Genomic DNA, 111461 nt, shown 5'->3' with positions numbered 1-111461 from the left:
GGTGGTCAGCCCCTGGACGGAGTCGAGGATCTCCCGCGGGGGCGTGTAGACCTTGTTGTGCCGGCCCAGGAAGCACGGGTCGTGGTAGGTCACCTTGCGGTCGACCGGGGTGACCGGGGTGAGCCGGCCCTCCTCGACGAGCTGGCCGAGCAGCTGTGTGTGGTGGACGACGTCGTAGTCGCCGCCGAGCTGCGGGTACTCCCGGTTGATCGAGTTGAAGCAGTGCGGGCAGGTGGCGACGATCTTGCGCCGGCCGGCCGGGCGCTCCTCGAAGACCGCGTTGAGCGTCTCGACGTTCTCCATGGCCAGCTGCTGGAACAGGAACTCGTTGCCCATCCGGCGGGCCGGGTCACCGGAGCAGGTCTCGCCGTTGCCGAGGGCGGCGAACTCCACCCCGGCCATGTGCAGCAGCTCGGCGACGGCCTTGGTGACCTTCTTGGCCCGGTCGTCGATGGCGCCGGCGCAGCCGACCCAGAACAGGTACTCGACGTCGTCGTCGATCGCGCCGTCGACCTGCCGGACCTCGAAGTCCAGGTCCTTCATCCAGTCCTCGCGGACGTTGCCGCCCACGCCCCACGGGTTCCCGCGGTTCTCCAGGTTGCGCATCATCACGCCGGCCTCGGAGGGGAAGCTCGACTCGATCATGGTCTGGTAGCGGCGCATGTCCATGATGTGGTCGACGTGCTCGATGTCGACCGGGCACTGCTCGACGCAGGCCCCGCAGTTGGTGCAGCTCCACAGGACGTCGGGGTCGATGACCCCGCCCTCCTCGAGCGTGCCGACCAGCGGGCGGTGCGCCTGGGCGTCGTTGGTGCCCTCGATGCGGGCGTAGCCCGACGCCCACTCCTGCTCTGCGCTGGGCTCGAGGGTGGTGAAGTCGGCGAAGTTCGGCGCCTCGTCGGAGGCCTTGGTCGCGCCGGTGAGGTACGGGGCCTTGGCGTACAGGTGGTCCCGCAGGTCCATGATCACCATCTTCGGCGACAACGGCTTGCCGGTGTTCCAGGCCGGGCACTGGCTCTGGCACCGCCCGCACTCGGTGCAGGTGGTGAAGTCCAGCATCCCCTTCCAGGTGAAGTCCTCGATCTTGCCGCGGCCGAAGAGGTCGTCCTCGCCCGGGTCCTCGAAGTCGATCGGCTTGCCGGCGCTCATCATCGGCTGCAGCGGGCCCAGCGCCACGCCGCCGCTCGCCTCGCGCTTCCAGTAGATGTTGAAGAACGCGCTGAACCGGTGCCAGGCGACGCCCATGTTGAGGATGCGGGAGATGGTGATCAGCCAGACGAGGCTGACCACGATCTTCACGAAGGCGATGACGCTCAGCAGGTCGGGGTTGCCCGGGACGAGGTTGCTCAGCGCCCCGGACACCGGGTGCGACCAGCCGGGGGCGTCGGTCAGCCCGGCGGAGATCTTGACCGCCCGGATCAGCAGGATGCAGAGGCCGATGGTGAGGACGACGGCCTCGACGAAGTAGCCGCGGCCCTCGTTGGTCCCCGCGAAGCGGCTGGCGCGGCCCTTGCGGCGCGGGTGGTCGAGCTGGCGCCGGATGATCAGGTAGACGATGCCCAGCACCGTGCCGGTGCCGATGACGTCGACGAAGAGGTTCCACAGGCTCCACTCGCCGATCAGCGGCAGGTGCCACTCCGGGTCCCACACCTCCCCGAACGCCTCGACCAGGGTGAGGAACAGGCCGTAGAAGCCCAGGAAGACGAACCAGTGCGCGGCACCGATCGCCGACCACTTGAGCATTCGGGTGTGGCCGAGGGACTCCACCGCGAGCGTCTTCAGGCGCGGGCCGACGTCCCCGGAGCGGGTGGGGTCGGGCTGGCCGGTCCGGAAGATGCGCAGCATCGCGCGGACCGCCTTGGTGGCGTAGACCACCGACACGACCAGCAGGAGCACGGCCAGCGTGCCGAGGACGATCTGCAACGGGCCCATGGGCTCCCTCTCGTGCGCGTGCGCAGGCGTCATCGCCCACCCGGACGGACGATAACCGGGTCGCTGCAGGCTACTCGTCAGTAACCCCAGACCGCCCGCCGCCCGGTGGAGCAGCGGGCCGACGAGCCGGGGCCGGTGGACCCCGGGAACACGGACCCGGGGACTGCCGTTACCCTGGGCAGGAAAGTTGAGCGGACCCGGCGCAAGGCCCTGCGGCACCCGCAGGAGCCACCCGGCGCTCGGCTCCCGGACCAGCACCACCCCCGTCACAGCAAGGAGAGGTCTCCCATGGCACGAGCAGTCGGTATCGACCTCGGCACGACGAACTCCGTCGTCGCGGTCCTCGAGGGCGGCGAGCCCACCGTCATCGCCAACTCCGAGGGCGCCCGCACCACCCCGTCGGTGGTGGCCTTCGCCAAGAACGGCGAGGTCCTCGTCGGCCAGTCGGCCAAGAACCAGGCCGTCACCAACGTCGACCGGACGATCCGCAGCGTCAAGCGCGAGATCGGCACCACCTGGAAGACCGGCGACATCGACGGCAAGCAGTACACCCCGCAGGAGATCAGCGCCCGGGTGCTGCAGAAGCTCAAGCGCGACGCCGAGACCTACCTGGGCGAGCCGGTGACCGAGGCCGTCATCACCGTCCCGGCCTACTTCGAGGACGCCCAGCGCCAGGCCACCAAGGAGGCCGGGGAGATCGCCGGGCTCAACGTGCTGCGCATCGTCAACGAGCCCACCGCGGCCGCGCTGGCCTACGGCCTGGACAAGGGCGAGACCGAGCAGACCATCCTGGTCTTCGACCTCGGTGGTGGCACCTTCGACGTCTCGCTGCTGGAGATCGGCGACGGCGTCATCGAGGTCAAGTCCACCGCCGGTGACAACAAGCTCGGTGGTGACGACTGGGACGAGCGCGTCGTCAAGCACCTGGTGCAGACGTTCAACGCGCAGTCCGGCATCGACCTGTCCAAGGACAAGCTGGCCATGCAGCGCCTCCGCGAGGCCGCGGAGAAGGCGAAGATCGAGCTGTCCGGCGCGCAGTCGACCAACGTCAACCTGCCCTACATCACCGCCGGTGCCGACGGCCCGCTGCACCTGGACGTCACGATCACCCGCGCCGAGTTCCAGCGGCTGACCCAGGACCTGCTGGACCGGACCAAGGCCCCGTTCAACCAGGCGATCCGCGACGCCGGCGTCAAGGTCGGCGACATCGACCACGTCGTCCTCGTCGGTGGCTCCACCCGGATGCCCGCCGTCACCGACCTGGTCCGCGAGCTGACCGGCGGCAAGGAGCCCAACAAGGGCGTCAACCCCGACGAGGTCGTCGCCGTGGGTGCCGCGCTGCAGGCCGGCGTGCTCCGCGGTGAGGTCAAGGACGTCCTGCTGCTCGACGTCACCCCGCTGTCCCTGGGCATCGAGACCAAGGGCGGGATCATGACCAAGCTCATCGAGCGCAACACCACGATCCCGACCAAGCGCAGCGAGATCTTCACGACGGCCGACGACAACCAGCCCTCCGTGCAGATCCAGGTCTTCCAGGGCGAGCGGGAGATGGCCGCCTACAACAAGAAGCTCGGCATGTTCGAGCTGACCGGTCTCCCGCCGGCCCCGCGCGGCGTCCCGCAGATCGAGGTCGCCTTCGACATCGACGCGAACGGCATCGTCCACGTCCACGCGAAGGACCTGGGCACCGGCAAGGAGCAGTCGATGACCATCACCGGCGGCTCGGCCCTGCCCAAGGACGACATCGAGCGGATGATGCGCGACGCCGAGGCGCACGCCGAGGAGGACAAGAAGCGTCGCGACGAGGCCGAGACCCGCAACCTCGCCGAGTCGCTGCAGTACCAGACCGAGAAGTTCCTCGCGGAGAACGGCGACAAGATCCCGGCCGACAAGAAGGAGGAGCTGGGTGAGGCCCTGACCGAGCTGCGCTCCTCCCTCGGCGGCTCCGACATCGCCGCGATCAAGACCGCGCAGGAGAAGGTCGCTCGGGTCTCGCAGGAGGTCGGTGGCGCTCTGTACGCCCAGGCGCAGGCCGACGGTGCCGGCGCCCCGGGTGCCGGTGACGCCGGGTTCGACACCGGCGCGACGGGGAGCACCGCCTCCGACGACGACGTCGTGGACGCCGAGATCGTCGACGAGGACCCCGACAAGAAGTGACCCGCCGTCCGTGATCGTGTCCACCGGCCCGAGAGACCGGGCCGGTGGCGCGGGGGGAGACGATGAGCCAACAGGACGAGCAACCGCCCCGGGTCGTGATCCGGGACAAGCGGCGCATCGACCCGACCAGCGGTGCGGCCCGGGTGCCGGCCGAGCAGGAGCCGATCAGCGCCCGGCCGGCGCAGGGAGACCCGCGCGAGACCGTGCCGGAGCAGGGAGAGCAGATGAGCGAGCAGTTCAGCGAGACCCCGGCGGACCTCGTCGACGAGCCGGTGGGCGGGGTGGTCGTCGACGACGCCACGCGCCAGCTGGCCGAGCGCACCGAGGACCTCCAGCGGGTCACCGCGGAGTACGCCAACTACCGGCGCCGGGTCGAGCGGGACCGGGTGCTGGTGGTCGACCAGGCCGCGGAGCGCTTCGCCGGCCAGCTGTTCCCGATCGTCGACGACATCGAGCGGGCCCGTGACCACGGCGACCTGACCGGCGCCTTCAAGGTCGTCGCCGACCGCGTCCTGGGCCTGCTCGAGGGGCTCGGCGTGGAGGCGTTCGGCGCGCCGGGCGACCCGTTCGACCCGGCGCTGCACGAGGCGGTGCTGCACGACACCTCGCCCGAGGTGTCCGAGCCGACCGCGACCACCGTGCTCCGGCCGGGGTTCCGGCGCGGGGACCGGGTGCTGCGGACGGCGATGGTCGGCGTGACCGACCCGGAGTCGCCGGCGCCGGCCGCCGCCGAGCCGGCGAGCGCCGACGCCCCCGCCGACGAGCAGCCGGGCGCGGGCCCGGCCGCCGGCTGAGCACGACCACCACCCGGCCGGTCCCCCCTCCGCAGCGCGGAGGGGAGACCGGCTCGTCAGCAGCTGGACAGAGAGGAGGCGCCCGATGAGCAGCACCCGGGACTTCATCGAGAAGGACTACTACGCGGCCCTGGGCGTCGCCAAGGACGCCGACGCCGCGGCCATCAAGAAGGCATACCGGCAGCTGGCCCGTGAGCTGCACCCGGACAAGAACCCGGGGAACACCCAGGCGGAGACACGCTTCAAGGAGGTCTCCGAGGCCTACGACGTGCTCTCGGACGCCAAGCGGCGGGCCGAGTACGACGAGGCCCGCCGGATGTTCGGCTCCGGCGGCTTCCGGCCCGGCGCCGGCGCCCCCGGCGGCTTCCCGGGGGGCTTCCCCGGCGGTGCCCCGGGTGGGCAGCCCTTCGACCTGGGCGACATCTTCGGCGGCGGCGGTGCCCCCGGTGCCGGCCGGGCCGGCGGCCTGGGCGACATCTTCGGCGGGCTGTTCACCGGCGGCGCCGCTCCCGGTGGCACCCGGAGCCGGCAGCAGGCCGCGTCCGGTCCGGCCCGCGGGCAGGACGTGGAGACCGAGGCGACGCTCGCGTTCGACGAGGCGGTCCTCGGCGTGACGGTGCCGCTGCGCATGCAGAGCCCGGGCACCTGCGCGACCTGCCACGGCAACGGTGCCCGGCCCGGCACCAGCCCGCACACCTGCCCGGTGTGCAACGGCGCCGGGGTCACCAGCCGCAGCCAGGGCGCGTTCGCGTTCTCCGAGCCGTGCCGGGAGTGCCGGGGCACCGGTTCGGTGGTCGACGACCCGTGCCCGGAGTGCAAGGGCAGCGGCGTCACCACGCAGACCCGCACCATCACCGTCCGGATCCCGGCCGGCGTCAAGGACGGCCAGCGCATCCGGCTGGCCGGCAAGGGCGCACCCGGCCGGCGCGGCGGACCGGCGGGTGACCTGTTCGTCGTCGTCCACGTGTCCGGGTCGGACCTGTTCGGCCGGACCGGCAACGACCTCACCCTGACCGTCCCGGTGTCCTTCGCCGAGGCGGCGCTCGGGACGACGCTGACCGTCCCCACCCTCGACGGGTCGGTGTCGCTCAAGGTCCCGGCCGGCACCTCCAGCGGGCGCACCTTCCGGGTCCGCGGCCGGGGCGTGCCGGGCAAGGGCAGCACCGGCGACCTGCTGGTCACCGTGGAGGTCGCGGTCCCGGCCCGGCTCACCCCGGGTGCCCGGGAGGCGATCGAGAAGCTCGCCGCCGAGCTGCCCGACGACCCCAGGCCGGAGATCACCGAGGTGTTGCGCGGCGGAGGTGCCCGATGAGCCTCCCCGAGCCGGGCCGGGCGTTCGCCGAGGACGCGCCGGTCTTCGTGATCTCCGTGGCCGCCGAGCTCGCCGGCATGCACGCCCAGACGCTGCGCCAGTACGACCGGCTGGGGCTGGTCAGCCCCGGCCGCACCGCCGGCGGCGGGCGGCGCTACAGCCCCCGCGACGTCGCGCTGCTGCGCGAGGTGCAGCGGCTGAGCCAGGAGGACGGCGTCAACCTGGCCGGCATCAAGCGCATCATCGAGCTCGAGTCGCGGGTCGAGGCGCTGCAGGGCCGGGTCGCGGAGCTGCTCGACGAGCTCGAGCTGTCCGAGACCCGCCGGATCGCGGCGGAGTCGGCCGTCTCGGCCGCCTACCGCCGCGACCTGGTCCCGCGCACCTCGAGCTCGGCACTGGTGGTGTGGCGCCCGACCGGACATCCGTGACCGGACCCGGGAACGCAGCGGGCGCACCGCTCGTGATGAACGGTGTGACCGTCGACAGTGCACCTCGCGTCTCCGTGGAGCGACCTCTGGTGGACAGCACCCCGGACTGCCATGCGGCGTTCGTCGTCCTCGAGCGGGAGATCGCCCTGCTGCTGCGCCGCTCGCGCGCGATCCAAGGCCGGCTGGCCGGCCAGCTGCACGCCGACCTCGACGGCGCCGCGTACGGGCTGCTCGTCCTGCTGGACGACGCCGGCCCGCTGCGCGCCAGCGACGTCGTGGCCCGGCTCGGGCTGGACAAGAGCACGGTCAGCCGCCAGGTCGCCTCGCTGGTGGCGCTCGGCCTGGTCGACCGGGCCGCCGACCCCGACGACGGCCGCGCCCAGGTGCTCTCCACCTCCCCGGAGGGCCACCGCCGGCTCAGCCAGCTGCGCGACGCCCGCCGCGAGCGGTGGGAGGCCGACCTCGCCGGCTGGGAGACCACCGACGTCGCGACCCTGGCCCAGCTGCTCGGCCGGCTGAACCGGCTGGGCGAGGAGCGCGAGGCAGAGGCCACCCGCTCCTGACCCAGCCGGGGCCCCCGCCTAGGGGATCATCCAGCTGAGCGCGCCGGTCGACTGCAGCACGACGATCACGCACATGCCCAGCAGCAGGACCAAGCTCCAGCCGAACACCTTCCGGAAGAGCTCACCCTCCTTGCCGGCCATGCCGACCGCAGCCGCCGCGATGGCCAGGTTCTGCGGGCTGACCATCTTGCCCAGCACGCCGCCGGAGGTGTTCGCCGCCGCGAGCAGCACCGGGTCGAGCCCGGCGCCGGCCGCCGTCTGCACCTGCAGCGCGCCGAAGAGCGCGTTCGCCGAGGTGTCCGACCCGGTCACCGCGACCCCGATCCAGCCCAGGATGGGGGACAGGAAGGCGAAGAAGGCGCCGGTCTGGGCCAGCCAGGCACCCAGCGAGGTGGTCTGGCCGGACTGGTTCATCACGTAGGCCAGCGCCAGCACCGCCATGACGGTGACGATCGCCCACTTGAGCTCGGCGTACGTGCGGCCGTAGGCCCGCAGCCCGCGCGCGGGCGAGATCCTGAGCACGACCATGGTCAGGATGCCGGCGAGGATCATCAGCGTGCCCGCCGCGGGCAGCCAGTTGAAGGTGTAGCTGGTGGAGGCCAGCTCGGTGTCCGAGCCCGGCCCGAAGACGTCGAGCCCCGGCCAGGCGAAGACCGTCGTCCACGGCGACGCGGCCAGCGCCGTCTTCACCGCGCTGATGTTCGCGATCGAGAAGATCACGATGATGATCAGGTAGGGCGCGTAGGCCTTCAGCACCTCGCCGCGGGTGTCCGGCACGACCGGGCCGTCCTCCCGGCTGGCCGGGGCGCCCGGGTCGCGCGGACCCTGGCTGCCGGGACGGTCGCCCAGCTCCTCGCCGGCGGTCGCGCCGGCACCGACCTCCCCGGTGTGCCGGCCACCGCCGGCGGCCACCGCCTCGCGGGCCAGGTCCGGGGACTCGGCCGGCGTCCAGACCCGCAGCATCGCCACGATGGCGGCGGCGGAGACCAGGGCGGCGATGATGTCGGTCAGCGGCACCGAGATGTAGTTGGCGGCGACGAACTGGGCGAGGGCGAAGGCCAGGCCGGACACCAGCGCCACCGGCCAGGTCTGCCGGACCCCGCGCTTGCCGTCGACCACGAACACCAGCACCAGCGGGACGACGATCGCCAGGATCGGCGTCTGCCGGCCGACCATCGCGCCCAGGTTGTCCACCGTGAGCCCGGGGTCGTCGTTCACGCCTGAGGTGACCGTGGCCAGGGTGACGATCGGCGTGGCCAGCGCGCCGAACGCGACCGGCGCGGTGTTGGCGATCAGCGCCACGGCCGCGGCCTTGAGCGGCGCGAACCCCAGCGCCATGAGCATGACCACGGTGATCGCCACCGGCGTGCCGAAGCCGGCGAGGGCCTCCAGCAGGGCGCCGAAGCAGAAGGCGATGATGATCGCCTGGATCCGCTGGTCGGGGCTCACCTTCTCGAACGAGCGGCGCAGCACGTCGAAGTGCCCGGTCTCGACGGTCAGGTTGTAGACCCAGATCGCGTTCAGCACGATCCACAGGATCGGGAAGAACCCGAAGGCGGCGCCCTCGGTGGCGCTGAGCAGCGCCTGGTCGACCGGCATCGAGTACAGGACGACGGCGACCAGCAGCGCGACGAGCAGCGCCACCAGCCCGGCGATCCACGCCTTCACCCGCAGCGCGCCCAGCAGGACGAACAGGGTCAGCAGCGGCAGGACGGCGCAGAGGGCGGAGAGCCCGAGGGACCCGTTGACGGGGTCCAGGACCTGTTCGAACACGGGCTCACCTCGTTGTGAGAAGGGGTGGAACGGGTCAGGCCCCGTCCAGGGGCTCGCACCGGGCGTGCCCGGGGCGAGGAGGACGGGGTCCTGCTACTGCGGGCCCAGCGTGCTGACCGGCAGGCCGCGGATCGAGGCGTCGAGCACCTCGATGGTGTGCGCGAGCCCGATCCGGGTGCCCTGCCGCTGCAGCGAGGAGGACACCTGCATCAGGCAGCCGGGGTTCGCCGTCACCAGCAGCTCGGCGCCGGTGGAGGCGATGTTGCGGGCCTTGCGGTCACCGAGCTCCCGGGCCGGCTCGGGGTTGAGCACGTTCCAGATGCCCGCCGAGCCGCAGCAGATCTCGGCCTCGGGGATCTCCCGCAGCTGCAGGCCCGGGACCTCGCGCAGCAGCGCGCGGGGTTGCTGCCGGATGCCCTGGGCGTGCCCGAGGTGGCAGGCGTCGTGGTACGCGACGGTGACCTCCAGGGGGTGCCGTTCGGCGACGGTGCCGAGCTCGGCGAGCAGTTCGGAGACGTCGCGCACCGAGGCGGCGAAGGTCCTGGCCCGCTCGGCGTAGGCGGGGTCGTCGGCGAGCACGTCGGCGTACTCCTTCATGCTCGACCCGCAGCCGGCGGCGTTGACCACGACGGTCTGCACCCCGGCGGCCTCGAAGGCGTCGATCGTCGCCCGGGCGAACCGCTCGGCCTCCTCCTGCCGGCCGTTGTGCACCGACAGCGCCCCGCAGCAGCCCTGCGCGCGCGGGATGACGACCTCGCACCCCTCGGCGGCGAGCACCCGGGCGGTCGCGGCGTTGACCCCGGGGAAGAACTCGCCCTGCACGCAGCCGGTGAGCATCCCGACCACCGCCCGGCGCTCGCCCACCGCCGGGACCCGGGAGGGCAGCTTCTCGCGCTTCTCCAAGACCGGGGCGAGCCCCTCCATCGCGGCCAGCTTGGGCGCCAGCCGGTCCAGCAGCCCGCTCGAGCGGACCACCTTCGGCAGCCCGCTGGCCTGGTAGGCGCGCAGCGGCCCGCGCAGCGCCCGCAGCCGCCGCTTGTAGGGGAACAGCGCGAAGATGGCCGCGCGCATCGCCCGGTCGCCGGGGCTGCGGGTGTGGTGCCGCTCCACCTGCACCCGGGTGGCCTCGATGAGCTTGTCGTACTGGACGCCGGAGGGGCAGGCGGTCACGCAGGCCATGCACCCCAGGCAGGCGTCGAAGTGCTGGACCATCGTGTCGGTCAGCGGCGCGCCCTCCAGGCCGGCCTTCATCAGGTCGATCCGGCCGCGCGGGGAGTCCATCTCCTCGCCCCACAGCGTGTAGGTGGGGCAGGTCGGCAGGCAGAAACCGCAGTGCACGCAGTCGCTGATCAGCTCGGCCGAGGGCGGGTGCTCGTCGTCGAAGGCCGGCCGCACGGTCGGCGTGCCGATCGGCACCGGGCCGCTCGCCCGGACCCCGGCGGTGCGCGGGTCGTCCTGCGGGCCCTCGGCTTGAACGGTGGTGGGCTGTCCCATCAGATGCCTCCGACGAAGCGGCCGGGCGCCAGGCGGCGCTCCGGGTCGAACTGCTCCTTGACCCGGCGCATCAGGTCGATGGCCGGCACCGGGCCCCAGGTGTCCACGGCGGCCCGCACCGAGGCCGGTGCCTCGAGCACCACCAGCGAGCCGCCGTGCGCGGTGCACGCCGTGCGGGTGCGCTCGACCACGGCGGCGACCGCCTCGACCGGGGCGTCGGCGGCCAGCGCGCCGTACAGCACCCCGGCCCCGCCGGAGCCCCGCAGCGTCAGCGGCACCCCGGCGTCGGCGGCGGCGCGGCGGGCGGCGTCCAGCACCGCTGCCAGCCCGGACAGCGCGCAGGTGAGCTTCAGCCCGACCTCCGGCAGGTCGGGGTCGTCCCGCCAGGGCAGCACGCCCCAGCCGGGCGGCGGTCCACCGGCCTCCTCGGCGCCGGCGCCGAGCAGCTGCAGCGTGGCCGCCGTCCGGGCCTCGACCCCGGCGGGCGTGCCACCGAGCTCGACGCCGACCGTGCCGGCGCCGTCGACCCGCCACTCGACCTCGACCGCGGCGGGCACCACCTGGGCGTGCACCATCGTCTGGACCAGCGCTGCGGCGTCCTCGGCCGTGCCGAAGGGCACCGTGACGAAGCGCCGGGCCGCCGGCAGCGGGTGCAGCCGGAAGACCGCCTCGGTGATCACCGCGAGCGTGCCGAACGAGCCGATGACCAGCTTGCCCAGGTCGTAGCCGGCCACGTTCTTGACCACCCGGCCACCGGCCTTGGCGACGACGCCGTCGGCACGGACGAGGGTGACCCCGAGCAGCAGGTCGCGGGCGGTCCCGACGACCAGCCGGCCGGGACCGCTGGTGTTGGTCGCCAGGGCGCCGCCCACCGAGGAGCCGGGGACGACCTCGTCCAGGGACAGCCGCTGCCCCGCCTGACCGACGGTCCGCTGCACGTCGGCCAGCAGCGTGCCGGCCTCCGTGTGCACGATCAGGTCACCGGCGGCGTGGTCCAGGACGGCGGACATCCGGCTCATGTCCAGGACCAGGTCGGCCCGCTCGGGCGGCCGGCCCCAGGACAGCTTCGTGCCCCGCCCCCGCGGGACGACGGTGAGCCCGTGCCCGGCCGCGGCCTGCAGCACCGCCGCGGTCTCGGCGGTGGTGCCCGGCCGGGCGACGAGCGTCGCGGGCACCCCGTCGACGGCGTCGGCCGGGCCGGCGTCGGTGACGTCGCCGCACGCGGAGGACAGCGCGCTGCGGGCGGCGTCCAGGCTGACCGTGGTCATCAGAACGCGTCCGCCAGGCCGGCCTCGACCAGCGGGTGGGCGTGCTTCCGCTTGCCCGGGACCTCGCCGCACAGCCGGGGCGTCGGGAAGATCTTCCCGGGGTTGGAGATGTTGCCCGGGTCGAACGCGCACCGGACCAGCTGCATGGTGTCCAGGTCGTCGTCGGTGAACATCTTCGGCATGTAGGCGGCCTTGTCCACGCCCACGCCGTGCTCGCCGGTGATCGCCCCGCCGTGGCTGATGCAGAGGTCCAGGATCGCGCCGCTGACCTTCTCCGCCGCGTCGCCGGCGCCGGGCTTCGCGTCGTCGAAGAGCACGAGCGGGTGCAGGTTGCCGTCGCCGGCGTGGAAGACGTTGGCCACCCGCACCCCCGAGGACGACGACAGGTCGGCGATCGCGCGCAGCACCTCGGGCAGCGCCGTCCGCGGGATGACGCCGTCCTGGACGATGTAGTCGGGGCTGATCCGGCCGACCGCGGCGAACGCGGACTTGCGGCCCTTCCAGATCAGCGCCCGCTCGGTGGCGTCGATGGCCAGCCGCAGCTCGAAGGAGCCGTGCTCCTGGCAGAGCCGCTCGACGACGTCGTACTCGTGCTGCACCTCCGCCGACGGGCCGTCGAGCTCGATGACCAGCACCGCGCCGGCGCCGTCGGGGTAGTTGCAGTGCACGGCGGCCTCGGCGGCCTCGATCGCCAGGGCGTCCATCATCTCGATGGCGGCCGGCAGCACGCCGCTGCCGATGATGGCCGAGGTGGCCGCGCCGGCGTCGTCCGTGGACCGGAAGCCGACCAGCAGGGTGCGCACCTCCTCGGGCAGCCGGACCAGCCGGACCGTCGCGGTGGTCGCGATGCCGAGGGTGCCCTCGGAGCCGACGACGGTGCCCAGCAGGTCGTAGCCGGGGGAGTCCGGTGCCAGCCCGCCGAGCTGCACGACGTCGCCCTGCGGGGTGACCAGCTCCGCGCCGAGGACGTGGTTGCTGGTGAAGCCGTACTTGAGGCAGTGCGCGCCGCCGGAGTTCTCGGCCAGGTTGCCGCCGATCGAGCAGATCTGCTGGCTGCTGGGGTCGGGGGCGTAGTAGTAGCCCTCACCGGTCGCCGCCCGGGTGACGTCGAGGTTGATCACGCCGGGCTCGACGACCGCGCGCTGGTCGGCCCGGCGCACCTCGCGGATGGTGCGCATCCGGGAGGTGACCACCAGGACGCCGTCGGCCCGCGGCAGCGCGCCACCCGACAGCCCGGTCCCCGAGCCGCGGGCGACGAAGGGGACGCCGTGCTCGGCGCAGGCCCGCACCACCCCGGCGAGCTGCTCGGTGGTCTCGGGGAGCACCACCAGCGCGGGGGTGACCCGGTAGTGGGCGAGACCGTCGCACTCGTAGGTGCGCAGCTGGGTGGGGTCGGAGATGACCCCGGTGTCGGGCATCAGCTCCCGGGCGACCCGGCCCACCGCGGCGATGCCGGCCGCGTTGTCCCCGACCTCCCCGGTGGCCGCGGTGGCCTCCGGCGGGGTGTCGCCGAGGACCGGCCCTGCCGACGTCTGCGTGCCGTGCGTACCGCTCATGAGGTTCCGCCTTCGTCGCCGGACCTGCTGGGAGTGCGCGCAGTGGGGGCCATGTCGGCCAACATGGCCCCCACCACGGAGATCAGGGCATGCGCTCGTAGGCCGGGACGGTCAGGAAGTCGTTGTACTCGTCCCCCAGGGCCATCTCGGTGAACAGCGCGCGGGCATCGTCCCACCGGCCGGAGGAGTACGCATCTCCCTTGGCCGAGGCGATGGCCGCGACCTCCTCCTCGATCACCCGCTGCACCAGCTCGGTGGTGACCGGCTGCCCGTCGGACAGCGTCACCCCGTTGTGCAGCCACTGCCACACCTGGCTGCGGCTGATCTCGGCGGTGGCGGCGTCCTCCATCAGGCCGTTGATGCCGGCCGCGCCGGAGCCGCGCAGCCACGACTCCACGTACTGGATGCCGACGCTGACGTTGGCCCGCAGCCCGGCCTCGGTGACCTCACCGGGGGTGGCCTTGACGTTGAGCAGGTCCGCGGCGGTGACGTGCACGTCCTCGCGCAGCTTGTCCAGCTGGTTCGGCCGGTCGCCGAGCACCTTGTCGAAGGCGTCCATCGCGGTCTGCACCATGCCCGGGTGCGCCACCCAGGAGCCGTCGAAGCCGTCGTTGGCCTCGCGGGTCTTGTCCTCGGTGATCTTGTTGAACGCGAACTCGTTCTTCGCCGGGTCCTTGCTCGGGATGAACGCGGACATGCCGCCCATGGCGTGCGCGCCGCGCTTGTGGCAGGTGCGCACCAGCAGCTCGGTGTAGGCGCGCATGAACGGCACGGTCATCGTGATCGAGTTCCGGTCCGGCAGCGTGAAGTCCGCGCCGCGGGTGCGGAAGGTCTTGATCACGCTGAACAGGTAGTCCCAGCGGCCGGCGTTGAGCCCGGAGGAGTGCTCGCGGAGCTCGTAGAGGATCTCCTCCATCTCGAACGCCGCCGGGTAGGTCTCGATCAGGCAGGTCGCCCGGATGGTGCCGCGCGGGATGCCGACGTGCTCCTGGCCGATGACGAACGCGTCGTTCCACAGCCGCGCCTCGAGGTGGCTCTCCATCTTCGGCAGGTAGAAGTACGGCCCCTGGCCGCGGTCGACCTGCTTCTTGCCGCAGCTGACCAGGTAGAGCGCGAAGTCGACCAGGCTGCCGGAGGTCTGCTCGCCGTCGACGGTGATGTGCTTCTCCGGCAGGTGCCAGCCGCGCGGCCGGACGATGATCGTGGGCAGCTCGTCGTCCGGCTTGAGCTCGTAGGACTTCCCCTGCGGGCTGGTGAAGTCGATGGTGCGGTCGATGGAGTCCATCAGGTTCAGCGGGCCGTTGACGACGTTCTCCCACAGCGGGGAGTTGGCGTCCTCCTGGTCGGCCAGCCAGCACTTGGCGCCAGAGTTGAGCGCGTTGATGGTCATCTTGCGGTCGGTCGGACCGGTCATCTCCACCCGGCGGTCGACCAGGCCGGGGGCCGGCGGCGCGACCCGCCAGGAGTCGTCCTCGCGGATGGAGGCGGTCTCGGGCAGGAAGTCCAGCGTGCCGCCGTCGGCGAGGGCCTGCACCCGCTCGGTGCGTGCCTGCAGCCGCTCCAGCCGTCGGCCGTTGAGCTCCCGGTGCAGCCGGGCGATCAGCTCGAGCGCCTGGGGGGTCAGGACCTCCTCGAACCGCGGGCCCATCGGACCGGTGATCTCGACGCCGTCGACCGTGCTCATGACTCTCCCTGGGTGTCGTACCGCCCGGCGGCAGCCCCGGAGCGCGGGGCCGGCAGGACGGGGCCTCCCGTGATGCGGAAGGTTCCATCTGTGATGTGGAAAACGTATCCTCGGTCACCAGTGGGGTCAAGACGACGGCGGTCCACCGCCCGGCCGTCCGGACCCCGGTCGGGACCCTGCGGCCCCGGCGGACGGCCCAGCACCGGGCCCGAGTCAGGAGAGAGGCGCACATGGCCGAGATCAGCGGCCCGGGCAGCAACGGCAGCGACGGCGGCGTGCAGTCCCTCGAGCGGGCGTTCCTGCTGCTCGAGCTGATGGCCGAGGACGGCGGCGAGGTCGCCCTGTCCCGGCTCGCGGTCGACAGCGGGCTGCCGCTGTCCACCATCCACCGGCTGGTCCGCACCCTCGTCGCCCGCGGCTACGTCCGGCAGCTGCCCTCCCGGCGCTACGTGCTCGGGCCGCGGCTGATCCACCTCGGGGAGAGCTCCTCCCGCACGCTCGGCACCTGGGCGCGGCCGCACCTGGGCGAGCTGGTCGACGCCACGGGGGAGACGGCGAACCTGGCGATGCTCGACGGCGACCGGGTGGTCTACGTCGCCCAGGTGCCCTCGCGGCACTCGATGCGGATGTTCACCGAGGTCGGCCGCCGGGTGCACCTGCACTGCACCGGGGTGGGCAAGGCGCTGCTGGCCCAGCTGCCGGCCGCCACCGCCCGCGAGCTGCTGGTCCGCGGGGGCATGCCCCGGCGCACGCCGCTGACGGTCACCGACCCGGACGAGATGATGGCCCGGCTGCCCCAGATCGCCGCCCAGGGCTACGCGCTCGACGACGGGGAGCAGGAGACCGGCGTCCGGTGCGTGGCCGTGCCCGTGCTGGGCGGGCCGCTGATGACCGCCCTCTCGGTGTCCGGCCCGGAGGGTCGGGTGCCGATGGAGAGCGTGCCGGGGATCGTCGGCCAGCTGCAGGCTGCGGCCGCCGCGCTCGCCGCCGAGCTGCGCGAGGACGGTGCCCGCGCGCTCAGCGGCCGGTCCAGCTGACCTGTCCACGGTCGACGAAGGCCCGGACGCCGGCCCGGAAGTCGGCGCTGCCGAACACCTCGCGGACGATGTCGTCGCCGTCGGGCAGGGCGGCCCGGCGCAGCCGCGCGACGGCCTGGCCCGCGGCCTTCATGCTCAGCGGTGCGTGCGCGAGCAGCGTCTCCAGCAGCGCGGCCAGCGCCGGGTCCAGCTCGCCGTCGGGCACCACCTCGCCGACGAAGCCGGCCGCGTGCGCGTCGTCGGCGGACAGCAGCCGTGCCCGCAGCAGCATGTCCAGCGTGCGGCCCGGGCCGAGGTGGTGCACCAGCAGCGAGTACGAGTTCATCGACAGGCAGTTGCCCAGCGTGCGGGCGATCGGGACGCCGAACCGGGACGACGCCGTCGCGACCCGCAGGTCGCAGGCGGCCGCCAGTGCCAGCCCGCCGCCCACGCAGGAGCCCTCGACCGCGGCCACCGTGGGCACGGTGACGTCCTCGAGCCGGTTGACCACCCGCTCGATCCGCGCCTCGTAGGCGATGCCGTCCTCGCCGCTGGTGAAGTCCAGGAACTGGGCGATGTCGGTGCCGGCCACGAAGGCCCGCCCGCCCGCGCCGCGCAGCACCAGCACCCGCACCGACGCGTCGTCGTCGGCCCGCGCGCACGCCTCCTCCAGGCCCTCGTACATGGCGAAGGTCATCGCGTTGCGCGCCTCGGGCCGGTTGAACAGCACGGTGAGGACGCCGCCGTCCTGGGTGACCTCGAGCTCGCTCATGCCCGGCCCTCCCCGGTGCACACGGCGTCGACGACCTCGGCGGGCACGCCGGAGCGTTCCAGCACCGCACGGGTGTCGGCGCCCAGCGGGGGTCCGGCGTGGTCGCGGACGGCCGGGGTGCGGGAGAAGCGCATCGGCGAGCCGATCTGCCGCACCGGGCCGAGCGCGGGGTGGGGGGCGTCCCAGAAGAAGTCGCGGGCGGCCAGGTGCGCGTCGGTGAAGACCTGGCCGTAGTCGTTGATCGGCGCGCACGGCACCCCGGCCGCCCCGAGCGCGGCCAGCAGCTCGTCGGTGGTCCGGCCGCGGGTGCGGGACTCCACCACGTCGAGCAGCTCCCCGCGGCGGGCGTGCCGGCGGGTGGCGTCGCCGTACCCGGGGTCGGCCAGCTCGTCGGCCATGTCCAGCGTGCGGCACAGGCCGGCCCAGGTGTTGGGCGTGTTGGCGCCGATGGTGATCCAGCCGTCAGCGGTCTGGAACGCCTGGTACGGCGCCTGGCTCTGGTGCGCCGAGCCCAGCGGCCCGCCGACCTCGCCGGTGGCGAAGTACCGGCCGGCCTCCCAGACCGCCAGGCTCACCCCCGCCTCGAACAGCGAGACGTCGATCGACTGGCCGCGGCCGGTGCGGTCCCGCTCGCGCAGCGCGGCGGTCACCGCCAGGGCCAGGTACAGCCCGCACACCAGGTCGCAGACCGGGACGCCGACCTTCACCGGCTCGCCGCCCGGGGTGCCGGTGATGCTCATGATCCCGCTGCGGGCCTGGGCCATGATGTCCAGCCCGGGCAGCGGCGCGAGCGGCCCGTCTTGGCCCCAGCCGGAGCCGGAGGCGCAGATGACCCGGGGGTTGACCGCCCAGATGCCCGCGGCGTCGAGCCCGAGCCGGGCCATCGCGCCGGGCCGCAGGTTCTCGATGACGACGTCCGCGGTGCGGGCCAGCGCGAGGAAGGCCTCCTTGCCGGCGGCGGACTTGAGGTCCAGCGCGACCGACTCCTTGTTCCGGTTCAGCCGCAGGTACGGCGAGCTCTCGCCGTCCAGGAACGGTCCGCTGGCGCGCACCGGGTCACCGGCGCGCGGGTCCTCGACCTTGACCACGCGGGCGCCGAGGTCGGCCAGCTGCATCGACGCGTACGGGGCGGCCATGAAGACGCCGACCTCCAGCACGGTGATGCCGGTCAGCGGCGGCTGGTCGCCGGGTTCGGGGGACGTGCTCACATCTGCCTCCGCGGGGTCGCCGGTGGTGCCCATCGTGGTCCGGACGCGACCGCGCCCCGGCGGCGGGTCGCCGTCCGGGGCGCGGTCGCGCGGCCCTGCGTCAGAGCCAGCCGGGGACGACCAGCACCAGCCAGGTGACCAGCGGGATGATCGCGACCATCGAGAAGCCCCAGATCATCAGGGTCCGGAACGTCCTGTCCCGCTCGGCCTCGGTGGCGTTGGCGACGATGAGGGCGCCGCTGGTCGAGAACGGGCTGGAGTCGACGATCGAGGAGGACAGCGCCAGGGCGGTGATCAGGCCGATCGCGCCGACGGCCTCCTCGCCCTGCAGGAAGGGCACGGCGAGCGGGATCAGCGCGCCCAGGATGCCGGTGGTGGAGGCGAACGCGGAGACGACGCCACCGATGTAGCAGATCAGCAGGGCGGCGATCAGCGGGACGCCCAGGCTGGCCACGTTGTCGCCGAGCCAGCCCGGCACGTCCTGGTCCTGCATGAGGCCGACGAAGGTGACGATGCCGCAGATCAGCAGCACGGTCGGCCAGGCGATCTGGCCCACGGCGCCCTTCGCGCCCCGCGGCGCGACGATCGACAGCAGCACGCCGACGGTGATGGCCATCAGGCCGATGTCCAGGTCGAAGGCCAGCGCGCCGACGACCAGCAGCACCAGCCCGCCCAGGGTGAGGGCGCGGTCCCGGTCGATGGTGGTGACGGGGGCGTCGTGCCGTTCCTCCGCCAGCGCGGTGGTCTGCAGCGACCGCTGGTCGGCCCGCTCGCCGGCCGTGGGGTGGTGGTGGCCCGGCTGCCCGTGCGCGGCCTCGGTGACCCGGCCGCCGGAGATCGCGGCCCCGCCGGTGCTGGTGCTGCCGACGGCGGTGCGCGCCGCCGTCGACCCGCCGGGGATGTCCTCGCCGGTGTCCTCGGTCGCGTCCCCCGAGACGGTGGCCGCCACGAAGTCGTCGTCCCGGTGGTCGGACACGTCGACGCGGCTGCCGCCCAGCAGCTTGCGGCCGCCGAAGAGGAAGAAGACGGCGATCGACAGCAGGACGTTGATGACGATCGAGGCGCCCCAGAGGAACAGCGGGCTGCCCTCGAGGTCGTTCTCCTCGACGACGGTGTTGGTGATGACACCGAAGATCGACAGCGGGGAGAAGCCGCCGGCGGTGGCCCCGTTGATGATGAACAGGCCCATCAGCACCGGGTTGATCGAGTAGCGCCGGGCGAAGGACATGCCGACCGGGGCGATGATCGCCACCACGGCGGGCACGACACCGCCGATGGCGGTGAGGGCGCCGGTGACGGCGAACATCGCCCAGGGGATGGCCGACAGCCGGCCACCGGAGGCCTTGACGGCGGCGTGCACCAGCCAGTCGACCGTGCCGTTGTTCTTGGCGATGGCGAAGAGGTAGGTCACCCCGACCAGGACGACGAACAGCGACCCCGGGAAGAAGCCGAAGACCGCGTCGTCGTACGTCGGGTCCCCGTCGGTGCCGAAGATGAAGTACGCCGCGATGAACGCCGCGACGAACCCGAGAGCCCCCATGTGCACGGGCAGCACCGTGGCGATCAGGAAGATCGCCAGCAAGATCAAGATCAGGACGAGCTGTACGGACACCGGCGTCCCCTGAGGTCGTCGCGACGGGTTCGGCTCGCCTGAGCCGTCATTCCGCCATGTGGAAGCGTCTTTTCGCTAGCGGGGATCAGACACTGTGCGTCCGCTCAGTGTCAAGCGTCACAGGACGTCCGATACGTCTCCGTGGCAATCCACCAGCCGGTAGTAACCTCCCGCATGGTGGACTTCGGGTGTCGCGCCCGAGGCCGCATGACGAGAGGGCTCCTGGCATGTCAGCGACGACGACCACCGGCGGACGCCACTTCCTGCAGATCCCCGGCCCGACCAACGTGCCGGACCGGGTGCTGCGGGCCATGGCGGCCCCGACCATCGACCACCGCGGCCCGGAGTTCGCCGCGCTCGGTCTCGAGGTGCTCGAGGCCGTCAAGCCGGTCTTCGGCACCACCCAGCCGGTGGTCTTCTACCCGGCGTCGGGCACCGGGGCGTGGGAGGCGGCGCTGACCAACACGCTGTCCCCCGGGGACGAGGTGCTGGCCTTCGAGACCGGGCACTTCGCCACCCTGTGGCGGGAGATGGCCGAGCGGCTGGGCCTGCGGGTGACCTTCGTCCCCGGCGACTGGCGGCACGGCGCCGACCCCGACGCCGCCCGGGAGCGGCTGGCCGCGGACACCGGCCACGCGATCAAGGCGGTCATGGTGGTCCACAACGAGACCTCCACCGGCGTCACCAGCCGGGTGGCCGAGGTCCGCCGGGCCCTCGACGACGCCGGCCACCCCGCGCTGCTGCTGGTGGACACCATCTCCTCGCTCGGCAGCATCGAGTACCGGCACGACGAGTGGGGGGTCGACGTCACCGTCGCCGGCTCGCAGAAGGGGCTCATGCTCCCGCCCGGGCTGAGCTTCAACGCGGTCAGCGAGAAGGCCCTGCAGGCCAGCAAGACCGCCGGGCTGCCGCGGTCGTTCTTCGACTGGCAGCCGATCCTGGCGGCCAACGAGCGCGGCTTCTGGCCGTACACGCCGGCCACCAACCTGCTGTACGGGCTGCGCGAGGCGCTCACGATGATGGCCGAGGAGGGCCTGCCGCAGGTCTACGCCCGGCACACCCGGCACGCCGAGGCCACCCGCGCCGCCGTGCGCGGCTGGGGCCTGGAGGTGCTGGCCCTCGACGAGCGGGAGTTCTCCGGCTCGCTGACCGCCATCTGGATGCCCGACGGCGGCGCGGACGCCGTCCGGGGGGTCATCCTGCGCGAGTACGACATGTCGCTGGGCGCGGGCCTGGGCAAGCTCGCGGACAAGGTGTTCCGGATCGGGCACCTGGGCCACTTCAACGACCTGACCCTGGTCGGCACCCTGGGCGGGGTGCAGATGGGCCTGACCCGGGCCGGGGTGCAGGTCGACCCGCAGGGCATCCAGGCCGCCCTCGAGCGCCTGCAGCAGCCGTGACGGCGGCTCCGGAGCGCACCGCGGTGCGCGCGGCGGACCTCGAGCGCGAGCTGACCCGGGCGCTGGACGGCGAGGTCGCCTTCGACGACTACACCCGGCACCTGTTCAGCCAGGACGCCTCGATGTACACGATGACGCCGCTCGGGGTCGCCTACCCGGCGCACACCGCCGACGTCGTCGCCGCCGTCCGGCTGGCCCGGGAGGCCGGCGTCCCGGTGCTGGCCCGCGGCGCCGGCACCAGCCTCGCCGGGCAGACCGTCGGCCCCGGCCTGGTGCTGGACCTGTCCCGGCACATGCACCGGATCACCGAGCTCGACCCGGCTACGGCCACCGCCCGGGTCGAGCCCGGAGTGGTCCAGGACGACCTCAACCGGGCCGCGGCCGCGCACGGGCTGATGTTCGGGCCGGACACCTCGACGTCCAACCGCGCCACGATCGGCGGGATGATCGGCAACAACTCCGCCGGCAGCGGCTCGGTGCGCTTCGGCATGACGATCGACCACGTGCAGGACGTCGACGTCGTCCTGGCCGACGGGTCGACGGCGACCTTCGGCGTGGTCGACGAGGCCGAGCGCGCCCGCCGCGCGCAGGGCGACACCCTCGAGGCGGACATCTACCGGCGGCTGCCCGAGCTGGTGGCCGAGAACGCCGGGGCGATCGCGACCGGGTTCCCGCAGTTCTGGCGGCGGGCCGGCGGCTACCGGCTGGACCGGCTGGTCGAGGGGCAGCCCTTCGACCTGGCGAAGTTCCTGGTGGGCTCCGAGGGCACGCTCGCGATCATCACCTCGGCGCGGGTCGGGCTGGTGCCCAAGCCGTCGCGGCAGGTCTTCGCGGTCGGCCACTTCACGTCCGTCCAGGGCGCCATCAACGCCACCGAGGACGCCCTGGCGTTCACCCCCGCCGGGGTCGAGCTGCTGGACCGGACGATCCTCGACCTGTCCCGGCAGAAGATCGAGTACGCCGCCCTCGGGAAGATCCTGCAGGGCGACCCCGAGGCGCTGCTGTTCGTCTCCTTCACCGGTGACGACGAGGCCGAGCTGGTCGCGGCCATGGACGCGCTGGTCGAGCGCTGGGAGCGCAACGGCCACGGCTACCACACGCTGCGCGCGGTCACCCCGGCCCAGCAGGGCGCCCTGCTCAAGGTGCGCAAGTCCGCGCTGGGCCTGCTGATGGCCAACTCCGAGGGCGCCCGCCGGCCGCTGGCGTTCGTCGAGGACACCGCCGTCGACCCGGTGCACCTGGCCGCGTACACGGCGCGGTTCGCCGAGGTGCTGGACCGGCACGGCCTGGAGGCGGGCTTCTACGGGCACTGCTCGGTCGGCTGCCTGCACATCCGGCCGTTCGTCGACCTGAGCAAGCCCGGTCAGGTCGAGGTCATGCGCGCCGTCGCCGTCGAGATCAAGGACCTGGTCCGGGAGTACGGCGGGGTGAACTCCAGCGAGCACGGCGACGGGCTGGCCCGCAGCGAGTTCAACCGCGAGCTCTTCGGCGACGAGCTCTACGAGGCGATGCGGCAGGTCAAGGGCCTGTTCGACCCGCAGGGCACGCTCAACCCGGGCAAGATCGTCGACTCGCCGGCGATGACCGAGCACCTGCGCGACGAGAACCCGCCGCAGCCGGGGCCGCTGCGCACCCGGCTGCAGTTCGACGTCGTCGGCGGGATGTTCGGCGCCGCCGACCGCTGCATGAACATCGGGTTGTGCCGCAAGTCCACGACCGGCGCCATGTGCCCCTCCTACATCGCCACCCGGATGGAGGAGCACTCCACCCGCGGCCGGGCCGGCGCGCTGGTCAAGGCGCTGAGCGAAGGCGACCCGCACACCGCGCTCGCCGACGAGCGGCTGCACGAGGTCCTCGACCTGTGCCTGATGTGCAAGGCCTGCAAGAGCGAGTGCCCGCTGGGCGTCGACGTCTCGGCGATGAAGAGCGAGGCGCTGGCGGCCAAGCACGACCTGCACGGCACCCCGCTGCGCTCGCGGGCCTTCGGCGCCATCCGCACGCTCAACCGGCTCGGGGCGGCGACGGCCCCGCTGTCGAACCTGCCGCTGAAGCTGAAGCCGCTGCGGGCGCTGATGGACTCCAAGCTCGGCATCGCCCGCCAGCGCGACCTGCCGACCTTCCACCGGCAGACCCTCGTCCGGTGGTTCCGCAAGCACCAGGCGCCGGCCGGGGCGACCCAGCAGCCGGTGACCATGCTGGCCGACTCGTTCACCAGCTACACCGAGCCGGGCATCGGCCAGGCGGTGGTCCGGCTGCTGGAGGCGGCCGGGCACCCGGTCCGGCTGGAGAGCAAGGGCTGCTGCGGTCGGGCCAGCATCTCCAAGGGCATGCTGGACGACGCCCGGGAGAAAGCACGGAAGCTGGCTGCCGGCCTGTGCGACGGGGTGGCGCCGGGCTCGCCGATCGTGGGGTGCGAGCCCTCCTGCATCCTCACGCTGCGCGCCGAGCACGTGGACCTGCTGCCCGACGACCCGAACGTCCGCGACGTCGCGTCCCGGGTGCGGCTGCCCGAGGAGCTGCTCGTGGAGGCGATCGACGACGGCCGCCTGCCGCTCCGCGAGGACAGCTGGCTGGCCGGGCGGACGGTCGTCTTCCACGGCCACTGCCACCAGAAGGCCGAGGCCGGGACGGCGGCCACCGTCGCGCTGCTCTCGCGCATCCCGGGGGTGACGGTGCAGGAGCTCGACGCGGGCTGCTGCGGGATGGCCGGGTCGTTCGGGTTCGAGTCCGAGCACTACGACATCTCGCTGCAGGTGGGGGAGGACCGGCTGTTCCCGGCGGTCCGGTCGGCGCCGGCGGACGCGGTCATCGCGGCCACCGGTGTCTCCTGCCGGCAGCAGATCTTCCACGGCACCCAGCGGACGGCGTGGCACCCGGCCGAGCTGGTGCTCGAGGCGCTCGCCCCGTAGCGGCAGCAGTTGTGACGGCCCGTTCCCGCACCGCGGGGGCGGGCCGTCGCCGTCTCAGGGGAGACACAGCTCACCGGCGGGTCTTGTTGCGTACAGCAACCAACGAGTGCAACATGGTTGCTGTCTACATGTACCGGGCGGAGGGCCCGGTACGCCGAGCAGAGGACGCGTCGTGCAGCTGACCCAGGAGACCTCCGAGCGGCTCACCGCCGGGATGTCCCGGCTGGTCCGCACCGCCAAGCACCTCGGGCACCGGGTCGCCGCCGACCTCTACGGCGACCTGCCGTCCTTCGGCTGGGCGCTGCTGGTCCCGTTGGAGCAGGACGGCGAGCAGCGGTGCAGCGCGCTGGCCGGCCGGGCCGGGGTCGACGTCTCGGTCGTCAGCCGGCAGGTGTCGGCCCTGGAGCGGTCGGGGTACGTCGAGCGACGCCCCGACCCGGTGGACGGACGGGCCAGCCTCATCCGGCTCAGCGACGCGGGGGCGGCTGCCCTCGCGCACACCCGGGAGACCCGGGGGCAGTGGGCCGCCGAGGCGCTGTCGGACTGGACGGAGGACGAGGCCCGCCAGTTCACCGGCCTGCTGGAGAAGCTCGCCGACGGGCTGGACGCCGCCGGCCGAGGCCGCCCTCCCCGGTCCAGCCCTGCCGGCGGCTGAGCGCCCAGCCCCCCGTCGACCTCTCATCCCCGCACCCGCACCACCTGGAGAACCCGTACATGAGCACCCCCGCCCCCGCCCGGGCAGCCGCCGGACCCGCGGCCGACCCGGCCGTCGCCCCGGCCGAGCAGCAGGGCCGGATGACCCACCGGCAGATCCTGAGCGCGCTGTCCGGCATGTTGCTCGCGATGTTCGTCGCGTTCCTGTCCTCGACCGTCGTCTCGAACGCCCTGCCGACGATCATCACCGACCTGCGCGGCACGCAGAGCCAGTACACCTGGGTCGTCACCGCGACCCTGCTCGCCTCCACGGCCTCGACGCCGATCTGGGGCAAGCTCGCCGACCTGTTCAGCAAGAAGCTGCTGATCCAGATCGCCATCGTCGTCTTCATCGCCGGCTCCATGCTGGCCGGCCTCTCCCAGTCCGTGCCGACCCTCATCGGCTGGCGGGTGCTGCAGGGGCTGGGCCTGGGCGGTCTGCAGGCGCTGGTGCAGATCGCGATGGCGGCGATGATCAGCCCCCGCGAGCGCGGCCGGTACTCCGGCCTCCTCGGCGGCACGATGGCCGTGGCGACCGTCGGCGGCCCGCTGATCGGCGGTCTGCTGGTGGACACCAGCTGGCTCGGCTGGCGCTGGTGCTTCTACGTCGGCGTCCCGTTCGCGCTGGCCGCGCTGGTGCTGCTGCAGCGCACCCTGCACCTGCCGGTGACCAAGCGAAAGGTGACGATCGACTACCTGGGCGCGGCGTTCCTCACCGCCGGTGTCTCGCTGCTGCTGATCTGGGTCACCCTGGCCGGGGACAGCTTCGCCTGGGCCTCGCTGGAGACCGGGCTGTTCGTCGGTGGCGGCGTCCTGGCGATCGCGGCGTTCATCGTCACCGAGCTCCGCGCCACGGAGCCGATCGTCCCGCTGCGGCTGTTCCGCGACCGGACGACGACCCTGGCCATCATCGCCAGCGTCGCCATCGGTGTCGCGATGTTCGGCTCGACCGTCTTCCTCGGCCAGTACCTGCAGATCTCCCGCGGCTACTCGCCGACCGCCGCCGGGCTGCTCACCATCCCGATGGTCGGTGGCCTGCTGGTCTCCTCGACGATCTCCGGGATCCTGATCACCCGGACCGGCCGGTGGAAGCGGTTCCTGGTCGCGGGCTCGGTGCTGGTCGCCGTCGGTTTCGGCCTGCTGGCCACCATCGACCACGCGACGAACATGGTCCTGCTCGGCGTCTTCCTGGCCGTGCTCGGCACCGGCATCGGCATGACCATGCAGAACCTGGTGCTCGCCGTGCAGAACACGGTGGCCGCCAGCGACCTGGGTGCGGCCAGCTCCGCGGTGGCCTTCTTCCGCAGCCTGGGCGGCACGATCGGCGTCTCGGTGCTCGGTGCGGTGCTCTCCAGCCGGGTCGGCACGCTGATCCAGGAGGGGCTCTCCGGCATCCCGGGGGCGGCCGAGGCCGCCGGGTCCGGGGACGTCGGGCTGGCCACGCTCAACGACGCGCCGGCGCCGGTGCGCGCGCTCATCCAGGTGTCCTACGGCGACGCGACCGGGCGGATCTTCCTCATCTCGGCGCTGCTGTCGATCATCACCATCGTGGCGATCGTGCTCATCCGCGAGGTCGCGCTGCGCACCGAGTCCGGCGACGAGCGGCTGCTGTCCGAGACCGCGGACGGCGGCAGCACCGCCGCGGTGGACGACGAGCTGGCCGGCGGCGAGCGCACCGCCGTCCGGAGCGTCTCGCAGAGCTGACCCCGCACACGACGAAGGCCCGCTCCCCGACGGGGGAGCGGGCCTTCGTCGTCAGGCCCCCTTCAAGGCCCCGCGTCGAGCTTGCGAGGCGTGGGGGGAAGGGGGTCCTTTCTCACGCGAGCGCGGCGTCCAGCGTGATGTCGACGCCGGTCAGGGCCTTGCTCACCGGGCAGCCGACCTTGGCGTCCTGGGCGGCCTTGACGAAGCCGTCGGCGTCGAGGCCGTCGACCTCGCCGCGGACGGTGAGCGCGATGCCGGTCAGCTTGAAGCCGCCGTTGTCCTTGTCCGGGCCGAGGGAGACGTCCGCGGAGACCTCGAGGCTCTCCACCGTGCCGCCGGCCTCACCGACGATCGCCGAGAGCTGCATCGCGAAGCAGGCGGAGTGCGCCGCGGCGATGAGCTCCTCGGGGCTGGTGGTACCGCCGGCGTCGTCGGCAGCGCGCTTGGGGAAGCTGACGTCGTAGGTGCCGACCTTGGAGCTGGACAGCTCGACCTGGCCGGAACCCTCCTGCAGGGAACCGTTCCATGCGGTGCGCGCGGTGCGGGTGGGCATCGGACCTCCTCGTCGGCGGGTGGCCCGCGCCGCGGGTGCGGCGCGGTCGGTCACCCGACCTGTGGGGCACAACCGTTCCCGGCAGCCGATGTTCCCGCCACCCGGCCCGACGGCCCCCTCGCAGGGCCCCGCCGCGAGCCTGCGAGCGGTGGGGGGCGAGGGGGTCCTTCTTCAGGCCTTGGCGGGCTGCGGGGTGTCGGAGACCCGGTCGGTGATGGTCCGGAGCTGGCCCTTGAGCTCGGCGAACTCGTCCGTGGACAGCGCGAGGGCGTCGATCATGTGCCCGGAGATGGCGCACGCCGGGCCCTGCAGGGCCCGGCCGGCGTCGGTCAGCCGCACCGAGACCGAGCGCTCGTCGTCGGCGCGGCGGTGCCGGGTGACCAGGCCGGCGGCGGTCAGCCGCTTGAGCAGGGGGGAGAGGGTGCCGGAGTCCAGGGCGAGCCGGGAGCCGAGCTGGCCCACGGTCTGCCCGTCCTCCTCCCACAGCAGCATGAGCACGAGGTACTGCGGGTAGGTCACGCCGAGCTCGTCGAGCAGAGGTCGGTAGCGAGCGGTGACGGCGCGGGAGGCCGCGTACAGGGCGAAGCAGAGCTGGTCGTCGAGAGCCACGCTCGGCGACGGTGTGTCCGTCATGTCCACAGAGTAGGACGCGATCGGTCTCGGGGCCTCCCGCCTCACCACGTGGTGTGCAGATCACAACCGGGTCGTGTCGCACTGGACGGCCGAGGGTTGAGCGGAACAGACTCAACTCCGGCGTCGTTGGACCTGCCGACAGTCCCTGCACGACCCGGAGAGGACACCCGCACCGACCATGGCGCAGAGCAAGCTCACCACCCGTTCGCAGGAGGCCATCGCCGCCGCCCAGCGGCTGGCCGTCGACCGCGGCCAGGCCGCCCTCGAGCCCCTGCACCTGCTGGTCGCGCTGCTCGAGCAGGCCGACGGCATCGCCGGCCCGCTGCTGCAGGCGACCGGCGCCGACCCCGCCGACGTCCGGGCCAAGGCCGACGCCGCGCTCCGCCGGATGCCGAGCGTCAGCGGCTCGACCGTGCCCGCCCCGTCGCCGTCCCGCGAGCTGCTGATGGCGATCAACGCGGCCGGCGAGCAGGCCGGCGCGCTCGGCGACGAGTACGTCTCGACCGAGCACCTGCTGGTCGGGCTGGCCACCACCGCCGGGGAGGCCGGCGCCCTGCTCACCGGGGCCGGCGCCACCCGGGACGCGCTGCTGGCCGCCTTCCGCACCGTGCGCGGCAACCGCAAGGTCACCAGCCCCGACCCGGAGAGCACCTTCCAGGCGCTGGAGAAGTACGCCGTCGACCTCACCGCCCGCGCCCGCGAGGGCCGGATGGACCCGGTGATCGGGCGCGACGCGGAGATCCGCCGGGTCGTGCAGGTGCTCTCCCGGCGGACCAAGAACAACCCGGTGCTGATCGGGGAGCCCGGCGTCGGCAAGACCGCGATCGTCGAGGGCCTGGCCCAGCGGATGGTGGCCGGCGACGTCCCGGAGAGCCTGAAGGGCAAGCGCCTCATGGCGCTCGACCTCGCCTCGATGGTCGCCGGCGCGAAGTACCGCGGCGAGTTCGAGGAGCGGCTCAAGGCCGTGCTGCAGGAGATCACCGAGGCCGAGGGGCAGGTCGTCACCTTCATCGACGAGCTGCACACCATCGTCGGCGCCGGTGCCAGCGGCGACTCCGCCATGGACGCCGGCAACATGATCAAGCCGATGCTGGCCCGCGGCGAGCTGCGGATGGTCGGCGCGACCACGCTGGACGAGTTCCGCGAGCACATCGAGAAGGACCCCGCCCTCGAGCGCCGCTTCCAGCAGGTCTTCGTCGGCGAGCCCACGGTCGAGGACACGATCGGCATCCTGCGCGGCCTCAAGGAGCGCTACGAGGTGCACCACGGCGTCCGGATCACCGACGCCGCGATCGTCGCCGCCGCCACGCTCTCCGACCGCTACGTCACCGCCCGTTTCCTCCCCGACAAGGCCATCGACCTGGTCGACGAGGCCGCCAGCCGGCTGCGGATGGAGATCGACAGCCGCCCGGTCGAGGTCGACGAGGTGGAGCGGGTCGTCCGCCGGCTCGAGATCGAGGAGATGGCGCTGGCCAAGGAGGACGACGAGGCGACCGCCGCGCGGCTGGCCACGCTGCGCACCGACCTGGCCGACCGGCGGGAGGAGCTCGCCGAGCTGACCGCGCGCTGGCAGCAGGACAAGGGCGCGATCGGTCGCATCCAGCAGGTCAAGGAGGAGCTCGAGCAGTTCCGGCTGGAGGCCGAGCGGGCCGAGCGGGACGGCGACCTCGCCCGCGTCGCGGAGCTGCGCTACGGCCGGCTCCCGCAGCTGGAGCGCGACCTCGCCGCGGCCGAGGCCTCGGCCGCCGACCGCGAGTCGATGCTCAAGGAGGAGGTCGGCCCGGACGACATCGCCGAGGTCGTGCAGGCCTGGACCGGCATCCCGGCCGGCCGGCTCCTCGAGGGCGAGACGCAGAAGCTGCTGCGGATGGAGGAGGAGCTCGGCAAGCGGGTCGTCGGTCAGCCCGACGCCGTCCGCGCCGTGTCCGACGCCGTCCGCCGCGCCCGGTCCGGGGTCTCCGACCCCGACCGGCCGACCGGTTCGTTCCTGTTCCTCGGCCCCACCGGTGTCGGCAAGACCGAGCTGGCCAAGGCGCTCGCGGAGTTCCTCTTCGACGACGAGCGGGCCATGGTCCGCATCGACATGAGCGAGTACTCCGAGAAGCACTCGGTGGCCCGGCTGGTCGGTGCCCCGCCCGGCTACGTCGGCTACGAGGCGGGCGGGCAGCTCACCGAGGCGGTGCGCCGCCGCCCGTACACGGTCGTGCTCTTCGACGAGGTGGAGAAGGCCCACCCCGACGTCTTCGACGTGCTGCTGCAGGTGCTCGACGACGGCCGGCTGACCGACGGCCAGGGCCGCACAGTCGACTTCCGCAACGTGATCCTGGTGCTCACCTCCAATCTCGGCTCGCAGGTCATCGCCGACCAGTCGGTGCCGGAGGAGCAGAGGAACCGGGCGGTGCAGGACATCGTGCGGGCGCACTTCAAGCCGGAGTTCCTCAACCGGCTCGACGACGTCGTCACGTTCCGGGCGCTGGGCTCCGAGGAGCTCGCCGGGATCGTCGACATCCAGGTCCGGGTGCTGGCCCGGCGGCTGGCCGCCCGCCGGCTGACGCTGACGGTCACCGACTCGGCGCGGGACTGGCTGGCGCTCAACGGCTTCGACCCGGTCTACGGCGCCCGCCCGCTGCGCCGGCTGGTGCAGTCCGCGATCGGCGACCAGCTCGCCCGGGCGCTGCTGTCCGGCGAGGTGCGGGACGGCGACCAGGTCCTCGTCGACTGGCCCGGTGACGTCACCACCGGCGACGGTCAGCTGAGCGTCACCCGGGTCGAGCCGGCCGGCGCCGGCGCCGACCAGGCCCCGGTGGCCACCGTCGCCCGGGCGATCAGCGCGACCGGCGACTGACCCCGGCAGGCCCGGCTCCACCGCTCTGGCAGCGGTGGAGCCGGGCCGCGCGGATCAGTCGACGCTGTCCTGCACGCACTGCTCGTACGCGGCCTGGTCGCCGGTCTCGTTGAGGTCGTTCAGGCAGTCACCGGCGGTCCGGACGAAGAACACCGTGGCCGCCAGGACGATGATCCCGAGCACCAACCCGATCACGCCGGTGACGATGCCGGCGATCGGCATCCCCCGGCTGTCGGCCCGGCCGGCCTTGACCCGGCGCAGCGCCACGATGCCGAGGATGATCGCGATCAGCCCCAGGACGATGCCGGGGACGCCGGCGAAGAACGCCGCCGGCAGGGACAGGATGCCGAGCACCAGCGCGGCGATGCCGAGGCCGTTGGACCTCTTCGGCTGGTCGTACTGGTCGTACTGACCGGGCTGGCCGTACGGCGCGGGCTGGCCGTACTGCCCGGGCTGCTGGCCGGGCTGGCCCCACTGGCCGGGCTGTCCGTACTGCCCGCCGGCGGTCGATCCCTGCGGCGGGTCCGGGTACGGGGAGAACGGGGAGCCGGGCTGGCCGGGGCGGTCGTCGTCGGAGCGGGAGGGGTCAGGCGGCGTACCAGGAGGCGTCGTCATGATCGCCGGAGCGTAGGGGGCGACCTGCCGCCCGGCAGGGCGGCGCGGCCGGCCCTCACCCCGTCGGGTGGCGTGCGCCACGGCCGACCCACCATGCTCGATGATCACCGGTGTCCGTGTGCCGAGGTGATCCGAGGAGCGTCATGACGTCATGACGTCATGACGTCATGACGTCAGGACCGCAGGACCCGCGACAGGGCGGCTCCGGGCAGGAGCCGCCCTACGGGCAGCAGCCGCCCTACGGCCAGCAGCCCCCGTACGGCCAGCAGCCGCCGTACGGGCAGCCGCCGCAGGGCCAGCAGTACGGCCAGCCCCAGTACGGGCAGCCGCCGCAGTACGGCCAGCAGCCCGGCTACGGCTACCCGGCCGCCCCGCAGGGCGGCGGGTGGGGCGGGCCGCCGCCCGCGCCGACCGCCCGGCCGTCGACCGTGAAGCTGGGCATCTACGCGTTCCTGGCCAACACGCTGCTCGGGCTGCTGGGCTCGATCGTCACCTTCGCCGACTTCAACTCGCTGGTCGACGACGCGGCGCGGCAGGCAGGCGTCAGCCCGGACAGCGTCCGTGCCGGGGTGACGGTCGGCGCGGTCATCGGGCTGCTCTTCCTGGCCGCCTACCTGCTGGTGCTCTGGTACGCCTGGCAGGGGCGGAACTGGGCGCGGATCGTGCTGTGGGTGCTCGGCGGGCTCAGCGTGCTGTCCGGCCTGGTCGGGCTCGGCAACGGCAACGGGTTCCTGGCGCTGCTCGGCGTGCTGCAACTGCTGCTGTGCATCGCCGGGATCGTGCTGCTGGCGCTCAAGCCGTCCAACGAGTGGTACCGGGCCGAGGGGCAGCGCCGGAACCGGTACTGACCCCGGTCAGCGCGCGGCGCGGCTGCGTGGGCCCGACCGGGTCCACGCAGCCGTCGTCCGGGTGAGCAGGCTCGCGACGGCTGCGACGCACAGCACCAGGACCAGCTGCGAGGTCACCGCGAGGCCGCCGGCGAGCACGATGCCGACCAGCGTGACCAGCCCGAGGGCGGCGGTCGCGGCGAGACCGGTCCAGCGTGCCCAGCTCCGGCCGCGCGCCAGGAAGACCGCCGCCACGGCCGTCGCGAGGCCGAAGACGACGGACTGGGCCAGGTTGACCCGGACCGCCTGCTCGGCCCCGGACCGCGACGAGCCGGACCGCCCCTCGACGAGGGCGTCGACCACGGCGTCCCAGGCCGACACGGTGACCACCGCGCTCAGCAGGAGCAGCACCGCCAGGCCGGTGAGCACGCCGACGGCCACCCGCGCCGACACCGGCATCGCCGGACCCGTACCGGCGGGACCGCTCGCGGACCGGGGCGGCAGGGGGTCGCTCACCGCGCCAGGGTGGCACGCCCGGCGCCCGCCGTGGCGGACGTTCCCGGTCGGCGGGGCAGCGGGATGCCATGCTCGACGGCCAACGGCACCGATCGCCGGTGCGCACGGTGCCGCTGCCGCCAGCGGCCCCCGGAGCAGGAGGAGACCCCCGTGAAGGCCGCCCGGCTGTCCCGCGCCACCGTCCGCCTCGCCCTCGGTGGCGCCGTCCCGGTCCTGCTGGCCGGGCTGACGGCGTGCACCTCCGCCGACGGCAGCGACACCGTCAGTGCGGCCAGCGGCACGGCGGCGAGCTCGGCGTCGGCCGCCGCACCGTCGTCGGCCGCGCCGGTCCAGGGGCCGATCGGGGCCGGCTGCGCCGTCTTCCCCGCCGCGGGGCCCGGGAGCGCCGCCGTCATCGCCACCGTGCCGGTGGGGATCGCCGTGAGCACGGTGCCGCAGCTGAGCACGCTGACCCAGGCGATCATCGCGGCCAACCTCGTCGACGTGGTCAACACCCGTGAGGACGTGACGCTGCTGGCGCCCTCGGACGCCGCCTTCGCGGCGCTCGGGCCCGACGCGGTGCCGGCGCTGCTCACCGACGTCCCGCGGCTGACGACGCTGATCACCCACCACGTGCTCCCCGGCCGGCTGACGCCCGACCAGCTCGTCGGCGAGCACACCACGCTGAACGGGGACCAGGTCACCGTCGCCGGACCGGCCGTGACGCCCACGCTCACCGCGGACCAGACCGCCCCCGCCGCCGTGCAGGCCACCGTCGTCTGCGGCAACGTGCCGACGGCGAACGCCACCCTCTACGTCATCGACCAGGTGCTCGCCCCGGCCGGCTGAGCGCCGTCGTTAAGGTCTCCGCCATGACGGCTGCCCCGGCACACCCCGACCGCGACCGGCTGCGCGAGCTGATCGTCTCCCTCGCCGTGGTGCACGGGAAGGTGACGCTGTCCTCGGGCCGGGAGGCCGACTGGTACATCGACATGCGCCGGCTGACGCTGCACCACGAGGGCGCCCCGCTCGTGGGCCGGGTGATGCGGCAGCTCACCGGCGACCTGCGCTACGACGTCGTCGGGGGCCTCACCCTGGGCGCGGACCCGGTCGCCACCGCGATGCTGCACGCCGCGGCCGACGGTGCCGGGTTCCTGGACGCCTGCGTGGTGCGCAAGGAGGGCAAGGCCCACGGGCTGCAGCGCCGGATCGAGGGCCCGGACGTCGAGGGCCGGGCGGTGCTCGTCGTGGAGGACGTGTCGACCACCGGCGGCAGCCCGCTGACCGCCGCCGAAGCGCTGCAGGAGGCCGGCGCGGAGGTGGTCGCGATCGCCGTCATCGTCGACCGCGGGGGCCGGGCCGCGGTCGAGGCCGCCGGCTTCGAGTACCGCGCCGCCTTCACCCTGGCCGACCTCGACCTCGCCTGACGCGCAGGCATAGGAACCTATGCACCCGGTTCTGGGCCTCGGACCGGGGGTGGAGGTTCCTATGCCTGCGTCGGCCGGTGCCTGCGCGCGGGGCCGTCAGGCGGTGGTGGTGCCTCTGCGGTTGGTGCGGCGGGCGCGGAGCAGCTCGACGGCCACCGGGATCAGCGAGAGCACCACGATCAGGATGGCGAAGGCCTCGATGTGCTCGCGGATGACGTCGACCTGGCCGAGCCAGTGGCCCAGCGCGGTGACGCCGCCGGCCCAGGCGATCCCGCCGATGACCGAGTAGAGCGCGAAGACCCGGAAGTCCATCCGCGAGGCGCCGGCCATCACCGTGGCGAAGGTCCGCACGATGGGCACGAAGCGGGCCAGCACGATCGTCCGGGCGCCGTACTTCGCGAAGAAGCCGTGCGCCTGCTCGACGTACTCGGCTTTGAACAGGCGTGAGTTGGGCTTGTTGAACACCGCCGGCCCGGCGCGGTGGCCGATCCAGTAGCCCGTCAGGTTGCCGGCGATCGCGACCAGCGGCAGCAGCACGAGCAGCACCCACAACGGCGCGAGCGTCACCCCGGCCAGCCCGCCCGCGGAGACCAGCCCGGCGGTGAACAGCAGCGAGTCCCCCGGCAGGAAGAACCCGACCAGCAGGCCGGTCTCGGCGAAGATGATGAGCAGCAGGCCGATCAACCCGAAGGTGTTCAGCAGGTGCGTCGTGTCCAGGAAGGCCGGAGCCGCTTCGATCGCCATCGAGGGGCAAGGTACGTGGCCCGGCCGCCGTCGACCTGTCAGCCGTGGCGTGCGAGTGACGCACGGGACGTACCGTGACGCAGGTGACCGCAATCACGACGACGTGGGTCCGCGAGCTGCAGGACGCCCTGGGCCCGGACAGCGTGCTCACCGACCCCGACGTCACCGCCGCCTACGCGCGGGACCAGGCGATGCTGGTGGAGGCCGGCCTGCCGGCCGCGGTGGCGTTGCCGCGCAGCACCGAGGAGGTGTCGGCCGTCCTGCGGCTCGCCTCCCGGCACGGGGTGCCGGTGGTGCCCCGCGGCGCCGGCTCGGGCCTGGTCGGCGCGGCCAACGCCGTCGACGGCGGGATCACCCTGGTGCTCACCCGGATGGACGCCGTCCTGGAGGTCTCCGCCGCCGACCGGCTCGCCGTCGTCCAGCCCGGGGTGGTCAACAAGACGCTGCGGGACGCCGCCCGGGGGCACGGGCTGTTCTACCCGCCGGACCCGGCCAGCTACGACTGGTGCACCCTCGGCGGCAACCTGGCCATGAACTCCGGCGGGCTGTGCTGCGTGAAGTACGGCGTCACCGCCGACTACGTGCTCGGCCTCGAGGTCGTGCTGGCCGACGGGCGGGTGCTGCGCACCGGCCGGCGCACGGTCAAGGGCGTGGCCGGCTACGACCTGACCCGGCTGTTCGTCGGATCCGAGGGCACCCTGGGGGTGATCACCGAGGCGACCCTGGCGCTGCGGCCGGCCCCGCAGCCGCCGGTGACCCTGGTCGCCAGCTTCGGCACCAGCGCGCAGACCGGCCAGGTCGTGGAGCAGGTGGTCACCAGCGGGCTGGTGCCCAGCATGCTCGAGGTGATGGACCGCACCTGCATCCGCGCCGTCGACGACCTGATGAAGGCCGACCTCGACCGGGACGCCGCCGCGCTGCTGCTGGCCCAGTCCGACAGCGGGGGCGCGGTCGCCGCCGCCGAGATCGCCGCGCTGACCCAGCTCTGCGAGGCCGCCGGCGCGGACTTCGTGCACTCCACCGACGACCCCGCCGAGGGCGACCTGCTCATGACGGCCCGGCGGATGGCGCTGCCGGCGCTGGAGCGGCTGGGCAGCAGCCTGCTGCTCGACGACGTCGCCGTCCCCCGCTCGCAGGTGGCCACCTTCATCGACGGCTGCGAGGGCATCGCGGCGACCGCGGGGCTGGTCATCGGCGTCGTCGGGCACGCCGGTGACGGCAACATGCACCCCACCGTGGTCTTCGACGGGGGCGACCCCGACCAGACCACTTGGGCCTACGCCGCGTTCGACGCCATCCTGGAGCTGGGGTTGTCCCTCGGCGGCACCATCACCGGCGAGCACGGCGTCGGTGCGCTGAAGGCCGACTGGCTGGAGCGGGAGATCGGCCCGGTCTCGCTCTCGGTGCACCGGGCCGTCAAGCACGCACTGGACCCGGCCGGGATCCTCAACCCCGGGAAGGTGTTCCGCCCGGTCCCCGGCGCCGGCGTCGCGGGCTGAACGGGGTGCCCCTGGCCGTCCGCGCGGAGGCGGCGGCGGGATACTGACGCCGAGCAGAGCCGCTGGTCCCGACGTCAGGAGTGCACCGCATGCCCATCGCGACCCCCGAGGTCTACGCCGACATGATCAACCGGGCGAAGGAGGGCGGCTTCGCCTACCCGGCGATCAACTGCACCTCGTCCGAGACCATCAACGCCGCCCTGCGCGGCTTCGCCGACGCCGGCAGCGACGGCATCATCCAGTTCTCCACCGGCGGTGCGGAGTTCGGCTCCGGCACCCGGGTCAAGGACATGGTCACCGGTGCCGTGGCGCTGGCCGAGTTCGCCCACGTGGTCGCCGAGCGCTACCCGGTCAACGTCGCGCTGCACACCGACCACTGCCCGAAGGACAAGCTCGACAGCTACGTCCGGCCGCTGATCGCCATCTCCAAGGACCGGGTCGACGCCGGCCAGGAGCCGCTGTTCCAGTCGCACATGTGGGACGGCTCGGCCATCGAGCTGACCGAGAACCTGGAGATCGCCCAGGAGCTCATCGAGAAGTGCGCGGCCGCGAAGATCGTCCTCGAGCTGGAGATCGGCGTCGTCGGCGGCGAGGAGGACGGCGTCGCCCACGAGATCAACGAGAAGCTCTACACCGCCGACGGCGACTTCGTGCGCACCGCGGAGGCCCTCGGGTTCGGCGAGAAGGGCGTCTACCTGCTGGCCGCCACCTTCGGCAACGTGCACGGCGTCTACAAGCCCGGCAACGTCAAGCTCCGGCCCGACGTGCTCAAGCGCGGTCAGGAGATCGTCGCCGAGCAGTTCGGCACCGCGGAGAAGCCGTTCAACCTGGTCTTCCACGGCGGGTCGGGGTCGGACCTCTCCGACATCCGGGAGGCCATCTCCTACGGCGTGGTGAAGATGAACGTCGACACCGACACCCAGTACGCGCTGACCCGGTCCATCGCCGGGCACATGTTCCGCAACTACGACGGCGTGCTGAAGGTCGACGGCGAGGTCGGCGTCAAGAAGCAGTACGACCCGCGCACGTACATGAAGGAGGCCGAGGGCAGCATGGCCGACCGCGTCGTCCGGGCCTGCGAGGACCTGCTGTCCGCCGGCCAGTCGCAGGCGGGCTGACATGACCCACTCCCACAACCTCCTCGGCGAGCCCCCGGCCACCCTGCTCCCGGTCGACCCCGGCACCGCCGCGCTCGCGTCCGGCACCGACCCGGCCGAGGTGGCCGCCGCGCACCCGACGTCCAGCGCCGCCTGGGCGGCGCTGGCCGAGGGCGCGCTCGGCGGCGAGCGCACCATCGAGGCCTACGCCTACGCCCGCACCGGCTACCACCGCGGGCTGGACGCGCTGCGGCGCAACGGCTGGAAGGGCTACGGCCCGGTGCCGTGGTCGCACGAGCCCAACCGCGGCTTCCTGCGCTGCGTCACCGTGCTCGCCCAGGCCGCCGAGCGGATCGGCGAGACCGACGAGCACGACCGGTGCACCCAGCTGCTCCGCGACTGCGACCCGTCGCTGGCCGCCTGACCAGCAGGTTCCGGTCCGGCATCCTTTTTTGATCTTTCGAGGTGCCGCGGACCTGCGGTGGCGCTAGCGTCCTCCTCCGGTCGACGCCACTCGGGCGTCGCCTCGTAGGAAGGGGCGGTGTCATGGTCACCCTGTTGTGGATCCTCGCGGTCGTGCTCGTGATCGCTGGGATCGTCGGGATCATCCGAGGTCAGCTGCTGTGGGGCATCGTGCTGATCATCGTCGGCCTGCTCGTCGGCCCCGGCGGGGTCAGCGTCTTCAACTGAACGACGGCCCACCCCGTGCGCTCTCAGCGGTCGGGGTGGGCCGCCCGCAGCTGCTCGCCGAGCCGGGTCAGCTCGTCGCCGCCGGCGACCAGCCGGGTCAGGTCCTCGACGTCGACGTCCTCCCGGGTCAGGTCGCCGGCGACCCGGCCGCCGCCCAGCAGCAGGAACCGGTCGCCCACCAGGTGTGCGTACTGCGGGTTGTGCGTCACGAACAGCACCGCCAGCCCGGAGTCGCGGGCGGTGACCACCGACTGCAGCACCAGCGCCCGCTGGGCGATCGTCATCGGGGCGGTCGGCTCGTCGACGACCAGCACCCGGGCGCCGAAGTGCAGGGCCCGGGCGATCGCCAGGCACTGCCGCTCCCCGGCCTGCAGCGCGCTGGCCGGCTGGGCGGGGTCCAGCCCGGCGACGCCGACCCGGGCCATCGCCTGCGCGGCGATCTCCTCGGCCCGGCCGACGTCCAGCCGGCGCAGCGGCCAGGTGCCCCGGGTCGGCTCGGCGCCCAGGAAGAAGTTGCGCCAGACCGACATCAGCGGGGCGACCGCCAGGTCCTGCCAGACCGTGGCGATCCCCCGGCTGCGCGCCTGCTGCGGCGACCGGAAGCGCACCGGCACCCCGTCGAGGCGCAGCTCGCCCTCCACGGGCCGCAGCAGCCCGGAGACGACCGCGACCAGCGAGGACTTGCCCGAGCCGTTCTCGCCGAGCACGCAGGTCACCTCGCCGGCGCGCAGCGCCAGGGACACCCGCGACAGCGCCGGGACGCTGCCGAAGCGCACCGTGACCGCGCGCAGGTCCAGCACCGGCGGGGTGCGCTCCTCCGTCGTCCCGTCGACCTCCACCGCGGTGCTCACGACCGGGGCACCGCCCGCAGCCGGCGGCGGACGACGCCGTTGGCCAGCAGCGCCACCAGCAGCATCAGGCCGAGGAACGCCTGGAACCACCGCGGGTCCCAGTCGGCCAGCGAGATGCCCTCCCGGGCGATCGCGTAGACCAGCGCGCCGAGCGAGGCGCCGACCGTCGAGCCGTACCCGCCGGTCAGCAGGCAGCCGCCGATGACGGCGACGACGATGAACTCGATCTCCGAGCCGAGTGCCGGGTCGACCTGCACGCCACCGAGCCGGACCAGGCCCAGCGTGCCGATCAGCCAGCCGGCGGCCGCGGTGCCCAGGAACAGCAGCACGGTGGTGCGCCGAACGGGGACGCCGAGCTCGCGGGCGGCCCGCGGCGCGCCACCGGTGCCGAGGACGGCGTTGCCGAACCGGGTGCGGAACAGCAGCCAGGTGGTCAGCGCCGTCGCCACCAGCCACCACACCAGCGAGATCCGGAACCGCCCGTCGCCCAGCTGCAGGGTCGACCCGAACACCGCGACGGCGGACTCCCAGCCGGGCGCCCCGGCCAGGCCGGAGACCCGGGAGGAGCCGGCGATGGCCGCCGACAGCGACAGCGAGGCCCCCTGCAGGACCAGGAAGGTGGCCAGCGTGACCAGGAAGCTCGGCAGCCCGGTGGTCACCACCAGCAGGCCGTTGACGGCGCCGATCAGCAGCGCGACGGCGAGCGAGGCGACCAGGGCCGGCCAGGTGCCCAGCCCGGACTCGGTGACCAGGAGCGCGGTGACCAGGCTGGTGCTAACCGCGACCACGCCGATCGACAGGTCGAACTGCCCGGCGACCAGCAGCAGGGCCACCGCCACCCCGCCGATGCCCAGCGGGGCCGCGATGTCCACGACGGTGGCCGCGCCGCCCGCGCTGAGCAGCCCGGGCGCCTGCACGGCGAAGAACAGGCCCACGGACAGGACGCCGAGCAGCGCGCCCACGCTCGGCCGGGCCAGCAGGCGGTCGAGCAGCCGGCGCCCGGCCGACCGGGGCGGCACGGTGGGCGCGGGCGCGAAGGGCGCCAGCCGCGCGGGACTCACCGGCAGCACGCCCGGCAGCGGGCGGACGGGCGACAGGACGACGACAGCGAAGGCCTCCTCGGGCGCGCGGGTGCCTCCCAGTGTCCACGCGGGCGGGCGGGGTCCTCCGTCAGGGGCGGAGGCGCCAGCGGACCCGGTCGTCGGCGTACCAGGTCCACTTGGTCACCTCGCGGTCGAACGGGACGCCGTCCCGGAGGACCTGCACCGGCTCGGAGGCGATCTGCAGCGCGCGTCCGGTGGTGCGCCGCACCGGGCGCAGCGGGAGCTGCACCACCGCGACCGAGATCCGGTCGACCGCCGTCCAGTCCGGGCGCACGTCGATCCGGGTGACGGGGCCGTTGGCCACCAGCGTGGAGTCGGCGTACGCCTGCGCCCCGAAGCGGCGGCTGAGCACCGCGCGCTGCTCCCCGAGCGCCGTCACCCGGCCGGCGGCCAGCAGCACCCCGCCGTGGTCGTCGCGCACCAGCGGGAGCTCCCGCTCCGCGCCGCTGCCCAGGTCGAGGGCGCGGGCCAGGCCCCGTGAGGCGGCGTCGTCGGCCGGCTCCCAGCCGACCGGGACCGCGGGCAGCCGCTCCGTGCGCCAGAGCCGGTTGAGGACGGCGGCCAGCGCCTGCACCGGCCCCTGCACGACGACCTCGTCGACCCCGTCGACGACCGAGGCCACGTGCCGCTTCGAGGGGCCCTGGCCCGGTGCCAGGCCGCGCAGGTCGAACTGTCGTGCCGGCATGCCGATACCCTGCCATCTGGCCCGCCGGGAACGACCGGTGTCGATGGACGAGGAGATCGCAGCGATGCCGGCAGTCGTGCTGATCGGTGCCCAGTGGGGCGACGAGGGCAAGGGCAAGGCCACCGACCTGCTCGGTGGCCGCGTGCCCTACGTCGTGCGCTACCAGGGCGGCAACAACGCCGGCCACACGGTGATCACCCCGGACGGCGAGCGGTACGCGCTGCACCTGATCCCGTCGGGGATCCTGACGCCGGGCTGCACGCCGGTCATCGGCAACGGCGTGGTGATCGACCCCGAGGTGCTCATCGGCGAGCTGGCCGGCCTCGAGGAGCGCGGTGTGGACACCTCACGCCTGGTGATCTCCGCCGACGCGCACCTGATCATGCCGCACCACCGCGCCCTGGACCGGGTCACCGAGCGGTTCCTCGGCCAGCGCAAGATCGGCACGACCGGGCGCGGCATCGGCCCCGCCTACGGCGACAAGGTGGCCCGCAACGGCATCCGGGTCGCCGACCTGCTCGACCTCTCCATCCTCCGGCAGAAGCTCGAGGGCACGCTGATGGAGAAGAACCAGGTCCTGGTCAAGGTCTACAACCGCAAGGCGATCGACGTCGACGAGGTGGTCGAGGAGTACGCGGCCTACGCCGAGGCGCTCAAGCCGCGGATCGTCGACACCCGGCTGATGCTGGGCAAGGCGCTCGACGCCGGCGAGTGGGTGCTGCTGGAGGGCTCGCAGGGCACCCTGCTGGACGTCGACCACGGCACCTATCCGTTCGTGACGTCGTCCAACCCGACCGCCGGGGGCGCGGCCGTGGGCGCCGGCGTCGGCCCGACCCGCATCGAGCGCGTGGTCGGCATCCTCAAGGCCTACACGACCCGCGTCGGTTCCGGCCCGTTCCCGACCGAGCTCCACGACCAGTGGGGTGAGTACCTCCGCAAGCACGGCGGCGAGGTCGGCGTCACCACCGGCCGCGACCGGCGCTGCGGCTGGTTCGACGCCGTCGTCGCCCGCTACGCCAGCCGGGTCAACGGCATCACCGACTACTTCCTCACCAAGCTCGACGTCCTCTCCGGCCTGGAGACGGTGCCGATCTGCGTGGCCTACGACGTCGACGGCGTCCGGCACGACGAGATGCCGATGACCCAGACCGAGTTCCACCACGCCACTCCGGTGTACGAGGAGATGCCCGGCTGGTTCGAGGACATCTCCGCCTGCCGCCGCTTCGAGGACCTGCCGCCCAACGCGCAGGCCTACGTCCGCCGGCTCGAGGAGCTCTCCGGCGCCCGGGTCAGCGTCATCGGCGTCGGCCCCGGCCGCGACGAGAACGTGGTGCTGCACGACCTCATCTGAACTGAGCGCATGGCGACCCTCCGGGTCGCACCGCGGCCAGGAGTGGTCCCCGACCTGCGTTGAGCCGTTGGGTCGGTCGGGGTCGGGGAGCCTCCGGCCCCCGCGACGCCGCCCGACAGTCGTTGCCAACGGCGACCCTCCGGGCCGCACCGCGGCCAGGAGCCGTCCCGACCTGCGTTGAGCCGCTTGGTCGGTCGGGGTCGGGGAGCCTCCGGCCCCCGCGACGCCGCCCGACAGTCGTCCTCCGGACGACGCCGTGGTCGCCTCTCGAGGTCGCTAGACCCTCGGGCGGATGGGGGCCATGGCCTCGGCGGTGAGCTCGGCGCGGGCGCGGTGTGCGGTCTCGGGGGCGTCGGTGATCACGCTGTCCACACCGAGGGCCAGCAGCAGCCGGGCCTCGGTCTGGGCGTCGCCGATGCCGCTCGGGTCGGTGCCGCGGCGCAGGTGGCTGGGCAGGAAGAGGTTCTCCGGGCGCAGCGTCCACGGTTCGACGGTCAGCCCGGCCCGGTGCGCCTGGGTGATGAGGTCGGAGACGCCGACGAGGGTGCCGTCGGCGCCGTGGAGCAGGATCCGGCCCTTGTGCGGGGCGATCCCGTCGGCGTAGGTCGAGATCTCGCGCAGCCCGGCGGGGGTGACCAGCGCGTCCTGGATCCCCTCCTCCTCGATCAGCTGCACCAGCCGGGTGCCCCGGGTGCCGAGGTCGTCGCGCAGGTCGCGCAGGGCCTGCGGCTCGAACGCCATGACCACCACCGGCCCGTCGGCGCCCCGGGCGTCCAGCCGGCCCAGCTCCGCGGCGAGCAGCTCGGTCATCGGCAGGCCCTGGCCGGCGAACCACGCCGGGGCCTTCAGCTCGGCCTGCAGCCGGACTCGCCGGGTGGGGGTGGACCGGGCCCGCACCAACTCCACGACCTCGGCGAGGGTCAGCACGCCGTACCGGCCGTCGTAGGCGGTGTTCAGCGGCCGGACCCCGGGCATCCGCTCGACCGCGCCCAGGGTGCGCAGCTCGGCGAGGGTGAAGTCCTCGGTGAACCAGCCGGTGAGCTCCTCGCCGTCCACCTCCTGGGTGCGCCGGCGGCCGGCGAACTCCGGGTGCGCTGCGACGTCGGTGGACCGGGACAGCTCGTTCTCGTGCCGGGCGATCAGGACGCCGTCGCGGCTGACGACGAAGTCGGCCTCGACGACGTCGGCGCCCAGGTCGACGGCCAGCTCGTAGCTGGCTCGGGTGTGCTCGGGTCGGTAGCTCGGTGCTCCCCGGTGGCCGATGACGAGCGGGGTGCGCTCCCGGCGTGGCGAGTCGACGGCCTTCAGGCCGGTCTCGTGCATGGCTCCAGGGAAGCCCAACTCCGTGTCATCGGGGAGAACGCGCGCCGACGCACAGTGGACAAATGAGAGGACGGCCGCCTCACCTGCGGTCCACCATCTCCGGTGTGATGCATCTCGCAGCTCCCGGGTGTGTCGGGGACGACGCGCCGGAACCCCCCGACGGCACGCAGGTCGCCCGCGTTCTGAGGGTCGACCGCGGCCTGCTCACCGTGCTCGCCGCCGCCGGCGAGCAACGGGTCCACCCGGGCGGCGGCCTGCACGACGGGTCGGGCGTGGCGGTCGGCGACTGGGTCGCGGTGCGCGGGGAGCTGGCGGTCCGCGTGCTGCCCCGCCGGACGGCGTTCGTCCGCACCGCCGCCGGCCGCGGGTCGGCGCCGCAGGTGGTCGCGGCCAACGTCGACGTCGTCCTGGTGGTCGACGCCCTGGGCGGAGCCGCCCGGCTGCGCCGCATCGAGCGCTACCTGGCCGTGGCCTGGGCCAGCGGGGCCACGCCGGTCGTCGTCCTCACCAAGGCCGACCTGTGCCCGGACGTCCCGGCCGCGCTGGCCCTCGTCGCCGAGGACGCCGTCGGGGTCGACGTGCTGGCGGTCAGCGCCGTCAGCGGGGCGGGCCTCGCGGAGCTGCGCGCCCGGGTGCACCCCGGGTGCACCGCCGCGATGGTCGGGCCCTCCGGGGTGGGCAAGTCCAGCCTGGTCAACGCGCTGACCGGCCGGCCGGTCGCGGCGACCGCCGGGATCCGGGAGGACGGCCGCGGCCGGCACACGACCACCGCCCGCGAGCTGCACCAGCTGCCCGGCGGGGGCCTGCTCATCGACACCCCGGGGATGCGCGAGCTGGCGCTGCCCGGGGCCGACGGGCTGGACACCACCTACGCCGACGTCGCCGACTGGGCGCAGGACTGCCGGTTCCGCGACTGCGCGCACCGCACCGAGCCCGGCTGCGCGGTGTCCGCCGCGATCGACCGCGGCGAGCTCGACCCCTCCCGGTTCACCGCCTGGCGGAAGCTGCAGGCCGAGGCGCACCGGCAGGAGCTGCGCGCCGACGCGCGGGCGCGGGCGGAGGAGCACGCCCGGGTGCGGGCGTTCAGCCGGGAGCTGCGGGCCCGGCCGGGCCGGCCCCGGCGGTGAACTAGGTTCGGCCCGTGCGCGTCCTCGTGATCGGCTCCGGTGCCCGGGAGCACGCCCTGTGCGTCGCTCTGCAGTCCGACCCCGCGGTCACGGCCCTGGCCTGCGCCCCCGGCAACGCCGGTACCGCGGTGATCGCCCAGCCGTTCGCCCTGGACGTCGGCGACCCGGTCGCGGTGGCGGCGCTGGCCACCGAGTGGCTCGCCGACCTGGTCGTCATCGGCCCGGAGCTGCCGCTGGTCGCCGGTGCCGCCGACGCCGTCCGGGACGCCGGGATCGCCTGCTTCGGCCCCTCGGAGCAGGCCGCGCAGCTGGAGGGCTCGAAGGCCTTCGCCAAGCACGTGATGACCGCCGCCGGGGTGCCGACCGCGCGGTTCTGGGCCGTCGGCGGCCCGGCCGAGCTGGAGACCGCGCTGGACGAGGCGGGCCCGCCCTACGTGGTGAAGGACGACGGCCTGGCGGCGGGCAAGGGCGTGCTGGTCACCGCCGACCGCGCGGCCGCGGTCGCGCACGGGCACGCCGTGCTCGACACCGGCCACCCGGTGCTGATCGAGGAGTTCCTCGACGGCCCGGAGGTGTCGCTGTTCGCCGTGACCGACGGGACGACGGTGGTGCCGCTGCTGCCCGCGCAGGACCACAAGCGGCGCGACGACGGCGACGAGGGCCCGAACACCGGCGGGATGGGCGCCTACGCCCCGCTGCCCTGGGCGCCGGCCGACCTGGTCGACACCGTGCTGGCGACCGTCCTGCAGCCCACGGTGGACGAGATGGCGCGCCGCGGCGAGCCGTTCAGCGGGCTGCTCTACGCCGGGCTGGCGCTGACCTCGGCCGGCGTCCGGGTGGTGGAGTTCAACGCCCGCTTCGGCGACCCGGAGACCGAGGTCGTGCTGCCGCTGCTGGAGACCCCGCTGGCCGGGCTGCTGCACGCCGCGGCCACCGGCACGCTGGCCGAGCAGCCGCCGCTGCGCTGGCGGGACGGCGCCGCGGTGACCGTCGTGGTCGCCGCGGCGGGCTACCCGCAGCGCCCGCGCCTCGGCGACCCGGTCACCGGGGCCGACGCCGAGGGCGTGCTGCACGCGGGCACCGTCGTCGGGCCGGACGGGCTGGTGCACTCCGCCGGGGGCCGCGTGCTGGCGGTCACCGCCGCCGGCCCCGACCTCGCCGCCGCCCGGCAGGCCGCCTACGAGCGGGTCGCCGGCGTCCGGCTGGCCGGGGCGCACTGGCGGACCGACATCGCGCTGGCCGCCGTCGAGGGCCGCATCACCGGCTGACCGACCCGCCCAATAGCCGGGACGCCGGTCAGGCGCGGCCGGGGGCGAGCAGGGCGTGCAGCCCGGTCAGCACCGCGGCCTGCACCTCCGCGAACGGGCGCGGCTCCTCCTCGGCGATCCAGGCGGTGAAGGCCGTGCGGAAGACGGTCACCGTGCTCTCGGCCGCCAGGGCTGCGGTCACCGGGTCGATCCCCCGGGCGGCGAGTGCGCGGGTCAGCGCCGCGGCCAGGGCCGACAGCTTGAGCAGCTCGCGCTCCTGCAGCGCGGGGTTCGCGTCGATCACGGTCTGCCGGGCCCGCGCCCAGGGGCGCCGGTCGTCGGGGAAGAACCCGGCTGCCCGGTCCAGCGCCGCCCGGGCCAGCGACATCGCGTCGTCCCCGGAGGCCTCGGCCGCGCCGTCGAGGAAGGACCGCTCGAGCTGGTCCTGCCCCTGGAACAGCACCTCGCGCTTGTCGGTGAAGTGCCGGAAGAACGTCCGCTCGGTCAGCCCGGCCGCCGCGGCGATCTCGGCCACGGTGACGCCGTCGTAGCCGCGCTCCTGGAAGAGGGGCAGCGCGGCCTGCTGCAGCCGTTCCCGCGCACCGGACTCCCACCTGGGCATGTCCTCAGCATAGGGATGACAGCCGCTGACATCGCGGCGTAGCGTGACGTCAGCAACTGTCATCGACGTGAGGGAGCAGGCCATGCGGGTGTTCGTGACGGGGGCCAGCGGCTGGATCGGGTCGGCCGTGGTGCCGGAGCTGCTCGGGGCCGGGCACGAGGTCGTCGGGCTGGCGCGCACGGAGGCGTCGGCCGCTGCGCTGGCGGCCAGCGGCGCGGAGGTGCTGCGGGGCGATCTCGACGACCTGGCCGCGCTGCGCCGGGGTGCGGAGGAGGCCGAGGGCGTGGTCCACCTGGCCAACAAGCACGACTTCGCCGACCCGGCGGTGTCGAACAGGGCGGAGCGGGCTGCCGTCGAGACGCTCACCGCAGCCCTCGCCGGCAGCGACCGCCCGCTGGTGCTCGCCGCCGGTGTCGCCGGGCTGGCGGAGGGCCGCCCGGCGCTCGAGTCCGACCCGAACCCGGCGGTGGGGCCGGACTCGGCGCGCGGAGGTGCGGAGAACCTGGCGCTGGACCAGGTGGCGCACGGGGTGCGCACCGTCAGCGCCCGCTTCGCCCCGACGGTGCACGGTGCGGGCGACCACGGGTTCATCGCGTTCATCGCCGCTGCCGCCCGCCGGGCCGGCGTCTCAGCCTACGTCGGCGAGGGCAGCAACGCCTGGTCCGCCGTCCACCGGTCCGACGCCGCGCGGCTGGTCCGGCTCGGGCTGGAGCAGGCGCCGGCCGGTACCCGGCTGCACGTGGTGGCGGAGGAGGCCGTGCCCACCCGGGAGATCGCCGAGGCCCTCGGGCGGGCGCTGGACCTGCCGGTCCGGTCCATCTCGCCCGAGGAGGCCGTCGACCGCCTCGGGCCGTTCATCGGGACCTTCTACGGCATGGACGTGCGGGCGTCGAGCGAGGCGACCCGCGCCCTGCTCGGCTGGACGCCGACGGGCCCGACCCTGCTGGCGGACATCGCCGCCGGCGCCTACCCGGGGGCCTGACCCGCACCCCGCCGGGCCCCGGCTACTGCGTGCGCAGCAGCCGGGCCCGGCGGGTGTCCGGCTGCGGTGGCCGTGGGCCCTCGTGCCGGCGGGACAGGTAGGTGCCGGCGACGTTGCCGCAGGCGATCACCGGGACGGCGATCAGCGCGCCGAAGATCCCGCCGATCAGCAGCCCGCCCGCGATGCCCAGCACCACGGCCAGCGGGTGCACCGACACCGCCCGGCCGAGCAGCAGCGGCTGCAGCACGTGCGCCTCGATCTGCATGACCAGCACGATGATGCCCAGCGCGACCAGCGCCCGCACCGGCCCCACCGCGACCAGGGTGACCAGCACCGACACCGTGCCGGCCAGGAACGACCCGATGATCGGGATGAAGGCGCCGAGGAACACCAGCGCCGCCAGCGGCACCACCAGCGGGGTGCCGAGGAACAGCAGACCGACGCCGATGAACACCGCGTCGAAGACGGCCACCGCGACGGTGGCCCGGACGTAGGAGATCAGGGTGCGCCAGGAGCGCCGGGCCGCCTCGTCGACGTAGGCCTGCGAGTTCGCCGGGGCCAGGCCGACGATCCACAGCCAGATGTGCCGGCCGTCCATCAGGAAGAAGAACAGCGTGAACAGGGTGAGCAGCAGGCCGGTGGCGACCTCCCCGACGGTGGCCGCGGTGCTCAGCGCCCCGGAGGTGAGCAGGCCCTGGTTGTCCCGGACGGACTTCGTGAGGCTGTCGATCGCGTCGCTGATCTGGCCGTCGTTGATCGGGAAGGTCCGGGTCACGTAGGACTGGACCTGGGCGACGCCCTCCTCGACCTGGGAGGCCAGGTCGTCGTAGCCGGCCGCGAACTCCTCGACAACCAGGGTGACGATGCCCGCGACGACGCCCAGCCCGACCACCAGCATCGCCAGCGCCGACAGCGACCGCGGCCAGCCGCGGTGCCGCAGGAAGGCCGCCCCGGGCTGGAGCAGCGCGGCCAGCAGCAGCGCCACCAGCACCGGCACGATGACCACGGCGAGGTACCCCGCCGCCCGCAGCAGCAGGTAGAGCGCGGCGACGACCGCGATCGCCCGCCAGGACCAGGCGGCGGCCACCCGCAGGCCGGTGGGCACGTCCTGCTCGGCCGGCCGGGGGGAGTCCGGGCCCAGCAGGCTGCCCCGGCTGCGGTCCCGGCCCCGCGCGGGAGGCGGGTCGCCGGGCGGGGGAGGACCGCTGACCCCGCCCGGGACGTCGACGTCCGGGGCGTCGGGGTGCGGGCTGCCGGGAGCGTGCTCGTCGGCAACCCCGGCCGGCGCAGGCGCCGCGGCACCCGGCTCCTCGACGTGCCCGACGACGGCGCGGGTGCCGTCGGCCATCACCAGCACGGTGCCCTCGGGCCAGGCGTGCGGGTCGTGCTCGCGGGCCACCCGGATGCGTTCCCGTGCCCGCCCGACCAGGTGCCCGGGCCGTAGCCGCATCGTCGTCCTCCGAGCTGATGGGAGCTCGCACGGGGCTGTGCGAGAGGATGGAGCCGTGGCGCGACGAACTGACCGGTCCGAGGCGGTACCCGCATGATCGACAGGTACACCCTGCCCGACATGGGCCGGGTCTGGAGCGACCAGCACAAGTACGAGCTGTGGTGCCGGGTGGAGACACTCGTCCTCGAGGCGCACGCGGCCGCCGGGCGGGTGCCAGCCGACGTGGTGGAGCCGGTGCGCAACGCGCCGCCGCCGACCCCCGAGCGGGTGGCGGAGATCGAGGAGACGACGCAGCACGACGTCATCGCCTTCCTCACCGCGTGGGCCGACAACACCGAGCCGCGCTCGGCGGCGGCCTACGTGCACCACGGCATGACCTCCTCCGACCTGCTGGACACCGCCCTCGCCGTCCAGCTCACCGACGCCACCGACGTCCTGCTGGCCAAGGCCGACCGGCTGGTCGCCGCGCTGCGCGACCACGGGCTGGCCCACCGCGGCACCATCAAGGTGGGGCGCACCCACGGCGTGCACGCCGAGCCCGACGTCTGGGGTCACCGGGTGGCCGACCTGGCGTTCGCCGCGGCCCGCTCCCGCGACCGGCTGCGCCGCGCGCGCGAGGCGGTCGGCGTGGTCGCCATCTCCGGCGCCGTCGGCACGTACTCGCTCATCGACCCCTCCGTCGAGGTGACCGTCGCCGAGGCGCTGCAGCTGCGCGCCGCCGACGCCTCGACCCAGGTGGTGCTGCGCGACGGGATCAGCGAGTGGGTCTCCGCGCTGGCGATCATCGCGACCGTCTGCGAGGCGGTCGCGCTGGAGGTGCGGCACGGCCAGCGCACCGAGGTGCGGGAGCTCTCCGAGGCGTTCGGCTCGGGCCAGAAGGGTTCGTCCGCGATGCCGCACAAGAAGAACCCGATCCGCTCCGAGCGGATCGCCGGCCTGGCCCGGGTGGTCCGCGCGGCGATCGTGCCGGTGATGGAGGGCATCCCGCTGTGGCACGAGCGGGACATCTCGCACTCGTCCACCGAGCGCGTCTTCCTGCCCGACGCGGCCATCACCACCGACTACCTGCTGGACCTGACCGCGGGGCTGGTGGAGAACCTGGTCGTGGACGCCGACCGGATGCGGGCCAACCTGGAGTCCACCGGCGGGCTGATCTACACCTCCGCCGTCCTGCTGGAGCTGGTCGAGGCCGGGCTGGGGCGCGAGCAGTCCTACGCGCTGGTGCAGTCCGCGGCGATGCGCACCTGGCAGGACGGGACGCCGTTCCGGGAGACGCTGCGCGAGCGGGCGGCCGCCGACGGGGTCGCGCTCGACGAGGCGCGGCTGGACGACATCTGCCGGCCCGAGCGCTACGTGGCCAACCTCGGCCCGCTGTTCGACCGGCTGGCCGCGCTGTCATGACCCTGCCGTTCGACCTCGTGGCCCGGGGCAAGGTCCGCGACGTCTACGCCGTCGACGACGACCGGCTGCTGCTGGTCGCCAGCGACCGGATCTCCGCCTACGACCACGTGCTGCCCACGCCGATCCCGGACAAGGGGCGGGTGCTCACGGCGCTGTCGGTGTGGTGGTTCGAGCAGCTCGCGCCGGTGCTCGCCGAGCACGGCGCGACGCACCACCTGATCAGCGCCGACGACGTCCCGGCCGAGGTGGCCGGCCGGGCGGTGCTGGTCCGGCGGCTGGAGATGCTGCCGGTCGAGTGCGTGGCCCGCGGCTATCTGTCCGGCTCGGGCACGGTGGAGTACCAGCGCACCGGGGCCATCGTCGACGTCCCGCTGCCGGCCGGCCTGGTCGAGGGGTCGCGGCTGCCCGAACCGGTGTTCACCCCGTCCACCAAGGCCGCGGTCGGGGAGCACGACGAGGCGATCCCCTTCACCGGGGTGGTCGACGCGGTCGGCGCCGAGCAGGCCGAGGCGCTGCGCGCGCTGACGCTCGCGCTGTACCGGCGGGGCGCCGAGATCGCCGAGGACGCCGGCATCGTGCTGGCCGACACCAAGTTCGAGTTCGGCACGGCCGGGGGGTCGCTCGTGCTCGGCGACGAGGTCCTCACCCCGGACTCCTCGCGGTTCTGGCCGGCCACCACCTGGTCGCCGGGCGCCGCGCAGCCCTCCTACGACAAGCAGTTCGTCCGCGACTGGCTGACCGTCTCCGGCTGGGACCGGGTGTCCCCGCCGCCGGAGCTGCCCGAGGACGTCGTCGCCGCCACCCGGGACCGCTACGTCAAGGCCTACGAGCAGCTCACCGGCACGCCGTTCCGCTGACGGGCGGAGCGCTCAGAGCAGGCCCCGCCGGCGGAGGTCGCGCAGGCCGGCGAACACCCGGGCCCGGACCTGGTCCTGGGCGCGCTCGGGGAGCTCGACGAAGCGGGCGGACACCTCGTGCCGGCCGTCCGCGCGCGGGTGCCGGCGGGTCACCGCGACCGTCGCCACCAGCCGCCCGGGCCCGAGGTCGACGACCACGTCGAGGACGTCGCCGACCCGCGGTCCCGCCGGGCCGTCGAGCACCCCGCGGAAGCCGGCCTCGCTGATGTCCACGGTCGTCCCGCGGAGCCGCCCGGCCTCGGCCGAGACGCCCAGGGACAGCGGCGCCCGGACGGCGGAGCGGCGCTGCCCGCGGGCGGCCGGGCCGGTCGGCCGCACCCGCCAGCACACCTCGCCGCCGCTCGCCGCCTCGGTCGCGACCAGCCGGGCCGGCAGCGACCGCAGCTCCGACGCGGCCCGCCAGACGAGCTCCAGCGGGTCGCCGTCGGCCACCCGGACCCGGCGCTGCGACCGGTCCTGCCCGACCGTCACCACGATGTCGCCGTCCTCCACCCGCTCCACCCAGCTGAGCAGCGGGCTGTCGCTCCCGCCGACGAGCACGTCGACGACGGTGCGCTCCTCGGGGTGGTCGGTCCCGGGCACTCCTGTCCTGGTCATGCGCTGCCTCCTCGGGTGGGTCCGCACGGGGTGCGCCGACGCCACCGCCGTCCCTCCATCGGCACCCGGCCCGCCCGCCTTGAGCCAGCGCCGGCGGTCGAGCGGAGGGGGCCGATCGCCGTGCCGGTACCCTCGTCCCCGTGCCAGTGGTGGTCGTCGACGTCGTCCTGAAGCCAGAGATCTCCGATCCCCAGGGGCAGGCGGTGCTCGGCGCCCTGGGCCGGCTGGGTCACGCCGGCGTCCGCAGCGTCCGGCAGGGCAAGCACTTCGTCCTCGACGTCGAGGGCGAGCCCGACGAGGCGGAGCTGCGGCAGATCGCCGAGACCCTGCTGGCCAACCCCGTCATCGAAGACGTCGAGCTGCACCTCCCCACCGACTGAGGACCTGACTTGCGCATCGGTGTCATCACCTTCCCGGGCTCCCTGGACGACGTCGACGCCGCGCGTGCGGTCCGGCTCGCCGGCGCGGACCCGGTCCCCCTCTGGCACGGCGACCACGACCTGCAGGGCGTCGACGCCGTCGTCCTGCCCGGCGGGTTCTCCTACGGCGACTACCTGCGCGCCGGCGCCATCGCCGCCCGCTCGCCGCTGATGGCCGACGTCGTGGCCGCGGCCCGCACCGGCCTGCCGGTGCTCGGCATCTGCAACGGCTTCCAGGTGCTGTGCGAGGCCGGGCTGCTGCCCGGGGCGCTCACCCGCAACAGCCACCTGCACTTCCGCAACCGCGACCAGGGGCTGCTCGTCGAGCGCGCCGACACCGCGTGGACCTCGTCCTACACGCCGGGCCAGACGATCGTCGTCCCGGTGAAGAACGGCGAGGGCCGGTACGTCGCCACCGACGCCGACCTCGACCGGCTGGAGGGGGAGGGGCGGGTCGTCGTCCGCTACGTCGGCGGCAACCCCAACGGCAGCTCCCGCGACATCGCCGGGGTCAGCAGCGCCGACGGCCGGGTCGTCGGGCTGATGCCGCACCCGGAGCACGCGGTCGAGGACCTCACCGGCCCCAGCACCGACGGCCTCGGCTTCTTCACCAGCGTGCTGAGCGCCCTGGTGTGCGCCGCGTGACCACCGTGGAGCACCCGGCCGACGGCCCGGCCGACGCCGCCGTCCGGGCGATGCCGGACCTCGACACCGTCGAGCGCGCCGGGACGACGCCCGGCGAGCAGCAGCCCTTCGCCGAGCTCGGCCTCAAGGACGACGAGTACGCCCGGATCCGCGAGATCCTCGGCCGCCGGCCCACCACCGCCGAGCTGGCGATGTACTCGGTGATGTGGAGCGAGCACTGCTCCTACAAGTCCTCCCGGGTGCACCTGCGCCGGTTCGGTGACCTGCCGAAGAGCGACGCGCTGCTGGTCGGCATGGGCGAGAACGCCGGCGTCGTCGACGTCGGCGAGGGCTGGGCGGTCACCTTCAAGGTCGAGTCGCACAACCACCCCAGCTACGTCGAGCCCTACCAGGGCGCGGCCACCGGGGTCGGCGGCATCGTCCGGGACATCCTCACCATGGGCGCCCGCCCGGTCGCCGTCATGGACTCGCTGCGCTTCGGCGCGGCCGACGCCCCCGACACCGCCCGGGTGCTGCCCGGCGTGGTCGCCGGCGTCGGCGGCTACGGCAACTGCCTGGGCCTGCCCAACATCGGCGGCGAGCTGCTGTTCGACGACTGCTACGCCGGCAACCCGCTGGTCAACGCGCTGTGCGTGGGCGTGATGAAGCACTCCGACGTCCGGCTGGCCAAGGCCGAGGGCGCCGGCAACAAGGTCGTGCTGTTCGGTGCGCGCACCGGCGGCGACGGCATCGGCGGGGTCAGCGTGCTGGCGTCGGAGACGTTCGACAGCGAGGGCCCGGCGAAGCGGCCGGCCGTGCAGGTCGGCGACCCGTTCACCGAGAAGCTGCTGATCGAGGCCTGCCTGGAGATCTTCGCCGCCGACCTGGTCACCGGGATCCAGGACCTCGGCGGCGCCGGCATCTCCTGCGCCACCAGCGAGCTCGCCGCCGCCGGCTCCGGCGGCATGACGATCGACCTGGACGCCGTCCCGCTGCGCGACTCCACGCTCACCCCCGCCGAGATCCTGATGAGCGAGTCGCAGGAGCGGATGTGCGCGATCGTCGAGCCGGGCAAGGTCGCCGAGTTCCTGGCCGTCTGCGCCAAGTGGGACGTGCTGGCCACCGTCATCGGTGAGGTCACCGACGGCGACCGGCTCACCATCGACTGGCACGGCGAGCGGATCGTCGACGTCCCGCCGCGCACCGTCGCCCTGGAGGGCCCGGTCTACGAGCGGCCGATGAGCCGCCCGGCCGACCTCGACGCGCTGCAGGCCGACGCCCCGCCGTCGTCCTCGGCCGACCTGCGGGCCGACTGGCTCGCGGTCGTCTCCAGCCCGGACGGCGCGGACAAGACCTGGGTCACCGAGCAGTACGACCGCTACGTGCGGGGCAACACCGTCCTCGCCCAGCCCGAGGACGCCGGGGTGCTGCGGATCGACGAGCAGAGCAACCGCGGCATCGCGCTGGCGCTGGACGGCAACGCCCGCTTCGCCCGGCTGGACCCCTACACCGGCACCCAGCTCAACCTGGCCGAGGCCTACCGCAACGTCGCAGTCTCCGGCGCCCGGCCGCTGGCGGTCACCAACTGCCTCAACTTCGGCTCCCCGGAGGAGCCCGAGGTCATGTGGCAGTTCGCCGAGGCGGTCCGCGGCCTGGCCGACGGCTGCCGGGCGCTGGGGCTGCCGGTCACCGGCGGCAACGTCAGCCTCTACAACCAGACCGGCGAGACGGCGATCAACCCGACCCCGGTCATCGGCGTGCTCGGCGTGCACGCCGACGTCACCCGCCGGCTTCCCTCGGGCTGGCGGGCCGAGGGCGAGACGGTGCTGCTGCTCGGCGAGACCCGCCCGGAGTTCGGCGGGTCGGCCTGGGCCGGCGTCGTGCACGGCCACCTCGGCGGGCTGCCGCCGGTGCTCGACCTCGCCGCGGAGCAGGCGCTGGCCGAGCTGATGGTCGGGCTGGCCGCCGAGGGCGGGGTCAGCTCGGCGCACGACCTCGCCGACGGCGGGCTGGCCCAGGCGCTCACCGAGTCGGCGCTGCGGTACGGCGTGGGTGCGCAGCTGCGGGTGGCGGGCGACCCCACCGCGGCGCTGTTCGCCGAGTCCGGGGCGCGCGCCGTCGTCACCACCGCAGACGCCGACGGGGTGCGTGCCGCGGCGGCGGCGGCCGGCGTGCCGGTCACCGAGCTCGGGACGACCGGCGGCGACGCGCTCACCGTCGAGGGGCTGGTCGAGCTGCCGCTTGCCGAGCTGCGCGCGGCGTGGACGGCGACCCTGCCGGCGCTGTTCGGCAGCCCGGAGCTCGCCGTCGGCACCGTCCCCGCGGGCACGGTGCCGACGAGCTGATGGCGGGCTCGCGGCCGATCTCCGCGGAGGAGCTGCGGGCGGCGCTGGCCCCGACGGCCGGGTGGCTGGCGGGGGAGGCCGAGCAGCCGCCGCGCGCCACGCTGGGCGCGGCGGTGAAGACCTCGGCCCGCTGGCTGTCCCAGCAGGTGCCGGGCAGGTCGGTGGAGCTGCGGGTGCCGCCGTTCGTCGCCGTCCAGTGCGTGCCCGGGCCGCGGCACACCCGGGGCACCCCGCCCAACGTGGTGGAGACCGACGCCGCCACCTGGCTGCGGATGGCCCTCGGCGAGCTCAGCTGGGCCGCCGCGGTCGCCGACGGCAAGGTCGTCGCCAGCGGCAACCGCGCCGACCTCTCCGCCTACCTGCCGCTGGCCGCCCTGCGCCGGTGACCATCGGCATCCGGTCGCCCGCCACACCTGACGGGCCCGCCACCTGCCGATGATCAACTGCCGGAACGCGCAGCGCCCCCTCTGCCGGTGGCAGAGGGGGCGCTGGTGCGGTCGGGCGGGTCAGCCGAAGAGCGAGCTGGCCGTCTTGACCGTCTGGTAGAGGCCGTACACCAGCGGGACGCCGACGAGCGTCCAGGCGAAGGCGATCAGGCCCACCGGCGTGGTGGTGCTGCCGGGTGCGGGCTGCCGCCCGCCGTCGTGCCCGTCGGTGTGCACTGCGCTGCTCATCGGGTGGCGCCTTCCGGGGTCGTGTCGGTGAAGACGGCGTCGGCCTTCGGCTCGTGCCACGTGGCCGCCACCGGCTTGATCAGCAGGTTCGCGACGAAGCCGACCGCCAGCAGGCCGACCATGATGAACAGGGCCGGCCGGTAGTTGCCGGCGACCAGCTCGCCCGGGGTGCCCTGCGTGTCCAGCACCCGGTTGACGATCAGCGGGCCGGCCACACCGGCCGCCGCCCACGCGGTCAGCAGCCGGCCGTGGATGGCGCCGACCTGGTAGGTGCCGAACAGGTCGCGCAGGTAGGCCGGCGCGGTGGCGAACCCGCCGCCGTAGAAGCTGATGATCAGCGCGGCGAGGAGCACGAACAGCCAGGTGGCGCTGCTGCCGACGGTGGCCAGCAGCACGTAGAGCACCAGGCCGACGCCCAGGTAGACCATGTAGATCGGCTTGCGGCCGATGAAGTCCGAGGTCGAGGACCAGACGAACCGGCCGGCCATGTTGAACAGCGACAGCACGCCGACGAACCCGGCGGCGGCGGTGACGGCGACGGTGGAGGCGTCCCCGTCGCGGAAGAAGTCCTGGATCATCGGGCTGGCCTGCTCGAGGATGCCGATGCCGGCGGTCACGTTGCAGAACAGCACGATCCACAGCAGCCAGAACTGCGGCGTCTTGATGGCGTTGGCGGCGGAGACGCTGCTCGTGGTCACCAGGGCCTTGGCCTTCACCGTGCTGGGGTCGAAGCCGGCGGGCTTCCAGCCCTCGGCGGGCACCCGGACGATGAACGCGCCGAACATCATGAAGACCAGGTAGACGATGCCCAGGGTCAGGAACAGCTTGGCGACCGCGTCACCGCTGGCGACCGTGGCGGCGGTGCCGTCGTAGGCCGGGTCGTAGAGGCCCATGAGCTGGCGGGACAGCGGGGTGGCGATCAGCGCGCCGCCGCCGAAGCCCATGATCGCCATGCCGGTGGCCAGGCCCGGGCGGTCCGGGAACCACTTGATCAGCGTGGAGACCGGCGAGATGTAGCCGATCCCCAGGCCGATGCCGCCGATGACCCCGTAGCCCAGGTAGAGCAGCCACAGCTGGTCGGTGGCGATGCCGAGCGAGCCGACCAGGAAGCCGACCGACCAGAAGCACGCGGCGGTGAACATCGCGGCGCGGGGGCCGTTGCGGTCCACCCACGTCCCGAAGAGTGCGGCCGAGAGGCCGAGCATGACGATGGCGATCGAGAAGACGATGCCGATCGCGGTCAGGCTCGAGTCGAAGTCGGCGACCAGCGCGGTCTTGTAGACGCTGGTGGCGTAGGCCTGGCCGATGCACAGGTGCACGGCGAGCGCCGCCGGCGGGATGAGCCACCGGTTGAACCCGGGACGCGCGACGATGCGCTCCCGGGCCAGGAAGCTGGGTACTGCCACGAACGACCTCCGAGGACGTGATGGACGCGTCCGGTCGGACGCGGCCAGGAGCCACCTGGGAGTCCGTTGTGTGCCCAGGCGCGACCGGGGGGACCGTACGTCGCCGCTGGGCAGCCTGCTGGCCGAGAACCCCTCGTCCGGGGGGTTCCGAGACCGATTCGTTGCACGGCACCGACCTCGGGAGGGGTGAGCGGCCGCGCGCGGGCGTCCCTAGGGTGGGGGCATGCCGTACGAGGTGAAGGGCGTCGTCGCCCTCAGCAAGGGTGCTCCGGTCACGATCGAGACGGTCATCGTCCCCGACCCCGGGCCGGGTGAGGCGGTCGTCGACGTGCAGGCCTGCGGGGTCTGCCACACCGACCTCCACTACCGCGAGGGCGGCATCAACGACGAGTTCCCGTTCCTGCTCGGGCACGAGGCGGCCGGTGTCGTATCCGCGGTCGGCGAGGGCGTCACGAACGTGGCGGTCGGCGACTACGTCGTCCTGAACTGGCGGGCGGTGTGCGGCGAGTGCCGGGCCTGCGCCGCCGGCAAGCCCTGGTACTGCTTCAACACCCACAACGCGGCGCAGAAGATGACGCTGGCCGACGGCACCGAGCTCTCCCCGGCGCTGGGCATCGGCGCGTTCGTGGAGAAGACGCTGGTCCACTCCGGGCAGTGCACCAAGGTCGACCCGGCGGCCCCGCCGACCGCCGCCGGGCTGCTCGGCTGCGGCGTCATGGCCGGCGTGGGCGCGGCGATCAACACCGGCGGGGTCACCCGCGGCAACTCCGTCGCCGTGTTCGGCTGCGGCGGTGTCGGTGACGCGGCGATCGCCGGCTCGAAGCTGGCCGGCGCGACGACGATCATCGCCGTCGACATCGACGACCGGAAGCTGGAGTGGGCCAGGGGCATGGGCGCCACCCACACGGTCAACTCGAAGGAGACCGACCCGGTCGAGGCGATCAAGGGGCTGACCGGCGGCTTCGGCGTCGACGTCGCCATCGACGCGGTCGGCCACCCGGCGGTCTACGAGCAGGCGTTCTACTCCCGTGACCTCGCGGGCACCGTCGTCCTGGTCGGGGTGCCGAACCCGACCATGGAGGTCACCCTGCCGATGATCGAGGTCTTCGGCCGCGGCGGTGCGCTCAAGTCCTCCTGGTACGGCGACTGCCTGCCCAGCCGGGACTTCCCGATGCTCATCGACCTGTACCTGCAGGGCCGCTTCGACCTCGACGCGTTCGTCTCCGAGACGATCCCGCTGGACGCCGTCGAGCAGGCCTTCCAGAAGATGCACGACGGCGAGGTGCTGCGGTCGGTCGTGGTGTTCGACAAGTGAGCGCCCGCATCGAGAAGGTGGTCATCAGCGGCGTCTTCAGCCTCGACGGCCAGGACTTCGACGTCGACAACAACGTCTGGCTGGTCGGGGACGACGACGAGGTGCTGGTGATCGACGCCCCGCACCGGGCGGAGCCGATCGTCGAGGCGATCGCCGGCCGCCGGGTCGCCGGCATCGTGCTCACCCACGGGCACAACGACCACATCACCGCCGCGGTCGCCCTCCGCGACGCCGTGGACGCGCCGATCTCGTTCCACCCGGCCGACCGGATGCTGTGGGACGTCGTCCACCCGAACTCCTCCCCGGACGCCGAGATCGCCGACGGCACCCGGTTCGCGGTGGCCGGGACGACGCTGCAGGCGCTGCACACCCCGGGCCACTCGCCGGGCAGCACCTGCCTGTACGCGCCGGACCTGGCCACGGTGTTCACCGGCGACACGCTGTTCTGCGGCGGCCCCGGCGCGACCGGCCGCTTGTACAGCGACAAGCCGACGATCCTGTCGTCGATCACCGGCCGGCTGATGTCGCTGCCGGCGGGCACGGTGGTGCGCACCGGGCACGGCGACGACACCACCATCGGTGCCGAGGCCGGCAACATCTCCTGATCCGACGCGCTCCCCGGCTGTGATCTCGGCCGGGAAGCACGGTCGGGTCGCGCCGCGCCGGTAGGGTAGGGGCGTGCCTCGCGGTGATGGACGGCTGACGCACGACCTCGATCCCCAGTCCCCTGGTCCCCAGGACGCCTGCGGCGTCTTCGGTGTCTGGGCGCCGGGTGAAGAGGTCTCGAAGCTGACCTACTTCGGCCTGTACGCGCTCCAGCACCGCGGGCAGGAGGCGGCCGGCATCGCGGTGTCCGACGGCTCCTCCGTCGTGGTCTACAAGGACCTCGGCCTGGTCAGCCAGGTCTTCGACGAGGCGACGCTGGGCAGCCTGCGCGGCCACATCGCGGTCGGCCACACGCGGTACTCCACGACCGGCGCCTCCACCTGGGAGAACGCCCAGCCGACGTTCCGCACCACGGGGGCCGGCACCGGCCTCGCGCTGTGCCACAACGGCAACCTGGTGAACACCGCGGAGCTGGCCAGCGCGGCCGCCGACGAGGGCGTGGCCGGTGCCTTCGCCGCCACCACCGACTCCGACCTGATCACCTCGCTGATCGCCGCCAAGCCCGACATGTCGGTCGAGGCCGCCGCCATGGAGGTGCTGCCGCGGCTGCGCGGCGCCTTCAGCCTGACCTTCATGGACGAGCACACCCTGTACGCCGCGCGCGACCCGCAGGGCGTCCGCCCGCTGGTGCTCGGCCGGCTGGAGCGCGGCTGGGTGATCGCCAGCGAGACCGCCGCGCTGGACATCTGCGGCGCCTCCTACGTCCGCGAGGTCGAGCCCGGGGAGCTCATCGCGATCGACGAGGACGGGCTGCGCAGCCAGCACTTCGCCGCGGCCGAGCCCAAGGGCTGCGTCTTCGAGTACGTGTACCTGGCCCGGCCGGACACCACGATCTCCGGCCGCACCGTGCACGCCGCCCGGGTGGAGATCGGCCGCCGGCTGGCCAAGGAGCACGCGGTCGAGGCCGACCTGGTCATCCCGGTGCCGGAGTCCGGCACCCCGGCCGCGGTCGGCTACGCCGAGGCCTCGGGCATCCCCTACGGCCTGGGCCTGGTCAAGAACTCCTACGTGGGGCGCACCTTCATCCAGCCCAGCCAGACGATCCGGCAGCTGGGGATCCGGCTCAAGCTCAACCCGCTGCGCGACGTCATCCGCGGCAAGCGGCTGGTCGTCGTCGACGACTCGATCGTGCGCGGCAACACCCAGCGGGCGCTGATCCGGATGCTGCGCGAGGCCGGCGCGGTCGAGGTGCACGTGCGGATCGCCTCGCCGCCGGTGAAGTGGCCGTGCTTCTACGGCATCGACTTCGCCAGCCGCGCGGAGCTGATCGCCAACGGCCTGGACATCGACGGCGTGCGCGCCTCGATCAACGCCGACTCGCTGGGCTACGTCTCCGAGCAGGGCATGATCGCCGCGACCGAGCAGCCCGCGAACCGGCTGTGCACCGCGTGCTTCTCCGGGCAGTACCCGATCCCGCTGGGCGAGCCCGAGGTGCTGGGCAAGCACGTGCTCGAGGGCATCGGACGCCGGGCGATCGGCGACGAGCAGGTCGCGGTCACCGGCTGGACCGGCCAGCAGGCCGGCACCGCCACGGTGCCGGGAGGCGCGGCGGACGCACTGGCCCGCCCGTGACCGACTTCACCTACGCGGCGGCCGGGGTCGACATCGACGCCGGCGAGCGCGCCGTCGCGCTGATGCGGGCCGCGGTGGAGAAGACCAACCGCCCGGAGGTCGTGGGCGGCCTGGGCGGCTTCGCCGGGCTCTTCCGGCTGGACGTCGCCCGGTACCGGGCGCCGCTGCTGGCCTCCTCCACCGACGGCGTCGGCACGAAGATCGCGCTGGCCCGGGCGCTGGACCGGCACGACACCGTCGGCATCGACCTGGTGGCCATGGTCGTCGACGACCTGGTGGCCTGCGGCGCGGAGCCGCTGTTCCTGCAGGACTACGTCGCCTGCGGGCGGGTGGTGCCCGAGCGGATCGCCGCCATCGTCACCGGGATCGCCACCGGGTGCACGCAGGCCGGCGCCGCCCTGGTCGGCGGCGAGACCGCCGAGCACGGTGACCTGATGGGTGCCGACGACTACGACCTGGCCGCCACCGCGGTGGGGGTCGTGGAGGCCGACGCCGTCCTCGGCCCGGAGCGGGTCCGCGCGGGCGACGTGGTGATCGCCATGGCGTCCTCGGGCTTCCACTCCAACGGCTACTCGCTGGTGCGCCGGGTCGTCGACCGCGCCGGACTGGACCTCGCGGCCATCCCCGCCGGCCTGGACCGCCCACTGGGCGACGAGCTGCTCGAGCCGACCCGGATCTACGCCCGGGACTGCCTGGCGCTGGTCGAGGAGCTGGGCGTCGGGTCGGTGCACGCCTTCGCGCACATCACCGGCGGCGGGCTGGCCGGCAACACGGTGCGGGTCGTGCCGGCGGGGCTGGAGGCCGTGCTGGACCGCAGCACCTGGGCGCTCCCGGCGGCCGTGCGGCTGCTGGAGGAGCACGGGGTGCCGCGGACCGAGTCCGAGCGCGCCTTCAACTGCGGCGTCGGCATGGTGGCCGCGGTCGCCCCCGAGCAGGCCGACCGCGCCGTCGCGCTGCTCACCGAGCGCGGCGTCCCGTCCTGGGTCGCCGGCACGGTGGGCGCCGCCGACGGGGAGCCCTCGGCCCGCCTGGTCGGCACCTACCGCTGACGGGACGACCCCGCTCGACGGCGAGGTCGTCCGGACACCGGGCAGCACGACGACACCGCTGCCCGGTGAGGAGCAGCGGTGTCGTCGCGGAACGAGTGCTGAGCCGGAGGGCTCAACAGGTCAACGGCTGGCAGCCCAGTCGTCGTCCTCGTCGTCCGGTGACCAACTACCGGCCAACGGTTCGTCGTCGTCGTCGTCCTTGGGTCCCCGGCTGGGGAAGGACGACGGTTGACCTGCGAGCTCACGCTGAAGGGCCGTGAGGTCGGTGTTGGGTGAGCTGTACTTGAGCTCACGGGCCACGCGTGTCTGCTTGGCCTTCGCTCGGCCGCGCCCCATGGCTCGACCCCCTCGTGACGGAGTGCGGGTCGTCCAGCACTGGGCTGGACGGCCCGTGTGGCGACCCCGACTGAGTGACTGTGTCCTTGAGCGAGCTTACGACACGGATGGGACACGGGCACGCATCGCGTCCCCGAGCCCCCTCGTCCGGAGGTCCCGGGTGACCTGGATCTCACCTGGGAGGGGCCTCAGCGCGGCAGCCGGATGGTGGCCAGCCGGCCCACCGAGCGCATCCGCTCCTCGGCGAGCCGGTCGGCGGCGACGGCGGGGGAGACGCCCTCGGTCCGCGCGGCGTCGAAGACCCGCAGCGCGACGTCGAAGATCGTGGTGGCCTTCGCCTCGGCCCGGGCGAAGGAGAAGCCGTGCCGCTCGTCCTCGACCTGGATGACCCCGCCGGCGTTCACCAGGTAGTCGGGGGCGTAGAGGATGCCGCGGTCCTCGAGCAGCTGCGCGGTGCCCTCGTGGGCGAGCTGGTTGTTCGCGCCGCCGCAGACGACCTCGGCGGGCAGGACGGCGACGGTCTCGTCGTCGAGCGCACCCCCCAGCGCGCACGGGGCGTAGACGTCGTGCGGGGTGCGCACCAGCGTGGCGGTGTCGGCCACCGCGCGCGCCGAGGGGTGCCGGGCCAGCAGCCGGTCGACGGCGGCGGGGTCGACGTCGGTGACGACGACGTCCGCGCCGTCGGTCACCAGCAGGTCGACCAGGTGCGAGCCGACCTTGCCCACCCCGGCGACGGCGACCGTGCGGCCGCTGAGCGTGGGCTTGCCCCAGCGGTGCTCGGCCGCCGCGCGCATCCCCTGGAAGACGCCGAAGGCGGTGAGCACCGAGGAGTCGCCGCAGCCGCCGTAGACCTCGGACCGGCCGTGGGCGAAGCGCGTCTCCCGGGCCACCACGTCGAGGTCGGCGTTGTAGGTGCCGACGTCGCAGGCGGTCAGGTACCGGCCGCCGAGCGCCTCGACGAACCGGCCGTACGCGCGCAGCAGCGCCTCGGTCTTGTCGGTGCGCGGGTCGCCGATGATCACCGCCTTGCCGCCACCGAGGTCGAGCCCGGCGAGGCTGTTCTTGTAGGCCATCGCCTTCGAGAGCGCGAGCGCGTCGGCGACCGCGGCGTCCTCGGAGGCGTAGGGGAAGAAGCGGGTGCCGCCGAGGGCGGGGCCCAGTGCCGTCGAGTAGACGGCGATCACCGCCCGCAGCCCCGACTCGGGGTCGGCGCAGAAGACGACCTGTTCGTGCCCGGAGGCCATCACGTCCACGCCCGGCAGCCTAGGCGGCCGGATCGGGCCCGGGGCGGCGGCGCGGGGGTGCCCGGCGGTCCTCCCTCCGGCAACGAGCTGGTCTCGGACGGGAGCCGCGTGCGGGTCTGCAGCCTCCCGCCAGGCATGATCAGGGGCTGAGGACGGGCGCCGGAGCACTCCGGTGCCGCACACTCCCAGGGCGGACGGCGAGCAGGGCCGCCCGCGGGGGGAGACCGGCGGGGCAGCGCTGCGCCGCGACACAGGAGCGAAGACCGTGAAGGACTGGCACACGATGGCCCGACGCACCCGGCTGCTGGCGCTCGCCCTGGCAGCCCCGCTGCTGGTGAGCGCCTGCTCCACCGACGACACCGGCGGCTCCGGCAGCGGCTCCACCTCCGGCAGCGGCAGCAGCGCCGCCGCCGGGGACGGCGACCTGAGCTTCGCCGTCATCACCCACGGCTCGGCCGGGGACGCCTTCTGGGACGTCGTGCAGAAGGGTGCCGAGGCCGCCGGGGAGGACCTCGGCGTCGGCGTGGACTACCAGAGCGACGGCGACCCGCAGCGGCAGTCGCAGCTCATCCAGGCCGCGGTGAACCAGGACGTCGACGGGATCGTGGTCTCGATGGCCAACCCCGACGCGCTGCAGGACTCGGTCGAGGCCGCGGTGTCCGCGGGCATCCCGGTGGTCACCATCAACTCCGGCGCCGACCGGTCGGCCGAGTTCGGGGCCATCGGCCACGTCGGCCAGGACGAGACGATCGCCGGGCAGGGCGCCGGTCAGCGGCTGGCCCAAGATGGCGCGAAGAACGTGCTCTGCGTGGTGCACGAGGCCGGCAACATCGGCCTGGAGCAGCGCTGCGCCGGCGCCTCGCAGGGGCTGGGCAGCGACGTCAAGCTGCTGCAGGTCGACATCAACGACCTGCAGGCGGCGCAGTCGACGATCACCTCGCAGCTGCAGAGCGACCCGTCGATCGACGGCGTCCTGACGCTCAACTCGGCCGTCGCCTCGGTGGCCGCCGCGGCCGCCTCCGACGCCGGCTCGCAGGCCGAGATCGCCACCTTCGACCTCAACGGCGACGTGATCGCCGCGATCCAGGACGGCTCGGTCGCCTTCGCCGTCGACCAGCAGCAGTACGAGCAGGGCTACCTGCCGATCGTGATGCTGAAGCTGTACGCGCAGAACCTGAACACCGTCGGCGGTGGGCAGCCGGTGCTCACCGGCCCGGGCATCGTGGACTCCGCCAACGTCGACGCGATCGCCGACCTCGCCTCCGCCGGCACCCGCTGAGCCGGTCGGAGCAGACGTGAGTGCCACCCAGCAGGCGCCGGTGCGGCCGGCGCGCGCCGACGAGCGCGTCGCCGCCGTCGGGCTGTGGCGCCGGCTGCTGGTCAAGCCCGAGCTGGGCTCGCTGATCGGCGCCGTCGTCATCCTGGCGTTCTTCTCGGTCCAGTCCAGCGTCTTCCGCTCGCTGAGCGGGGTGGCGAACTGGCTGGACGTCGCCTCGACGCTGGGGATCATGGCGGTGGCCGTCGCGCTGCTGATGATCGGTGGGCACTTCGACCTGTCCGCCGGGGTCATGACCGGCACCACGGCGCTGACCGTCGGGATCGTGGCGACCGAGCTGGACCAGAACATCTGGGTCGCCATCGCCGCGTCGCTGGTGCTGGCGCTGGCCATCGGCTTCGCGAACGGCTGGCTGGTCACCCGGACCGGGCTGCCCAGCTTCATCATCACGCTGGGCACGTTCCTGATGCTGCAGGGCCTCAACCTGGGGCTGACCAAGCTGTTCACCGGCACGGTGATCGTCCGGGGGATCGCCGAGGCGCCGGGCTTCCACTCCGCGCAGCTGGTGCTCGCCTCCCGGGTCACCCTGTTCGGCCAGGAGTTCCGGATCGCCATCCTGTGGTGGCTGCTGGCCACCGCGGTGGCCAGCTGGGTGCTGCTGCGGACCCGGTTCGGCAACTGGGTGTTCGCCACCGGCGGTGACGAGGTGGCCAGCCGCAACGTCGGCGTCCCCGCCGCCCGGACGACGATCACGCTCTTCATGACCACCGCGGCCGCGGCCTGGCTGGTCGGCTCGATCACCGCCGTCCGGCTGACCTCGGTGCAGGCCAACACCGGCACCGGGCAGGAGCTGATCTACATCGTCGCGGCGGTGATCGGCGGCTGCCTGCTCACCGGCGGGTTCGGCTCCGCGATCGGCGCGGCGCTCGGCGCGCTGGTGTTCGGCATGACCCAGCAGGGGATCGTCTACCTGAACTGGGATGCCGACTGGTTCTACTTCTTCCTGGGGGCGATGCTGCTGCTCGCGGTGCTGTCCAACCGCCTCGTGCGGCGGTACGCCGAGGCGGCCCGGCGATGAGCGAGGCGGGCGCGCCGCTGCTGGAACTGCGCGGGATCGGCAAGGACTTCGGCTCGGTCATCGCGCTGGACGGCATCTCCACCACGGTGCGGGCCGGTCAGGTCACCTGCGTGCTCGGCGACAACGGCGCGGGCAAGTCGACGCTGATCAAGGTGCTGTCCGGCGTGCACCGGCCCACCCGCGGTGAGCTGCTGCTGGACGGGCAGCCGGTGGCCTTCGGGGCGCCGCGCGAGGCTCTGGACGCCGGGATCGCCACCGTCTACCAGGACCTGGCGATGATCCCGCTGATGGCGATCTGGCGGAACTTCTTCCTCGGCTCGGAGCCGACCACCGGCTGGGGCCCGTTCCGCCGGTTCGACAGCGCGACCGCCAAGGAGGTCACCCGCCGGGAGCTCGCCGCGATGGGGATCGACATCCGGGACCCCGACCAGCCGGTGGGCACGCTGTCCGGCGGGGAGCGGCAGTCGGTGGCCATCGCGCGGGCGGTCCACTTCGGCGCCCGGGTGCTGATCCTCGACGAGCCGACCTCCGCGCTGGGGGTCAAGCAGGCGGGGGTGGTGCTGCGCTACATCGCGCAGGCGCGCGACCGCGGCCTCGGCGTCGTCTTCATCACCCACAACCCGCACCACGCCCACCCGGTCGGCGACCGCTTCCTGCTGCTCAACCGCGGCCGCAGCATGGGCGACTTCGCCAAGGGGGAGCTGTCCCGCGAGGAGCTGACCGGGATGATGGCCGGCGGCGACGAGCTCACCGAGCTGGCCGAGGAGCTGGAGCGCCCCGCCGGTCGCTGAGGGTGATCTGCCGCTCGCAACGCGTGTTGGTTTTGTGACCCGTGGGGTAGATGCGACCCTGTTCGGGCTCGGTTCCTCTTCCCCAGGAGACCCCATGTCGCAGCGATCGCTGCGCGCTGCCCCGGCGCCGGTCCGGCGCACGTCCCGGCTGCGCGCCGGCGCGCTGGCCGCCCTGCTGGCCGGCGCGGTGGTCCTGACCGGCGGTGGCGTGGCCTCGGCCGACCCGGAGAACCCCACGGACGAGCAGCTGCAGGACGCCCGGGTCGCGCAGGACGCCGCCGCGGCCGAGGTCGGCCGGATCGCCGGGCTGGTCGCCGCCGCCGAGGCCCGGCTGGAGCAGGTGCAGGTCCAGGCCGAGGCGGCGGGCACGGCCTACCTGCTCGCCGAGGAGGCGCGGCAGGCGGCCGAGGCCACCGCCGAGCGGACGGCGCAGGACCTGCAGGCGGCCGCCGACGCGGTGGCCGCGGCCCAGGCCCGGCTGACCGACTTCTCCCGGAACACGTACATGAACGGGACGACGCTCACCAGCGAGATGGCGCTGCTGGACGTCGACGGGCCGGCCGAGCTGGTGCGCAAGGCGGCGACGCTGGACTACGTCGCCGACCACCAGGTCGACGTGCTCGGCGGCCTGGAGGCGGCGCGGGTGCAGCAGGCCGCCGCGGACGCCGCCGCCCGGTCGGCCCGGGACCAGAAGGCGGCGGCCGAGGCGGCCGCGCAGGCGGCCAAGGCCGAGGCCGAGGCGCAGCTCGCCGCCCAGGAGACCGCGGTCGCCGACGCCGCCGCCCAGAAGACCGCGCTGGAGCAGCAGCTGCAGGCGGCCCAGGTGCGCCTGCTGGAGCTGCAGGGCGCCCGCGACGCCTACCAGGCGTGGGCCGCGCAGAAGGCGGCCGAGGAGGCCGCCGCCCGAGAGGCCGAGGAGCGGGCCCGCGCGCAGGCGGTCGCCGACTCCGCCGCCGACGAGGGCGGCGCCGGGTACGTCCGGCCGGCCACCGGCCGGACCAGCAGCTGCTTCGGCGCCCGCTGGGGGGTCACCCACTACGGCGTGGACATCGCCGCCCCGATCGGGACGCCGATCTACGCCGCCACCTCCGGGGTGGTGCAGCGCGCCGGCACTGCGACCGGCTTCGGGTACGCCGTCTACCTCCGGGGCGACGACGGTGCGGTGACGGTCTACGGGCACATCAACCGCTACTTCGTCGCCGCCGGCGAGCGGGTCGCGGCCGGTCAGCAGATCGCCGAGGTGGGCAACCGCGGGCAGTCGACCGGCCCGCACCTGCACTTCGAGGTGCACCCCAGCGGGGCCATGTACGGCGGTCAGGTCGACCCGGTGCCGTGGCTGGCGGCGCGCGGCATCACCATCCGCGGCTGCTGAGCACCCGGCCCGCTGACGGAGGGCCATGTTGCCAACATGGCCCTCGGCGGTCAGCTGCTCGGTGCCGGCGTGGTCTCGGGGCAGTTGGCCGTCGCGTAGGTCGAGACGTTCGTGGTGGCCGTGGTGAGCTGCTGCTGCAGCCCCCCGGCGGCGGCCTGCAGCTGCTGCGCCGCGGTCGGGTCGGTGAAGTCGATGCCCTGGGCCGCGGTGGCCAGCTGCTGGACGCCGTCGACCAGGGCGGTCCAGTCGTCGGCGATCTCGGCCGGCGGCTCGATGGCGGCGTACTGGTCGGCCAGCCGCTGCAGGGCCGGGGGGAGCTGCGTGGGGTCGCTGCTCGCCGTCCCGACGGTCGCGTTGACCGACTGCTCCAGCGACACCGCCTCCGCGCAGAAGGCGGCCGCCTCCGGGCTGGTCGCGCTGGACGGCGCCGCTGCGCTGCCGGAGGTGGTCGGCGCGGCGCTCGAGCTGCTGCTGCCGGACGACGACGCCGCTGAGGACCCCTCGTCGGAGCCGCCGCAGCCGGTGAGCAGCAGCAGGGCGGCGGACAGGCCGGCGGTGAGCAGGGGTGCGGGTGCGCGCATGGCACGACGCTAGCCGCCGCGGCCCCGTCCGGACGGCGACGGCTAGCGTGCGGTGGGTGAGCGCGCCCGTGGACCCCCGCACCGGCTGGGGGCTGCCCGCCCCCGGCGCGCTGCCCCGCACGGCCGACCTGGAGCCGCTGGTGTCCCGGGTGCTGGCGCCCAACGCCTCCAGCATGACCCTGGACGGCACGAACACCTACGTCGTCGGCGCGCCCGGCAGCGGCCAGGCCGTCGTGGTCGACCCGGGGCCGCCCGACGAGGGCCACCTGGCCGCGGTGGAGGCGGTGCTCGCCGCCCGCGACGCCCGGGTGGTGGCCGTGCTGGTCACCCACCACCACGGCGACCACGCGGAGGCGGCGCAGCCCTGGGGCGCGCGGTTCGGCGCCCCGGTCGGCGCCGCCACGGCGTCGGTCACCGGTCCGGGCGGGCAGCTGCTCACCGCCGGCGACCGGTTGCGGCTGGCCGGGACGACGATCGGCGTCGTCGGCACGCCCGGGCACACCGCCGACCACCTGGCGTTCCGGCTCGAGTCCGGGGCCGTGCTGGTCGGCGACCACGTGCTGGGCCGCGGCACCTCGGTGGTGACCCACCCCGAAGGCGACGTGGTGGCCTACCTGGAGTCGCTGCGCCGGGTGCACGACCTCGGCCCCTCTGCGCTGTACTGCGGCCACGGCCCGGAGCTCACCGTCGACCCGGGCGCCGTCCTGGACTTCTACCGGGCGCACCGGGCCCACCGCGAAGAGCAGCTGCTCAGCGCCCTCGCGGCGGGGCCGCGGAGCGTCGACCAGCTGGTCGCGCAGGTGTACGCGGCCGTGCCGCAGGAGCTGTGGCCGGCCGCGGCCCAGTCGACCCGGGCCACGCTGGCCAAGCTGGTCACCGAGGGCCGCGTCGAGCCGCGGGCCGACGACGTGGTCGCCCTGGTCGCCCGGTCGTGAGCTGGGACGTCGTCGTCGTCGGCGCCGGCTCGTCGGGCTGCGCGCTGGCCGCGCGGCTGGTCGACGCCGGGCGCCGGGTGCTGCTGCTGGAGGCCGGCGCGGACCACCCGACGGCGGCGGACTTCCCGGCGTCCCTCCGGGACGCCGCCACCCTGGGCGCGGCGACCCCGGGGCACCCCGCCAACTGGACCTACACCGCGCAGCTCGCCGAGGACGTCAGCTACCCGGTCGTGCGGGGCCGGGTGCTCGGCGGGTCGAGCGCGCTCAACGGCACCTACTTCGTCCGCGGCACCCCGGCCGACTTCGACGGCTGGGCGGCGGCGGGCAACGACCTGTGGTCGGCCGCCGCGGTGCTGCCGGCCTTCTGCCGCTCCGAGGCCGACGCCGACTTCGGCGACCGGCCCGGGCACGGCGCCGACGGGCCGATGCCGGTGCGCCGCCTGCAGCCGGACCACCCGGTCACCGACGCCTTCGCCGCGGCCTGCGACGAGCTGGGCTTCCCCGCCGAGCCGGACAAGAACGCCGGCGGGCCCGCCGGGCACGGGCCCGTCCCGCTCAACGTGGTCGACGGCGTCCGGGTCAACACCGCGATGGCCTACCTCGCCCCGCGGCGCGGGTCGGCGCTGCTCACCGTGCGCGGCGGCACCCGGGTCACCCGGGTGGTCGTCGAGGGCGGTCGTGCCGTCGGCGTGCAGACCCCGGCCGGGGTGCTCCGCGCCGACGAGGTGGTGCTGGCCGCCGGTGCGGTCGCCTCCCCGCACCTGCTGATGCTCTCCGGCATCGGGCCGGCCGGCCAGCTGCGCGCCGCCGGCGTGCCGGTGCTGGTGGACGCCCCCGGCGTCGGCGCGGAGTTCACCGACCACCCTGACCTCTACCTCACCTGGCAGCCGAGCCGGCGGACGCCGATGCCGCGCGACCTGCTGCCCCTGGCCACCGCGCTGAACACCGCCGCGGAGGGGTCCGGGGCGACCGCCGACCTCGAGGTGATGCCCTGGCTCAAGCCGTTCCGCAAGGTGCTGCTGGACCGGTCGCAGGGGTCGTCGCTGGCCGGGCTGGGCGAGGCGGTGCGCCGGTCGGCGGGCACCCTGCGGGCGCTCCGGGGGGCCTCGCTGCACCGGCTGCTGGACCAGGCCCGCCGCCGCGACGACCTGTACCTGGCGGTGGCGCTGCAGGAGGAGGAGAGCCGCGGCCGGCTGACCCTCACCAGCGCCGACCCCCTCGTGCAGCCGCGGATCGAGCACCGGTACCTGACCGAGGAGTCCGACCGGCGGCGGCTGCGCGAGGGCGTGCGGCTGGCCGCCGAGCTGCTGCGGACGGCGGCGTTCGCCCCGCTGGTCGCCGAGCGCACCGGGCTGCCGGACGACGTGCTGCGCGCCGACCGGGAGCTGGACCGGTGGACCCGGCGGCACCTGGCCACCGCCATCCACCTCGCCGGCACCGCCCGGATGGGGCCGGCGGACGACCCCGGCGCCGTCGTCGACCAGCGGCTGCGCGTCCGCGGCGTCGAGGGGCTCCGGGTCGTGGACACCTCGGTGATGCCCCGGGTGACCTCCCGCGGCCCCGCCGCCACCGCGGTGATGATCGGCGAGCGCGCCGCCGAGCTCTGGTGACGGCCCTCCCGCTGGGTCCCGCCGCGAGCTCGCGAGTGGTGGGGGGCGAGAGGGTCCTTCAGCAGGCAGGCGGGGCGGTCCGCTCGGCGTCGGCGATCGCCAGCGAGCGGTCCAGGTACACCGCGCGCACCGACAGCAGCACGTGCAGCTCGCGCAGCACGCGGTCCAGCACCTGCGCCGGGTCGGCCTCCTCCGGCGCGTGCTCGGGCGACTGGGCGGCCATCTCGGCCAGCCCGGCGGCCGCCTCGGTGAGGGTGGGCCACAGGTGGCCCCACTGCCAGAACTCGTAGGTGCCCAGCGGCACCCGGGCCAGCGGCGGCATGCCGAGCAGCCCGATCCCGTCCAGGCCGCGCCGGTCGGGGAGCTCACCCAGCCCCAGCAGCAGCGACTGGACCCGGTGGGTGGCCGCGAAATCCGCCGCCTCCGGGGTGCCCGGGGCGACCTCGGCGACCAGACCCCGGTCGACGAGCGCGTCGAGCGCCGTGTCCGGGTCCTCGACGCCGGCCTCAGCGGCCGCCCGGCACAGCTCCCGCCGGGTCCAGGGCGTGCGGCCGGCCTGGTCGGGGAGCCCGTGCGCCAGCGCCCAGAGCTCGGCGGTGGCCGGCTCGGTCAGCAGCGGGCTGTCCCAGCCCAGCCGGACCACCCAGTACGCCGGCGGCTCACCGCGGCGCTGGTGGAAGGGGCCCATCGCGTGCCCGAGCGGCAGCACGAGCGGCTCCTCGGCGGGCATCAGCTCACCGCCCAGGTGTCCAGGCAGACGGCGTTGGGGGTGAGCAGCCGGTGCAGGTCGGCGAGCAGCGAGGTCAGCACCGCGTCCGGGTCGCTGGCCAGCGGGTCCTCGATGCCGACCCGGGCGGCGGTGGCGGCGGCACCCTCGCAGGCCCGCCACAGGCTGGTCTCCATCGTCGCCCACTCGAACAGGTCGTAGGCGGCGGCAGAGAGCACCGCGAGCGGGCGGCCGGGCAGGCCGACGGAGTAGGCGTCCGGGTTCTCCGCGGAGTTCCCCAGCCCCAGCACGAGCGGCACCATCCGGACCCGGCGGGCCAGCGCGCGGCCGCTCTCGGTGCCCGGCGCCGCCAGCGCGACCAGGCCGGTCTCCAGCAGGTGGACCAGCCGGTCCGGGGCGTCGGGGAGGCCGACCGCGCGCGCCTGGTCGGCGAGCTCGTCGGCGGTCCAGGGGCGGGGGACGTGGTCGGCCGGGCCGTGCGCCATCGCCCACACGCTGAAGTCGGTCGAGGGGAGGCGGCGCAGCTCGGCGCCCACCCGGACGTGGAACTCGTCCTCGGCGGCCCGGACCCGGATCAGCTGCCCGATCGGGTAGACCTGCAACGGGGGCGAGTCGCTGGTCATCGCGGGGAGCCTAGCCGGGGTCGCGCCGCGGTCCGCTCGGTCCGGCGGCCCGGGTCAGCGGACGGCGCGGATCTGCGTGCTGGTCTGGGACAGCGGCGACCAGGCGTCGGGGTGCGGCTGTCCGGCGTCGACGACCCACGAGGGCGTGCGCGCGGCCGTCGTCCTCCCGCGGGTCGCCGGGCGGGCGCTGAGGTGCACGATCACGGCGAGCAGCACGAGCAGCCCCACGAGCACGCCAGCGATGACCAAGAGCGTCGAGAGCATGACGTGAAGTTAGTGGTCCGGACCGGTCCGGGTCCCGGTCGACGCGGGGCAGATCTCACCGAAGCGGCCCGGGCAGATCGGGTGACTCTGGCGGTTGACGAGGTCGACTCGGCGACCCTCTCGGCTCGTCAGGACCGCTCGGGCGCCACCAGGTCCGCCAGCACCCGCGCGAGCAGGTCGTCCGGGACGGCGTCCGGGTCGGGCAGCGCCTCCACGGCCAGCCCGTTGGTCAGGGCGATGACCACCAGGGTCAGCGACTCGGCGTCCCACCCGGTGCGCACCGGGTGCTCGGCCAGGTAGCCCGCCACCGTCGCGGCGATCCGGGTCCGCAGCTCCCGCCGGGAGGCGACGAAGCGCCGCCGCGTCTCCGGGTCGCGGACGGCGCGCTGCCAGAACTCGAGGAACAGCAGCTGCCAGGTGGCCTCCCGCCGGGACAGCTCGGTGCTGACGGCGGCGAGCGCGGCGGGCAGGTCGTCGGCCGCCTGCAGGGCGGCATCGACGCCGTCCACCCGGTGCTGTACCTCCTCGGCCATGAGGGCGAGGAAGAGCTCGTCCTTGCTGGCGAAGCTGGAGTAGACCGCGCCCTTGGTGAAGCCGGCGGCCGCGGCCACCTGGTCCAGCGTCGCGGCGGCGAAGCCGCGCTCGGCGAAGACCTCGCCGGCGGCCCGCAGCACCCGGCTGCGCACCGCCTCCTTGGGCGGGCGGGGGGTGCGACCGGGCTGCGGACTCGTCTCCTCCACGATCGAGGAGCATACTGGTCGGTATCGGATACCGGTCAGTATCGAGGAGCTGGGATGGCGAGCGCGCACGGACTGCACGAGGCACCGCGACGGGAGCTGCTGCCCGGGGTCACCCGCCGGGCGGCGGTGCTGATGATCGGCGTGCTGCTGCTCCAGCTGGGCTTCGTGCTCAGCTACGTCGGCGCGTTCCACGCCCCGACCCCGCGCGACGTCCCGCTGGCCGTGGTCGCGCCGGCCGGCGCCCCCGCGGGCACGGCCGACCAGGTGGCCGCCCAGCTCGAGGGGGTCGCCGAGGATCCGCTGGACGTGCGGGTGGCCGCCAGCGAGGGCGCCGGCCGGCAGCTGCTCGCCGACCGGGACGTCGACGGCGTCCTGCTGCTGGGCACCGGAACCGAGGACACGCTGCTGGTCTCCGGCGCCGAGGGCGGCGCGGTGAGCTCGGCCCTGACCGAGGTGCTGACCCGGGTCGACGCCGCCCAGCAGCGCACGCTGACCACCGACGACGTGCTGCCGGCCGCCACCGGTGACGCCCGCGGGCTGTCCGCGTTCTACCTCGCCGTCGGCTGGGTGGTGGGCGGCTACCTGGTCGCCTCGATCATCGGCGTCAGCGCGGGCTCCCGGCCGCTGACCCGGGCGCGCGGGGTGGTGCGGCTGGGCAGCCTGGCCGTCTACGCGGTCATCTCCGGCGTCGGCGGGGCGCTGATCACCGGCCCGGTGCTCGGGGTCTTCGACGGCCACCTGCTCGCGCTCGCCGCGTTCGGCACGCTGCTGGTCTTCGCCGTCGGCGCGTTCACCACCGCGCTGCAGGTGTGGACCGGGCTGGTCGGCATCGGCCTGGCGATCCTGCTCTTCGTGGTGCTCGGCAACCCGAGCGCCGGCGGTGCCTACCCGGCGCCGCTGCTGCCGCCGTTCTGGGCCGCGATCGGCCCGTGGCTGCCGCCGGGCGCCGGCACCGGCGCCGTCCGCGGCATCGTCTACTTCGGCGGCGCCGGGGCCGGCCAGGCGGTGCTCGTGCTCGCCGTCTACGCCCTCGCGGGCGCGGTCGCGACCCTGCTGGGCAGTGGCCGCCGCGGCACCGTCGACGACCTCGAACCCAAACCCGTCGCCGTCCCCGCCGCCTGACCACGCTTTCGCGCGATCACGTACGCGTACGTGATCGCGCGAAACCGCGGGGGCTCAGCGGTCGAGGGGGAGGCCGGTGTAGTTCTCGGCGAGCTCGCGGGCGGCGGTCTCCGAGCCGCACACCCGGCGGAGCTGGGAGAGCTGCAGCTCGGCGTCGAAGTCGTCGCCGGAGCGGTGGAACATCGAGGTCATCCACCAGGAGAAGTGGGTGCAGCGCCAGACGCGGGCCAGCGCCCGGTCGGAGTAGCTGTCGACCAGGTCGGTCCGCTCGTCGGCCAGCAGCCGGACCAGCGCCTCGGCCAGCAGGGTGACGTCGGCGACGGCGAGGTTGAGGCCCTTGGCGCCGGTCGGCGGGACGATGTGCGCGGCGTCCCCGGCGAGGAAGAGCCGGCCGCGGCGCATCGGGGCGGACACGAACGAGCGCATCGGCAGGATCGACTTCTCGGTGACCGGGCCGGTCTGCAGCTCCCAGCCGTCGAGGGCGAACCGGGTGGACAGCCCGTCCCAGATCCGGTCGTCGGACCAGTCCTCGATCTTCTCGGTGGGGTCGACCTGCAGGTAGAGCCGGGAGACCGACGGCGAGCGCATCGACAGCAGGGCGAACCCCTCGGGGTGCCAGGCGTAGACCAGCTCGTCGCTGGAGGGCGCGACGTCGGCCAGGATGCCCAGCCAGGCGTAGGGGTAGGTGCGCTCCCAGGTCCGCCCACCGGCGGCGGTGACGACCGGGCGGGAGACGCCGTGGAAGCCGTCGGTGCCGGCGATCGCGTCGCACTCGAGCACCTGCGGGGTCCCGTCGGCGTCGGTGAACCGGATCCGCGGGGAGTCGCCGTCGACGTCCTCCGGGACGACGTCGGAGACGTCGAACAGCAGCGGCGGGCCGTCGTCCAGCTGGGCGGCGATGAGGTCCTTGACCACCTCGGACTGGCCGTAGAGCCACACCTTCCGGCCGCACAGCTCGGCGAAGTCCAGGTGGTGCCGGGTGCCCGGGTACTGCAGGTGGACGCCGTCGTGCGGCAGGCCCTCGCGCTGCAGCCGGTCACCCACGCCGGCGTCGATGAGCGTCGACACCGTGTGCTGCTCCAGGATGCCGGCGCGGATCCGCGCCTCGACGTACTCCCGCGACCGGTTCTCCAGCACGACCGTGTCGATGCCCTGGAGCTGCAGGAGGCGTGAGAGGAGGAGGCCGGCGGGGCCGGCGCCGATGATCCCGACCTGGGTGCGCACGGCCCGAGTGTGACCCGCAGCCCCGGCCGGACAGGCTCGTGCTTCCGGTCAGTGGAACTGCTCGGACCGGGCGAGCTCGCGCCCGATGCCGCGGGCGGCGACCTGCAGCACCGGTGCCAGCCGGCCGACGTCCCGGCGGTGCACCGGGACGACGATGCCCAGCGCGGCCACCACGATCGGCCCGGAGGCCCGCTCCACGGTGACCGGGACGGCGACGGAGGCGGCACCCAGCGACATCTCCTCGGCGGTGCGCGCCCAGCCGCGGCGGCGCACCTCGGCGAGCTCGCGGACCATCACCCGCGGGTCGGCGACGGTGTGCCGGGTCTCCCGGGTGAGCTGGTGGAGGACCTGGTCGACGACGTCGTCGGGGGCCGAGGCCAGCAGCACCTTGCCCACGCCGGTGGCGTGCAGCGGCAGCCGGCTGCCCACCTGGCTGACCACCGCCACCGACTCGCGCCCGGAGATGCGCTCCACGTACAGCGCCCGCAGCCCCTCCCGGACGGCGAGGTGCACGGTGTCCCGGGTCGCGGTGTGCACGTCGAGCAGGAACGCCGACGCCACCTGGCGCAGCTCCAGCTGGACGGGGGCGAGCAGGCCGAGGTCCCAGAGCTTGCGCCCGATCTCGTACCGGCCGTCGGGCCGGCGGACGAGCGCCCCCCAGGCGGCCAGCTCGGCGAGCAGCCGGTGGGCGGTGGTCAGCGGGGTGCCCGAGCGCTCGGCGACCTCGGAGAGGGTCAGCCGGGGGTGCTGGGCGTCGAAGGCGTCCAGCACGCCGAGCGCTCGGGAGGTCACCGAACGCCCCGCCGTCGTCTGCCCACCTGCCACCGTCGTCCTGCTTTCTGGCCAGCGGAAGTCATCGCTAGGGGCAGCCTACTGACCGGCCGTACCGTCCGGGCATGACCGGGACCACATCTCGCGCGCCGCGGCCGGCGGCGGACAGTGCGCTGGAGCTGCCGCGCTACCTCCGGGAGGCCGAGGAGCGGCGGACGCCCCTGGCCTACGCCGGCTACCGCAGCACCGCGCTGCGCGCCCCGCTCCGCACCCCCGTCGACCTGCCGCAGCGGCTCACCGAGGTCACCGGCCCGGTGCTGGGTGAGGACCGGGTCACCGCCGCGGACGCCGACCTGACCCTGCGGATGGGCGGCGAGGCGCTCGGGCAGCGGATCAACGTCTTCGGCCGGGTGCTGGACAGCGACGGCCGGCCGGTGCCGGACACGCTGGTGGAGATCTGGCAGGCGAACGCCGCCGGCCGCTACCGGCACGTGGGCGACAACTGGCCCGCACCGCTCGACCCGCACTTCGACGGGCTGGGCCGGGTGATGACCGACAGCCTGGGCCGCTACGAGTTCACCACCATCCAGCCGGGTGCCTACCCGTGGGGCAACCACCACAACGCCTGGCGGCCGGCGCACATCCACTTCAGCCTGTTCGGCCGCGCGTTCACCCAGCGGCTGGTGACCCAGATGTACTTCCCGGGCGATCCGCTGTTCTGGCAGGACCCGATCTTCAACGCGATCCCGCCGTCGGCCCGCCACCGCGCGATCGCGACGTTCGAGCTCGACCGCACCCAGGACAACTGGGCGCTGGCCTACCAGTGGGACATCGTGCTGCGCGGCAGCGACCAGACCCCGTTCGAGACCGACGACGACGGAGATGTCGCGTGAGCATCGACCACCTCTCCCAGCAGGTCCGGGACGCGAACGAGGAGAACGACCGGCGCCCGGGCACCCCGCGGCGGGGCTCCGGCTTCCTCGACGAGCCCTTCCAGCTCGGTCTCACCCCCAGTGCCACCGTCGGGCCGTACCTGTCGATCGGGCTGACCTGGGCCGACGGGCCGTACGCCGTCGCCGAGGGCACCGAGGGTGCCATCTGGCTGCGCGGCCGGGTGTTCGACGGCGCGGGCGACCTGGTGCCCGACGCCCTGATCGAGACCTGGCAGGCCGACCCGGACGGCCGCTTCGACCACCCCGACGCGCCGGCCGGTGAGCGCCGCTTCCCCGGGTTCCGCGGGCTGGGCCGGTCGAGCACGGTCACGCCGGCCGGGGAGTACGGCGTCCTCACCCTGAAGCCGGGCCGGGTCGACGACGGCAAGGGCGGCCTGCAGGCGCCGCACGTCGACGTCTCGGTGTTCGCCCGGGGCCTGCTGGACCGGGTGGTCACCCGGATCTACTTCGCCGACGAGGCCGAGGCCAACGCGCAGGACGACGTCCTCCGGTCGCTGCCCGACGACGAGTCTCGGCAGACCCTGCTGGCCCAGCCCAGCGCCGACGGCTACGTGCTCGACATCCACCTCCAGGACTGCACCGACAAGGGCATGCGCGAGACCGTCTTCTTCGCGGTGTGAGCGGGCGACCCGGCACGATGCACCGGTGAGCATCCTCGACGCGACGTTCGCCCGCGGTCCGGTGTCGGCCGGGGGCCCGGCGGCGGACCCGTGGCTGGTGGCCCTGCTGGAGGTCGAGGGGGCGCTCGCCCGGGCCGCCGCCCGGGTGGGCCTGGTCGCCGGCACGGCGGCCGACGAGGTCAGCCGGGTCTGCGCCGACCCCGGCGGGCTCGACCTCGCCGCCGTGCAGGTCCGCGCCGCGGACGCCGGCAACCCGGTGCCGCCGCTGGTGCGGGCGCTGCAGGACGCGGTCGGGCCGCACGCCGCCCGGGCCGTGCACGTCGGCGCGACCAGCCAGGACGTGATGGACACCGCCGCGGTGCTGCTGGCCCGGCGCGGGCTGCAGCTGATCGAGGCCGACCTGGCCACGGCGGCCGAGGCGTGCGCCCGGCTGGCCACCGAGCACCGGGACGACGTGCTGATGGGCCGCACCCTGCTGCAGCAGGCGCTGCCTATCACGGTGGGGCTCAAGGCCGCCACCTGGCTGGCCGGCCTGGACGGCGTCCGGGCCCGGCTGACCGCGGTGAGCGGCTCGCTGCCGGTGCAGTACGGCGGCGCGGTGGGCACCCTGGCCGCGAGCTCGGGCTCCGGGGTCGACCTGCGCCGCGAGCTCGCCGCCGAGCTGGGCCTGGCGGTCACCGACGTCCCCTGGTTCACCGTGCGGCTGCCGGTCGCCGACGTCGCCGGGGTGCTCGGCGCGGCCGCCGGGGTGGTGGCCACGATCGCCGTCGACGTCGTCCTGCTGGCGCAGAGCGAGGTCGCCGAGGCCACCGAGGTCTCCGCCTCCCGCGGCGGCTCCTCGGCGATGCCGCACAAGAACAACCCGGTGGCCGCGGTGTCCGCGCGGGCGTGCGCGCGCCGCGCCCCCGGCCTGGTGGCCACGCTCTACGCCGCCATGGAACAGGAGCACGAGCGCGGCGCGGGCACCTGGCACGTGGAGTGGCCGACGCTGACCGAGCTGCTCGGCACGGTGGGGTCGGCGGCGTCCTGGCTCACCGAGTGCCTGGCCGACCTGCAGCTGGACACCACCCGGATGGCCGCGGCGGTGGCCGCGGCCGGCGACCCGCAGCTGGCCCGCGCCCTCGCCGAGGCGCTCACCCCCTCGCTGGGTGCCGGCGCCGCCCACGACGCCGCGTCCGCCGCCGTCCGCACCGCGGCGAGCGAGGGGCGCGCGCTGGTCGACGTCGTGCTCGAGCGGGCCGACGTCGACGGCGCGGCGCTGGTCGCCGACAGCACCCCCGACGTCGGGGAGGCCGGCGCCCAGGTGGACGCCGCCCTCGCCGCGCACGTGATCGCCACCCAAGGAGGACGCCCGTGACCGCCGTCGAGGTCTCGCACACCGTCGCCGGACCCGAGGACGCGCCGGTCGTCGTCCTGTCGAACTCCCTGGGCGCGACCCGCGCCATGTGGGACCCGCAGGTGCCGGCGCTGGCCGAGCGGTACCGGGTCGTCAGCTACGACACCCGCGGGCACGGCGCGTCCCCCGCGCCGGCCGGTCCGTACACCCTCGACGACCTGGTGGACGACGTCCTGGCGCTGCTGGACCGGGTCGGCGCCGAGCGGGCGCACCTCGTGGGGCTGTCGCTGGGCGGGATGACCGCGCTCCGGCTGGCCGCCCGCGAGCCGCAGCGGGTGCACCGCCTCGCCGTCCTCTGCACGTCGGCGAAGACCGAGCCGCAGGGCTTCCTCGACCGGGCAGCCGCCGTCCGCGCCGACGGCACCGCCCCGATCGCCGAGGCCGTGGTGAGCCGCTGGCTGACCCCGCCGTACGCCGCCGGGCACCCGGAGCTGGTGGCCCGGCTGCAGGCGATGGTGGCCGGCTGCGACGACGAGGGCTACGCCGCCTGCGCCGAGGTGGTGGCCGGCATCGACCTGCGCGACGACCTGAGCCGGGTCGCCGCGCCCACCCTGGTGGTCTCCGGCGCCGAGGACCAGGCGCTGCCGCCGGCCCACCAGCAGGCGATCGCCGACGGGATCGGCGGCGCGGAGCTGCTGACCGTCAGCCCGGGCGCGCACCTGGCCAACCTCGAGCAGCCGCTGCAGGTCACCGGCGCGCTGCTCGGCCACCTCGACGCAGCAGGGAGCGAGCGATGAGCGCACCGGACGACCGGCAGGGCCCGACGACCGACGAGGAACGCCGCGCCGCCGGGATGCGGGTGCGCCGCGAGGTGCTGGGCGACGCGCACGTCGACCGCGCCGTCGCCGCGGTCACCCCGCTCACCGCCGACTTCCAGGACTTCATCACCCGGGTCGCCTGGGGCGACCTGTGGCAGCGGCCGGGGCTGGACCGGCGCACCCGCAGCATGCTCACCCTGGCGATCACCGCGTCGCTGCGGCACTGGGACGAGTTCGCCCTGCACGTGAAGGCCGCGGTGCACAACGGGCTCACCGACGACGAGATCGCCGAGGTCTGCCTGCACACCGCCGTCTACGCCGGCGTGCCGGCGGCGAACCACGCCCTGGCCGTCGCGAAGCCGATCCTGGCCGAGCTGCGCGCCGAGGGCTGAGGACCCCGGGCCGAGGGCGCCCGGCCCGGGCCGTCGCTGGGGGAACAGCGGCGGCCCGAGCCAGGACCGGGTGCTGCCGGTCGGGGCCGGCAGCAGGTTCTCGGGGCCGGGCCCAGCTTCGGGGCGGCGGCGGGGCGGTGTCCAGCGGGCCGGCCGGGGGGAGCGGCGCGTCCGGAGAGCCGTGACGCTCCGCCTCCGGCACCTCCCAGCCGACCTCACCGACCGCAGCAACCGGACGACGGACCGTGCTCACCGTCGGTCGCCCGTCCGGGTGAGCAGGGCGTCTGCCGCACGGTTGGTGCCCGGACACGCCGGGTAGGGCCGACCGGCGGGCTGTTCCGGTCCGCACCCGTCCGATCCGGAGCACCGCCCCTGCCGCGTCGCAGTGCTCGACCGCAGGAGGCGTCCGACCGCGTGACCGCAGTCCCCGAGGAGCCGCAGCGACCGCTGCGGGTCGTGTCCGTCCCGCCCGGTCAGCCCTACGTCGACGCGGTGCTGCCCGAGCACGTGCTGCGGGTCGGCCCCGGCACCACGCCGAGCCCCTGGCTGGACCCGGCGTACCTGGTCGCGCACGCCGACGAGGTCGACGTGCTGCACGTGCACGGCGGGTTCGAGCACCTCACCGTGGCCGAGATGGACGCCTGGACGGCGGCGGTGCGGCGGTGCGACGTGCCGCTGGTGGTCACCGTCCACGACCTCGCCGCCGTCGACGGCGCGGACTCCGGGACGCACCCGGGCGCCGCGCGGACCCGGGCGCAGGCGCACCTGCGGGCGCTGCTGGCCACGGCGGAGGTCGTGCTCACCCTCACCCCCGGTGCCGCCGACGAGATCGCCGACCGCTTCGGCCGGACCGCCATCGTGGTGGCGCACCCCTCGCTGGCCGACCCGACGCCCGGGGTGGGCCGGGAGACGCGCCTGGTCGGGGTACACCTGGGCGCGCTGGGGCCCGAGGTCGCCGAGCCGCGGGCACTGCTGCGCGCCGCGCTGTCCGGCGCCGTCTCCGGGGGCGGCCGGTTGCGGGTGGACGTCGACCCCGACGTCGACCTCACCGTCCGGCTGCCCGAGCTGGTCGCGCTCGCCGACGCGGGGGAGCTGGAGCTGGTGCGCAGCCGGCCGGCCGGGCCGGAGGAGTGGGTGCGGCACCTGCAGGAGCTGCACGTGTCCGTCGTGCCGCAGCGGACCCGCAGCCACTCGTCGTGGGTCGAGCTCTGCCGGGACGCCGGCACCCGGGCGGTCGTACCGGTCGGCGGGCACCAGGCCGAGCAGTGGTCCGACGTCGTGCACTACGGCAACGACCCGATCACCGGGCTGGACACCGCCTCGCTCACCTCCGCCGTGGTGGCGGCGCTGACCCGCCCGGCACCGGCCCGGGTCGACCGCGGCTGGCGGGCGGAGCAGCTGGCCGCCGTCCGCCGGGTGCACGCCCAGGTCTACGAGCAGGTCGCCGCCGACCACGCCACGACCTGAGGGAGGCTCAGCCCTCGGAGGCGTGCGGCAGGCGGACGGTGAACGCCGTCCGGCCGGGCTCGCTGGCCACCTCGACCGTGCCGCCGTGCGCGCTGACGACGGCGTGCACGATGGCCAGCCCGAGCCCGGTGCTGCCGGCCGTGCGCGAGCGGGAGGCGTCGCCCCGGGCGAAGCGCTCGAAGACGTGCGGGCGCAGCGCGGCCGGGATGCCCGGCCCGTCGTCGACCACCTGCAGCACCGCCCAGCCGCCCTCCGCGCGCAGCCGGGTGGTCGCCGTCGTTCCGTCGGGGGTGTGGCTGCGCACGTTGGCCAGCAGGTTGGCCAGCACCTGGTGCACCCGGGCCGGGTCGCCGGGCACCAGCACCGGGGCGTCGGGCAGGTCGACCTGCCAGCGGTGCGCCGGGCCGGCGGCGTGCGCGTCGCTGACGGCGTCGACGACGAGGGCGGTCAGGTCGACCTCCTCGGTGGTCAGCTCCCGGCCGGCGTCCAGCCGGGCGAGCAGCAGCAGCTCCTCCACCAGCTCCGACATCCGCAGCGCTTCGGACTCGACCCGGCGCATGGCGTGCCCGACGTCGCCGGGCACCTCGGCGCGCTGCCGGCGGACCAGCTCGGCGTAGCCGCGGATGGAGGCCAGCGGGGTGCGCAGCTCGTGGCTGGCGTCGGCGACGAACTGGCGGACCTGCGTCTCGGACTCCTGCCGGGCGGCCAGCGAGCCCTCGACGTGGTCCAGCATCCGGTTGAGCGCCGTACCGACCTGGCCGACCTCGGTCCGCGGGTCGGTGTCCTCCGGCGGCACCCGTTCGGCCAGCTGTACCTCGCCGGTGGCCAGCGGCAGCTCCGAGACCCGGGTCGCGGTGGCGGCCACCCGGTCCAGCGGGCGCAGGGTGCGGCGGATGACCAGCACGGCGGCGAGCGCGGCGGCGGCCAGGGCGATCAGCCCCACCACCAGCTCCACGGCGACCAGCCGGCGGACGGCGTCCGCGGTGCCGCCCAGCGGCAGGCCGTTGACCAGGACGTCGCCGTTCGGGGCGGTGCCGGCGACCAGCCGGTACTCGCCGAGGTCCCCGCCGAGGTCCGCGGTGACCGGCTCGCCGCCCACCGGCAGGTCGACCAGTGCCGCCTTCTGCGCGGTGGTCAGGGCGACCGTCTGGCCCTTGGCCCCGAGCACGCCGGAGCTGGTGCAGACCCCGTCGACCACCGTCGCGACCAGCGTCCCCTCGCCCTGGCCGCGGGCGCCCAGCCCGCCGGGCTCGCCCTCCTCATCACCGTCGTACGGCGGCTTGGGCGGCAGGGCGTCCCCCGGCTGCGCCGAGTAGTCGCGGGAGCGGTCGCTGACCGCGTCCAGCCGGGTGTCGACCTGGCTGAGCAGCTCGGACCGCAGCGCGGTGACCGACGCGATCCCGACGAGGCCGAGGACGACGACCAGCGGGACGACGAAGGCCACCAGCAGCCGGGTGCGCAGCGACCGGCGCGAGCGGGGAAGTCGAGCGGTGGGCGGGCCGCTCACCGGGAGGGCGAGGAGGTCATGCGGCGGGCTTGATCACGTACCCGGCGCCCCGCAGCGTGTGGATCATCGGGGTGCGCCCGGCGTCGATCTTGCGGCGCAGGTAGGAGATGTACAGCTCGACGATGTTGCCCTGGCCGCCGAAGTCGTACTGCCACACCCGGTCGAGGATCTGCGCCTTGGACAGCACCCGCTTGGGGTTGCGCATCAGGTAGCGGAGCAGCTCGAACTCGGTGGCGGTGAGCCGGATGTCCTGGCCGCCGCGGGTCACCTCGTGGCTCTCCTCATCCAGCGTCAGGTCGCCGACGACCAGCAGGCCGTCGTCGGCCACGACGCGGCTCGTGCGGCGCAGCAGGCCGCGCAGCCGGGCCGCGACCTCCTCGAGGCTGAACGGCTTGGTGACGTAGTCGTCGCCGCCGGCGGTGAGCCCGGCGATGCGGTCCTCCAGGGCGTCCTTGGCCGTGAGGAACACGACCGGCACGAGCGGGGAGTCCGCGCGCAGCCGGCGGAGCACCTCGAGGCCGTCCATGTCCGGCAGCATGACGTCCAGGACGACGGCGTCGGGGCGGAACTCGCGGGCGGCGCGCACGGCGTCGGTGCCGTCGTGGGCGGTGCGGACGTCCCAGCCCTCGTAGCGCAGGGCCATGGACAGCAGCTCGCAGATCGAGGGCTCGTCGTCGACCACCAGCACCCGCAGGGCGCTGCCGTCGGGGCGGGTCAGCTGGGCCCGAGAGCTGGTGAGGGGAGTGGTCGTCGTCATGAGTCGACTGTGCGACCCGATCCTGCGAGTTCCCTGTGCCCCGGTGAGGAAGTGTCTGGACATCTGCCCTGCGACCGGGCGGGGAGGGAGTGGGGGTGGCCAGGGGCGGGGTCGAACCGCCGACCTCTCGCTTTTCAGGCGAGCGCTCGTACCGACTGAGCTACCTGGCCCCAGCGCCGGTACCAGTCGTGCTGGTGCCGGGTGGCGACCCTGACGGGACTCGAACCCGCGACCTCCGCCGTGACAGGGCGGCGCGCTAACCAACTGCGCTACAGGGCCTTGCTGGTGGTGCTGGTCGTGCTGTCGTGCGTGCCCCCAACGGGGTTCGAACCCGTGCTACCGCCTTGAAAGGGCGGCGTCCTGGACCGCTAGACGATGGGGGCTCGTGGTCGCTGGAGGCAGGGAGAACCATACATGGCCCCGGGAGGCCCCCCGCACCGGGGGCCGGACGCCGCGTGGCGAGCCGGGTGCGGGACGCCCCGCGTGCCAGCATCGGCTGTGCTCACACGACGTCCCTCCCGGGTGGCCGGGTTCGCCCTCCTGGCCGTGGCCGTGCTCTCCACCGGGTGCGCCGCGCAGACCGACCCCGACGACGCGGCCTCGACCGGCAGCGCGCCCGCCTCCGCCTCGACCACCGCCTCAGCCCCCGCCGGGAGCAGCGACCCCGCCGGGTCCAGCTCGTCGGCGGCGACGGCGACCGAGGAGGCGGAGGGCACCCCGTTCCCCGGCGACACCCAGGCCGACGTGGCTGACGCGGTCGACCCCGACGGGCTCACCGTCACCGCCGTGCGGGCGGCCAGCCACGACGGGTTCGACCGGGTGGTCTTCGAGCTGTCCGGCAGCGGGACGCCGGGCTGGCGGGTGGAGTACGTCGACGCGCCGACGGCGCAGGGCAGCGGTGCCGCCATCGACGTCCCCGGTGCGGCGTACCTGGCGGTGTCGCTGCAGGGCACCAGCTACCCCTACGACTCCGGCGCCGAGGAGGTGGCCCGCGGCGCGGTGCCGGTCTCGGGCACCGACGTCGTCCAGGGCGTCTTCTACGACGCCACCTTCGAGGGGGTGTCGGCGGCCGTCATCGGGACCGCCGACCAGGCGCCCTTCCGGGTCTACTCCCTCACCGGCCCCTCGCGCGTGGTGGTGGAGGTGGCCACCGCCGGCTGACCGGTGGCGGTCAGCCGGCCTTGGCGGTCAGCTCGAGAGAGGTCTCGGTGATCGACGTGCAGGTGATCGACAGCGGTCCCGCGGTGACGCTCTCGCCCTCGCTGCAGGACACGCTGGCGTCGCCGACCGAGACGGTCGCCTCGCCGTTCTCGGTGCCGACGAACGCCAGCTCGTTGCCGAGGATGCTCGCCTTCGCGCCGTCCCCCTCGAGCGTCACGGTGCAGGTGGTGCCGGAGCAGTCGACGTTGTCGGAGCTGCACGCCGCGAGCGGCAGCAGCAGCAGGACCCCGGCGGCGGCGCCCACGACCCCGCGGGCAGCTCGGTGCAGTCGATCGGCCATGCAGGCAGGGTAGGGCCGACGGCGCCCCTGCGCGGCCCGGACGCGGCGGGAGGTCAGTCCCGGTGCGGGGCGGTGGTGAAGACCCAGCTGCGCAGGGCGACGAACCGGATCGCGCCGATCGCACCGGTGACCGCGGCGATCAGGCAGAGCTGCGCGACGGTGCCCACGTCGCCGACCAGGTCGTGCACCCCGGCCAGCGCGAGCGAGGTGGCCACCAGGCCGATGACGGCCAGCCCGCCGCCCTCCCACTGCGCGGCGAACCAGGAGACCCGGGCCCCGGCGTGGAAGGTCAGCCGGCGGTGCATCTCGTTGGCCAGCAGGGTCGAGGCGACCGCGCCGACCACGTTGGCCACCTGGTCGCCCAGGCCACCGAGGACGATGAACAGGACGGCGTAGAGAGTGCTGGAGACCACGCCGACGACGACGTAGCGGGCGAACTGGGCGCGGCCGTCGTCCTGGTGGAGGCGGGCGCGCAGCGGGCCGAGGAGCTCGGGCACCCGCTGGAGCTCGGTGGTGACCAGGGAGCCCGCCTCGTGCGCGCCACCCAGGGTGGTGCGGCGCAGCAGGGACGGGCAGGTCACGTGTACTCCTTCGCAGGCCAGTGGCTCAACGGTTGCATGCTCCAGTGACAAGTCTGTGGTGATCAACTGGATTCCCCGCGCGGCGCGCTGACACTCCGTGAGGTCGATCACGGAGAGTGGTCACGATCAGGTCACAGGCGACGGTCAGCGGCCTCCCAGGGTCGCTCGGCACGGTGGGGCCATGCGCGGAACCGGCCCTCGGCGTCCCTGGCTCTACGACCCCTCGCTCGGCGGGGTGCTGGTGCGGGCGCACCGGTCGCCCGCGGCCGGCGCGGCCAGCAGCGTGGTGTCCGACGTGGTGTGGGGCGAGGTCCTGGGCGTGCTCCGCTGGGCGGAGGCGACGCTGACCTGCCCGCCGGAGCTGGCCGGTGGCACCGCCTGGCGGACGGCCGCGGCCGCCGCGGGCCTGCTGCGCCGGCTGCCCGGGTTGTGCGCGGAGGCCGGGGTCGCCTGGCCCGGGCCGGCACCGGCGTCCCCAGCCGGGGAGCCGTCGGCCGCACAGCGGCTGCGGAGGGCGGCCGACCGGCTGGCGATGCGGCTGTGCTCCCCGGAGGAGGGCGGGGCCGGGCCGCTGCGCGACGCCGTGGCCGACCTCGCGGGCGACGTCGACGCGGTGGGCGCCGCGGCGATCGCGCTGCTGGCCGAGGGGACCGACTGGACGGCGGCCGGATGAGCCCGGCGTCGGCCCACCGGGCACTGGAGGCGGCGCTGGTCGCCGCCCTCGTGCTGGTCGCGCTGCTGACCCTGAGCCCGACCGGTGCCGGCGGCTGGGCGTGGGGGGATCCGGCGACGGAGCTGCGCTGGTACGCCGGCGCGCTGCACTCGACCGCCACGGCCACCCAGCTGGCCGGCAACCTGGTGCTGCTCACGCCCGCCGCCGCGCTCGCCGTGCTGCGCTGGCCGGCGCTCGGGCGCCCGGCGTGGCTGCTGCCCGCCGCGGTGGCCACCGGGGCGGCGGTCGAGCTGCTGCAGTGGTCGCTGCCGCTCGGCCGGGTCGTCTCGCCGGTCGACGTCGTCCTCAACGCCGGCGGCGCGGTCGCGGTGGGGGCGGTCGTCGCGGTCGTCCACCGGGCGGGTTCCGGTCGCCCACAACGGGTATGGGCGGGCGCATGAGCCTGCTCGCCGTGCTGGACCGGCTGTCCGAGGTGTCGTCGTTCGACAAGTCGCTGGAGAGCGCCCGGGCGGCGGTGAACAAGGTGCTCCGGCCGCAGGCGTTCAAGGACCTGCTGCACGGCACCTGGCTCGGCCACCCGCTGCACCCGGTCCTGGCGATGGTCCCGGTCGGCACCTGGCTGTCCGCGGGCATCCTCGACGCGGTGCCGCCGGCCCGCCCGGCCGCCACCGCGCTGATCGGCACGGGCGTGGCAGCCAGCCTGCCCGCCGCGCTCGCCGGCGCGGCCGACTGGTCGGAGCAGGACGACGCCGTGCGCCGGCTCGGCGCCGTGCACGCGGTCGCCAACAGCGCCGCGCTCGGCCTGTACGTCGGCTCGCTGGTGGCCCGGCGGAAGGGCAACGGCACGCTCGGCCGGGTGCTGGCCTACAGCGGGCTCGGGCTGGCCAGCGCGTCGGCCTCCATCGGCGGGCACATGTCCTACGCGCAGTCCTCCGGCGCCAACCACGCCGTTCCCGAGGCCCGCCAGCTCACCACGGACTGGATCGACCTCGGCCCGCTCGACGACCTGCCCGAGGGGCGCCCGGCGCTGCGCACCGGCGAGGGCCAGGGGACGCCGATCGGGCTCGCCGTCGTCCGCCGCGGTGCCCGGGTCGACGCCTTCATCAACGCCTGCGCGCACGTGGGCGGACCGCTGGCCGAGGGCACGGTCGAGGAGGTCCGCGGCGCGGACTGCATCGTCTGCCCGTGGCACGGCTCGGCCTTCGACCTGGAGAGCGGCGAGCCGCGGCGCGGGCCGACGGCGAGCGCCCAGGAGCGGCTCGAGGTGAAGTACGAGGCGGGCCGGGTGTTCGGCAAGCTGCCCAACCGGCACGCCTCGAAGTGACCGCCGGGCGCTGACCCGGACCTAGGCTGCGGCCGTGCGGGGAGCGGCCGTCTGTCTGGTGCTGGTCGCCGTGCTCGCCGGCTGCAGCGGCGCGGACGAGCCGCCGTCGGCCCCGCCGTCCCCCACGGTGGAGCGGCTCCCCGAGGTGCCCGGGATCTCGGGGGAGGCGGTGCAGCTGCGCACCGACGCCGCGATCGGCGGGCAGGTGCAGGTGCGGCTCACCGACACCGGCCCGGCGCCGTTCACCGTCACCTCCGTGCAGCTGGACTCCCCGGGGTTCGCCCCGGTGCCGGCCCGGACGGTGGCGGCGGCGTACGCGCCCGGGCAGACGATCGACCTGCCGACGCCGTTCGGCACGGTGGACTGCGCGGCCGGGGTCGACCCGGTGGCGGCGCGGATCACCGTGCAGCGGCCGGAGGGTGCCGTCGAGGAGCTGCGGGTGCCGCTGTCCGGGGACACGATGGCGCAGGTGCACGACGCCGCGTGCGCGGTCGAGCGGGTGCTGGCGGTCGTCGACATCGCGGTGGAGGACCTCACCGAGGCGGGCACGACGGCGACCGGGGTCGTCGTGCTGACCCGGCGCTCCGGGGACGAGCCGGTGGAGGTCACCCGGCTCGGCGGGAGCGTCGTGCTGCAGCCGGTCCTGGACGACGAGCTGCCGGTGACGCTGGCGGCGGAGCAGGACGAGCTGCGGCTGCCGGTGACCTTTGACGCGGCCCGCTGCGACCCGCACGCGCTGGCCGAGACGAAGAAGCCGTTCGTGTTCCCGCTGGCGGTGACGGTCGGCGACGGGGAGAGCGTGCCGGTGGACCTGCCGATCGAGGACGCGCAGAAGGTACAGCTGGAGGAGTTCCTCGGCCGGGTGTGCACTGGCTGAGCGGTTCGCGGGCCTCCTGCCTGGGCACCGTCCGGTCGTGTTCCTCCTCTCCAGCCGGTTGGGCTGCCTCGGCTCGCTGCTGGTCTCCCTCGTGCTGACCGCGCTGCTGTTCGTCCTGTTCACCGTGCTCTGACCCGCCGGGACGCTCCCGGCGTCCGCCCGGCCGGCGGTGGCACGATGGGCGCGCCGGGCCTCTAGCTCAACTGGCAGAGCAGCGGACTTTTAATCCGCGGGTTGTGGGTTCGATCCCCACGGGGCCCACCCTGATCGACCCGGCGAGCGCGGTCACCGGGCGTGTTAATTTCCGCGCCATGGAGTTCCGCACCGCCGACCTCTCCAGTCGCGAGGCCGCCGTCCTCGACGCCGTCGACGCGCAGTGGACCGTCGACCGGGTGGTCGAGCTGGTCGCGGTCCCGTCGCTCGGCGGTACGGCCGCCGAGTCCGAGGCGCAGCACCTGGTGGCCGGCTGGCTGGACGAGCTCGGCACCGACGTCGACCGCTGGGAGATCGACCTCGCCGAGGCCGCGACCGCCCCGGACGCGCCCGGCCAGGAGGTCGACCGCAGCGAGGCGTGGGGCGCCGTGGGCACGCTGCCCGGCGTAGACGGCGGACAGCCGGCGCTGGTGCTCTGCGGGCACAGCGACGTCGTCCCGGCCGGTGACCGGGCCCTGTGGCCCGGGGACCCCTTCACCCCCCGGGTCGACGGCGGCGCCGTGCACGGCCGCGGCACCTGCGACATGAAGGGCGGCCTGGTCGCCGCGCTGGCCGCCGTGCAGGCCATCCGGACGGCGGGCGTGCGGCTGGCCCGGCCGCTGGCGGTGCACAGCGTGCTGGGGGAGGAGGACGGCGGGCTCGGTGCGTGGGCCACGCTGCGGCGGGGGCACCGCGGCGACGTCTGCGTCATCCCCGAGCCGACCGCGGGTGCGGTGATGACCGCGCACGCCGGCGCGCTGACCTTCCGGCTCACTCTCACCGGGCTCGCCGCGCACGCCGCCAACCGGCACCTCGGGGTCAGCGCCATCGAACTGTTCGAGCACGTGCACGCAGCGCTCCGGGCGCTGGAGGCCGACCGCCAGCCCGCCGACCGGTCCCGGTTCGGGGACCACCCGTACCCCTACGGCATCTCCATCGGCCGGCTCCGGGCCGGCGACTGGGGGAGCACGGTGCCCGACCGGCTGGTCGCCGACGGGCGGTTCGGCGTGCGGCTGGGTGAGCCGGTGGAGACGGCCCGGGCGGCGTTCGAGGGCTGCGTGGCCGCGGCGTGCGCGGCCCATCCCTGGCTGGCCGACCACCCGGCGCAGGTCGAGTGGGTCGGCGGCGTCTACGCCAGCAGCCAGATGCCGGCCGGCTCGTCGCTGCTCCCGGCCGTCCAGCAGGCGGTCATCGACGCCGGCGGCGCCCTGCCGCCGGAGCGGGCGCTCACCGCCGGCACCGACCTGCGGTTCTACACGGCTGCGGGCATCCCGGCGCTGCACCACGGCCCGGGTGACCTGCGCCTGGCGCACGGCGTGGGCGAGAAGGTGCCGGTCGAGGACCTGCTGCTGTCGGCCCGCAGCCTCGCGCTGCTCGCGCTCCGCACCTGCGGCGTGGCCTGAGCACGTCGGCGTCCCGGGGTGGGGCCGTCCACGACCTCACCGGAGCGTCAGGCGGGCACGGTGCTGGCCCCCAGCCGCATGCGCGCGCCGCCGTGGCCCTCGTCGTCCAGCCGGTGACACGGTCGGGATCGGCCGGCCACCGCTGGACTCGGAGGTCGCCCGTCGATGCCCTCCCGGTGGGGTCGGCCGCCGGGCCATCTCGATGGTCCGCCGACACTCCGGGCCGAGACCGTCCGCCCAGGGTCATCGACCGCCGATCCCCGGAAAACCGGGCTCTGAGCTGCGATCATGTCGACAAGGATGCAGCCAGGAGGTGGGTCGTCGACCGGTGGCGGGGCCGGCGCAACGATTCGGTGACGGGGGCTCGGACGACGTGTCCGGAAGGCGTGTCCGGGTGCGGCGGAGACCTACGTTTCCGACACGTCCGCGGCACTTCCCCAGCCGCGACGGACCGTCCGAGGAGTCCCGCCGTGAACACGTCCACAGCCCTGCCACCCCGCCCGTCGCCGCAGCTGCCCGAGGCCGAGCTGAGCCTCGCGGCGCTGCTCGAGCTGTTCGGCACCGAGGAGCCCGCAGCCTCTCCGGCGCGGACCTCGGTCCGGTCCTCCGGCGCCCGGCTGCTCGCGTGGTGGCGGGGCTCGGCGCGGCGGGCGGCCCGGTGGGGCGCCGTCGCGGGCCCGTCCGTCGCCTCCGCCGACCGTCCCGTCCGCAACGCCGTGCCGGCGGTGCGGTGATGATCCTCTGGCCCGTGGTCGCGGTGGTGGGCTTCGTCGTCCTGGCCGCGCTCGTCATCGCGCTCGCCACGAGCTCCACCGCCCAGTACGAGTTCGAGCGCAACCAGGTGCAGGCGCAGCGGCAGCGGGCCGCCGTCCCGGCCGGGGTCGCCGCCGCGGCAGGCGGCACGGCGGTGCCGGTCGAGGCCGAGCAGCCGGGATCGGCGACCGCGGAGGCGCAGGCGGTGGCGGTCAGCGTGGCCGCCCACCCGGCCGGCAAGCGGGTGGCCGGGCAGGGCACCCCGCCGGCCTGGTGGCTGGTCGACGACCCGGACGACGGGTCGGGTGAGCGGGTGGTCGCCGGCCCGTTCCGCGACCGGATCGAGGCCGACTGGGCAGCGCTCTCCGGTGGCCTGGCGGAGTCCGGGCGGGCCGTGCACGGCGTGCTGCACGCCGACGGCCGGGTGGTGCGCCGGCAGTCGGAGGAGGAGCGGGTCTGGCTCAGCGACCTCGGTGACCAGCTGGACCGGCTGCCCCCCGAGTGGGACGGGCCGCTGGCCGACGAGGACGAGCTCGTGACGCTGGTCGTCGAGGTGGCCGGGGGGCTGGTCGAGGCCGGCCTGGCGCTCCACGACTGCGCGGGCGAGGAGCCGGCCGGCGGGGTGTGCCTGACCCCCGAGCCCGGTCGCCCCGGTGTCCTGGTCAGCTGGCACCAGCACGCCCGGATGGCCAACGACCAGGTGCACGGCGCCTCGGTGCACGCCGCCCTGCAGCGCACGATGAACGCCGCGATCGGCGGGTGCCTGAGCCAGCTGGGCTTCGAGGTCGAGCCCTACGGCGAGTCCGGCTGCTGGCTGGTCACCCTCGACTGAGGTCCGGTCGGGCCCCCGCGGGGAGCGGGGGCCCGACCGGTCAGCGGGTGCGGCCGCCCACCCGCTGGGTGATCTCCTCCAGCTGGTGCTTGAGCGCGGTGAACTCCGCGACGTCGAGGTCCAGGGCGTTGATCATCATCGCCGACACGTCGCACGCGGGCTGCTCCAGCGCCCGGCCGGCGTCGGTGAGCCGGACCCGCACCCGGCGCTCGTCCGCCGCGCTCCGCTCACGGGTGACCAGGCCGGCCGCGTCGAGCCGCTTGAGCAGCGGCGACATGGTGCCGGAGTCCAGCTCGAGGCGGTCGCTGATCTCGCGGACGCTCTGGTCGTCGTGCTCCCACAGCGACATCAGCACCAGGAACTGCGGGTAGGTCAGACCCAGCCGCTCCAGCATCGGCCGGTAGCGCGCCGTGACCGCCCGCGACGCGGCGTAGAGGGCGAAGCAGAGCTGGTCGTCGAGCGCGACGCTGGGTGATGAGGTGCTCACGCCAGAAGGGTAGTGCCCAATTTGCTGCGCCGGTTCTGCTGGAGCGGACGGGTCTGCTCAGCCGGCGTCGGCCCAGGACCGCACGACCGAGACGTCGAGCGGGAAGTCGACGGGGAAGCCGCCGAACAGCAGCCGGCCGGCCTCGGCCGCCGCGAGCCGGACCTCCGCGGAGACGGCGTCGGCCAGCTCGGCGGGGGTGTGCACCAGCACCTCGTCGTGCAGGAAGAAGACCAGGTGCGGCCGGTCGCGGACGGTGCCGCCGTCGCCCAGGCGCCAGAGCCGGTTGCGCAGGTCGGCCAGCCAGCACAGCGCCCACTCCGCCCCGGTGCCCTGGACGACGAAGTTGCGGGTGAAGCGGCCCCACGCCCGGCGGTGCCGGTCCCGGTCCTCCCGCGAGCCGCCCTCCTCGGCCGGCTCGCCGAGCTCCACCGCCTGCTCGGCCCACTCCCCGGTCGGCACGGGGGAGCCGCGGCCCAGCAGGGTGTGCACGACCTCGCCGCGCTCGCCCGCGCGGGCGGCCTCCTCGACCAGGCCGATCGCCCGCGGGTACCGGCGGGTCAGCCGGGGCATCATCCGCCCGCTCTCCCCGCGGGTGCCGCCGTACATGGCGCCGAGCATCCCGACCTTCGCCTCGGCCCGGGTCGCCACCGCACCGCTGGCCACCATGCCCGCGTAGAGGTCCTGCGCCCGCGCGGCCTCGGCCATGGCGGTGTCCGCGCTCATCCCGGCGAGCACCCGCGGCTCGAGCTGCGCGACGTCGGCGACGACGAACCGCCAGCCCTCGTCGGCGACCGCCGCGGGGCGGACCTGCAGCGGCACCGACAGCGCGCCGCCGCCGTTGGACGCCCAGCGGCCGGTGACCACCCCGCCGGGCAGGAAGTACGACCGGAACCGGCCGTCGCGCACCCAGGTGTCCAGCCAGTTCCAGCCGTTGGCGGCGAGCAGCCGGCCGAGCTTCTTGTACTCCAGCAGCGGCGGGATGCCGGGGTGCTCCAGCTGCTCGAGCGTCCAGGACCGGGTGTCGGACACCGGCAGGCCGGCGTCCTGCAGCGCGCGGAGCAGTCCGGGCGGGGAGTCCGGGTTCAGCTCGGGTGACCGGAAGGCGGCGCGGATCTCCGGCAGCAGCCGCTCGAGCGCCGCCGGTCGGTGCCCGGCGACCGGCCGCGGCCCCAGCAGCTCGGCCAGCAGCCGGTCGTGGACGTCGGCGCGCCACGGCAGCCCGGCGTGCGTCATCTCCGCGGCGACCAGCGCGCCGGAGGACTCGGCGGCCAGCAGCAGGCCCAGCCGCCCGCGGTGCGGGGACGCCGCCACCGCCGCCAGCTGCCGCGCGTGCTCGGCGAGGGGGTCCAGCCGGTCCGCGGGGTCCGCCAGCGCGAAGAGCGCCGGGTCGGTCGGCACCACCGGCTCCAGCGCCGCCCACCCCGGTGCGTCGGCGCTCTGCACGAGCGACCGGTCGACGAAGGGGGACCGGCGCAGCACGGCGTGGCTGAGCCGCAGGTCCGTGCAGCGCTCCACCCGGACCCCGGCGTCCAGCAGCTCCGGGTACCACCGGGTGGTGTCGTCCCAGACCCAGCGCACCGGGGTGGCCTCCCGGGTGCGGACGAAGCCGGCCAGCTCGTCGCGCGGCAGCTCGGTGACCGCGACGGCGGCGCCGTCCTCGTCCTGCTCGTGCGCCCGCACCGTGCCCTCGCCGGAGCGCACCAGGACGACGCGGTTCACCCCGCCAGTGTCGCCGAGGGGTCCGACGGGGCGGTCAGCCGCCGAAGCGCTGCACGGTCGTGTAGTGCTGGGAGTGCGCGTCGAACCGGGTCAGCAGGGCCCGGGCCGCCGGCGGGACGACGGAGGCGCGGGGGTCGCCGCCCGTGAAGGCGGCCACCGCGTCCAGGTCGGCGAACGTCATCGCGGTGAGCACCTCCCCGCCCTCCGCCGGGTCGAGCTCCTGCGGGTGCCGGCGGAGCACGGTCAGGTCGTGCAGGCCGGGGATGCCGCGGGCCATGATCGCCGGGGCGATCCGGCCGGTCAGCAGCTCCTCGTAGGCGGCGGTGAGGTCGGGGTCGGTCCAGCCCCGCCACAGGCGCAGGATCATGGCTCCTCCAGGATCAGATGACAGCATCCTGCTGAGTCGACAGTATGCTGTCAACATGGTGTTCGAGGACCTCACCGCCTACCGCCTGCTGATCGCCGACGTCTACGAGCTCGCCGGTGCGTCCCGGCGCACCAGCGAGGGGCTCGCCCGCGAGGTGGGGCAGTCCGCCGCGCGGTGGCACGTCCTCAGCGTCGTGTCCGACGGGCCGCGCACGGTGGCCGGCGCGGCCCGTCGTCTCGGCCTGGCCCGGCAGAGCGTGCAGCGCGTCGTCGACGACCTGGTCGCCGGCGGGCAGGCGGAGCTGCAGCCCAACCCCGACCACGCCCGGGCCCCGCTCGTCGCCCTGACCGAGGCGGGCGTGCGCTCCCTGGCGGAGCTGGTGCGCCGCTCCGACGCCGACCGGGCCGCGCTGCTGGCCCGCGCGGGCGTCGACCGGGCCGACCTGGACCGGGCGCGTGAGGTGCTGCGCCGGGTGCTCGCGGCCGTGCAGGAGCCGCCGGTCGGCTGAGGCATGGGACAGGCCGCGGCGGGGAACGGGACCCGGACGTCGAGAACACGGCGCCGCACCAGCACCCAGGAGCGACGATGCCCCGCTCGATCGCCGACCAGACAGTCTCCGAGCTCGGCGGACCCGGCAGCGTGCTCGTCCGCCAGCGCAACGACCACGTGGAGCTCGACCGGCTGCTCCAGGAGCTCGACGGCACCACCGGCACCGCGCAGGAGCACGTGCTGCGCAGGATCGACCGGCTGGTCTTCAGCCACGCCTTCGCCGAGGAGACCGTGCTGTGGCCGGTCATCCGCCGCGTGCTGCCGGACGGCGACGCCCTCACGCTGCATGTGGAGGAGGAGCACCAGGAGGTCAACGAGCTCGTCGCCGAGCTGGAGACCCTGGGCCACGACGACCCCCGCCGTTCCGAGCGGCTGGCCCGCCTGGTCACCGTGCTGAAGGAGGACGTGCGGGACGAGGAGGACGTGCTGTTCCCGCGGCTGCAGGAGGCGCTGGACGCCAGGGCGCTGCGCCGGCTCGGCCTGCAGTGGGAGGTGGCCCGCCGCGTCTCGCCGACCCGGCCGCACCCGACCGTCTCCCGCCGTCCGCCGGGCAACGCCGTCTCCGGTCTGCCGCTGAGCCTGCTCGACCGCTCCCGCGACCTCGTCGACGCCGGGGTGCAGCACGCACCCGCGCCGCTGGCACCCGCCGGTCAGGCGGTCAGCCGCGGGCTGGCCGCTGTCGCCGGGTGGGTCGAGCGGGTCCCGCTGGCCCGTCGGGGTGACCAGCCGCCGACCAGTCGCTGACCCCGGGGGCCATCCGCCACCCCACCGCACCGGTGACGACGATCGCGACGGTGACCGCCAGGAACACCCAGGCCGGGGCGCCGTCCCAGTCGATCGTGTCCGGGTACCGGGCCACGGCGACCAGGGTGAGCACCCCGAAGACGGTGTAGGCGATCGCCGAGGTCCGCAGTCGGGCGAGGTCGCCGGCGAACGCGGCGAGCGCGGTGGCGACCCCGAAGGCGATCAGCCAGGCGGCCACCACCCGGGCGGTGAGGGGGGTCAGCGGCCAGGGCCACAGCGTCGGAGCAGAGGACGGCGCGGCCGCCAGCGCGATCCCGGTGACGAGCAGCGCCGCCGACTCGACGCCCAGCGCCGCCCGCAGCGCGATCGGCACCGGGTGCCCGGGGCGCGGGTCGCGGCCCGGCGCCCGTTCCTGCAGGACCACCGACACCAGCATGGCCACCGGGATCAGGACGTAGACGACGAGCCAGAACCAGGCGGCCGCCCGGGCGATGAACGGCAGCGAGGCGAACTCCGGCTGCAGGTGGAACCGGTCGAGGTGCACCAACGTCGCGATCAGCGTGATCACGGTGAACGCCAGGATGGTGAGCACCGGCAGCCGGCTGTGCGCCCACACCGGGTCGCGCAGCGAGAGGGCCACCAGCAGGAACCCCGCGGCGTAGCCGGCGCCCATCAGCGCGGCGGTCAGCGGTGGCGCGATGGTCCAGGCGAAGAACTCGTCGGTGGCCGACGACAGCACGAACAGGGCGAGCGTGGCCAGCGCGGTGAGCACGCAGAAGACGGCGAGGAGCGCCCGCATCTCCGGTCGCAGCGTGCGGACGTGGTCGTCCTGCTCGCGGGTGGTCGACGTGCGGGCGGACGCAGAGGTGCGGTCCACGCGGTCTCCCGTGCGGTCGTCCCCCGTGTCCGGTCTCGGACCCGTCTATGGAACCACCGGGGCCGCGCGGAGTCACCGCCTCCGCCCACGGCATCTCCGGGCGCCTCGTGGTCTGATCGCGGGGACACGGGCCGGCACCGTCGCCGGCTCCGACCACGAGGGAGTCGCATGTCCGGCAGCTCAGGTGAGGTCCTGCTCGAGGTGACCGGCGGCGTCGCCGTCGTCACCCTCAACGCACCGCAGCGGCGCAACGCGCTGACCCCGGCCATGGCCGGCGAGCTGATCGCCACCTTCGACGAGGTCGACGCCCGGGACGACGTCGGCGCCCTGGTGGTCCGCGCCGAGGGCAGGTCCTTCTGCGCCGGTGGTGACGTGCAGACCCTGACCGACGCCGGCCGGGACCCGGCCGCCCCGGACGCCTACGCCGGGATGGGCGCGATCTACGACTCGTTCTACCGGCTCGGGCAGGTGAAGGCGCCCACGATCGCCGCGGTGCGCGGTTCCGCCGTCGGCGCGGGGATGAACATGCTGCTCGCCGCCGACCTGCGGATCGTCGCCCGCGACGCCCGGCTGATCTGCGGCTTCCTCAAGCGCGGCATCCACCCCGGCGGCGGCCACTTCGTGCTGCTCTCGCGGCTGGTCGGCCGGGAGGCAGCCGCGGCGATGGCGCTGTTCGGCGAGGAGGTCGACGGCGAGACGGCGGTCCGGCTGGGCCTGGCCTGGGAGACCGTCGACGACGACGCCGTGGACGCCCGCGCCCTGGAGCTGGCCACCCGCGTGGCCAAGGACCCCGCGCTCGCCCGGACGGCGGTCGCCAACTTCCGCAAGGAGACCGGCCCGCCCGGGGTCAGCTGGGAGATCGCCACCCAGTTCGAGCGGCCCGCGCAGATGTGGTCCATGCGGCGGCCGACCCCCTGACGCACGACGGGCCCGGCTCCCGCAGGAGCCGGGCCCGTCGTCGGGCGACCTCGGTCAGGTCGTCTGCTTGTCCTTGGGCGTGGCCCGGGCGTCGAGCTGGATCTCCTTCTCGGCGCGCGGCACACCCTCCTTCAGCTCCTTGGTGCGCTCGATCTCGGCGTCGAGCTCGATGCCGAAGAGCAGGGCGAGGTTGATCAGCCAGAACCAGATCAGGAAGATCACCACGCCGGCGAGCGCCCCGTAGGTCTTGTTGTAGCTGCCGAAGTTGGCGACGTAGAAGGCGAACAGCGCCGAGGCGACGACCGCCACCAGGATGGCGACGCCGGCACCGGGGCTGACCCACTTGAAGCCGCGCAGCCGGACGTTCGGCGTCGCATAGTAGAGGACGGCGATCATCAGCGCCAGCAGCACGAGCATGACCGGCCACTTGGCCCACGACCAGATGGTCAGCACGGTGTCGCCGAGGCCGATCGACTGCCCGATGGCGTCGACCACCGGACCGCTCAGCACCAACATCGCCAGGATGAGGGCGGCGAAGAGGATGCCGATCAGCGTGATGAGCAGCTGCAGCGGCTTGAGCTTCCAGACCTTGCGGCCCTCGGGGGTCTCGTAGACGACGTTGGCGGCCCGGGTGAAGGCGCCGACGTAGCCCGAGGCCGACCAGATGGCCGCCGCGACACCGATGATCAGGCCGAGGCTGGCAGCACCCGAGCTGCCCGCGATCTGCTCGATGACCGGGTTGAGGGTGTCGGCTGCCTGCGCCGGGACGACGGCGGTGATGGCGTCGGTGAGCTGCTGCGGGTTGGTCAGCAGCCCGACGATCGACAGCAGCGCCGTCAGCGCGGGGAACAGGGCCAGCACGCCGTAGTAGGTCAGCGAGGCCGCCCAGTCGGTGAGGCCGTCCTCGCTGAACTCCTTGAGGGTCCGCTTGAGCGTGCCGCCCGTGGTGGGCGTCGGGTCGGCGCCGGTCGGCGCGTAGTCCGCCCGCTCCCGGCTGATGTTGTCGTCGCCCGGGGCGGAGTCCTTCTCGCCCGGGGCGGTGTCCTGCGCGGTACCGCCACGCCCGCTCTCGCGGGGGTCGCGTGCGCTTGCTCCGGCCATGCGGGGCCTCCGGTGGTTCTGGCGCGGACAGGTCATCGGTGGAGTGCCCCGGGCCGCGCGTCCCCACGCCTGCACTGGGTGGCAGTTGCGTAACGGTCCGTTCCGCACACCCGGACGCGATGACCGTCACACACTGTTCACCGAAAGAGTCGCTCTGTACGCGATTGACTGGGTGCCGGACCGGGAAGTCACTGCTCGACGAGAGCCGCCGACTTCCCCCGGCGGACCCCGAGAACGACTTTGGAGCACTTGATGGTGATGTGGCCGGCGCTGGCTCTGTTCGGCTTCCTCCTGCTGACCGCCCTGGTGATCGCGATGGGCACGCAGTCCACGGCGCGGTACGAGGCGGAGAAGCGGGCGGCATCCGCCCCCCGGACCCGGAGCACCGCCGTCGAGGCGGCCCGCGCGACCGCGACGGCGACCGCAGCCCTCTAGCCCGGCGGGTCCACCCGCAGCCGACGACGGCGGTCCTCCTCGGAGGGCCGCCGTCGTCGTGTGTGCGGGTGCCTCAGAACCAGTCGCTGCGCATGGTGCGGACCGTTCCGTCCAGCGAGGCCAGCAGGGCCAGTTGCGGACCGACCTTGGGCAGCTCCCAGCGCTGGAAGTACCGCGCCGCCTGACGCTTGCCGTCGTAGAAGTCGCCGTCCCGGCCCTCGGTGGTCAGGGCCTGCTCCAGCCACAGCCAGCCGACGACCACGTGCCCGGCCGCCTCGAGGTAGACCGACGCGTTGGCCAGCGCGACCTCCGGGTCACCGTCGGCCCACAGGGTCGCGGTCACCGCGCCGAGCCGCTGGACCAGGTCGTCGAGGGTCTCGGCGAGGTCGGCCCACTGCGTGCCGGCGGCTCGCTGGGTGGTGGCACCGATCGCCTCGCCCAGGGCGGCCAGCCCGGCGCCGCCGTTCATCACGACCTTGCGGCCGAGCAGGTCCAGCGCCTGGATGCCGTGGGTGCCCTCGTGGATCGGGTTGAGCCGGTTGTCCCGGTAGAACTGCTCGACCGGGTAGTCGCGGGTGTACCCGTAGCCACCGTGCACCTGGATGGCCAGGTCGTTGGCGGCCAGGCACCACTGCGAGGGCCAGCTCTTGGCGATCGGGGTGAGCGTCTCGAGCAGCAGGTGCGCCCGGGCCCGCTCCTCCTCGGTCTCGGCCGTGCGCTCCTCGTCGACCAGCCGGGCGCAGTAGAGACCCAGGGCGAGCCCGCCCTCGACGTAGGACTTCGCGGCCAGCAGCATCCGCCGGACGTCGGCGTGCTCGACGATCGGCACCGGCGGGGCGGCCGGGTCCTTGCCGGCGAGCGCCCGGCCCTGGGTGCGGGTGCGGGCGTAGTCGACGGCGTGCAGGTAGCCGGTGTAGCCGAGCCCCGTGGCGCCCATCCCGACACCGATCCGGGCCTCGTTCATCATGTGGAACATGTAGCTGAGCCCGCGGTGCAGCTCGCCGACCAGGAAGCCGACCGCGCCGGCCTGCCCACCGGGGGTGTGCACGCCCTCGCCGAAGTTCAGCAGGGTGTTCGTCGTCCCGCGGTAGCCCATCTTGTGGTTGAGCCCGGCGAGGACCACGTCGTTGCGCTCGCCGAGGCTGCCGTCGTCGTTGACCAGGAACTTGGGGACGACGAACAGCGAGATCCCCTTCACCCCGGCCGGGCCGCCGGGGACCTTGGCCAGCACCAGGTGGACGATGTTCTCGGTCAGCTCGTGGTCGCCGCCGGAGATCCACATCTTGTTGCCGGTCAGCCGGTAGCTGCCGTCGTCCTGGGGCACGGCGCGGGTGGTGATGTCGGCGAGCGACGAGCCGGCCTGCGGTTCGGACAGCGCCATCGTGCCGAACCAGCGACCCTCGGCCATCGGCGGGACGTAGGTCGCCACCTGCTCCGGCGTCCCGTGCGCGACCAGCAGGTTCGCGTTGGCCATGGTGAGGAACGGGTAGGCCGAGGTGCCGATGTTGGCGGCCTGGAACCACACGTGCACGGCCTGGTTGACGGCCGCCGGGAGCTGCAGCCCGCCCAGCTCCTCGGGCAGCGGCGCGGCGTTCATCCCGGCGTCGGCGAAGACCTTGAGCGCCGCGGCGACCTCGGGGACCAGCTGCACCTTGCCGTCGACGAGGTGCGGCTCGTTCTCGTCGGCCTTCCGGTTGTGCGGCGCGAAGTGCTCGGTGGCGATCTGCTCGGCCAGCTCGAGGACGGCGTCGAACGTCTCCCGCGAGTGCTCGGCGTACCGCGGGCGCTTGGTCAGCGTCTCGACGTCGAGCCACTCGTGCAGCAGGAACTCGAGGTCGCGCGGGGACAGGATCAACGACGGCACAGCGACTCCCGGGACGACGACGATGTCGGGGCGGACGACGGCCCGCCCTCGCCAGGTTAGAACGGCGGCGGGTCGTCGGCGGGTTGCGGTGGTTCGGGTCCAGCGGGTGCTGGCGGTGGTCGCACGCCCGGTGGTCGGGTGGTCCGGGTGACGCCCGACGGCGTGGTCACGGTGAGCACCCCCTCGTCGGTCATCGCGAACCGCCAGCCCGGCGCGAAGGTCTTGAGCCGGTGGTGGGAGCGGCACAGGCAGCACAAGTTGGCGCAGTCGGTCGCCCCGCCGCACGCGGCGCTGATCACGTGGTCGAGGTCGGCCCAGCCGACGCGTTGCCCGCAGTTGGGGAACCGGCACCGGCGGTCCCGGGTGGTGACGAACGCGCGCTGGCGGTCGGTGGGCTCATAGGCCTCGGTCTCCGGCGGCGGGCCGGTCACCGGGCAGCTGCACTCGCTGTCGGGGTGGGTGGTGCAGCCGCGGCGGGCCAGCCGGTCGAGCTCGGCGGGGGTGCGCCCCGATCCGGCGCGGATCACCATCGGCCTTCAGCATCTTGGCCAGCTGGTCGACGATGTCGTAACACTCGACGGCCTCCTCGGCGGGCAGGTCCGCGGCCAGCGTCGCCCGCCCGTCGCTGGCGGAGGGGTACAGGTGCACGTCGGCGGCCTTGTCAGCTTCCTCACGGCGCTGGTCGGCCGCGGCGGCGTCCAGCTGGACCATCAGCTCGGTGGCCCGGGCCTTGAGCCGGGTCACCGCCAGGTCGGTGGCCTCGGGCAGCAGCGCCGCCTCGACCTGCCCGGCGACCTCGGCGCTGGTGTGTTGGAGCACCTCGGCCAGCTGCGCGGCCCGCCGCTCGTCGAGTTCCCCGGCCGCCAGCGCCGTGAACGTCTGCGGCAGCTTCGTCAGCCAGGTGTGCGCCCGGCCGTACAGGTGCGCCGCGGTGCCCCGGCCCACGTTCAGCACCGCCGACAGCTCCGCGGTGAAGAACTCACTGGGCCCGTCGTAACCCTCGTCCACCGCCCAACCCGGCCGGCGGGCACCCGGTGTGCCCGGCGCAGGGTCCTCGGTGGCTGGGCGGGCCGCGGCCATGGACATGATCAGCTCGGCCTCGTAGGCGGCGGTCCTGGCCCGGCCCTGCTGCGCCCGCTGCAGCTCGACGGCCCGCTCCTCATCCGACAGCCACGACGCCGGCGGCCGGGGCCGGGTGACCGGGTGCTCCCACACCAGGTCCACCAGCACCTGCACCCCGCCCTCCGTCATGCACCCAACCTACGGTCGGGGTACGACAGTTCTGGGCGTTCCACCAGGCCGTCTTCGCACCACTGCAGCCCCGGTGCGGGTTCACGCTGTGACGACCTCGGGTATCCGGCGGCCATGCCTCTACCGAAGATCGTCACCCGCGCTGCCGGGCTCGCCGGTGGAGCCGGCGGCAAGGCGCTCGAGCAGCTCCAGCACCTCCGGCTGCCCGGTTTCGGCCAGTCGTCGGTCACCGACGACCCCCGCACCGCAGCCCGCCGCTGGCGCGCCGTCACCGTGCTCACCGACCCCGAGCAGCTGCACACCGCCATCCCCGCACCCCTCGCCGCGTTCGGAGACCGGCTGGACGTGCGGGTCACCCCGGCACCCGGTGACCGCGGAGCCGAGCTGGCCGCCCGCTTCCGCGGCCCGGTGACCCAGGACGAGATCGGTGACCTGCGCGCCGCGCTGCGCGAGTCCAAGGCGCTGGTCGAGGTGGGGGAGGTGCTGCGGGTCGACCCGCAGCCGCACGGCCGGCGAAAGCCGACGCCCCAGGGTGCCGCGCTCGAGGGCATGACCGAGGCCGCGCCGAAGGAGGGTGTGCTGTGAGGGCCGCGACCTGGACGGGCGTCAACGAGGTCTCCGTCGAGACCGTCGACGACCCGCAGCTGCTCAACGACCACGACATCATCGTCAAGGTCCGCAAGACCACCAGCTGCGGCTCCGACCTGCACCTGCTCGGTGGCTACATCCCGTTCATGCGCGCCGGGGACGTGCTCGGCCACGAGTTCATGGGCGAGGTCGTCGAGGTCGGCAGGGGCGTCCGCGAGCGGAAGGTGGGCGACCGCGTCGTCGTCAACTCGTTCATCGCCTGCGGCACCTGCTGGTACTGCAGGCAGGAGCTGTACTCGCTCTGCGACAACGGCAACCCGAACCCCGGCATCACCGAGGGGCTGTGGGGTCAGAGCCCCGGCGGGTGCTTCGGCTACTCGCACGCGGTCGGCGGCTTCGCCGGCAGCCACGCGGAGTACATCCGGGTGCCCTACGGGGACGTCGGCGCGTTCGTCGTCCCGGAGGAGGTCAGCGACCTGCGCGCGCTGTTCGCCTCCGACGCGGTGTCCACCGGCTGGATGGGCGCGGAGCTCGCCGGGACCAAGCCGGGCGACACGGTCGCCGTGTGGGGTGCCGGCGGGGTCGGGCAGATGGCGGCGCGCGCGGCGATGCTGCTGGGTGCTGAGCGGGTCCTGGTCATCGACCGGTTGCCCGAGCGGCTGGCGCAGGTCCGCGACCATGTCGGCGCGGAGGTCATCGACTACTCGACGACCGACGTGATGGCCGAGCTCCGCGAGCTCACCGGCGGCCGCGGCCCCGACGTCTGCATCGAGGCGGTCGGCATGGAGGCCCACAGCCCGGGCGTGCACGGCGCCTACGACCAGGTCAAGCAGCAGCTGCGGCTGCAGACCGACCGGCCCTCCGCCGTCCGGGAGGCTGTCATGGCCTGCCGCAAGGGCGGCAGCGTGTTCGTCCTCGGCGTCTTCGCCGCGGCCGTGGACAAGTTCCCGCTCGGCGCGATGATGAACAAGGGCCTGACCGTCCGCGGTGCGCAGGTCCACGGGCAGCGCTTCATGCCGCGGATCCTGGAGCACATGGCCCGCGGTGAGCTCACCACCGAGCACCTGGCCACCCACGTGATGCCGCTGGAGCAGGCGCCGCGCGGCTACCAGCTGTTCAAGGACAAGGAGGACGGCTGCGTCCGCGCGGTCTTCGAGCCGTGACCGCCGACCGGCGCTGAGACGACGACAGGGCCCCTCCCGCGGGTGCGGGAGGGGCCCTGTCGTGCAGCGGGGTGGGTCAGTCGCGGTGCCGGACGGTCTCGGGCAGGTGGTCGGCCGGGACGCTGTCCAGGCCGGTCGGCTGGTGCGCCCCCGCCTCGTGCCGGCCGCTGCCGGTCGACGGCGGGACGACGGCGGTGGCACCGTGCCGCCCGCTGGAGTCGTCCCGGGTCGGCTGCTCGTCGGTCCGGTCGGCACCGTCGACGGGCGGCTCGACCGACGTCGGGGCAGCGGCACCGGCCGCGTGCTCCGCCGCCAGCACCGGGCCGTCCGCGCCGGCCTCGCCCGAGCTCCCGGCCTGGGCGGCCTGGATGCCGGACTGGGTCCGGAGCGCCAGCTGCGGCAGGAAGATCAGCACGAAGAAGCCGATCGCCACGACGCAGGCCGCGATGAGGAAGACCAGGTCCAGCGTGTCGGCGAAGCCGGCCTTGAACGGGGCGGCCAGCGCCTGGTCGATCGTCTGCACGAACGACGTGTCGCCGAGGTCGCTACCGGCCCCGGAGAGCTGCTGCAGCTGGTCGGGGTTCGCTGCGGCGGCCTGCTGGAACGCCGGGTCGCCCTGGGCGCTGGCGTAGGCGTCGGCGATCCGGCCGGGGAGCGCGCTGAACAGCACGGACAGGAAGACCGCCGTCCCGAGCGTGCCGCCCATCTGCCGGAAGAAGGTCACCGACGAGGTGGCCACGCCGATCTCGCGCGGGCTGACCGCGTTCTGCACCGCCAGGATGACCGGCTGGAAGTTGAAGCCGAGCCCCAGGCCCATGAGCAGCATGAAGGGGACCAGCGCCCAGACCGAGGTGTCCGCGCCGACTATGAAGGACAGCGCGACCAGCGCGGCGACGATGAACACCGTGCCGACCAGCGGGAACACCTTGTACTTGCCCGTCCGGGCGACCGTCTGACCGGCGATGATCGAGCCGGTCATGATGCCCAGCACCAGCGGGATCATCTGCAGGCCGGCCTCGGTGGGGCTGGAGCCGTGCACGATCTGCAGGTACTGCGGGAGCAGCAGGATGCCGCCGAACATGCCGGCGCCCAGCACGATGCTGGATAGGCTGCTGACCGCGAAAGTGCGGTTCTTGAACATCCGCAGCGGCAGCAGGGCCTCGTCCTTGTACGCCCGCTCGGCGAGCACGAAGGCGACGAACCCGACCGCGGCGATCGCGTAGCAGGCCAGCGCGCCGGTGGAGCTCCAGCCCCAGGTGCGGCCCTGCTCGGCGACGATCAGCAGCGGCACCAGGAAGGTGATCAGCGCCAGCGCGCCGGGGAAGTCGATCCGGTGCTCACGCTTGGTGTGCGGCAGGTGCAGCACCTTGAAGACGACGGCGAAGGCCAGGATCCCCAGCGGCACGTTGACGTAGAAGATCCAGCGCCAGCCGGTGATCCCCAGGATCGAGTCCTGGCCGGAGAGGAAGCCGCCGATCACCGGGCCGAGCACGCTCGAGGTGCCGAAGACGGCCATGAAGTAGCCCTGGTACTTCGAGCGCTCCCGCGGCGGCACGATGTCGGCGATGATCGCCAGCGCCAGCGACATCAGGCCACCGGCGCCGATGCCCTGGATCGCCCGGAAGGCGGCCAGCTGGTACATCGAGTCGGCCAGCCCGCAGAGCATCGAACCGACGACGAACACGGCGATGGCGAACAGGTAGAAGCCCCGCCGGCCGTACATGTCGCTCAACTTGCCGTAGAGCGGCGTGGAGATCGTCGAGGTGATCAGGAAGGCCGTCGTCGCCCAGGCCTGCAGGTCGTAGCCCTGGAGGTCGTCCGCGACGGTGCGGATGGCGGTGGAGACCACCGTCTGGTCCAGCGCCGCGAGGAACATGCCGAGCAGCAGGCCCGCCAGGATCGTCATGATCTGCTTGTGGGTGAATCCGCCGGCTGAGTCCGGGGCGGCCGCGGCCACCCGGGCCTCGGCCCGGGCGGTGCGGTCCGTGGTCTGGGTCATCGGTCCTTCTCGGGAGGGTTGACGGCGCCGCCGACGGCAGTGCCCAGGGTGGGGATGAGGTCGTTCAGGCCCCGCACGAAGCGGTGCAGCTGACGGGTGAAGGTGGCGAGCTCGTCGGCGGTCCAGTCGGCCGTGACGCGGGAGAGCACGCTGTCGCGCTCCTGCCGCATCTTCTCGACCTCGGCCTCGCCGGCCGGGGTGACGACGAGCCGGCTGGCGCGCCCGTCCTGCTCGTCGGCCACCCGGCGGACGAGCCCGCGGTCGACCAGCAGCGTCACGTGCCGGCTGACGGTGGAGGGGTCGGCGTGCACCAGCTCGGCCAGCGAGCCCTGGCGGAGCGCGCCGAGCCGGGTGAGCGGGAACAGCAGCACGTGGGCCGCGCGCTCCCGGGCCTCGGGGCCCGAGCCGCTGGTCGCCTGCGCCTTGAACGCGTGCATCACGCGGACCAGCTGCACGAGCTGGTCGGACAGCGACGCCTGCTCGGCATCGGCTGCGGACCCGGCAGCGGGGAGGACGTCGGTCACGGGGGCTCCGGAGGTCAGCGATGGGCGCCACACTGCGCCGGAGGAACAGGTGCACCATACAACCCGTTGTGCGGTGCACGCAATCAGTTGCACGGCGCACGGAGTGTGAGTCGCGCAACGGGCTCGCCGGGGATGGGACCCTGGGAGCAGCACCCTCGAAGGAGAAGCGAGCACCCCGTGACCACCCCGCACGACGACCTCCGGTCGCGGCTGCCCGCGTTGACCCTCGCCGACGAGCACCGGCTCGGACGGCGGCTCGACGGCACCCGGCGCACCAAGGACCCCGCAGCCCGCGCCCGGCAGCGGGAGCGGATCGCCGAGGACGTCGCCGTCGCCGAGGAGCGCATCGCCCGCCGCCGCGCCGCCGTCCCGGTGCTCAGCTACCCGGAGGAGCTGCCGGTCAGCCAGCGGCGCGACGACATCGCCGCCGCGCTGCGCGAGTCGCAGGTGGTCGTGGTGGCCGGCGAGACCGGTTCGGGCAAGACCACCCAGCTGCCGAAGATCCTGCTGGAGCTCGGCCGCGGCGTCCGTGGCCGGATCGGGCACACCCAGCCGCGGCGGATCGCCGCCCGCACGGTGGCCGAGCGGATCGCCGAGGAGATCGGCTCGCCGCTGGGCGACGTCGTCGGCTGGAAGGTCCGGTTCACCGACGAGGTGGGCGACCGGACGCTGGTCAAGCTGATGACCGACGGCGTGCTGCTCGCCGAGGTGCAGCGCGACCGGATGCTGCGCCAGTACGACACGATCATCATCGACGAGGCCCACGAGCGGAGCCTCAACATCGACTTCCTGCTGGGCTACCTGGCCCGGCTGCTGCCCCGCCGTCCGGACCTGAAGCTGGTCATCACCTCCGCGACGATCGACGTCGACCGGATCGCCAAGCACTTCTCGTACGAGGGCAACGAGGTGCCCGTCGTAGAGGTCAGCGGGCGCACCTACCCCGTCGAGGTCCGCTACCGCCCGGTCATCGACCCCGACGACCCGGAGGCCGACGAGGACCGCGACCAGGTCAGCGCCATCGTCGACGCCTGCGCCGAGCTGGTGGCCGAGGGACCCGGGGACGTGCTGGTCTTCCTCGCCGGCGAGCGGGAGATCCGGGACACCGCCGACGCCCTGGGCGAGCGCGGGTTCCCGCACACCGAGGTGCTGCCGCTCTACTCCCGGCTGTCGGCGGCCGAGCAGCACCGGGTCTTCGCGGCGCACACCGGCCGGCGGATCGTGCTGGCCACCAACGTCGCCGAGACGTCGCTGACGGTGCCGGGCATCAAGTACGTCGTCGATCCGGGCACCGCACGCATCTCCCGGTACAGCCATCGCACCAAGGTGCAGCGGCTGCCGATCGAGCCGATCAGCCAGGCCTCGGCCCGGCAGCGCTCCGGCCGGTGCGGGCGCACCAGCGAGGGCATCGCGATCCGGCTCTACACCGAGGACGACTTCGACGCCCGCCCGGAGTACACCGACCCGGAGATCCTGCGCACCAACCTCGCCTCGGTGCTGCTGCAGATGGCCTCCCTCGAGCTGGGCGACGTCGCGGACTTCCCGTTCATCGACCCGCCGGACCGCCGCTCGGTCGCCGACGGGCTGGCGCTGCTCGAGGAGCTCGGCGCGCTCGACGACGCCGGCCGGCTGACCGAGACCGGCCGCTCGCTGGCCGCGCTGCCGCTGGACCCGCGGATCGCCCGGATGGTCGTGGAGGCCGACCGGCGCGGGGTGCTGGAGGAGGTGCTGGTCATCGCCGCCGGGCTCACCGTGCAGGACGTGCGCGAGCGGCCGGCCGAGCACCAGCAGGCCGCCGACGAGCTGCACCGCCGGTTCGCCGACGAGAACTCCGACTTCCTGGGCCTGCTCAACCTCTGGCGGTACCTGGCCGAGCAGCAGGACGCGCTCAGCGGCAACCAGTTCCGGCGCAACGTGAAGCGCGAGTTCCTGCACTACCTGCGGATCCGCGAGTGGCAGGACCTGCACGGCCAGCTGCGCGGCACCGCCCGCCGGCTCGGCATGACCACCGGCGCGCTGGCCACCGAGCCGGACGAGAAGGGCGTGACGGCGTCCCTGCTGGCCGGGCTGCTGTCCCAGATCGGCACCCAGGCCGAAGCGCCCAAGGGCGACAAGCGCCCGTCCCGGGAGTACGTCGGCACCCGGAACACCCGCTTCGTGATCGCGCCGGGCAGCCCGCTGGCGAAGAAACCGCCGCGCTGGGTGGTGGCCGCCGAGCTGGTCGAGACCAGCCGGCTGTTCGCCCGGATGGTGGCGCGGATCGACCCCGAGGTCGTGGAGCGGCTCGCCGACCACCTGGTGAAGCGGCAGTACAGCGAGCCGCGCTGGGACGCCAAGCGCGGCTCGGTGGTGGCCACCGAGCGGGTCACCCTCTACGGCCTGCCGCTCGTCGTCGGCCGGCGGGTGCAGTACGGCTCGATCGACCCGGTGGTCTCCCGCGAGCTGTTCATCCGGCACGCCCTCGTGCAGGGCGAGTGGACGACGCACCACGCCTTCTGGGCGGAGAACGCGCGGGCCATCGAGCGGGTCGCCGAGCTGGAGGAGCGCGCCCGGCGCCGGGACATCCGGGTCGACGACGAGACGCTGTTCGAGCTCTACGACGCGCGGGTCCCCGCCGACGTCGTCTCCACCCGGCACTTCGACCGGTGGTGGAAGCAGGCCCGCCGGGAGACCCCGGACCTGCTCACCTTCACGCCGGAGATGCTCACCAACGCCGCGGCGGCCGGGCAGGTGCAGGCCGAGGACTACCCGGACGAGGTGCGGCTGACCCAGGGACTGACCCTGCCGCTGTCGTACGCATTCGCCCCCGGCGCGGTCGAGGACGGCGTGACCGTCGACGTGCCGCTGGGCGTGCTGGACACCGTCGCCGAGCGGACGTCGGGGGAGTCGCTGGCGTTCACCGTGCCCGGTCAGCGCGCCGAGCTGGTCACCGAGCTGCTGCGCTCGCTGCCCAAGCAGCTGCGCCGCGGGTTGGTGCCCATCCCGGACCGGGTGCGCGAAGTGCTGCCGCACATCGACCCCACCGAGCCGCTGCTGCCGGCGCTGGAGCGCGAGCTGCGCCGGGCCACCGCCGTCACCATCCCGCCGGACGCGTGGCAGCCGGCCGCCGTCCCGGCCCACCTGCGCGCCACCTACCGGGTGCTCGACGACCAGCAGCGCCCGCTCGCCCAGGGCAAGGACCTCACCGCGCTGCGCGCGCAGGTGGCGCCGCAGGCGCGGGCCAGCCTCGCCCGGGCGGCGTCGACGTACGAGCGCACCGGCCAGACGGCCTGGACCTTCGGCGACCTGCCGGCCACGGTGGAGGTGCAGCGCGGCGGGCACGTGGTCACCGCGTTCCCGGCGCTGGTCGACGAGGGCACGACGGTCGGCGTCCGCGTCGTCCCGACCGAGGCCGAGGCGAGCCGGCTGGCCTGGCGCGGAGCCCGCCGGCTGCTCGTGCTGGCCGCCGGCTCACCGGTCAAGCAGGTGGTCAAGGGGCTCTCCCCGCGCACCCGGCTGGCGCTGCAGTTCAACCCCGACGGCGAGATCCCCGACCTGGTCGCCGACTGCGTGGACGCCGCCGCCGACGAGCTGATCGCGGCCGCCGGTGGGCCGCCGCGCACGCAGGCGGCCTTCGAGGCGCTGGTGACCACCGCCCGCGCCGAGCTGCCCGCGCTCACCGCGGACGCCGTGCGCCGGGTCGAGGCGGTGCTCACCCAGGCCCGCGAGGTGGCGGTGGCGATCGGTGCCGCGCCGGGACGGCGGGTGCCCGACGCCGCGATCGCCGACCTGCGCCGGCAGATGACCGGGCTGCTGCACCGCGGGTTCGTGGCCGACGCCGGACGCCGGCGGCTGCCCGACCTGGTCCGCTACCTCACCGCGATGGCGTACCGGCTGGAGAAGCTGCCGGCCAACGCCGCCCGGGACGCGCTCTGGTCCGCGCAGGTCGAGGCGGTGACGAAGGAGTACGAGCAGCTGCGGGCGCGCATCCCGGCCACCGGTGCGCCCGACGACCCGGTCGCCCGGGTGCGCTGGATGGTGGAGGAGCTGCGGGTCGGCCTGTTCGCCCAGACCGTGGGCACGCCCCGGCCGATCTCCGAGCAGCGGGTCTACAAGGCGATCGACCAGCTGTCGGCCTGAGGCCGGGGTTTGCCCGCTCGTCCGGCCGGGGACCGTCGGGGGGACAGCGACCGCGAGACGAAGGAGTCCTCGATGAGCGAGAACACCAACCTCACCCAGGCCGGCGAGGGCCTCTCCGACCAGGAGATGGTGGAGGTCGTCGCCGGGCAGACCGACAGCGCCTCGGAGAACGCCGACGAGGCCGGCAAGGACTGGAACGGCGAGGCGGCCGAGACGCCGCAGCCGTCCGCCGCCACCGACCCGCAGGCCTGACCGGTCAGCGCCGCGGCGCCGTCCGCACCCCGGCCGGAACGTCCTGGAGCACCTCGTCCAGGGCGCCGTCGGGGTCGAGGACGGCGTCGCGCGACGCGCCCCAGCCGGCCAGGCCCATCGGCACCAGCAGGACCAGCAGCAGCCCCATCGGCCAGCCCCAGGCACCCGTCGCGTCATGCAGCGCGCCGAGCACGACCGGCCCGGCGGCGGCGACCAGGTAACCCACGCACTGCGCGACACCGCCCAGCCGGGCGGCCACCAGTGGGGTGGCGCTGCGCAGCACGATCAGCGTGAGGGCCAGCGCGAAACCGCTGCCCTGGGCGAGCCCGAACAGCGCCACCCAGACGACCGTCCCGGAGTCCGGCGCCACCAGCAGCCCGGTCAGCCCGCCCACGTAGGCG

106 protein-coding genes, 4 tRNA genes and 1 pseudogene (2 of these 111 running past the window's edge) are annotated in these 111461 nt (G+C 74.3%); 62 read left to right on the top strand and 49 right to left on the bottom strand.

Annotated elements, in window-relative coordinates; all coding sequences use genetic code 11:
* On the bottom strand, window positions 1–1932 hold the 5' portion of the coding sequence (locus MODMU_RS24575; RefSeq protein WP_014743113.1) for a (Fe-S)-binding protein. 360 nt of this gene lie to the left of the window's left edge; the window shows 1932 of its 2292 coding nt (coding positions 1–1932); the start codon lies at window positions 1930–1932; its stop codon lies beyond the left edge, outside the window.
* Between the two features lie 288 nt (window positions 1933–2220).
* Here MODMU_RS24575 and dnaK point away from each other — a divergent pair, with 288 nt between their 5' ends.
* The 5 genes from dnaK to MODMU_RS29835 all read left to right on the top strand — a co-directional run bounded on the left by dnaK (window position 2221) and on the right by MODMU_RS29835 (window position 7186).
* Window positions 2221–4089 carry a molecular chaperone DnaK gene (dnaK, locus tag MODMU_RS24570; protein ID WP_014743112.1) on the top strand — a complete coding sequence of 623 codons (1869 nt, stop codon included), beginning with the start codon at window positions 2221–2223 and terminating at the stop codon, window positions 4087–4089.
* Window positions 4090–4151: 62 nt separating this feature from the next.
* A complete protein-coding gene (gene grpE / locus MODMU_RS24565) occupies window positions 4152–4883 on the top strand; it encodes a nucleotide exchange factor GrpE (protein ID WP_041795601.1) in 732 nt (243 codons plus the stop codon).
* A gap of 85 nt (window positions 4884–4968) precedes the next feature.
* Window positions 4969–6195, top strand: a complete 1227-nt coding sequence (dnaJ, locus tag MODMU_RS24560; RefSeq protein ID WP_014743110.1) for a molecular chaperone DnaJ — start codon at window positions 4969–4971, stop codon at window positions 6193–6195.
* The gene (locus MODMU_RS24555) at window positions 6192–6623 is read left to right on the top strand and encodes a heat shock protein transcriptional repressor HspR (RefSeq protein WP_014743109.1); all 432 of its coding nucleotides are present in this window, start codon (window positions 6192–6194) and stop codon (window positions 6621–6623) included. Before dnaJ ends, MODMU_RS24555 begins: the two co-directional genes overlap by 4 nt.
* Window positions 6624–6712: 89 nt before the next feature.
* Complete coding sequence (locus MODMU_RS29835) at window positions 6713–7186, top strand: MarR family winged helix-turn-helix transcriptional regulator (RefSeq protein WP_051144073.1); 474 nt, start codon at window positions 6713–6715, stop codon at window positions 7184–7186.
* Window positions 7187–7204: 18 nt separating this feature from the next.
* Here the strand turns inward: MODMU_RS29835 and MODMU_RS24545 are convergent, their stop codons facing one another.
* The 5 genes from MODMU_RS24545 to aceB all read right to left on the bottom strand — a co-directional run bounded on the left by MODMU_RS24545 (window position 7205) and on the right by aceB (window position 14961).
* Window positions 7205–8959 (bottom strand): L-lactate permease, encoded by a 1755-nt coding sequence (locus tag MODMU_RS24545; protein WP_014743107.1) that lies wholly within the window; start codon window positions 8957–8959, stop codon window positions 7205–7207.
* A gap of 93 nt (window positions 8960–9052) precedes the next feature.
* The gene (glcF, locus tag MODMU_RS24540) at window positions 9053–10453 is read right to left on the bottom strand and encodes a glycolate oxidase subunit GlcF (protein ID WP_014743106.1); all 1401 of its coding nucleotides are present in this window, start codon (window positions 10451–10453) and stop codon (window positions 9053–9055) included.
* On the bottom strand, window positions 10453–11721 hold the full coding sequence (locus tag MODMU_RS24535; RefSeq protein WP_014743105.1) for an FAD-binding oxidoreductase: 1269 nt from the start codon (window positions 11719–11721) through the stop codon (window positions 10453–10455). Before MODMU_RS24535 ends, glcF begins: the two co-directional genes overlap by 1 nt.
* Entirely contained in the window at window positions 11721–13277 is a 1557-nt protein-coding gene (locus tag MODMU_RS24530) for an FAD-linked oxidase C-terminal domain-containing protein (protein WP_014743104.1), read from the bottom strand. The genes MODMU_RS24535 and MODMU_RS24530 overlap by 1 nt, the downstream gene beginning before the upstream one ends.
* An 82-nt stretch (window positions 13278–13359) precedes the next feature.
* Complete coding sequence (aceB, locus tag MODMU_RS24525) at window positions 13360–14961, bottom strand: malate synthase A (protein ID WP_014743103.1); 1602 nt, start codon at window positions 14959–14961, stop codon at window positions 13360–13362.
* Window positions 14962–15191: 230 nt separating this feature from the next.
* Here aceB and MODMU_RS24520 point away from each other — a divergent pair, with 230 nt between their 5' ends.
* A complete protein-coding gene (locus tag MODMU_RS24520; RefSeq protein ID WP_014743102.1) occupies window positions 15192–15998 on the top strand; it encodes an IclR family transcriptional regulator in 807 nt (268 codons plus the stop codon).
* Here the strand turns inward: MODMU_RS24520 and MODMU_RS24515 are convergent.
* The 3 genes from MODMU_RS24515 to MODMU_RS24505 all read right to left on the bottom strand — a co-directional run bounded on the left by MODMU_RS24515 (window position 15979) and on the right by MODMU_RS24505 (window position 19569).
* On the bottom strand, window positions 15979–16749 hold the full coding sequence (locus MODMU_RS24515) for an enoyl-CoA hydratase/isomerase family protein (RefSeq protein ID WP_014743101.1): 771 nt from the start codon (window positions 16747–16749) through the stop codon (window positions 15979–15981). The two genes, MODMU_RS24520 and MODMU_RS24515, sit on opposite strands and share 20 nt — an antisense overlap.
* Window positions 16746–17957: a CaiB/BaiF CoA transferase family protein gene (locus tag MODMU_RS24510; RefSeq protein ID WP_041795599.1), complete on the bottom strand. Its 1212-nt coding sequence runs from the start codon at window positions 17955–17957 to the stop codon at window positions 16746–16748. Before MODMU_RS24510 ends, MODMU_RS24515 begins: the two co-directional genes overlap by 4 nt.
* Window positions 17958–18057: 100 nt before the next feature.
* Window positions 18058–19569, bottom strand: a complete 1512-nt coding sequence (locus tag MODMU_RS24505; protein ID WP_014743099.1) for an SLC13 family permease — start codon at window positions 19567–19569, stop codon at window positions 18058–18060.
* A gap of 227 nt (window positions 19570–19796) precedes the next feature.
* On the opposite strand from MODMU_RS24505, the gene MODMU_RS24500 reads away from it, so the two are divergent.
* From MODMU_RS24500 to MODMU_RS24485, 4 genes are all read left to right on the top strand, one after another.
* On the top strand, window positions 19797–20969 hold the full coding sequence (locus tag MODMU_RS24500) for a pyridoxal-phosphate-dependent aminotransferase family protein (protein ID WP_014743098.1): 1173 nt from the start codon (window positions 19797–19799) through the stop codon (window positions 20967–20969).
* Window positions 20966–23878 carry an FAD-binding and (Fe-S)-binding domain-containing protein gene (locus MODMU_RS24495; RefSeq protein ID WP_014743097.1) on the top strand — a complete coding sequence of 971 codons (2913 nt, stop codon included), beginning with the start codon at window positions 20966–20968 and terminating at the stop codon, window positions 23876–23878. Before MODMU_RS24500 ends, MODMU_RS24495 begins: the two co-directional genes overlap by 4 nt.
* Before the next feature lie 172 nt (window positions 23879–24050).
* On the top strand, window positions 24051–24533 hold the full coding sequence (locus MODMU_RS24490) for a MarR family winged helix-turn-helix transcriptional regulator (protein WP_014743096.1): 483 nt from the start codon (window positions 24051–24053) through the stop codon (window positions 24531–24533).
* A 59-nt stretch (window positions 24534–24592) separates the two neighbouring features.
* Window positions 24593–26275: an MFS transporter gene (locus MODMU_RS24485; RefSeq protein ID WP_014743095.1), complete on the top strand. Its 1683-nt coding sequence runs from the start codon at window positions 24593–24595 to the stop codon at window positions 26273–26275.
* Window positions 26276–26387: 112 nt separating this feature from the next.
* On the opposite strand, the gene MODMU_RS24480 is transcribed toward MODMU_RS24485, so the two are convergent.
* Complete coding sequence (locus tag MODMU_RS24480; RefSeq protein ID WP_014743094.1) at window positions 26388–26828, bottom strand: OsmC family protein; 441 nt, start codon at window positions 26826–26828, stop codon at window positions 26388–26390.
* Between the two features lie 171 nt (window positions 26829–26999).
* Window positions 27000–27461, bottom strand: a complete 462-nt coding sequence (locus MODMU_RS24475; RefSeq protein ID WP_014743093.1) for a MarR family winged helix-turn-helix transcriptional regulator — start codon at window positions 27459–27461, stop codon at window positions 27000–27002.
* Window positions 27462–27639: 178 nt separating this feature from the next.
* Between MODMU_RS24475 and clpB the strand changes: the two genes are divergently transcribed.
* Window positions 27640–30306 (top strand): ATP-dependent chaperone ClpB, encoded by a 2667-nt coding sequence (gene clpB / locus MODMU_RS24470; protein WP_014743092.1) that lies wholly within the window; start codon window positions 27640–27642, stop codon window positions 30304–30306.
* Between the two features lie 54 nt (window positions 30307–30360).
* Here clpB and MODMU_RS27375 read toward each other — a convergent pair whose 3' ends face one another.
* A complete protein-coding gene (locus MODMU_RS27375; protein ID WP_166503601.1) occupies window positions 30361–30921 on the bottom strand; it encodes a DUF4190 domain-containing protein in 561 nt (186 codons plus the stop codon).
* A 167-nt stretch (window positions 30922–31088) separates the two neighbouring features.
* Between MODMU_RS27375 and MODMU_RS28960 the strand changes: the two genes are divergently transcribed.
* The gene (locus MODMU_RS28960; protein WP_014743090.1) at window positions 31089–31769 is read left to right on the top strand and encodes a DUF6264 family protein; all 681 of its coding nucleotides are present in this window, start codon (window positions 31089–31091) and stop codon (window positions 31767–31769) included.
* A gap of 6 nt (window positions 31770–31775) precedes the next feature.
* Here MODMU_RS28960 and MODMU_RS24455 read toward each other — a convergent pair whose 3' ends face one another.
* Window positions 31776–32264 (bottom strand): hypothetical protein, encoded by a 489-nt coding sequence (locus tag MODMU_RS24455; protein ID WP_166503600.1) that lies wholly within the window; start codon window positions 32262–32264, stop codon window positions 31776–31778.
* A 150-nt stretch (window positions 32265–32414) separates the two neighbouring features.
* Between MODMU_RS24455 and MODMU_RS24450 the strand changes: the two genes are divergently transcribed.
* Both MODMU_RS24450 and pyrE read left to right on the top strand, forming a co-directional pair.
* On the top strand, window positions 32415–33092 hold the full coding sequence (locus MODMU_RS24450; protein ID WP_014743088.1) for a fasciclin domain-containing protein: 678 nt from the start codon (window positions 32415–32417) through the stop codon (window positions 33090–33092).
* Window positions 33093–33115: 23 nt separating this feature from the next.
* Window positions 33116–33670 carry an orotate phosphoribosyltransferase gene (pyrE, locus tag MODMU_RS24445; protein ID WP_014743087.1) on the top strand — a complete coding sequence of 185 codons (555 nt, stop codon included), beginning with the start codon at window positions 33116–33118 and terminating at the stop codon, window positions 33668–33670.
* 96 nt (window positions 33671–33766) lie between these two features.
* Here pyrE and MODMU_RS24440 read toward each other — a convergent pair whose 3' ends face one another.
* Complete coding sequence (locus MODMU_RS24440; RefSeq protein ID WP_014743086.1) at window positions 33767–34414, bottom strand: DedA family protein; 648 nt, start codon at window positions 34412–34414, stop codon at window positions 33767–33769.
* 83 nt (window positions 34415–34497) lie between these two features.
* Here MODMU_RS24440 and MODMU_RS24435 point away from each other — a divergent pair, with 83 nt between their 5' ends.
* The 4 genes from MODMU_RS24435 to MODMU_RS28800 all read left to right on the top strand — a co-directional run bounded on the left by MODMU_RS24435 (window position 34498) and on the right by MODMU_RS28800 (window position 37700).
* Complete coding sequence (locus MODMU_RS24435) at window positions 34498–35913, top strand: FAD-binding oxidoreductase (protein ID WP_231851718.1); 1416 nt, start codon at window positions 34498–34500, stop codon at window positions 35911–35913.
* Window positions 35914–36002: 89 nt separating this feature from the next.
* Window positions 36003–37031 (top strand): class II fructose-bisphosphate aldolase, encoded by a 1029-nt coding sequence (gene fbaA / locus MODMU_RS24430; RefSeq protein WP_014743084.1) that lies wholly within the window; start codon window positions 36003–36005, stop codon window positions 37029–37031.
* Window position 37032: 1 nt separating this feature from the next.
* Window positions 37033–37434, top strand: a complete 402-nt coding sequence (locus MODMU_RS24425; RefSeq protein ID WP_014743083.1) for a DUF3151 domain-containing protein — start codon at window positions 37033–37035, stop codon at window positions 37432–37434.
* A 122-nt stretch (window positions 37435–37556) separates the two neighbouring features.
* Window positions 37557–37700: a GPGG-motif small membrane protein gene (locus tag MODMU_RS28800; RefSeq protein ID WP_014743082.1), complete on the top strand. Its 144-nt coding sequence runs from the start codon at window positions 37557–37559 to the stop codon at window positions 37698–37700.
* Between the two features lie 23 nt (window positions 37701–37723).
* Here the strand turns inward: MODMU_RS28800 and MODMU_RS24420 are convergent, their stop codons facing one another.
* From MODMU_RS24420 to MODMU_RS24410, 3 genes are all read right to left on the bottom strand, one after another.
* Window positions 37724–38551 (bottom strand): ATP-binding cassette domain-containing protein, encoded by an 828-nt coding sequence (locus tag MODMU_RS24420; RefSeq protein WP_014743081.1) that lies wholly within the window; start codon window positions 38549–38551, stop codon window positions 37724–37726.
* Window positions 38548–39621, bottom strand: a complete 1074-nt coding sequence (locus MODMU_RS24415; protein WP_014743080.1) for an ABC transporter permease — start codon at window positions 39619–39621, stop codon at window positions 38548–38550. Before MODMU_RS24415 ends, MODMU_RS24420 begins: the two co-directional genes overlap by 4 nt.
* 100 nt (window positions 39622–39721) lie before the next feature.
* Window positions 39722–40339, bottom strand: a complete 618-nt coding sequence (locus MODMU_RS24410) for a hypothetical protein (protein ID WP_014743079.1) — start codon at window positions 40337–40339, stop codon at window positions 39722–39724.
* Between the two features lie 64 nt (window positions 40340–40403).
* Here MODMU_RS24410 and MODMU_RS24405 point away from each other — a divergent pair, with 64 nt between their 5' ends.
* Window positions 40404–41690, top strand: coding sequence for an adenylosuccinate synthase (locus tag MODMU_RS24405; protein WP_041797603.1), 1287 nt, complete (start codon window positions 40404–40406; stop codon window positions 41688–41690).
* Between the two features lie 276 nt (window positions 41691–41966).
* On the opposite strand, the gene MODMU_RS24400 is transcribed toward MODMU_RS24405, so the two are convergent.
* A complete protein-coding gene (locus MODMU_RS24400) occupies window positions 41967–43013 on the bottom strand; it encodes a glycerophosphodiester phosphodiesterase family protein (protein ID WP_014743077.1) in 1047 nt (348 codons plus the stop codon).
* A 107-nt stretch (window positions 43014–43120) separates the two neighbouring features.
* On the opposite strand from MODMU_RS24400, the gene rsgA reads away from it, so the two are divergent.
* Both rsgA and purD read left to right on the top strand, forming a co-directional pair.
* Entirely contained in the window at window positions 43121–44140 is a 1020-nt protein-coding gene (gene rsgA / locus MODMU_RS24395; protein ID WP_166503598.1) for a ribosome small subunit-dependent GTPase A, read from the top strand.
* Window positions 44141–44154: 14 nt separating this feature from the next.
* Window positions 44155–45408 (top strand): phosphoribosylamine--glycine ligase, encoded by a 1254-nt coding sequence (gene purD / locus MODMU_RS24390; RefSeq protein WP_014743075.1) that lies wholly within the window; start codon window positions 44155–44157, stop codon window positions 45406–45408.
* Between the two features lie 28 nt (window positions 45409–45436).
* Here the strand turns inward: purD and MODMU_RS24385 are convergent, their stop codons facing one another.
* A complete protein-coding gene (locus MODMU_RS24385) occupies window positions 45437–46009 on the bottom strand; it encodes a TetR/AcrR family transcriptional regulator (RefSeq protein WP_014743074.1) in 573 nt (190 codons plus the stop codon).
* An 82-nt stretch (window positions 46010–46091) separates the two neighbouring features.
* On the opposite strand from MODMU_RS24385, the gene MODMU_RS24380 reads away from it, so the two are divergent.
* Entirely contained in the window at window positions 46092–46991 is a 900-nt protein-coding gene (locus tag MODMU_RS24380) for an NAD-dependent epimerase/dehydratase family protein (protein WP_014743073.1), read from the top strand.
* 22 nt (window positions 46992–47013) lie between these two features.
* Here MODMU_RS24380 and MODMU_RS24375 read toward each other — a convergent pair whose 3' ends face one another.
* The gene (locus MODMU_RS24375; protein ID WP_041795597.1) at window positions 47014–48441 is read right to left on the bottom strand and encodes an AI-2E family transporter; all 1428 of its coding nucleotides are present in this window, start codon (window positions 48439–48441) and stop codon (window positions 47014–47016) included.
* A 93-nt stretch (window positions 48442–48534) separates the two neighbouring features.
* Between MODMU_RS24375 and purB the strand changes: the two genes are divergently transcribed.
* Both purB and MODMU_RS24365 read left to right on the top strand, forming a co-directional pair.
* The gene (gene purB, locus MODMU_RS24370; protein ID WP_014743071.1) at window positions 48535–49842 is read left to right on the top strand and encodes an adenylosuccinate lyase; all 1308 of its coding nucleotides are present in this window, start codon (window positions 48535–48537) and stop codon (window positions 49840–49842) included.
* On the top strand, window positions 49839–50699 hold the full coding sequence (locus MODMU_RS24365) for a phosphoribosylaminoimidazolesuccinocarboxamide synthase (RefSeq protein ID WP_014743070.1): 861 nt from the start codon (window positions 49839–49841) through the stop codon (window positions 50697–50699). The genes purB and MODMU_RS24365 overlap by 4 nt, the downstream gene beginning before the upstream one ends.
* 12 nt (window positions 50700–50711) lie before the next feature.
* On the opposite strand, the gene MODMU_RS24360 is transcribed toward MODMU_RS24365, so the two are convergent.
* Window positions 50712–51356: a PilZ domain-containing protein gene (locus MODMU_RS24360; protein ID WP_083869929.1), complete on the bottom strand. Its 645-nt coding sequence runs from the start codon at window positions 51354–51356 to the stop codon at window positions 50712–50714.
* Window positions 51357–51496: 140 nt separating this feature from the next.
* Between MODMU_RS24360 and purS the strand changes: the two genes are divergently transcribed.
* From purS to MODMU_RS24340, 4 genes are read left to right on the top strand one after another with little or no spacing between them, the layout of a single operon-like run.
* Window positions 51497–51736 carry a phosphoribosylformylglycinamidine synthase subunit PurS gene (gene purS / locus MODMU_RS24355; protein WP_014743068.1) on the top strand — a complete coding sequence of 80 codons (240 nt, stop codon included), beginning with the start codon at window positions 51497–51499 and terminating at the stop codon, window positions 51734–51736.
* A 9-nt stretch (window positions 51737–51745) separates the two neighbouring features.
* Entirely contained in the window at window positions 51746–52420 is a 675-nt protein-coding gene (gene purQ, locus MODMU_RS24350) for a phosphoribosylformylglycinamidine synthase subunit PurQ (protein WP_014743067.1), read from the top strand.
* Window positions 52417–54744, top strand: a complete 2328-nt coding sequence (purL, locus tag MODMU_RS24345; protein ID WP_014743066.1) for a phosphoribosylformylglycinamidine synthase subunit PurL — start codon at window positions 52417–52419, stop codon at window positions 54742–54744. The genes purQ and purL overlap by 4 nt, the downstream gene beginning before the upstream one ends.
* Window positions 54744–55130, top strand: a complete 387-nt coding sequence (locus MODMU_RS24340; RefSeq protein WP_014743065.1) for a sterol carrier family protein — start codon at window positions 54744–54746, stop codon at window positions 55128–55130. Before purL ends, MODMU_RS24340 begins: the two co-directional genes overlap by 1 nt.
* Window positions 55131–55250: 120 nt before the next feature.
* On the opposite strand, the gene MODMU_RS28795 is transcribed toward MODMU_RS24340, so the two are convergent.
* Both MODMU_RS28795 and MODMU_RS24335 read right to left on the bottom strand, forming a co-directional pair.
* On the bottom strand, window positions 55251–55418 hold the full coding sequence (locus MODMU_RS28795) for an MFS transporter small subunit (RefSeq protein ID WP_014743064.1): 168 nt from the start codon (window positions 55416–55418) through the stop codon (window positions 55251–55253).
* A complete protein-coding gene (locus MODMU_RS24335) occupies window positions 55415–56824 on the bottom strand; it encodes an L-lactate MFS transporter (RefSeq protein WP_014743063.1) in 1410 nt (469 codons plus the stop codon). Before MODMU_RS24335 ends, MODMU_RS28795 begins: the two co-directional genes overlap by 4 nt.
* A gap of 223 nt (window positions 56825–57047) precedes the next feature.
* Here MODMU_RS24335 and MODMU_RS24330 point away from each other — a divergent pair, with 223 nt between their 5' ends.
* From MODMU_RS24330 to purM, 4 genes are all read left to right on the top strand, one after another.
* Entirely contained in the window at window positions 57048–58139 is a 1092-nt protein-coding gene (locus MODMU_RS24330; protein ID WP_014743062.1) for an S-(hydroxymethyl)mycothiol dehydrogenase, read from the top strand.
* The gene (locus MODMU_RS24325; protein ID WP_014743061.1) at window positions 58136–58744 is read left to right on the top strand and encodes an MBL fold metallo-hydrolase; all 609 of its coding nucleotides are present in this window, start codon (window positions 58136–58138) and stop codon (window positions 58742–58744) included. Before MODMU_RS24330 ends, MODMU_RS24325 begins: the two co-directional genes overlap by 4 nt.
* A gap of 73 nt (window positions 58745–58817) precedes the next feature.
* Complete coding sequence (purF, locus tag MODMU_RS24320; protein WP_014743060.1) at window positions 58818–60377, top strand: amidophosphoribosyltransferase; 1560 nt, start codon at window positions 58818–58820, stop codon at window positions 60375–60377.
* Entirely contained in the window at window positions 60374–61426 is a 1053-nt protein-coding gene (purM, locus tag MODMU_RS24315; RefSeq protein WP_014743059.1) for a phosphoribosylformylglycinamidine cyclo-ligase, read from the top strand. Before purF ends, purM begins: the two co-directional genes overlap by 4 nt.
* 120 nt (window positions 61427–61546) lie before the next feature.
* Here purM and MODMU_RS27980 read toward each other — a convergent pair whose 3' ends face one another.
* Together MODMU_RS27980 and MODMU_RS24310 are read right to left on the bottom strand one after the other, a co-directional pair.
* Window positions 61547–61762, bottom strand: a complete 216-nt coding sequence (locus MODMU_RS27980) for a DUF3073 domain-containing protein (protein ID WP_014743058.1) — start codon at window positions 61760–61762, stop codon at window positions 61547–61549.
* A gap of 188 nt (window positions 61763–61950) precedes the next feature.
* On the bottom strand, window positions 61951–63006 hold the full coding sequence (locus MODMU_RS24310; protein ID WP_041795595.1) for a Leu/Phe/Val dehydrogenase: 1056 nt from the start codon (window positions 63004–63006) through the stop codon (window positions 61951–61953).
* Window positions 63007–63271: 265 nt separating this feature from the next.
* On the opposite strand from MODMU_RS24310, the gene MODMU_RS24305 reads away from it, so the two are divergent.
* The 4 genes from MODMU_RS24305 to MODMU_RS24290 all read left to right on the top strand — a co-directional run bounded on the left by MODMU_RS24305 (window position 63272) and on the right by MODMU_RS24290 (window position 67523).
* Window positions 63272–64285, top strand: a complete 1014-nt coding sequence (locus MODMU_RS24305) for a sugar ABC transporter substrate-binding protein (protein ID WP_014743056.1) — start codon at window positions 63272–63274, stop codon at window positions 64283–64285.
* Between the two features lie 16 nt (window positions 64286–64301).
* The gene (locus MODMU_RS24300; protein ID WP_083869927.1) at window positions 64302–65360 is read left to right on the top strand and encodes an ABC transporter permease; all 1059 of its coding nucleotides are present in this window, start codon (window positions 64302–64304) and stop codon (window positions 65358–65360) included.
* Window positions 65357–66151 carry an ATP-binding cassette domain-containing protein gene (locus MODMU_RS24295; protein WP_014743054.1) on the top strand — a complete coding sequence of 265 codons (795 nt, stop codon included), beginning with the start codon at window positions 65357–65359 and terminating at the stop codon, window positions 66149–66151. The genes MODMU_RS24300 and MODMU_RS24295 overlap by 4 nt, the downstream gene beginning before the upstream one ends.
* Before the next feature lie 94 nt (window positions 66152–66245).
* A complete protein-coding gene (locus MODMU_RS24290) occupies window positions 66246–67523 on the top strand; it encodes a M23 family metallopeptidase (RefSeq protein WP_014743053.1) in 1278 nt (425 codons plus the stop codon).
* Between the two features lie 50 nt (window positions 67524–67573).
* Here MODMU_RS24290 and MODMU_RS24285 read toward each other — a convergent pair whose 3' ends face one another.
* Complete coding sequence (locus MODMU_RS24285) at window positions 67574–68104, bottom strand: hypothetical protein (protein WP_014743052.1); 531 nt, start codon at window positions 68102–68104, stop codon at window positions 67574–67576.
* Window positions 68105–68160: 56 nt separating this feature from the next.
* Here MODMU_RS24285 and MODMU_RS24280 point away from each other — a divergent pair, with 56 nt between their 5' ends.
* The gene (locus tag MODMU_RS24280; protein WP_014743051.1) at window positions 68161–69039 is read left to right on the top strand and encodes an MBL fold metallo-hydrolase; all 879 of its coding nucleotides are present in this window, start codon (window positions 68161–68163) and stop codon (window positions 69037–69039) included.
* Window positions 69036–70649 (top strand): GMC family oxidoreductase, encoded by a 1614-nt coding sequence (locus tag MODMU_RS24275; protein WP_014743050.1) that lies wholly within the window; start codon window positions 69036–69038, stop codon window positions 70647–70649. Before MODMU_RS24280 ends, MODMU_RS24275 begins: the two co-directional genes overlap by 4 nt.
* 58 nt (window positions 70650–70707) lie before the next feature.
* On the opposite strand, the gene MODMU_RS24270 is transcribed toward MODMU_RS24275, so the two are convergent.
* The 4 genes from MODMU_RS24270 to MODMU_RS24255 all read right to left on the bottom strand — a co-directional run bounded on the left by MODMU_RS24270 (window position 70708) and on the right by MODMU_RS24255 (window position 73003).
* The gene (locus tag MODMU_RS24270; RefSeq protein WP_014743049.1) at window positions 70708–71379 is read right to left on the bottom strand and encodes a hypothetical protein; all 672 of its coding nucleotides are present in this window, start codon (window positions 71377–71379) and stop codon (window positions 70708–70710) included.
* Entirely contained in the window at window positions 71379–71999 is a 621-nt protein-coding gene (locus MODMU_RS24265) for a hypothetical protein (protein WP_014743048.1), read from the bottom strand. The genes MODMU_RS24270 and MODMU_RS24265 overlap by 1 nt, the downstream gene beginning before the upstream one ends.
* Window positions 72000–72053: 54 nt before the next feature.
* On the bottom strand, window positions 72054–72263 hold the full coding sequence (locus MODMU_RS24260; RefSeq protein WP_014743047.1) for a hypothetical protein: 210 nt from the start codon (window positions 72261–72263) through the stop codon (window positions 72054–72056).
* Window positions 72264–72391: 128 nt separating this feature from the next.
* Window positions 72392–73003, bottom strand: a complete 612-nt coding sequence (locus tag MODMU_RS24255) for a TetR/AcrR family transcriptional regulator (RefSeq protein ID WP_014743046.1) — start codon at window positions 73001–73003, stop codon at window positions 72392–72394.
* A 54-nt stretch (window positions 73004–73057) separates the two neighbouring features.
* Here MODMU_RS24255 and MODMU_RS24250 point away from each other — a divergent pair, with 54 nt between their 5' ends.
* Window positions 73058–74125 carry an ABC-2 transporter permease gene (locus tag MODMU_RS24250; RefSeq protein ID WP_014743045.1) on the top strand — a complete coding sequence of 356 codons (1068 nt, stop codon included), beginning with the start codon at window positions 73058–73060 and terminating at the stop codon, window positions 74123–74125.
* A gap of 54 nt (window positions 74126–74179) precedes the next feature.
* On the opposite strand, the gene MODMU_RS24245 is transcribed toward MODMU_RS24250, so the two are convergent.
* Both MODMU_RS24245 and MODMU_RS24240 read right to left on the bottom strand, forming a co-directional pair.
* Window positions 74180–75349, bottom strand: a complete 1170-nt coding sequence (locus MODMU_RS24245; protein WP_014743044.1) for a 4-hydroxybenzoate 3-monooxygenase — start codon at window positions 75347–75349, stop codon at window positions 74180–74182.
* 48 nt (window positions 75350–75397) lie between these two features.
* Window positions 75398–76141, bottom strand: coding sequence for an IclR family transcriptional regulator (locus MODMU_RS24240; RefSeq protein ID WP_231851716.1), 744 nt, complete (start codon window positions 76139–76141; stop codon window positions 75398–75400).
* Between the two features lie 104 nt (window positions 76142–76245).
* Here MODMU_RS24240 and pcaH point away from each other — a divergent pair, with 104 nt between their 5' ends.
* From pcaH to MODMU_RS24210, 6 genes are all read left to right on the top strand, one after another.
* Complete coding sequence (gene pcaH / locus MODMU_RS24235; RefSeq protein ID WP_014743042.1) at window positions 76246–77013, top strand: protocatechuate 3,4-dioxygenase subunit beta; 768 nt, start codon at window positions 76246–76248, stop codon at window positions 77011–77013.
* Window positions 77010–77693: a protocatechuate 3,4-dioxygenase subunit alpha gene (gene pcaG, locus MODMU_RS24230; protein ID WP_014743041.1), complete on the top strand. Its 684-nt coding sequence runs from the start codon at window positions 77010–77012 to the stop codon at window positions 77691–77693. Before pcaH ends, pcaG begins: the two co-directional genes overlap by 4 nt.
* Before the next feature lie 25 nt (window positions 77694–77718).
* Window positions 77719–79050, top strand: a complete 1332-nt coding sequence (locus tag MODMU_RS24225) for a lyase family protein (RefSeq protein ID WP_014743040.1) — start codon at window positions 77719–77721, stop codon at window positions 79048–79050.
* Window positions 79047–79826, top strand: coding sequence for a 3-oxoadipate enol-lactonase (gene pcaD / locus MODMU_RS24220; RefSeq protein WP_014743039.1), 780 nt, complete (start codon window positions 79047–79049; stop codon window positions 79824–79826). The genes MODMU_RS24225 and pcaD overlap by 4 nt, the downstream gene beginning before the upstream one ends.
* On the top strand, window positions 79823–80239 hold the full coding sequence (gene pcaC / locus MODMU_RS24215) for a 4-carboxymuconolactone decarboxylase (RefSeq protein WP_014743038.1): 417 nt from the start codon (window positions 79823–79825) through the stop codon (window positions 80237–80239). The genes pcaD and pcaC overlap by 4 nt, the downstream gene beginning before the upstream one ends.
* 414 nt (window positions 80240–80653) lie before the next feature.
* Entirely contained in the window at window positions 80654–81706 is a 1053-nt protein-coding gene (locus tag MODMU_RS24210) for a glycosyltransferase family 4 protein (RefSeq protein WP_014743037.1), read from the top strand.
* Between the two features lie 7 nt (window positions 81707–81713).
* On the opposite strand, the gene MODMU_RS24205 is transcribed toward MODMU_RS24210, so the two are convergent.
* The 5 genes from MODMU_RS24205 to MODMU_RS24185 form a co-directional block, all read right to left on the bottom strand.
* On the bottom strand, window positions 81714–83213 hold the full coding sequence (locus MODMU_RS24205; protein WP_014743036.1) for a sensor histidine kinase: 1500 nt from the start codon (window positions 83211–83213) through the stop codon (window positions 81714–81716).
* Window positions 83214–83229: 16 nt separating this feature from the next.
* The gene (locus MODMU_RS24200) at window positions 83230–83970 is read right to left on the bottom strand and encodes a response regulator transcription factor (RefSeq protein WP_014743035.1); all 741 of its coding nucleotides are present in this window, start codon (window positions 83968–83970) and stop codon (window positions 83230–83232) included.
* 96 nt (window positions 83971–84066) lie between these two features.
* Window positions 84067–84140: transfer RNA gene (locus MODMU_RS24195), tRNA-Phe, on the bottom strand.
* A 32-nt stretch (window positions 84141–84172) separates the two neighbouring features.
* Window positions 84173–84249: transfer RNA gene (locus MODMU_RS24190), tRNA-Asp, on the bottom strand.
* A gap of 31 nt (window positions 84250–84280) precedes the next feature.
* Window positions 84281–84353 (bottom strand) — tRNA-Glu (locus MODMU_RS24185).
* Between the two features lie 115 nt (window positions 84354–84468).
* On the opposite strand from MODMU_RS24185, the gene MODMU_RS24180 reads away from it, so the two are divergent.
* The gene (locus tag MODMU_RS24180) at window positions 84469–85131 is read left to right on the top strand and encodes an AMIN-like domain-containing (lipo)protein (protein WP_041795591.1); all 663 of its coding nucleotides are present in this window, start codon (window positions 84469–84471) and stop codon (window positions 85129–85131) included.
* Window positions 85132–85141: 10 nt separating this feature from the next.
* Here the strand turns inward: MODMU_RS24180 and MODMU_RS24175 are convergent, their stop codons facing one another.
* Together MODMU_RS24175 and MODMU_RS24170 are read right to left on the bottom strand one after the other, a co-directional pair.
* Window positions 85142–85471 carry a hypothetical protein gene (locus MODMU_RS24175; protein ID WP_014743033.1) on the bottom strand — a complete coding sequence of 110 codons (330 nt, stop codon included), beginning with the start codon at window positions 85469–85471 and terminating at the stop codon, window positions 85142–85144.
* Window positions 85472–85524: 53 nt separating this feature from the next.
* Complete coding sequence (locus MODMU_RS24170; protein ID WP_014743032.1) at window positions 85525–86052, bottom strand: GtrA family protein; 528 nt, start codon at window positions 86050–86052, stop codon at window positions 85525–85527.
* Window positions 86053–86233: 181 nt separating this feature from the next.
* On the opposite strand from MODMU_RS24170, the gene MODMU_RS24165 reads away from it, so the two are divergent.
* From MODMU_RS24165 to MODMU_RS24130, 8 genes are all read left to right on the top strand, one after another.
* Window positions 86234–86725 carry a hypothetical protein gene (locus MODMU_RS24165; RefSeq protein WP_014743031.1) on the top strand — a complete coding sequence of 164 codons (492 nt, stop codon included), beginning with the start codon at window positions 86234–86236 and terminating at the stop codon, window positions 86723–86725.
* On the top strand, window positions 86722–87165 hold the full coding sequence (locus MODMU_RS24160; protein ID WP_014743030.1) for a VanZ family protein: 444 nt from the start codon (window positions 86722–86724) through the stop codon (window positions 87163–87165). Before MODMU_RS24165 ends, MODMU_RS24160 begins: the two co-directional genes overlap by 4 nt.
* A complete protein-coding gene (locus MODMU_RS24155; RefSeq protein WP_014743029.1) occupies window positions 87162–88049 on the top strand; it encodes a Rieske (2Fe-2S) protein in 888 nt (295 codons plus the stop codon). The genes MODMU_RS24160 and MODMU_RS24155 overlap by 4 nt, the downstream gene beginning before the upstream one ends.
* 34 nt (window positions 88050–88083) lie before the next feature.
* Complete coding sequence (locus MODMU_RS24150; RefSeq protein WP_014743028.1) at window positions 88084–88926, top strand: hypothetical protein; 843 nt, start codon at window positions 88084–88086, stop codon at window positions 88924–88926.
* A 188-nt stretch (window positions 88927–89114) separates the two neighbouring features.
* Window positions 89115–89187, top strand: a tRNA-Lys gene (locus MODMU_RS24145).
* Entirely contained in the window at window positions 89163–90521 is a 1359-nt protein-coding gene (locus tag MODMU_RS24140) for an ArgE/DapE family deacylase (protein WP_166503597.1), read from the top strand. Before MODMU_RS24145 ends, MODMU_RS24140 begins: the two co-directional genes overlap by 25 nt.
* A gap of 470 nt (window positions 90522–90991) precedes the next feature.
* Complete coding sequence (locus MODMU_RS24135; protein WP_014743025.1) at window positions 90992–91255, top strand: hypothetical protein; 264 nt, start codon at window positions 90992–90994, stop codon at window positions 91253–91255.
* Window positions 91255–92106 carry a hypothetical protein gene (locus MODMU_RS24130; RefSeq protein WP_014743024.1) on the top strand — a complete coding sequence of 284 codons (852 nt, stop codon included), beginning with the start codon at window positions 91255–91257 and terminating at the stop codon, window positions 92104–92106. Before MODMU_RS24135 ends, MODMU_RS24130 begins: the two co-directional genes overlap by 1 nt.
* A gap of 40 nt (window positions 92107–92146) precedes the next feature.
* Here MODMU_RS24130 and MODMU_RS24125 read toward each other — a convergent pair whose 3' ends face one another.
* Genes MODMU_RS24125 through MODMU_RS24115 form a run of 3 tightly spaced genes read right to left on the bottom strand, consistent with a single transcriptional unit; the run spans window position 92147 to window position 94679 of the window.
* Window positions 92147–92593, bottom strand: a complete 447-nt coding sequence (locus MODMU_RS24125; RefSeq protein WP_014743023.1) for a MarR family winged helix-turn-helix transcriptional regulator — start codon at window positions 92591–92593, stop codon at window positions 92147–92149.
* 57 nt (window positions 92594–92650) lie between these two features.
* Window positions 92651–94312: a bifunctional 3'-5' exonuclease/DNA polymerase gene (locus tag MODMU_RS24120; protein ID WP_014743022.1), complete on the bottom strand. Its 1662-nt coding sequence runs from the start codon at window positions 94310–94312 to the stop codon at window positions 92651–92653.
* A gap of 34 nt (window positions 94313–94346) precedes the next feature.
* Window positions 94347–94679 carry a hypothetical protein gene (locus MODMU_RS24115; protein ID WP_014743021.1) on the bottom strand — a complete coding sequence of 111 codons (333 nt, stop codon included), beginning with the start codon at window positions 94677–94679 and terminating at the stop codon, window positions 94347–94349.
* 55 nt (window positions 94680–94734) lie between these two features.
* Between MODMU_RS24115 and MODMU_RS24110 the strand changes: the two genes are divergently transcribed.
* Complete coding sequence (locus MODMU_RS24110) at window positions 94735–95187, top strand: MarR family winged helix-turn-helix transcriptional regulator (RefSeq protein ID WP_014743020.1); 453 nt, start codon at window positions 94735–94737, stop codon at window positions 95185–95187.
* A 77-nt stretch (window positions 95188–95264) separates the two neighbouring features.
* Complete coding sequence (locus tag MODMU_RS24105; RefSeq protein ID WP_014743019.1) at window positions 95265–95972, top strand: hemerythrin domain-containing protein; 708 nt, start codon at window positions 95265–95267, stop codon at window positions 95970–95972.
* Here the strand turns inward: MODMU_RS24105 and MODMU_RS24100 are convergent.
* The gene (locus tag MODMU_RS24100; RefSeq protein ID WP_014743018.1) at window positions 95887–96849 is read right to left on the bottom strand and encodes a hypothetical protein; all 963 of its coding nucleotides are present in this window, start codon (window positions 96847–96849) and stop codon (window positions 95887–95889) included. The two genes, MODMU_RS24105 and MODMU_RS24100, sit on opposite strands and share 86 nt — an antisense overlap.
* Window positions 96850–97017: 168 nt before the next feature.
* On the opposite strand from MODMU_RS24100, the gene MODMU_RS24095 reads away from it, so the two are divergent.
* Complete coding sequence (locus tag MODMU_RS24095; protein ID WP_014743017.1) at window positions 97018–97767, top strand: enoyl-CoA hydratase/isomerase family protein; 750 nt, start codon at window positions 97018–97020, stop codon at window positions 97765–97767.
* A gap of 54 nt (window positions 97768–97821) precedes the next feature.
* On the opposite strand, the gene MODMU_RS24090 is transcribed toward MODMU_RS24095, so the two are convergent.
* Window positions 97822–98868 carry a YihY/virulence factor BrkB family protein gene (locus MODMU_RS24090; protein WP_014743016.1) on the bottom strand — a complete coding sequence of 349 codons (1047 nt, stop codon included), beginning with the start codon at window positions 98866–98868 and terminating at the stop codon, window positions 97822–97824.
* 252 nt (window positions 98869–99120) lie between these two features.
* Between MODMU_RS24090 and MODMU_RS24085 the strand changes: the two genes are divergently transcribed.
* On the top strand, window positions 99121–99303 hold the full coding sequence (locus tag MODMU_RS24085; protein ID WP_014743015.1) for a hypothetical protein: 183 nt from the start codon (window positions 99121–99123) through the stop codon (window positions 99301–99303).
* A 73-nt stretch (window positions 99304–99376) separates the two neighbouring features.
* On the opposite strand, the gene MODMU_RS24080 is transcribed toward MODMU_RS24085, so the two are convergent.
* Both MODMU_RS24080 and MODMU_RS24075 read right to left on the bottom strand, forming a co-directional pair.
* Window positions 99377–101167 carry an acyl-CoA dehydrogenase gene (locus MODMU_RS24080; protein ID WP_014743014.1) on the bottom strand — a complete coding sequence of 597 codons (1791 nt, stop codon included), beginning with the start codon at window positions 101165–101167 and terminating at the stop codon, window positions 99377–99379.
* A 56-nt stretch (window positions 101168–101223) separates the two neighbouring features.
* Window positions 101224–102418, bottom strand: a pseudogene (locus tag MODMU_RS24075) (HNH endonuclease signature motif containing protein).
* A gap of 114 nt (window positions 102419–102532) precedes the next feature.
* On the opposite strand from MODMU_RS24075, the gene MODMU_RS24070 reads away from it, so the two are divergent.
* A complete protein-coding gene (locus MODMU_RS24070) occupies window positions 102533–103003 on the top strand; it encodes a hypothetical protein (protein ID WP_014743011.1) in 471 nt (156 codons plus the stop codon).
* Window positions 103000–104169, top strand: a complete 1170-nt coding sequence (locus tag MODMU_RS24065; RefSeq protein ID WP_014743010.1) for a zinc-dependent alcohol dehydrogenase — start codon at window positions 103000–103002, stop codon at window positions 104167–104169. Before MODMU_RS24070 ends, MODMU_RS24065 begins: the two co-directional genes overlap by 4 nt.
* 76 nt (window positions 104170–104245) lie before the next feature.
* Here the strand turns inward: MODMU_RS24065 and MODMU_RS24060 are convergent, their stop codons facing one another.
* Window positions 104246–106168, bottom strand: a complete 1923-nt coding sequence (locus tag MODMU_RS24060) for an MDR family MFS transporter (protein ID WP_014743009.1) — start codon at window positions 106166–106168, stop codon at window positions 104246–104248.
* Window positions 106165–106692 carry a MarR family winged helix-turn-helix transcriptional regulator gene (locus MODMU_RS24055; RefSeq protein ID WP_014743008.1) on the bottom strand — a complete coding sequence of 176 codons (528 nt, stop codon included), beginning with the start codon at window positions 106690–106692 and terminating at the stop codon, window positions 106165–106167. Before MODMU_RS24055 ends, MODMU_RS24060 begins: the two co-directional genes overlap by 4 nt.
* A 177-nt stretch (window positions 106693–106869) precedes the next feature.
* Between MODMU_RS24055 and hrpA the strand changes: the two genes are divergently transcribed.
* A complete protein-coding gene (gene hrpA, locus MODMU_RS24050; protein ID WP_014743007.1) occupies window positions 106870–110808 on the top strand; it encodes an ATP-dependent RNA helicase HrpA in 3939 nt (1312 codons plus the stop codon).
* A gap of 72 nt (window positions 110809–110880) precedes the next feature.
* Window positions 110881–111060: a hypothetical protein gene (locus MODMU_RS24045; RefSeq protein ID WP_014743006.1), complete on the top strand. Its 180-nt coding sequence runs from the start codon at window positions 110881–110883 to the stop codon at window positions 111058–111060.
* A 4-nt stretch (window positions 111061–111064) separates the two neighbouring features.
* On the opposite strand, the gene MODMU_RS24040 is transcribed toward MODMU_RS24045, so the two are convergent.
* Window positions 111065–111461 carry the final stretch of a CynX/NimT family MFS transporter gene (locus MODMU_RS24040; protein ID WP_014743005.1) on the bottom strand. The gene runs 857 nt beyond the window's last position, so only the last 397 of its 1254 coding nucleotides appear in the window; its start codon lies beyond the right edge, outside the window; its stop codon occupies window positions 111065–111067.

Origin of the sequence: Modestobacter italicus (genome assembly GCF_000306785.1) — a bacterium.
GTDB lineage: Bacteria > Actinomycetota > Actinomycetes > Mycobacteriales > Geodermatophilaceae > Modestobacter > Modestobacter italicus.
Note: the sequence above shows the minus strand (reverse complement) of the source record. Positions and strands in the feature narration are given on the sequence as shown.

What these genes read in the sequence shown, in the direction of transcription:
- dnaK (WP_014743112.1), top strand. Translation starts at nt 2,221, where the DNA reads ATGGCACGAGCAGTCGGTATCGACCTCGGCACGACGAACTCCGTCGTC.
- grpE (WP_041795601.1), top strand. Translation starts at nt 4,152, where the DNA reads ATGAGCCAACAGGACGAGCAACCGCCCCGGGTCGTGATCCGGGACAAG.
- dnaJ (WP_014743110.1), top strand. Translation starts at nt 4,969, where the DNA reads ATGAGCAGCACCCGGGACTTCATCGAGAAGGACTACTACGCGGCCCTG.
- MODMU_RS24555 (WP_014743109.1), top strand. Translation starts at nt 6,192, where the DNA reads ATGAGCCTCCCCGAGCCGGGCCGGGCGTTCGCCGAGGACGCGCCGGTC.
- glcF (WP_014743106.1), bottom strand. Translation starts at nt 10,453, where the DNA reads ATGGGACAGCCCACCACCGTTCAAGCCGAGGGCCCGCAGGACGACCCG.
- MODMU_RS24535 (WP_014743105.1), bottom strand. Translation starts at nt 11,721, where the DNA reads ATGACCACGGTCAGCCTGGACGCCGCCCGCAGCGCGCTGTCCTCCGCG.
- MODMU_RS24530 (WP_014743104.1), bottom strand. Translation starts at nt 13,277, where the DNA reads ATGAGCGGTACGCACGGCACGCAGACGTCGGCAGGGCCGGTCCTCGGC.
- aceB (WP_014743103.1), bottom strand. Translation starts at nt 14,961, where the DNA reads ATGAGCACGGTCGACGGCGTCGAGATCACCGGTCCGATGGGCCCGCGG.
- MODMU_RS24520 (WP_014743102.1), top strand. Translation starts at nt 15,192, where the DNA reads ATGGCCGAGATCAGCGGCCCGGGCAGCAACGGCAGCGACGGCGGCGTG.
- MODMU_RS24515 (WP_014743101.1), bottom strand. Translation starts at nt 16,749, where the DNA reads ATGAGCGAGCTCGAGGTCACCCAGGACGGCGGCGTCCTCACCGTGCTG.
- MODMU_RS24500 (WP_014743098.1), top strand. Translation starts at nt 19,797, where the DNA reads ATGTCAGCGACGACGACCACCGGCGGACGCCACTTCCTGCAGATCCCC.
- MODMU_RS24485 (WP_014743095.1), top strand. Translation starts at nt 24,593, where the DNA reads ATGAGCACCCCCGCCCCCGCCCGGGCAGCCGCCGGACCCGCGGCCGAC.
- MODMU_RS24480 (WP_014743094.1), bottom strand. Translation starts at nt 26,828, where the DNA reads ATGCCCACCCGCACCGCGCGCACCGCATGGAACGGTTCCCTGCAGGAG.
- MODMU_RS24475 (WP_014743093.1), bottom strand. Translation starts at nt 27,461, where the DNA reads ATGACGGACACACCGTCGCCGAGCGTGGCTCTCGACGACCAGCTCTGC.
- clpB (WP_014743092.1), top strand. Translation starts at nt 27,640, where the DNA reads ATGGCGCAGAGCAAGCTCACCACCCGTTCGCAGGAGGCCATCGCCGCC.
- MODMU_RS27375 (WP_166503601.1), bottom strand. Translation starts at nt 30,921, where the DNA reads ATGACGACGCCTCCTGGTACGCCGCCTGACCCCTCCCGCTCCGACGAC.
- MODMU_RS28960 (WP_014743090.1), top strand. Translation starts at nt 31,089, where the DNA reads ATGACGTCAGGACCGCAGGACCCGCGACAGGGCGGCTCCGGGCAGGAG.
- pyrE (WP_014743087.1), top strand. Translation starts at nt 33,116, where the DNA reads ATGACGGCTGCCCCGGCACACCCCGACCGCGACCGGCTGCGCGAGCTG.
- MODMU_RS24440 (WP_014743086.1), bottom strand. Translation starts at nt 34,414, where the DNA reads ATGGCGATCGAAGCGGCTCCGGCCTTCCTGGACACGACGCACCTGCTG.
- fbaA (WP_014743084.1), top strand. Translation starts at nt 36,003, where the DNA reads ATGCCCATCGCGACCCCCGAGGTCTACGCCGACATGATCAACCGGGCG.
- MODMU_RS24425 (WP_014743083.1), top strand. Translation starts at nt 37,033, where the DNA reads ATGACCCACTCCCACAACCTCCTCGGCGAGCCCCCGGCCACCCTGCTC.
- MODMU_RS28800 (WP_014743082.1), top strand. Translation starts at nt 37,557, where the DNA reads ATGGTCACCCTGTTGTGGATCCTCGCGGTCGTGCTCGTGATCGCTGGG.
- MODMU_RS24410 (WP_014743079.1), bottom strand. Translation starts at nt 40,339, where the DNA reads ATGCCGGCACGACAGTTCGACCTGCGCGGCCTGGCACCGGGCCAGGGC.
- MODMU_RS24405 (WP_041797603.1), top strand. Translation starts at nt 40,404, where the DNA reads ATGCCGGCAGTCGTGCTGATCGGTGCCCAGTGGGGCGACGAGGGCAAG.
- MODMU_RS24400 (WP_014743077.1), bottom strand. Translation starts at nt 43,013, where the DNA reads ATGCACGAGACCGGCCTGAAGGCCGTCGACTCGCCACGCCGGGAGCGC.
- rsgA (WP_166503598.1), top strand. Translation starts at nt 43,121, where the DNA reads ATGCATCTCGCAGCTCCCGGGTGTGTCGGGGACGACGCGCCGGAACCC.
- MODMU_RS24385 (WP_014743074.1), bottom strand. Translation starts at nt 46,009, where the DNA reads ATGCCCAGGTGGGAGTCCGGTGCGCGGGAACGGCTGCAGCAGGCCGCG.
- MODMU_RS24380 (WP_014743073.1), top strand. Translation starts at nt 46,092, where the DNA reads ATGCGGGTGTTCGTGACGGGGGCCAGCGGCTGGATCGGGTCGGCCGTG.
- MODMU_RS24375 (WP_041795597.1), bottom strand. Translation starts at nt 48,441, where the DNA reads ATGCGGCTACGGCCCGGGCACCTGGTCGGGCGGGCACGGGAACGCATC.
- purB (WP_014743071.1), top strand. Translation starts at nt 48,535, where the DNA reads ATGATCGACAGGTACACCCTGCCCGACATGGGCCGGGTCTGGAGCGAC.
- MODMU_RS24365 (WP_014743070.1), top strand. Translation starts at nt 49,839, where the DNA reads ATGACCCTGCCGTTCGACCTCGTGGCCCGGGGCAAGGTCCGCGACGTC.
- MODMU_RS24360 (WP_083869929.1), bottom strand. Translation starts at nt 51,356, where the DNA reads ATGACCAGGACAGGAGTGCCCGGGACCGACCACCCCGAGGAGCGCACC.
- MODMU_RS24340 (WP_014743065.1), top strand. Translation starts at nt 54,744, where the DNA reads ATGGCGGGCTCGCGGCCGATCTCCGCGGAGGAGCTGCGGGCGGCGCTG.
- MODMU_RS28795 (WP_014743064.1), bottom strand. Translation starts at nt 55,418, where the DNA reads ATGAGCAGCGCAGTGCACACCGACGGGCACGACGGCGGGCGGCAGCCC.
- MODMU_RS24330 (WP_014743062.1), top strand. Translation starts at nt 57,048, where the DNA reads ATGCCGTACGAGGTGAAGGGCGTCGTCGCCCTCAGCAAGGGTGCTCCG.
- MODMU_RS27980 (WP_014743058.1), bottom strand. Translation starts at nt 61,762, where the DNA reads ATGGGGCGCGGCCGAGCGAAGGCCAAGCAGACACGCGTGGCCCGTGAG.
- MODMU_RS24310 (WP_041795595.1), bottom strand. Translation starts at nt 63,006, where the DNA reads ATGGCCTCCGGGCACGAACAGGTCGTCTTCTGCGCCGACCCCGAGTCG.
- MODMU_RS24295 (WP_014743054.1), top strand. Translation starts at nt 65,357, where the DNA reads ATGAGCGAGGCGGGCGCGCCGCTGCTGGAACTGCGCGGGATCGGCAAG.
- MODMU_RS24290 (WP_014743053.1), top strand. Translation starts at nt 66,246, where the DNA reads ATGTCGCAGCGATCGCTGCGCGCTGCCCCGGCGCCGGTCCGGCGCACG.
- MODMU_RS24285 (WP_014743052.1), bottom strand. Translation starts at nt 68,104, where the DNA reads ATGCGCGCACCCGCACCCCTGCTCACCGCCGGCCTGTCCGCCGCCCTG.
- MODMU_RS24270 (WP_014743049.1), bottom strand. Translation starts at nt 71,379, where the DNA reads ATGCCCGCCGAGGAGCCGCTCGTGCTGCCGCTCGGGCACGCGATGGGC.
- MODMU_RS24265 (WP_014743048.1), bottom strand. Translation starts at nt 71,999, where the DNA reads ATGACCAGCGACTCGCCCCCGTTGCAGGTCTACCCGATCGGGCAGCTG.
- MODMU_RS24260 (WP_014743047.1), bottom strand. Translation starts at nt 72,263, where the DNA reads ATGCTCTCGACGCTCTTGGTCATCGCTGGCGTGCTCGTGGGGCTGCTC.
- MODMU_RS24250 (WP_014743045.1), top strand. Translation starts at nt 73,058, where the DNA reads ATGGCGAGCGCGCACGGACTGCACGAGGCACCGCGACGGGAGCTGCTG.
- pcaH (WP_014743042.1), top strand. Translation starts at nt 76,246, where the DNA reads ATGACCGGGACCACATCTCGCGCGCCGCGGCCGGCGGCGGACAGTGCG.
- pcaC (WP_014743038.1), top strand. Translation starts at nt 79,823, where the DNA reads ATGAGCGCACCGGACGACCGGCAGGGCCCGACGACCGACGAGGAACGC.
- MODMU_RS24200 (WP_014743035.1), bottom strand. Translation starts at nt 83,970, where the DNA reads ATGACGACGACCACTCCCCTCACCAGCTCTCGGGCCCAGCTGACCCGC.
- MODMU_RS24175 (WP_014743033.1), bottom strand. Translation starts at nt 85,471, where the DNA reads ATGGCCGATCGACTGCACCGAGCTGCCCGCGGGGTCGTGGGCGCCGCC.
- MODMU_RS24165 (WP_014743031.1), top strand. Translation starts at nt 86,234, where the DNA reads ATGCGCGGAACCGGCCCTCGGCGTCCCTGGCTCTACGACCCCTCGCTC.
- MODMU_RS24160 (WP_014743030.1), top strand. Translation starts at nt 86,722, where the DNA reads ATGAGCCCGGCGTCGGCCCACCGGGCACTGGAGGCGGCGCTGGTCGCC.
- MODMU_RS24155 (WP_014743029.1), top strand. Translation starts at nt 87,162, where the DNA reads ATGAGCCTGCTCGCCGTGCTGGACCGGCTGTCCGAGGTGTCGTCGTTC.
- MODMU_RS24130 (WP_014743024.1), top strand. Translation starts at nt 91,255, where the DNA reads ATGATCCTCTGGCCCGTGGTCGCGGTGGTGGGCTTCGTCGTCCTGGCC.
- MODMU_RS24115 (WP_014743021.1), bottom strand. Translation starts at nt 94,679, where the DNA reads ATGATCCTGCGCCTGTGGCGGGGCTGGACCGACCCCGACCTCACCGCC.
- MODMU_RS24110 (WP_014743020.1), top strand. Translation starts at nt 94,735, where the DNA reads ATGGTGTTCGAGGACCTCACCGCCTACCGCCTGCTGATCGCCGACGTC.
- MODMU_RS24105 (WP_014743019.1), top strand. Translation starts at nt 95,265, where the DNA reads ATGCCCCGCTCGATCGCCGACCAGACAGTCTCCGAGCTCGGCGGACCC.
- MODMU_RS24095 (WP_014743017.1), top strand. Translation starts at nt 97,018, where the DNA reads ATGTCCGGCAGCTCAGGTGAGGTCCTGCTCGAGGTGACCGGCGGCGTC.
- MODMU_RS24090 (WP_014743016.1), bottom strand. Translation starts at nt 98,868, where the DNA reads ATGGCCGGAGCAAGCGCACGCGACCCCCGCGAGAGCGGGCGTGGCGGT.
- MODMU_RS24085 (WP_014743015.1), top strand. Translation starts at nt 99,121, where the DNA reads ATGGTGATGTGGCCGGCGCTGGCTCTGTTCGGCTTCCTCCTGCTGACC.
- MODMU_RS24070 (WP_014743011.1), top strand. Translation starts at nt 102,533, where the DNA reads ATGCCTCTACCGAAGATCGTCACCCGCGCTGCCGGGCTCGCCGGTGGA.
- MODMU_RS24060 (WP_014743009.1), bottom strand. Translation starts at nt 106,168, where the DNA reads ATGACCCAGACCACGGACCGCACCGCCCGGGCCGAGGCCCGGGTGGCC.
- MODMU_RS24045 (WP_014743006.1), top strand. Translation starts at nt 110,881, where the DNA reads ATGAGCGAGAACACCAACCTCACCCAGGCCGGCGAGGGCCTCTCCGAC.